At 67.1% G+C, this 111,869-nt stretch carries 110 protein-coding genes and 1 pseudogene (2 of these 111 cut by a window edge); 51 read left to right on the top strand and 60 right to left on the bottom strand.

Annotated elements, in window-relative coordinates; translation table 11 throughout:
• The 6 genes from GT355_RS10915 to GT355_RS10890 all read left to right on the top strand — a co-directional run.
• A protein-coding gene (locus GT355_RS10915) for a PadR family transcriptional regulator (RefSeq protein ID WP_160134667.1) crosses the window boundary here: on the top strand, positions 1–306 show its 3' portion. It extends 78 nt beyond the left edge of the window; only the last 306 of its 384 coding nucleotides appear in the window; the start codon falls outside the window, past its left edge; it ends in the stop codon at positions 304–306.
• Complete coding sequence (locus tag GT355_RS10910) at positions 303–650, top strand: hypothetical protein (protein ID WP_160134666.1); 348 nt, start codon at positions 303–305, stop codon at positions 648–650. Before GT355_RS10915 ends, GT355_RS10910 begins: the two co-directional genes overlap by 4 nt.
• Positions 651–690: 40 nt before the next feature.
• Complete coding sequence (locus tag GT355_RS10905) at positions 691–1,581, top strand: WD40/YVTN/BNR-like repeat-containing protein (protein ID WP_160134665.1); 891 nt, start codon at positions 691–693, stop codon at positions 1,579–1,581.
• A 47-nt stretch (positions 1,582–1,628) separates the two neighbouring features.
• The gene (locus GT355_RS10900; protein ID WP_160134664.1) at positions 1,629–1,943 is read left to right on the top strand and encodes a hypothetical protein; all 315 of its coding nucleotides are present in this window, start codon (positions 1,629–1,631) and stop codon (positions 1,941–1,943) included.
• Positions 1,944–1,949: 6 nt separating this feature from the next.
• Entirely contained in the window at positions 1,950–2,756 is an 807-nt protein-coding gene (locus tag GT355_RS10895; protein ID WP_160134663.1) for an ion transporter, read from the top strand.
• A 127-nt stretch (positions 2,757–2,883) separates the two neighbouring features.
• Positions 2,884–3,102 carry a heavy-metal-associated domain-containing protein gene (locus tag GT355_RS10890; RefSeq protein ID WP_192928005.1) on the top strand — a complete coding sequence of 73 codons (219 nt, stop codon included), beginning with the start codon at positions 2,884–2,886 and terminating at the stop codon, positions 3,100–3,102.
• A gap of 324 nt (positions 3,103–3,426) precedes the next feature.
• Here the strand turns inward: GT355_RS10890 and GT355_RS10885 are convergent, their stop codons facing one another.
• Both GT355_RS10885 and GT355_RS10880 read right to left on the bottom strand, forming a co-directional pair.
• Complete coding sequence (locus GT355_RS10885) at positions 3,427–4,155, bottom strand: fumarylacetoacetate hydrolase family protein (protein ID WP_160134662.1); 729 nt, start codon at positions 4,153–4,155, stop codon at positions 3,427–3,429.
• A 64-nt stretch (positions 4,156–4,219) separates the two neighbouring features.
• Positions 4,220–5,533 (bottom strand): glycerate kinase type-2 family protein, encoded by a 1,314-nt coding sequence (locus GT355_RS10880; protein WP_160134661.1) that lies wholly within the window; start codon positions 5,531–5,533, stop codon positions 4,220–4,222.
• Positions 5,534–6,121: 588 nt separating this feature from the next.
• Here GT355_RS10880 and GT355_RS10875 point away from each other — a divergent pair.
• The 3 genes from GT355_RS10875 (at position 6,122) to GT355_RS10865 (ending at position 9,776) form a co-directional block, all read left to right on the top strand.
• Positions 6,122–7,786: a thiamine pyrophosphate-binding protein gene (locus GT355_RS10875; RefSeq protein WP_160134660.1), complete on the top strand. Its 1,665-nt coding sequence runs from the start codon at positions 6,122–6,124 to the stop codon at positions 7,784–7,786.
• A gap of 209 nt (positions 7,787–7,995) precedes the next feature.
• Complete coding sequence (locus GT355_RS10870) at positions 7,996–8,760, top strand: IclR family transcriptional regulator (protein WP_160134659.1); 765 nt, start codon at positions 7,996–7,998, stop codon at positions 8,758–8,760.
• A 77-nt stretch (positions 8,761–8,837) separates the two neighbouring features.
• Positions 8,838–9,776 carry a dihydrodipicolinate synthase family protein gene (locus GT355_RS10865; protein WP_160134658.1) on the top strand — a complete coding sequence of 313 codons (939 nt, stop codon included), beginning with the start codon at positions 8,838–8,840 and terminating at the stop codon, positions 9,774–9,776.
• 31 nt (positions 9,777–9,807) lie between these two features.
• Here the strand turns inward: GT355_RS10865 and GT355_RS10860 are convergent, their stop codons facing one another.
• Positions 9,808–10,878 (bottom strand): mannonate dehydratase, encoded by a 1,071-nt coding sequence (locus GT355_RS10860; protein ID WP_160134657.1) that lies wholly within the window; start codon positions 10,876–10,878, stop codon positions 9,808–9,810.
• Positions 10,879–11,068: 190 nt separating this feature from the next.
• Between GT355_RS10860 and GT355_RS10855 the strand changes: the two genes are divergently transcribed.
• From GT355_RS10855 to GT355_RS10840, 4 genes are all read left to right on the top strand, one after another.
• A complete protein-coding gene (locus tag GT355_RS10855; RefSeq protein WP_160134656.1) occupies positions 11,069–12,187 on the top strand; it encodes a mandelate racemase/muconate lactonizing enzyme family protein in 1,119 nt (372 codons plus the stop codon).
• 88 nt (positions 12,188–12,275) lie between these two features.
• Positions 12,276–13,325 carry an Ldh family oxidoreductase gene (locus GT355_RS10850; protein ID WP_160134655.1) on the top strand — a complete coding sequence of 350 codons (1,050 nt, stop codon included), beginning with the start codon at positions 12,276–12,278 and terminating at the stop codon, positions 13,323–13,325.
• Positions 13,326–13,408: 83 nt separating this feature from the next.
• The gene (locus tag GT355_RS10845) at positions 13,409–14,776 is read left to right on the top strand and encodes an Nramp family divalent metal transporter (RefSeq protein WP_160134654.1); all 1,368 of its coding nucleotides are present in this window, start codon (positions 13,409–13,411) and stop codon (positions 14,774–14,776) included.
• A gap of 108 nt (positions 14,777–14,884) precedes the next feature.
• Entirely contained in the window at positions 14,885–15,343 is a 459-nt protein-coding gene (locus tag GT355_RS10840) for a universal stress protein (RefSeq protein ID WP_240145777.1), read from the top strand.
• Positions 15,344–15,684: 341 nt separating this feature from the next.
• Here GT355_RS10840 and GT355_RS10835 read toward each other — a convergent pair whose 3' ends face one another.
• The 3 genes from GT355_RS10835 to GT355_RS10825 all read right to left on the bottom strand — a co-directional run bounded on the left by GT355_RS10835 (position 15,685) and on the right by GT355_RS10825 (position 19,949).
• Positions 15,685–16,998, bottom strand: coding sequence for an MFS transporter (locus tag GT355_RS10835; protein WP_160134653.1), 1,314 nt, complete (start codon positions 16,996–16,998; stop codon positions 15,685–15,687).
• 401 nt (positions 16,999–17,399) lie between these two features.
• On the bottom strand, positions 17,400–18,380 hold the full coding sequence (locus GT355_RS10830) for a diacylglycerol/lipid kinase family protein (RefSeq protein WP_160134652.1): 981 nt from the start codon (positions 18,378–18,380) through the stop codon (positions 17,400–17,402).
• Positions 18,381–18,425: 45 nt separating this feature from the next.
• Entirely contained in the window at positions 18,426–19,949 is a 1,524-nt protein-coding gene (locus tag GT355_RS10825) for a cryptochrome/photolyase family protein (protein WP_160134651.1), read from the bottom strand.
• 215 nt (positions 19,950–20,164) lie between these two features.
• Here GT355_RS10825 and GT355_RS10820 point away from each other — a divergent pair, with 215 nt between their 5' ends.
• On the top strand, positions 20,165–21,148 hold the full coding sequence (locus tag GT355_RS10820) for an MBL fold metallo-hydrolase (protein WP_160134650.1): 984 nt from the start codon (positions 20,165–20,167) through the stop codon (positions 21,146–21,148).
• 392 nt (positions 21,149–21,540) lie between these two features.
• Here GT355_RS10820 and GT355_RS10815 read toward each other — a convergent pair whose 3' ends face one another.
• The 5 genes from GT355_RS10815 to GT355_RS10795 all read right to left on the bottom strand — a co-directional run bounded on the left by GT355_RS10815 (position 21,541) and on the right by GT355_RS10795 (position 25,382).
• Positions 21,541–21,903 carry a HesB/IscA family protein gene (locus GT355_RS10815; RefSeq protein ID WP_160134649.1) on the bottom strand — a complete coding sequence of 121 codons (363 nt, stop codon included), beginning with the start codon at positions 21,901–21,903 and terminating at the stop codon, positions 21,541–21,543.
• A 492-nt stretch (positions 21,904–22,395) separates the two neighbouring features.
• Positions 22,396–23,703, bottom strand: a complete 1,308-nt coding sequence (gene hisD, locus GT355_RS10810; protein WP_160134648.1) for a histidinol dehydrogenase — start codon at positions 23,701–23,703, stop codon at positions 22,396–22,398.
• 40 nt (positions 23,704–23,743) lie between these two features.
• Entirely contained in the window at positions 23,744–23,956 is a 213-nt protein-coding gene (locus tag GT355_RS10805; RefSeq protein ID WP_160134647.1) for a hypothetical protein, read from the bottom strand.
• Between the two features lie 61 nt (positions 23,957–24,017).
• Positions 24,018–24,788 carry an SDR family NAD(P)-dependent oxidoreductase gene (locus tag GT355_RS10800; protein WP_160134646.1) on the bottom strand — a complete coding sequence of 257 codons (771 nt, stop codon included), beginning with the start codon at positions 24,786–24,788 and terminating at the stop codon, positions 24,018–24,020.
• A 66-nt stretch (positions 24,789–24,854) separates the two neighbouring features.
• Positions 24,855–25,382 carry a GNAT family N-acetyltransferase gene (locus GT355_RS10795; RefSeq protein ID WP_160134645.1) on the bottom strand — a complete coding sequence of 176 codons (528 nt, stop codon included), beginning with the start codon at positions 25,380–25,382 and terminating at the stop codon, positions 24,855–24,857.
• Between the two features lie 73 nt (positions 25,383–25,455).
• Here GT355_RS10795 and GT355_RS10790 point away from each other — a divergent pair, with 73 nt between their 5' ends.
• From GT355_RS10790 to GT355_RS10770, 5 genes are all read left to right on the top strand, one after another.
• The gene (locus tag GT355_RS10790) at positions 25,456–26,028 is read left to right on the top strand and encodes a class I SAM-dependent methyltransferase (protein WP_160134644.1); all 573 of its coding nucleotides are present in this window, start codon (positions 25,456–25,458) and stop codon (positions 26,026–26,028) included.
• A 46-nt stretch (positions 26,029–26,074) separates the two neighbouring features.
• Positions 26,075–26,500 (top strand): DUF3054 domain-containing protein, encoded by a 426-nt coding sequence (locus GT355_RS10785; RefSeq protein ID WP_240145776.1) that lies wholly within the window; start codon positions 26,075–26,077, stop codon positions 26,498–26,500.
• Between the two features lie 165 nt (positions 26,501–26,665).
• On the top strand, positions 26,666–26,887 hold the full coding sequence (locus GT355_RS10780; RefSeq protein ID WP_160134642.1) for a DUF8015 family protein: 222 nt from the start codon (positions 26,666–26,668) through the stop codon (positions 26,885–26,887).
• Between the two features lie 95 nt (positions 26,888–26,982).
• On the top strand, positions 26,983–27,831 hold the full coding sequence (locus GT355_RS10775; RefSeq protein WP_160134641.1) for an alpha/beta fold hydrolase: 849 nt from the start codon (positions 26,983–26,985) through the stop codon (positions 27,829–27,831).
• A 43-nt stretch (positions 27,832–27,874) separates the two neighbouring features.
• Positions 27,875–28,879, top strand: coding sequence for an ornithine cyclodeaminase family protein (locus tag GT355_RS10770; protein ID WP_160134640.1), 1,005 nt, complete (start codon positions 27,875–27,877; stop codon positions 28,877–28,879).
• Between the two features lie 86 nt (positions 28,880–28,965).
• On the opposite strand, the gene GT355_RS10765 is transcribed toward GT355_RS10770, so the two are convergent.
• From GT355_RS10765 to GT355_RS10755, 3 genes are all read right to left on the bottom strand, one after another.
• Complete coding sequence (locus GT355_RS10765; RefSeq protein WP_160134639.1) at positions 28,966–30,210, bottom strand: ABC transporter substrate-binding protein; 1,245 nt, start codon at positions 30,208–30,210, stop codon at positions 28,966–28,968.
• 67 nt (positions 30,211–30,277) lie between these two features.
• Positions 30,278–30,760, bottom strand: coding sequence for a hypothetical protein (locus GT355_RS10760; RefSeq protein WP_160134638.1), 483 nt, complete (start codon positions 30,758–30,760; stop codon positions 30,278–30,280).
• 52 nt (positions 30,761–30,812) lie between these two features.
• Positions 30,813–31,835: a presenilin family intramembrane aspartyl protease PSH gene (locus GT355_RS10755; protein WP_160134637.1), complete on the bottom strand. Its 1,023-nt coding sequence runs from the start codon at positions 31,833–31,835 to the stop codon at positions 30,813–30,815.
• A gap of 177 nt (positions 31,836–32,012) precedes the next feature.
• On the opposite strand from GT355_RS10755, the gene GT355_RS10750 reads away from it, so the two are divergent.
• Entirely contained in the window at positions 32,013–32,879 is an 867-nt protein-coding gene (locus tag GT355_RS10750; RefSeq protein ID WP_160134636.1) for a YihY/virulence factor BrkB family protein, read from the top strand.
• 1 nt (position 32,880) lies between these two features.
• Here the strand turns inward: GT355_RS10750 and GT355_RS10745 are convergent, their stop codons facing one another.
• Both GT355_RS10745 and srp19 read right to left on the bottom strand, forming a co-directional pair.
• Positions 32,881–33,102, bottom strand: coding sequence for an H/ACA ribonucleoprotein complex subunit GAR1 (locus GT355_RS10745; RefSeq protein ID WP_120074169.1), 222 nt, complete (start codon positions 33,100–33,102; stop codon positions 32,881–32,883).
• Entirely contained in the window at positions 33,099–33,377 is a 279-nt protein-coding gene (gene srp19, locus GT355_RS10740) for a signal recognition particle subunit SRP19 (protein WP_120074167.1), read from the bottom strand. The genes GT355_RS10745 and srp19 overlap by 4 nt, the downstream gene beginning before the upstream one ends.
• A 115-nt stretch (positions 33,378–33,492) precedes the next feature.
• Here srp19 and GT355_RS10735 point away from each other — a divergent pair.
• Positions 33,493–33,951: pseudogene (locus tag GT355_RS10735) on the top strand (helix-turn-helix domain-containing protein); the annotation flags it as partial.
• Between the two features lie 375 nt (positions 33,952–34,326).
• Here GT355_RS10735 and GT355_RS10730 read toward each other — a convergent pair.
• From GT355_RS10730 to GT355_RS10715, 4 genes are all read right to left on the bottom strand, one after another.
• Positions 34,327–35,175: an ABC transporter permease gene (locus GT355_RS10730; RefSeq protein WP_160134635.1), complete on the bottom strand. Its 849-nt coding sequence runs from the start codon at positions 35,173–35,175 to the stop codon at positions 34,327–34,329.
• Positions 35,175–36,050, bottom strand: a complete 876-nt coding sequence (locus GT355_RS10725; RefSeq protein ID WP_160134634.1) for an ABC transporter ATP-binding protein — start codon at positions 36,048–36,050, stop codon at positions 35,175–35,177. The genes GT355_RS10730 and GT355_RS10725 overlap by 1 nt, the downstream gene beginning before the upstream one ends.
• Before the next feature lie 94 nt (positions 36,051–36,144).
• Complete coding sequence (locus tag GT355_RS10720) at positions 36,145–36,993, bottom strand: ABC transporter permease (RefSeq protein ID WP_160134633.1); 849 nt, start codon at positions 36,991–36,993, stop codon at positions 36,145–36,147.
• On the bottom strand, positions 36,990–38,147 hold the full coding sequence (locus GT355_RS10715) for an ABC transporter substrate-binding protein (RefSeq protein WP_160134632.1): 1,158 nt from the start codon (positions 38,145–38,147) through the stop codon (positions 36,990–36,992). The genes GT355_RS10720 and GT355_RS10715 overlap by 4 nt, the downstream gene beginning before the upstream one ends.
• Before the next feature lie 281 nt (positions 38,148–38,428).
• Between GT355_RS10715 and GT355_RS10710 the strand changes: the two genes are divergently transcribed.
• Positions 38,429–39,142 (top strand): recombinase family protein, encoded by a 714-nt coding sequence (locus GT355_RS10710; protein ID WP_160134631.1) that lies wholly within the window; start codon positions 38,429–38,431, stop codon positions 39,140–39,142.
• 652 nt (positions 39,143–39,794) lie between these two features.
• On the opposite strand, the gene GT355_RS10705 is transcribed toward GT355_RS10710, so the two are convergent.
• Positions 39,795–40,568, bottom strand: coding sequence for an IclR family transcriptional regulator (locus GT355_RS10705; protein ID WP_160134630.1), 774 nt, complete (start codon positions 40,566–40,568; stop codon positions 39,795–39,797).
• A 296-nt stretch (positions 40,569–40,864) separates the two neighbouring features.
• Between GT355_RS10705 and GT355_RS10700 the strand changes: the two genes are divergently transcribed.
• From GT355_RS10700 to GT355_RS10690, 3 genes are all read left to right on the top strand, one after another.
• Positions 40,865–42,298: an aldehyde dehydrogenase family protein gene (locus GT355_RS10700; protein WP_160134629.1), complete on the top strand. Its 1,434-nt coding sequence runs from the start codon at positions 40,865–40,867 to the stop codon at positions 42,296–42,298.
• A 52-nt stretch (positions 42,299–42,350) separates the two neighbouring features.
• Positions 42,351–44,096, top strand: coding sequence for a pyruvate kinase (pyk, locus tag GT355_RS10695; RefSeq protein WP_160134628.1), 1,746 nt, complete (start codon positions 42,351–42,353; stop codon positions 44,094–44,096).
• A gap of 151 nt (positions 44,097–44,247) precedes the next feature.
• Complete coding sequence (locus GT355_RS10690; protein ID WP_160134627.1) at positions 44,248–44,775, top strand: winged helix-turn-helix domain-containing protein; 528 nt, start codon at positions 44,248–44,250, stop codon at positions 44,773–44,775.
• Between the two features lie 248 nt (positions 44,776–45,023).
• Here GT355_RS10690 and rdfA read toward each other — a convergent pair whose 3' ends face one another.
• Positions 45,024–45,650, bottom strand: coding sequence for a rod-determining factor RdfA (gene rdfA, locus GT355_RS10685; RefSeq protein ID WP_120074126.1), 627 nt, complete (start codon positions 45,648–45,650; stop codon positions 45,024–45,026).
• Positions 45,651–46,348: 698 nt separating this feature from the next.
• On the opposite strand from rdfA, the gene GT355_RS10680 reads away from it, so the two are divergent.
• Positions 46,349–47,116 (top strand): HpcH/HpaI aldolase family protein, encoded by a 768-nt coding sequence (locus tag GT355_RS10680; RefSeq protein ID WP_120074124.1) that lies wholly within the window; start codon positions 46,349–46,351, stop codon positions 47,114–47,116.
• A gap of 28 nt (positions 47,117–47,144) precedes the next feature.
• On the opposite strand, the gene gfo6 is transcribed toward GT355_RS10680, so the two are convergent.
• Both gfo6 and GT355_RS10670 read right to left on the bottom strand, forming a co-directional pair.
• Positions 47,145–48,224 (bottom strand): D-xylose 1-dehydrogenase Gfo6, encoded by a 1,080-nt coding sequence (gene gfo6 / locus GT355_RS10675; RefSeq protein WP_160134626.1) that lies wholly within the window; start codon positions 48,222–48,224, stop codon positions 47,145–47,147.
• A gap of 89 nt (positions 48,225–48,313) precedes the next feature.
• Positions 48,314–49,489 (bottom strand): mandelate racemase/muconate lactonizing enzyme family protein, encoded by a 1,176-nt coding sequence (locus GT355_RS10670; RefSeq protein ID WP_160134625.1) that lies wholly within the window; start codon positions 49,487–49,489, stop codon positions 48,314–48,316.
• Between the two features lie 129 nt (positions 49,490–49,618).
• Here GT355_RS10670 and GT355_RS10665 point away from each other — a divergent pair, with 129 nt between their 5' ends.
• From GT355_RS10665 to GT355_RS10655, 3 genes are all read left to right on the top strand, one after another.
• Positions 49,619–50,851, top strand: coding sequence for a mandelate racemase/muconate lactonizing enzyme family protein (locus GT355_RS10665; protein WP_160134624.1), 1,233 nt, complete (start codon positions 49,619–49,621; stop codon positions 50,849–50,851).
• Positions 50,852–50,905: 54 nt separating this feature from the next.
• The gene (locus tag GT355_RS10660) at positions 50,906–51,418 is read left to right on the top strand and encodes a helix-turn-helix domain-containing protein (RefSeq protein WP_160134623.1); all 513 of its coding nucleotides are present in this window, start codon (positions 50,906–50,908) and stop codon (positions 51,416–51,418) included.
• 570 nt (positions 51,419–51,988) lie between these two features.
• Positions 51,989–53,392 carry a dihydroorotase gene (locus tag GT355_RS10655; RefSeq protein WP_160134622.1) on the top strand — a complete coding sequence of 468 codons (1,404 nt, stop codon included), beginning with the start codon at positions 51,989–51,991 and terminating at the stop codon, positions 53,390–53,392.
• Positions 53,393–53,413: 21 nt separating this feature from the next.
• Here the strand turns inward: GT355_RS10655 and GT355_RS10650 are convergent, their stop codons facing one another.
• From GT355_RS10650 to GT355_RS10625, 6 genes are all read right to left on the bottom strand, one after another.
• Positions 53,414–54,445, bottom strand: a complete 1,032-nt coding sequence (locus tag GT355_RS10650; RefSeq protein ID WP_160134621.1) for an LLM class flavin-dependent oxidoreductase — start codon at positions 54,443–54,445, stop codon at positions 53,414–53,416.
• A complete protein-coding gene (locus GT355_RS10645; protein WP_160134620.1) occupies positions 54,442–55,677 on the bottom strand; it encodes a M20 family metallo-hydrolase in 1,236 nt (411 codons plus the stop codon). Before GT355_RS10645 ends, GT355_RS10650 begins: the two co-directional genes overlap by 4 nt.
• A 139-nt stretch (positions 55,678–55,816) precedes the next feature.
• Positions 55,817–56,257: a hypothetical protein gene (locus GT355_RS10640; RefSeq protein WP_160134619.1), complete on the bottom strand. Its 441-nt coding sequence runs from the start codon at positions 56,255–56,257 to the stop codon at positions 55,817–55,819.
• A complete protein-coding gene (locus tag GT355_RS10635; protein ID WP_192928004.1) occupies positions 56,257–57,789 on the bottom strand; it encodes a uracil-xanthine permease family protein in 1,533 nt (510 codons plus the stop codon). The genes GT355_RS10640 and GT355_RS10635 overlap by 1 nt, the downstream gene beginning before the upstream one ends.
• Before the next feature lie 128 nt (positions 57,790–57,917).
• Positions 57,918–58,979: a TIGR03842 family LLM class F420-dependent oxidoreductase gene (locus GT355_RS10630; protein ID WP_160134618.1), complete on the bottom strand. Its 1,062-nt coding sequence runs from the start codon at positions 58,977–58,979 to the stop codon at positions 57,918–57,920.
• A gap of 160 nt (positions 58,980–59,139) precedes the next feature.
• Complete coding sequence (locus GT355_RS10625) at positions 59,140–60,615, bottom strand: CoA-acylating methylmalonate-semialdehyde dehydrogenase (protein ID WP_160134617.1); 1,476 nt, start codon at positions 60,613–60,615, stop codon at positions 59,140–59,142.
• Between the two features lie 169 nt (positions 60,616–60,784).
• On the opposite strand from GT355_RS10625, the gene GT355_RS10620 reads away from it, so the two are divergent.
• Entirely contained in the window at positions 60,785–62,119 is a 1,335-nt protein-coding gene (locus GT355_RS10620) for an aminotransferase family protein (protein WP_160134616.1), read from the top strand.
• 55 nt (positions 62,120–62,174) lie between these two features.
• A complete protein-coding gene (locus GT355_RS10615; protein ID WP_160134615.1) occupies positions 62,175–62,696 on the top strand; it encodes an Lrp/AsnC family transcriptional regulator in 522 nt (173 codons plus the stop codon).
• Positions 62,697–63,128: 432 nt separating this feature from the next.
• Here GT355_RS10615 and GT355_RS10610 read toward each other — a convergent pair whose 3' ends face one another.
• Positions 63,129–63,728, bottom strand: coding sequence for a hypothetical protein (locus GT355_RS10610; RefSeq protein WP_160134614.1), 600 nt, complete (start codon positions 63,726–63,728; stop codon positions 63,129–63,131).
• A gap of 77 nt (positions 63,729–63,805) precedes the next feature.
• Complete coding sequence (locus GT355_RS10605; protein ID WP_240145775.1) at positions 63,806–64,807, bottom strand: Cdc6/Cdc18 family protein; 1,002 nt, start codon at positions 64,805–64,807, stop codon at positions 63,806–63,808.
• Positions 64,808–64,947: 140 nt separating this feature from the next.
• Here GT355_RS10605 and GT355_RS10600 point away from each other — a divergent pair, with 140 nt between their 5' ends.
• Positions 64,948–65,766, top strand: coding sequence for an alpha/beta fold hydrolase (locus tag GT355_RS10600; protein WP_160134612.1), 819 nt, complete (start codon positions 64,948–64,950; stop codon positions 65,764–65,766).
• A 9-nt stretch (positions 65,767–65,775) separates the two neighbouring features.
• Here GT355_RS10600 and purF read toward each other — a convergent pair whose 3' ends face one another.
• The 5 genes from purF to GT355_RS10575 form a co-directional block, all read right to left on the bottom strand.
• Entirely contained in the window at positions 65,776–67,200 is a 1,425-nt protein-coding gene (gene purF / locus GT355_RS10595) for an amidophosphoribosyltransferase (protein ID WP_160134611.1), read from the bottom strand.
• The gene (locus GT355_RS10590) at positions 67,201–67,374 is read right to left on the bottom strand and encodes a 50S ribosomal protein L37e (RefSeq protein ID WP_005044428.1); all 174 of its coding nucleotides are present in this window, start codon (positions 67,372–67,374) and stop codon (positions 67,201–67,203) included.
• Entirely contained in the window at positions 67,371–67,595 is a 225-nt protein-coding gene (locus tag GT355_RS10585) for an LSM domain-containing protein (RefSeq protein ID WP_120072389.1), read from the bottom strand. Before GT355_RS10585 ends, GT355_RS10590 begins: the two co-directional genes overlap by 4 nt.
• Before the next feature lie 397 nt (positions 67,596–67,992).
• On the bottom strand, positions 67,993–68,460 hold the full coding sequence (locus GT355_RS10580) for a DUF7979 domain-containing protein (protein WP_160134610.1): 468 nt from the start codon (positions 68,458–68,460) through the stop codon (positions 67,993–67,995).
• A 100-nt stretch (positions 68,461–68,560) separates the two neighbouring features.
• Complete coding sequence (locus tag GT355_RS10575; RefSeq protein WP_160134609.1) at positions 68,561–69,619, bottom strand: zinc-binding metallopeptidase family protein; 1,059 nt, start codon at positions 69,617–69,619, stop codon at positions 68,561–68,563.
• A gap of 119 nt (positions 69,620–69,738) precedes the next feature.
• Between GT355_RS10575 and GT355_RS10570 the strand changes: the two genes are divergently transcribed.
• Together GT355_RS10570 and GT355_RS10565 are read left to right on the top strand one after the other, a co-directional pair.
• On the top strand, positions 69,739–70,170 hold the full coding sequence (locus GT355_RS10570) for a hypothetical protein (protein ID WP_160134608.1): 432 nt from the start codon (positions 69,739–69,741) through the stop codon (positions 70,168–70,170).
• A 37-nt stretch (positions 70,171–70,207) separates the two neighbouring features.
• Positions 70,208–71,170: a zinc-dependent metalloprotease gene (locus GT355_RS10565; RefSeq protein WP_160134607.1), complete on the top strand. Its 963-nt coding sequence runs from the start codon at positions 70,208–70,210 to the stop codon at positions 71,168–71,170.
• Here GT355_RS10565 and GT355_RS10560 read toward each other — a convergent pair.
• From GT355_RS10560 to GT355_RS10545, 4 genes are all read right to left on the bottom strand, one after another.
• Entirely contained in the window at positions 71,167–71,379 is a 213-nt protein-coding gene (locus GT355_RS10560) for a hypothetical protein (protein WP_160134606.1), read from the bottom strand. The two genes, GT355_RS10565 and GT355_RS10560, sit on opposite strands and share 4 nt — an antisense overlap.
• Entirely contained in the window at positions 71,379–71,771 is a 393-nt protein-coding gene (locus GT355_RS10555; RefSeq protein ID WP_160134605.1) for a nuclear transport factor 2 family protein, read from the bottom strand. Before GT355_RS10555 ends, GT355_RS10560 begins: the two co-directional genes overlap by 1 nt.
• Before the next feature lie 19 nt (positions 71,772–71,790).
• Positions 71,791–72,339 (bottom strand): hypothetical protein, encoded by a 549-nt coding sequence (locus tag GT355_RS10550; protein ID WP_160134604.1) that lies wholly within the window; start codon positions 72,337–72,339, stop codon positions 71,791–71,793.
• Between the two features lie 360 nt (positions 72,340–72,699).
• On the bottom strand, positions 72,700–73,341 hold the full coding sequence (locus GT355_RS10545) for an FAD-binding oxidoreductase (RefSeq protein WP_160134603.1): 642 nt from the start codon (positions 73,339–73,341) through the stop codon (positions 72,700–72,702).
• An 88-nt stretch (positions 73,342–73,429) separates the two neighbouring features.
• On the opposite strand from GT355_RS10545, the gene GT355_RS10540 reads away from it, so the two are divergent.
• On the top strand, positions 73,430–75,196 hold the full coding sequence (locus GT355_RS10540; protein ID WP_160134602.1) for a 2-oxoacid:acceptor oxidoreductase subunit alpha: 1,767 nt from the start codon (positions 73,430–73,432) through the stop codon (positions 75,194–75,196).
• Positions 75,193–76,056, top strand: a complete 864-nt coding sequence (locus GT355_RS10535) for a 2-oxoacid:ferredoxin oxidoreductase subunit beta (RefSeq protein WP_120072268.1) — start codon at positions 75,193–75,195, stop codon at positions 76,054–76,056. The genes GT355_RS10540 and GT355_RS10535 overlap by 4 nt, the downstream gene beginning before the upstream one ends.
• 366 nt (positions 76,057–76,422) lie before the next feature.
• Here GT355_RS10535 and GT355_RS10530 read toward each other — a convergent pair whose 3' ends face one another.
• From GT355_RS10530 to GT355_RS10510, 5 genes are all read right to left on the bottom strand, one after another.
• On the bottom strand, positions 76,423–77,946 hold the full coding sequence (locus GT355_RS10530) for a glutamate-cysteine ligase family protein (protein ID WP_160134601.1): 1,524 nt from the start codon (positions 77,944–77,946) through the stop codon (positions 76,423–76,425).
• A gap of 449 nt (positions 77,947–78,395) precedes the next feature.
• Complete coding sequence (locus GT355_RS10525; RefSeq protein ID WP_160134600.1) at positions 78,396–78,737, bottom strand: DUF5615 family PIN-like protein; 342 nt, start codon at positions 78,735–78,737, stop codon at positions 78,396–78,398.
• Positions 78,738–78,740: 3 nt separating this feature from the next.
• Positions 78,741–79,019 carry a DUF433 domain-containing protein gene (locus GT355_RS10520; RefSeq protein WP_160134599.1) on the bottom strand — a complete coding sequence of 93 codons (279 nt, stop codon included), beginning with the start codon at positions 79,017–79,019 and terminating at the stop codon, positions 78,741–78,743.
• A 71-nt stretch (positions 79,020–79,090) separates the two neighbouring features.
• A complete protein-coding gene (locus tag GT355_RS10515; protein ID WP_160134598.1) occupies positions 79,091–80,191 on the bottom strand; it encodes a DNA topoisomerase IV subunit A in 1,101 nt (366 codons plus the stop codon).
• A 22-nt stretch (positions 80,192–80,213) separates the two neighbouring features.
• The gene (locus GT355_RS10510) at positions 80,214–82,586 is read right to left on the bottom strand and encodes a DNA topoisomerase VI subunit B (RefSeq protein ID WP_160134597.1); all 2,373 of its coding nucleotides are present in this window, start codon (positions 82,584–82,586) and stop codon (positions 80,214–80,216) included.
• A 198-nt stretch (positions 82,587–82,784) separates the two neighbouring features.
• On the opposite strand from GT355_RS10510, the gene gyrB reads away from it, so the two are divergent.
• Positions 82,785–84,713, top strand: a complete 1,929-nt coding sequence (gyrB, locus tag GT355_RS10505; RefSeq protein WP_160134596.1) for a DNA topoisomerase (ATP-hydrolyzing) subunit B — start codon at positions 82,785–82,787, stop codon at positions 84,711–84,713.
• A gap of 311 nt (positions 84,714–85,024) precedes the next feature.
• On the top strand, positions 85,025–87,466 hold the full coding sequence (gene gyrA, locus GT355_RS10500) for a DNA gyrase subunit A (protein WP_192928003.1): 2,442 nt from the start codon (positions 85,025–85,027) through the stop codon (positions 87,464–87,466).
• Between the two features lie 320 nt (positions 87,467–87,786).
• Here the strand turns inward: gyrA and GT355_RS10495 are convergent, their stop codons facing one another.
• Positions 87,787–88,521 (bottom strand): proteasome assembly chaperone family protein, encoded by a 735-nt coding sequence (locus GT355_RS10495; RefSeq protein ID WP_160134594.1) that lies wholly within the window; start codon positions 88,519–88,521, stop codon positions 87,787–87,789.
• Positions 88,522–88,602: 81 nt separating this feature from the next.
• Here GT355_RS10495 and GT355_RS10490 point away from each other — a divergent pair, with 81 nt between their 5' ends.
• On the top strand, positions 88,603–89,511 hold the full coding sequence (locus GT355_RS10490) for an RsmB/NOP family class I SAM-dependent RNA methyltransferase (protein WP_160134593.1): 909 nt from the start codon (positions 88,603–88,605) through the stop codon (positions 89,509–89,511).
• Positions 89,508–90,020 (top strand): DUF7122 family protein, encoded by a 513-nt coding sequence (locus GT355_RS10485; RefSeq protein WP_160134592.1) that lies wholly within the window; start codon positions 89,508–89,510, stop codon positions 90,018–90,020. Before GT355_RS10490 ends, GT355_RS10485 begins: the two co-directional genes overlap by 4 nt.
• 1 nt (position 90,021) lies before the next feature.
• On the opposite strand, the gene GT355_RS10480 is transcribed toward GT355_RS10485, so the two are convergent.
• Both GT355_RS10480 and GT355_RS10475 read right to left on the bottom strand, forming a co-directional pair.
• A complete protein-coding gene (locus tag GT355_RS10480) occupies positions 90,022–91,542 on the bottom strand; it encodes a DUF790 family protein (RefSeq protein ID WP_160134591.1) in 1,521 nt (506 codons plus the stop codon).
• 41 nt (positions 91,543–91,583) lie between these two features.
• A complete protein-coding gene (locus GT355_RS10475; protein WP_160134590.1) occupies positions 91,584–92,918 on the bottom strand; it encodes a DEAD/DEAH box helicase family protein in 1,335 nt (444 codons plus the stop codon).
• A 134-nt stretch (positions 92,919–93,052) separates the two neighbouring features.
• Between GT355_RS10475 and GT355_RS10470 the strand changes: the two genes are divergently transcribed.
• The gene (locus GT355_RS10470) at positions 93,053–93,688 is read left to right on the top strand and encodes a nucleotide exchange factor GrpE (RefSeq protein ID WP_160134589.1); all 636 of its coding nucleotides are present in this window, start codon (positions 93,053–93,055) and stop codon (positions 93,686–93,688) included.
• A gap of 2 nt (positions 93,689–93,690) precedes the next feature.
• Here GT355_RS10470 and GT355_RS10465 read toward each other — a convergent pair whose 3' ends face one another.
• Positions 93,691–94,380 carry a YqjF family protein gene (locus GT355_RS10465; protein WP_192928002.1) on the bottom strand — a complete coding sequence of 230 codons (690 nt, stop codon included), beginning with the start codon at positions 94,378–94,380 and terminating at the stop codon, positions 93,691–93,693.
• Between the two features lie 216 nt (positions 94,381–94,596).
• On the opposite strand from GT355_RS10465, the gene dnaK reads away from it, so the two are divergent.
• The 4 genes from dnaK (at position 94,597) to GT355_RS10445 (ending at position 98,212) form a co-directional block, all read left to right on the top strand.
• Complete coding sequence (dnaK, locus tag GT355_RS10460; RefSeq protein ID WP_160134588.1) at positions 94,597–96,507, top strand: molecular chaperone DnaK; 1,911 nt, start codon at positions 94,597–94,599, stop codon at positions 96,505–96,507.
• 91 nt (positions 96,508–96,598) lie between these two features.
• On the top strand, positions 96,599–96,886 hold the full coding sequence (locus GT355_RS10455; protein ID WP_120072296.1) for a DUF211 domain-containing protein: 288 nt from the start codon (positions 96,599–96,601) through the stop codon (positions 96,884–96,886).
• Positions 96,886–97,479 carry a VIT1/CCC1 transporter family protein gene (locus GT355_RS10450; protein WP_160134587.1) on the top strand — a complete coding sequence of 198 codons (594 nt, stop codon included), beginning with the start codon at positions 96,886–96,888 and terminating at the stop codon, positions 97,477–97,479. The genes GT355_RS10455 and GT355_RS10450 overlap by 1 nt, the downstream gene beginning before the upstream one ends.
• 373 nt (positions 97,480–97,852) lie before the next feature.
• The gene (locus GT355_RS10445; protein WP_240145774.1) at positions 97,853–98,212 is read left to right on the top strand and encodes a hypothetical protein; all 360 of its coding nucleotides are present in this window, start codon (positions 97,853–97,855) and stop codon (positions 98,210–98,212) included.
• A 59-nt stretch (positions 98,213–98,271) separates the two neighbouring features.
• On the opposite strand, the gene GT355_RS10440 is transcribed toward GT355_RS10445, so the two are convergent.
• Together GT355_RS10440 and npdG are read right to left on the bottom strand one after the other, a co-directional pair.
• Positions 98,272–100,074, bottom strand: a complete 1,803-nt coding sequence (locus tag GT355_RS10440) for a Rieske (2Fe-2S) protein (protein ID WP_160134586.1) — start codon at positions 100,072–100,074, stop codon at positions 98,272–98,274.
• A 370-nt stretch (positions 100,075–100,444) separates the two neighbouring features.
• Positions 100,445–101,107: an NADPH-dependent F420 reductase gene (npdG, locus tag GT355_RS10435; protein ID WP_160134585.1), complete on the bottom strand. Its 663-nt coding sequence runs from the start codon at positions 101,105–101,107 to the stop codon at positions 100,445–100,447.
• 206 nt (positions 101,108–101,313) lie between these two features.
• On the opposite strand from npdG, the gene GT355_RS10430 reads away from it, so the two are divergent.
• Complete coding sequence (locus GT355_RS10430) at positions 101,314–101,739, top strand: universal stress protein (RefSeq protein WP_160134584.1); 426 nt, start codon at positions 101,314–101,316, stop codon at positions 101,737–101,739.
• Positions 101,740–101,796: 57 nt separating this feature from the next.
• Here the strand turns inward: GT355_RS10430 and GT355_RS10425 are convergent, their stop codons facing one another.
• Both GT355_RS10425 and GT355_RS10420 read right to left on the bottom strand, forming a co-directional pair.
• Positions 101,797–102,684 (bottom strand): TIGR01548 family HAD-type hydrolase, encoded by an 888-nt coding sequence (locus GT355_RS10425; protein ID WP_160134583.1) that lies wholly within the window; start codon positions 102,682–102,684, stop codon positions 101,797–101,799.
• Positions 102,681–103,103: a UPF0146 family protein gene (locus tag GT355_RS10420; RefSeq protein WP_160134582.1), complete on the bottom strand. Its 423-nt coding sequence runs from the start codon at positions 103,101–103,103 to the stop codon at positions 102,681–102,683. Before GT355_RS10420 ends, GT355_RS10425 begins: the two co-directional genes overlap by 4 nt.
• Before the next feature lie 39 nt (positions 103,104–103,142).
• Here GT355_RS10420 and GT355_RS10415 point away from each other — a divergent pair, with 39 nt between their 5' ends.
• Complete coding sequence (locus GT355_RS10415; RefSeq protein WP_120072314.1) at positions 103,143–103,661, top strand: archaemetzincin family Zn-dependent metalloprotease; 519 nt, start codon at positions 103,143–103,145, stop codon at positions 103,659–103,661.
• Between the two features lie 52 nt (positions 103,662–103,713).
• Here GT355_RS10415 and GT355_RS10410 read toward each other — a convergent pair whose 3' ends face one another.
• Genes GT355_RS10410 through GT355_RS10400 form a run of 3 tightly spaced genes read right to left on the bottom strand, consistent with a single transcriptional unit; the run spans position 103,714 to position 107,158 of the window.
• Positions 103,714–104,997 carry an NHL repeat-containing protein gene (locus GT355_RS10410; RefSeq protein WP_240145773.1) on the bottom strand — a complete coding sequence of 428 codons (1,284 nt, stop codon included), beginning with the start codon at positions 104,995–104,997 and terminating at the stop codon, positions 103,714–103,716.
• Between the two features lie 17 nt (positions 104,998–105,014).
• The gene (locus tag GT355_RS10405; RefSeq protein WP_160134580.1) at positions 105,015–106,850 is read right to left on the bottom strand and encodes a ribosome biogenesis/translation initiation ATPase RLI; all 1,836 of its coding nucleotides are present in this window, start codon (positions 106,848–106,850) and stop codon (positions 105,015–105,017) included.
• Positions 106,850–107,158: an EMC6-like membrane protein gene (locus GT355_RS10400; protein ID WP_160134579.1), complete on the bottom strand. Its 309-nt coding sequence runs from the start codon at positions 107,156–107,158 to the stop codon at positions 106,850–106,852. The genes GT355_RS10405 and GT355_RS10400 overlap by 1 nt, the downstream gene beginning before the upstream one ends.
• A gap of 422 nt (positions 107,159–107,580) precedes the next feature.
• Between GT355_RS10400 and GT355_RS10395 the strand changes: the two genes are divergently transcribed.
• Positions 107,581–107,814 (top strand): hypothetical protein, encoded by a 234-nt coding sequence (locus GT355_RS10395; protein WP_160134578.1) that lies wholly within the window; start codon positions 107,581–107,583, stop codon positions 107,812–107,814.
• A gap of 402 nt (positions 107,815–108,216) precedes the next feature.
• Complete coding sequence (locus GT355_RS10390; RefSeq protein WP_120072331.1) at positions 108,217–108,486, top strand: ArsR family transcriptional regulator; 270 nt, start codon at positions 108,217–108,219, stop codon at positions 108,484–108,486.
• Positions 108,487–108,531: 45 nt separating this feature from the next.
• On the opposite strand, the gene GT355_RS10385 is transcribed toward GT355_RS10390, so the two are convergent.
• The 3 genes from GT355_RS10385 to GT355_RS10375 are packed head-to-tail and all read right to left on the bottom strand — an operon-like array spanning position 108,532 to position 110,046.
• Positions 108,532–109,488, bottom strand: coding sequence for a mechanosensitive ion channel family protein (locus GT355_RS10385; protein WP_160134577.1), 957 nt, complete (start codon positions 109,486–109,488; stop codon positions 108,532–108,534).
• Entirely contained in the window at positions 109,488–109,739 is a 252-nt protein-coding gene (locus GT355_RS10380) for a YhbY family RNA-binding protein (RefSeq protein WP_160134576.1), read from the bottom strand. The genes GT355_RS10385 and GT355_RS10380 overlap by 1 nt, the downstream gene beginning before the upstream one ends.
• A gap of 31 nt (positions 109,740–109,770) precedes the next feature.
• On the bottom strand, positions 109,771–110,046 hold the full coding sequence (locus GT355_RS10375) for a ribonuclease P protein component 4 (RefSeq protein WP_160134575.1): 276 nt from the start codon (positions 110,044–110,046) through the stop codon (positions 109,771–109,773).
• 80 nt (positions 110,047–110,126) lie between these two features.
• Between GT355_RS10375 and GT355_RS10370 the strand changes: the two genes are divergently transcribed.
• Together GT355_RS10370 and GT355_RS10365 are read left to right on the top strand one after the other, a co-directional pair.
• A complete protein-coding gene (locus GT355_RS10370; protein WP_160134574.1) occupies positions 110,127–111,179 on the top strand; it encodes a glycosyltransferase family 4 protein in 1,053 nt (350 codons plus the stop codon).
• Between the two features lie 25 nt (positions 111,180–111,204).
• Positions 111,205–111,869 carry the 5' portion of a glycosyltransferase gene (locus GT355_RS10365; RefSeq protein WP_160134573.1) on the top strand. 436 nt of this gene lie beyond the right edge of the window, so the window shows 665 of its 1,101 coding nt (coding positions 1–665); the start codon lies at positions 111,205–111,207; its stop codon lies beyond the right edge, outside the window.

Below are 111,869 nucleotides of genomic sequence, written 5' to 3'. Positions count from 1 at the left end.
CTCACGGGCTTCCAGCGCGACATCCTGTTCGTGCTGATCAGCCTCGACGGGTCGAACCCGAGCGGCACCGACGTCAAACGGCACCTCCGGGAGACCTACGGCGAGGCGATCAACCACGGCCGTCTCTACCAGAACCTCCGCGACCTTGTGGACGACGGTCTCGTCGAGAAGCGCCCGGTCGACGGCCGGACGAACGCCTACCGGGTGAGCCCGGCCGCGCGCGACCGGCTCGAATCCCACACCGCGTGGGGGGAGTGCTGCCTCCTCGCGCTCGAAACCGAGGGAACCGGACGTGACGGGGGATGAACGGCCTCCTCGGCGCGGTCGTGAGCCTCGTCGTCGGCGTCGGGGTCGGCGGCGTCGCGGTCTACCTCGGGGTCCCGCTCGGCGCGACCCGCGCGAAACCAGGTCTGCGAGCGGCGTTCGCCACCGCCGGGATCGGGGCGGCCCTCTCGGCGCTCCTCACGCTCCTGTTCGGCTGGATCCCGGTCGTCGGGCCGCTGCTCTCGCCCGCGGCCTGGATCGGCGTCGTCGGCCACCGAACGGGGGCGAACCCACCGACGGCGGTCGGCGTCGGCCTGGTCGCGTGGGCGGTGACGGCCGTCGTGGCAGCCGGCTTCGGCACGATCCTGTTCGGGGGACCGCAGTGACTCCCGTCGACCGGTCCGTACTCCTCGGTGGAGGGTCGTCGTGAGCGATCCCACGACCAATCGGGGGGAGTGGCGGGCGGTCGAGTCCCCGACCGACAGAACACTACTGGCCGTCACCGAGACCGCCGCCGGCCCCGTCGCGGTCGGCGAGGGCGGTCTCGTGCTCGCACGCGACGAGTCGGGCTGGCACCCCCTCGTCGAGTCAGGCCCCGCGACCCGGGGGAACCGACTCACCTGCGCCGCGGCCACGGCCGACCGGAACCGGGTCTGGTTCGCGGGCGACAGCGGCGCGCTCGGGCGCTACGACACCGAAACCGGTCGAAAGGAGGATTTCAGTGCCCCGATGGGGAAGACCAGCACCTGGGAGGCGCTCGCGGTCGCCGGAACCGACACGGAGCGCCTCTCGGTCGCGAACGGCTCTGGCGAGGTGCTCCCGATCGAGTGCGACGACCATGGCTGTCCCTCGTACGGCGACGTCACCAAGCCCGCCGGCGGCTCGACGATCGCGGCGCTCGCCGCCGACGGGTCGTCGCTCTACGCAGCCGATACGAGCGGCACCGTGCTCGAACGGGTCGACGGGAGCTGGCATCGCATCGGGATCGAGAACGCCGAGGTGAACTTCTTCGACCTGTCCGCCGCCGGCGGGTCGCTGCTGGTCGCCGGCGGCGACGGGCGGCTCTACCGCTACGACCGACCGTGTCGGAACTGGACGCCCGTCGCGGTCGGCGAGGCGACGGTTCACGGGCTCGCCCGGCCCGCGGGGTCGGACGACGGTGCGGTCGCGGTCGGTGCGGGCGGTACGATCCACGAACGAACCCCGGACCGGGGCTGGTGTCGGCTCGACTCCCCGGTCGAAGCCGACCTGCTCGCCGTCGCCTGCGGCACGACCGACGTCGCCGTCGGGGCGGACGGAACCATCATCGAACGCTGACCAATGACGACCTACTTCACACGACCGACGACCACGGAGCACCGCCAATGAACACCAACATCGCGCTCAAACTCCTGCAGCTGGTGGCGCTGACGATCCCGCCGATCGCCGTCCTGATCCAGATGCTCCGGAACTCCGAGAACCTCGAATGGGGGGTTCGGAAGTGGAGCTTCGGGCTCGCGCTGGGGAGCGTCGTCGCGTTCATCGGGGCCGGCGTCAGCGTGCTCGGCTACTTCATCATCCACGCGGATCTCCCACTGATCCTCGTGGTCGGCATGGGGCTGGCGGTGGCCGGGCTGGTGCCGTTCGCGCTGTTCACCGGCGTGCTCTACCGTGAGCACAAGGCCAACCACGGGCCGTAGCCTCCAGTGGTTCGGATCGCCTCCGGCTACCGAGCGGCCAAACGCACGACTCACCGGCTCCTGACGGTCGGGAAGGGCGGCCGAGTGGCGGGAGCAGTCGACGTCTTCATCGCAGGGCTGATCGTCGCGAACCTCGTCGCCGTCGCGCTCGGAACGGTCGACCCGGTGTTCGACCGGTATCGAGGACTCCTCTACCGGTTCAACGCGGTTTCGGTCGGGGTGTTCACCGTCGAGTACGGCCTCCGGGTCTGGTCGGCGACGGCCGCCGACGGCTACGACCACCCGGTCTTCGGCCGGCTCCGCTTCATGGCCCGCCCCGAGTGTCTCGTCGACCTCCTCGCGATCGCCCCGTTCTACGTCGGGATCACGCTGTTCGGCGGCGACGGCCGTCTCCTCCGGGGGTTTCGACTGGTCCGGTTCTTCCGGTTGGCCAAGCTCGTGCGCTACTCCGACTCGGTCGCCCGGTTCGAGCGCGTGTTGCGTCGCAAGACCGACGACCTGGTCGTGGCGCTCGGCGGGACAACACTGCTCGTCGTCTGTTCGTCGAGCCTGCTGTACTTCGTCGAACACGAGGCCCAGCCCGAGGCGTTCTCCAGCATTCCGGCGGCGCTCTGGTGGGGCGTCGTCACGCTCACGACGGTCGGCTACGGCGACGTCTACCCGGTGACGCCGCTCGGGAAGCTCCTCGGCGGGCTGGTCGCCGTGCTCGGCACCGGCCTGGTCGCGCTCCCCGCGAGCATCCTCGCCTCGGGGTTCATCCACGACGACACGGAGCCGTCGCGGTGTCCCCACTGCGGCGAGGCGATCGAGTGAGACTCGGCTTCGGTTCGGGCCCCGACCACGCTTCGCCACGTCGACGACCGGCGGAACGATCCACGGGACCAGTTCGTCGAACTACAATATCTCGAACATATATGTGGAGTTGATACGTACGGTGGGTATGGTGCGTCACCGACTCTCCATCGACGGGATGACCTGCCGGGGTTGCGAAGCCGTTCTCACACGCGAGATCGAGGCCATCGACGACGTCACGGACGTCACTGCCGACCACGAGACGGGGCTCGTTGCGTTCGCGACCGACGATACGACCACCGGTAGCTACGTCGAACAGGCCGTCAACGACCTCGGCTACGAGGTCACGGGACACGAATCGGAATAGGATCGAGGGGGGCCGGTCGTGGGAAGCCGACACGCCGATTCGGGTTCACCGCCCCGCCGATCGACGGAGGCGTGCGACGATCGATGTTCCAGCCTCGACCCAAGCACCACATATTTGAAATAGTCACGAAACATTTAATTCGTGAACATAAGTGGTGGCTGATGTATCGGCGGATCGACAAGACCGTTCGTCTCCGCCGGACGCTGCTCGCGGTCGAGTTCGTCCGTGCACGCCGGCCGCTCCCGCGATGTCCTCCAGCTACGACGGTCCACTTCGGTCCGAGCGAACGCCCGTCCGCACCGGGTTCGTTCGAAACGGTGCCGGCTATCGCGCGACGGTGTGTTCGAGGGTGCCGACACCCTCGACCTCGACTTCGACCTCGTCGCCGTCTTCGAGTTCGCCGACGCCGGCGGGCGTGCCGGTGATGATAACGTCGCCCGCTTCGAGCGTCATGTACTGGGTGATCTCCTCGATGAGTTCGGGCACCGAGAAGACGAACTCCGCGCGCGAGGAGGACTGGACGGTCTCGCCGTTGAGCCGGAGTTCGACGCTCGCGTCGTCCGGGACGTCCTCGGGGTCGGCGAGCACCGGGCCGAGCGGACAGGAATTGTCGAAGGCCTTGCCGCGAACCCAGTTCTGCTCGACGCGCTGGTCGTCGCGGTTCGAGACGTCGTCGGCGCAGGTAAACCCAGCGACGACGTCCATGGCGTCCTCGGCCGCGACGTTCTTACACTGCTCGCCGATCACGACGGCGAGTTCGGCCTCGTGTTCGACCTTTTCCTTTCCTTCGGGGAGGGTGACGGTGTCGCCGTGGCCCGAGACCGCGTTCGGCGGCTTCAGGAAGAGCAGCGGGCGCTCGGGGAGGTCCATGCCCTCCTCCTCGGCGTGGTCCTCGTAGTTGAGGCCGACACAGATGATCTTCGAGGGGTCACACGGTGCGAGGACGTCGACCTCGTCGAGGCCATAGTGCTCGCCACCGAACTCGACGCCGTCGTCGGTCGGCGTACCCGTGCGAATCGAACCGGCCGGGTCGCGAAAGCGCATCGTTGCCATGCAGGCGGATACGGGGCCCGACACATAGCCCTTCCCATCCCGGTCGGATCGACCGTGCGAACGGTTATTCCGAACCGACGACGAGCACCCGCAGGTCGTTGACGTTCGTTCCCGTCGCCCCGGTCTCGACGAGCGCGTCGCGGGATTCGAGGACGGGGTAGGCGTCGTTCTCGCGGAGCGCACGCGCCGCGGCCCGACGGTCGGAAACGGTCTCGGCGTCGACGACCGCACCCGCCGCGTCGGTCGCGCCGTCGCGTCCGTCGGTGTCGACCGCGCACAGCGTCGCGCCGGGCGGGAGGTCGAACGCCGCCGACAGCGCGAACTCGAGGTTCGGTCCACCGGTCCCGTCGCCCGCGACGGTGACGGTACACTCCCCGCCGGAGAGCACCACACAGGGTGGCTCGACCGGGTCGCCGGTCGTCAGGGCTTCCTCGGCGACCGCGACGTGGGTCTTCGCGGCCTCGCGGGCCTCCCCGACAACGGTCGTCGAGAGCACGAGCGGCTCGTAGCCCGCGTCGGCGGCGACGTCCCTCGCGGCGTCGACCGCCGTCCGGTTGGTCGCGAGCAGGTGGGTTCCAACCCGGTCGAACGCCGCGTCGTCGGTCCCCGGGGTGTCGTCGTCCGTGCCGTCGACGCCCCGCTCCAGATGGTCGTGGACCGCGTTCGGCACCTCGACCCCGTAGTCGTCGAGCACCGAGCGTGCGTCATCGTAGCTCGATGGATCCGGCACGACGGGGCCGCTCCCGACGACCGAGAGGTCGTCGCCGGCGACGTCGCTGAAGACGAGCGTCGCCACCCGCGCGGGTGCGAGCCGGCGGGCGAGCCGTCCACCCTTGAGGTCCGAGAGGTGCTTCCGGACGGCGTTAGTCTCGCCGATCGGCGCGCCGCTCGCGAGGAGCCCGTCGGTGGTCGCCTGAAGGTCGTCGAGCGAGAGCTCGCCCGCGGGGGCGGTGAGGAGCGCGCTCGCACCGCCGGTGACGACCGCGAGAACCAGGTCGTCCTCGCCCGCGGCATCGGCGGCGTCGAGCAGCCGTCGGGTGGCCTCGACACCGCGCTCGCTCGGGACCGGATGGTCCCCCCGCAGCACCTCGACGCGGTCGGTCTCCGCGGGGTCGTCGGTGACCACGATGCCCCCGTCGAGCCGCTCGCCCAGCACGTCCTCGACCGCGGCGGCGACCTGCGAGGCGGCGTTCCCGCCACCGAGGAGCGTCACGGAGTCGTAGGTCGCGAGGTCGAACGTCGTCTCCCGAATCCGGAGCGTGTCGCCGTCGAGCGTCACGGCATCGTGAACCACCCGCTCCGGGTGGGCCGCCTCGATACCCGCCGTGACGCACTCGCGGGCGAGCCGCCGCCGCGCGTTCGGTGAAGTAGTGGTCATGGAGTACGGCCGACGACGGCGCGCAGGTATATAGTAACCCCGAGACACCCGACGACCCGCTCCCGAGTCGCGACCAGTCGCGCGTGACGTCGACCCGCCGGCACTCGGCGAAACGACTCCGGCGACACCGTTCGATGTAGTGTAGCGAGTCCGGAAAACGATCGGTATCAGACTGAATTAATTGAGACAACCTCGGCCGGCTCGAACCGTCGTGCCCTGCGACTTTCGATATCGAATCGGGCACACGACAGAAATCGAACTTCGAACCCGTATCGGGGGCGAATCGTCGATAGCGTTCGAAAAAAGCACCGAGGGGTTCCAGATCGGTCGTGGACGGAAGAACGACGCGTACTACCGGATGGGGCTGGATACCGTACCGACCGGAGAGGATCAATGATCTCAGTCTAATATCTCGGGTAAATTCCATCTCGATCGCGTGGTCAGCGGCCGGTACCGACGGCGGGCGACCGGGACCGAGACGACCGGGTGGCGGCCTTCCTCGGGCGTGGAGAACACCGTGGACGGGGACGACGGTTCGCGAGCGGGGTGATGAATACGCTTAACTCCCGTACCGCAAAACGTGCGCACATGACCGTCAGCGAGGTACTCGTCGACCGGCTGCTCGCGCGTGGCGTCGATACGTTCTTCGGCGTCCCGGGGACCCAGACGCTCCCGCTCAACGAGGTGGTCGACCGACGGGACGACCTCCGGTTCGTCTGCGCCCGTCACGAGACCGCCGTCACCCACGAGGCCTGGGGCTACGCCGAGGCTTCCGGTACGCCCGCTGCGACCGTCGTGATCCCCGGACCGGGCGACCTCCACGCCGCGAACGGCCTCCGGAACGCGCTCAACGACTGCACCCCGATGGTCCACCTCTCGATCGAGACCGAACCCGAGGTGCGGGGGAAGGGCGGCATCCACGAGACCCCGCCGGACACCTACGACAATCTCGTGAAGGAGAACGTGCTGGTCGAGACCCCCGAATCGGTCGCCGCCGAGGTCGAACGCGCCGTCGAGGTCGCCACCACCCATCCCAAGGGGCCGGTTCGGGTTGGGATCCCGAAGAATTTCTTACGAATGGAGGCCCCGCAGGCCGAGGTCGGCTCGCACGAACCGGCCGACCCGCCGGGGGTCAGCCCGGCGGCGATCGAGGACGTCGCCGGCCGCCTCCGTTCGGCCGCGAACCCCGTCGTGATCGGCGGCAACGGGGTTCGCGCCGCCGAGGCGACCGACGAACTTCTGACGGTCGCGGAGTCGCTCGACGCGCCCGTCGCCTCGACCTACAAAGCGAAGGGCGTGATCCCCGAGGATCACGACCTCTACGCCGACATCATGTCGAGCGGGTCGAGCGCGGCGCTGGCCGAGTGTTTCGAGGAGTCGGACGCCGCGCTCGCGGTCGGCACCGACTTCGACGCCGTCACCACCCAGCACTGGTCGTACGACCTCCCCGACGAACTCGTCCACGTCACGATGGACCCGAGCGACTTCGGCTCGGGCTACGAGCCCTCGGTCGCCCTGCTCGCCGACGCGAAGAAGGCGCTCGCGGCGCTCGCCGAGGAGTTGAAAGCCGATGCCGGGAACCCTGAACAGGCTGATACCGGGCGATCGGGGGCCGAACGCGCGGGCGCGGTCCGTGCGGCGAAGGCCGACCGGATCGCCGCGCTCGCGGTCGACGAAGCGCCCTTCACCTCCGCGAGCGTGCTCGGAACCCTCCGGGAGGCGCTCCCTCGAAACACCGTCGCGACCGGCGATTCGGGCGGGTTTCGACTTTGGGCCGCGGTGGCCTTCGAGGCCTACGACCACCGCGAGTACGTCCACAACGGTTCGTGGGCCTCGATGGGCTGTGGACTCCCGGCCGCGATCGGCGCGAAGGTCGCCGAACCCGACAAACCCGTCGTCTCGCTGATCGGCGACGGTGGGCTGTTCATGTGTCTCCACGAGCTCCACACCGCGGTCGCCGAGGAGATCCCCGTGGTCGTCGTCGTGGCGAACAACAACGACTACGCGATCATCAGCGCCGAGGCCGGCCGGGAGTACGAACTCGCCGCCGACGAGTACGCGTGGGCCGGCTCGCCGGCCTCGTTCTCGGGAGTCGCCGAGTCGCTCGGCATGGCCGCCACCTGCGTCGAGACCACCGCGGAGCTGACCGCCGCCGTCGAGGACGCCCTCGACCGCGACGGACCGACCCTGATCGAAGTTCCCACCGCACAGGACGAACCCCAGGCGGGGTCGTGGCTCTCGGCCGACGAGTGACGACCGACGGGAACACCGACGCCGGGATCGATGTCGTTTCACGGCTGCGGTCGTCCACGGTCAGCCGCTCGATCCTTCGTTGTTGTCACAGTAGTATGCCTGTTACGATCGTGGAATGCTGAGAACCGAGACGACTATTTCGAGTCGAACTCGACTACCGTTCTCACATCGGGAACAAGACTTATGCAGACCCACTCGGATATACCGGTATGTCAAAGAAGACGCGGCGAACGGTCGAGGCGGTTCGAACCACCTGTGAGATCCTCGATATCCTTCAAACACGTGGCCGAGCGGGCGTCACCGAGATCGCCGACGAAGTCGGGATGGCGAAGGGGGCGGTCCACCGTCATCTCACCACCCTCGACGAGTGCGAGTACGTGGTGAACGACGAGGGTGAGTACCGTCTCAGCCTCCGCTACCTCGACACGGCGAATCGAGTGAAGGAACTGATTGGCAACTACGACGTCATCGCCGACGAGCTCCAGCACCTCGCGAGCGAAACCGGAGAGATAGCTCAGTTCGCGACCGAGGAACACGGTTGGGTGACCTACGTCTACAAGGCCGACGCCGAGAGCGACGTCCAGACGGCGTCGGCGGCGGGCAAACGCGAGTACATGCACTCGACCTCGCTCGGCAAGACCATGCTCGCCCGGATGGCCGACGAGCGGGTCGACGCGATCCTCGACGACCACGGGATGCCCGCGAAGACCGCCAACACCATCACCGACCGCTCGGCGTTCTTCGACCATCTCGACGGGATCCGCGAGCGGGGCTACGCGCTCGACGACGAGGAGAACATCGAGGGGCTGTGCTGTATGGCGATGCCCGTCACCGACGCGGCGGGCGAGGTCTTCGGTGCCGTCAGCCTCTCGGGCCCCGTGAGCCGGATGACGGCCGACCGGATCGAGGGGGAGCTGGTCGAGGCGCTCACGCGTACGACCAACGTGATCGAGATCAACACCAAGTTCGCCTGACCGTTCTCGTCACGGAAACGACCCACCGATCGCCGTCCAACGACGGTTTTATGCCTTCTACGGTGAAGAGTAGATGTATGCCACTCTCATCGACCGAGGTTCGTGAGTCCCTGCGCGGCGTCGCGACCGGCGTGCTCACGCCGTTCGACGCGGACCAGGGGATCGAGTTCGGGAAGCTAGCGGAGAACGTCGAATCCCTCTCCGATTCGGGGGTCGGGGTGTTCCTCGCGGCGGCCAACATCAGCGAGTACCACACCCTCTCGGTGGACGAACGGATCGCCGTGACGGAAGCCGCCGTCGACGCGCTTCCCTCCTCGGCCTGCGTGCTCGCCGGTGTCGGCGGTAACCTCACCGAAGCCCACGAACTGGTCGAGGCGTACGACCGGATCGGCGTCGACGCGCTGATGGTGATGCCGCCGGACTTCACCTACATCCACGAGCAGGGCCTGCTCCGGTACTACGAGAAGCTCGCGGCGAACACGGAGACGCCGCTCGTGCCCTACGTTCGTGGTTTCGAGCCGTCGGTGAGCTACCTCGACGACCTCGCCCGGGTCGACGGGCTCGTGGGGATCAAGTACGCGATCCCCGACGCCGTCAAACTCGGGGCGGGCGTCGAGGCCGGGGCCGACGACGTGGTCTGGGTCGACGGGCTGGCCGAGCCCCACGCGCTCTCCTTCTGGGTCGAGGGGGCCGAGGGCTTCTCCGCTGGCGTGAGCAACTTCCGACCCGAGATCGGGCTCGCGCTGTTCGACGCGCTCACCGAGGAGGACTGGGACCGCGCGCGGGCGCTGAAGAACGCGTGTCTGCCCTACCAGAACTTCCGGACCGAAACCGGGCAAAACAACGAGATTCCCGACGCGATCAGCGTGCCCGCGGTGAAGAAGGGCCTCGAACTCGCGGGTCTCCACGGCGGGAACGTCCGCGACCCGATCCGCTCGCTCTCCGCCGAGGACGAGGCGCGCGCGGAGGAGCTCTACGCTCAACTCGACGACGATATCGACCGGCTCGTCGGATAACTGTTCACCGTCGAAATCAGGTCGAGACGTTCTATCTTTCCGATTCGACCGCGTCGACGACCCCACGGAGGTAGCCGATCGTGAAACTCCGGGCGCGGTGTCGCCAGTCGTCGTCGCCGGTCATCATCGGAACGTGGTCCGGGATGACGACGCCATCGTAGCCGATCGCTTCGAGCACGCGGACCGCCTCGACGGTGTCGAAGTTGCCCTCGTCGACGAACGTCTCGTGGAAGCGCGGGACCGTCCCGACCACGTCCCGGAAGTGGATGAAGACGATGTTGTCCTCCTCTCCGAACCGTCGCAGTACCTCAGTGACGTCCTCGCCCATCTGTGAGAAGCAGCCGAGACAGAGTTTGAGGCCGTGGTTGTCGCTCGGAACGAGTTCCATCGCCTTCTCGAAGTTCTCGACGTTGCGGAAGAGTCGGGGAATCCCGCCGAGCTCCTCGATCACGGGCGGGTCGACCGGGTGGAGCGCCATGCGGACGCCGGCCTCCTCCGCGACGGGGAGCACGGTTTCGAGGAAGTTCTCGTAGTTCTCCCAGAACTCGTCCTCGGTGTAGGCCCGATCGAGACCGGGAGCCAACCCATCCGTATCGTCGAAGCCCTCCAGCTCGTCGAGGTCGAAGCCCGTGCCGTCGGCCCCGCCGCGGAGTTCGACCGACTCGGTTCGCATCGGCACCACACCTCGCGGGTTCCACTGATAGCCGAGGATCGGGATCCCGGCCTCGCCGAGGTTTTCGACGAGGGTCGTGATCTGGTCGAGGGCCTCCTCCTTCCCGTCGCGGTCGAACATGATGTCGCCGTAGAGCGAGTACGGGAGCGACTGGATCCCGGTGAATCGGAGCCCGGCGTCCTCGATCCGCTCGCGCGCCGCGGTGAGTTCCTCGACCGTCGGAATTGCGTCGCGGCCGACCGCGAGGGTGGCGGTGCCGTCGCGGTCGTTGAAGTCGTCGGGCTCCTCCTCGGTGTCGGCGTGGTCGACGAAGATGTCCGTCGCGCCGAGCTGGCGGATGAACCCCAGACGATCGGGCGAGAGGCTTCGGGTTCGTACACCGACGCGAACGCCCGGCTTCACGGTCTCCTGCGTGGGCTGGCGAGCCATACCGGCCGTTCGACCCCCGGGTAGTAAACGACTGCGGATGCGACCGGTCCGCGTGATCGAACCGGCGGACCGGTATCCTTATGCCCACATTCGTAATGGATCGCAGTGTGAATCACGACGCGACGGTACGAGACGACGGTCCGGACTGCCCCGCTGAATTCCCGCTCGACGCCGCCCCGGAGGCCGACCGATGACGGCTGACTTCCGGATCACGGGCTACGAGACGCGGGTTCTCGAAGTCCCCGAACGCACGATCGGCGACTCCCAGACCCACGTCTTCGAGACCGACGAACTCGATTACCTCTCCCTCGAACTCGAGACCGACGCCGACGTTACCGGGTTGGGGATCGACCTCGTCGAACTTCGAGCCCCCGGACGGCCGTCGACCGAGACCCTTCGTAGTCGGGTCGACGACGTCGTGGGTGAGATCGTCGGCGAGAACCCGCTCGCCCTCCTCAACCGGCGAACCCGCCACCGTGGCGGCGCTCACAACTTCTACTCCAGCGGCTCCTACGGTCCGGGCGTCGGCGTGCTGCTGAACATGGCGCTCTGGGACGCGGCGGCGAAGTTCTTCGACCAGCCCCTCGCCGAGTTCATGGGGGCCACCGACGACTCGGCCCCGATCTACGCCAGCGGGCTCTCGTTCGGCAACGACGACGCGACCACGCGCGAGGTCTACGAGGGCTTCGCCGAAGTGGGTGAGTTCGACGCCGCGAAGGTGAAGGTCGGCTACGACACCGTCGACGAGGACATCGACCGGATCGAACTCGTCGACGACGTCTTCGGCGGGCTCGACACCCTGATGATCGACCCGAACGAGGCCTGGGCCCCGAAGGAGACCCTCCGAAAAGTCGAAGCGATCCAGGACGTCGGCTTCGACCTCTACTGGATCGAGGACCCGGTCTTCCGCCACGACTTCGACGGCATGCGGCGGGTCCGTGAGGGACTTTCGGACGTGCACCTCACCGTCGGCGAGTACGTCGGCTTCGAGGGCAAACACGGGCTGCTCGACGCCGACGCGGTCGACATCCTCAACCTCCAGGGTCTCTCGGCGGCCAGTGACGCCTCGACGCTCGCCGAGCCCACGGGCACGGACGTCGCGATGAGCACCGACCACGGCACCGACGCGATGGCGGTCCACGCCGGTCTCGCGCTCCCCGACGTCACCTACGTCGAGTGCTGCAGCCACGCCCTGCTCGACCTCAGCGAGGAACCCTACGTCGTCGAGGACGGCCAGGTGACGGTCACCGACGCGCCGGGCCACGGCGTCGCGTTCGACGAGGAGACCCTCGAAAGCCACAGCCGATAGCGGTCTCCGTCTCCGTTTCTGCCGTCCGCACACTGCTTTTCGACCGGCCTCCCACAAAACATAAGCGCCGACGGCGGTGAGTGGACGGATGGAATCATCGGACCCGGCGACGCGTCTCGACCACGACAAGCTGGAACGCTTCAGTGCGACCGTCCTCCGCGAAGCGGGGCTACGGGAGGACCACGCGGCGACCGTCGCCGAGGGCGTCGTCGACGCGAGCCTCCGCGGGATCGACACCCACGGCGTGGTCCGGCTCGACCCCTACGTCGAGGCGGTCGAGCGCGGCGGCATCGACCCCGATCCGAATATTTCGGTGACCGAATCGGGCGCGGGAGCCGCCCTCGTGGACGGCGACGACGGCCCGGGTCAGGTCACGACGATGCGCGGGATGGAGACGGCGATGGACCTCGCCGCGGAGGCGGGCAGCGCGTTCGTGGGGGTCCGGAACAGCAACCACTTCGGTGCGGCGTCGTTCTACACCAACCACGCCGCCGAGCGGGGCTACATCGCCATCGCGATGACCCACGCGGGTCCGAGCGTCGCGCCGTTCGGTGGGGCCGACCCCTACCTCGGCACGAACCCGCTCTCGTTCAGCCTCCCGAACGACGCGTTTCCGGTCACCCTCGACATGGCGACGAGCGTGACGGCGAAGGGGAGCGTCATGGTCGCCGAGGACGAGGGTCGCGAGATCCCGCCCGAGTGGGCGATCGACGAGGCGGGCGACCCGATCACCGACCCCGAGGCGTTCCACGCGCTGCGACCGATGGGCGGGCCGAAGGGCTACGGGCTGGCCTTCTTCGTCGACGCCATGTGTGGCGTGCTGCTCGATGCCAATTTCGGCGACGAGGTCGCCGGGATGTACGACAGCCTCGATGCGCCCCAGCGCGCGGGTCATGTCGTCTGCGCCATCGACGTGGACGCGTTCACCGACCTCGACGGGTTCGTCGACCGGATGGGGCGGCTGGCGACCGGCGTCAAGGGCGTTCGAACCGCCGAGGACGTCGAGGAGGTCCTCCTACCCGGCGAACCCGAGGCGCGAACCAGGGCCGACCGGCTCGAAGCCGGGATCCCGGTCTCGGCGAGTCTACTGGAGAGCCTCCGGGCGCTCGCCGACCGATACGACCTCGAACTGGCCTGAGACGTGCGTTTCTTCGCGGTCCCGTTCGCCGGTCTGATCGTAACAATTATTAGCAAACCAGTGCAGCATGGAGTGTAACCGATATGAGCGAACACAGCAGCGGGAACGATGAGTCTCGACCGTCGGACGACCCGACGGCGGAGTATCGCGAACCGCCACGAACCTGGCGGGGCGTACTGAAGTATCTCGGACCGTCCTTCGCGACCCTCGCGATCGTTATCGGCTCCGGCGAACTGATCGGAACGACCGCGACGGGGGCGGAGGTCGGGATCGTCGTGCTCTGGTTCCTCCTCATTAGTCTCTTCATCAAGGTCGGGATCCAGTACATCATCGCGAAGTACGCGATGCTGGAGGACAAGACGCCCCATCGGATCTTCGACGAGGTCCCCGGGAAGATATTCGGCCACAGCTGGTCGTACTGGTTCATCGTGATCAAGTGGTTCTTCTCCGACAACATCCAGTACATGGGGGTGTTCTTCGGGGCCGCGACGCTGTTGCACTACCTGAGTGGCCAGACGATCCCGATCCTCCTTTGTACGTTGATCGTCCTCGTCGGGGTAACCATCCCGGCGCTCCGCGAGTACGACTTCGTCGAGGACTTCTCGACGGTGCTCGTGATGATCCTGGTCGTCGTGACGGTCGCCGCAGCGGCGCTCTCCTTTTTCTCGCCGTTCGCGCTCTCGGCCGGTGACATCGCCTACGGGCTCTCGTTCGACATCCCGGACAGCGGCTTCTACATCATCTTCGGCGTCATCGGTATCACGGGCGTCGGCACCGGCGAGATCATCGGGTACGCGCTGTTCGTCAACAAGGCGGGCTACGGCAAGCTCGCCGGGCCGCGGGACTCGGAGGGCTGGAAGGACCGGATGCAGGGCTGGCTCCGCGTGCTCGGGGCCGATGTAGGCCTGACCGTGATCCTCGAGGCGTTCGTGACGACCTCGTTTTTCATCATCGGGGCGTCGATCCTCGCGAACTCGGGGGACTATCCCGACGGCGCACAGCTGGCCGTCTACCTCGCCGGCGCGTATCAGGAGCTGTTCGGACCGTTCGGTTACTGGATCCTGATCATCGGCGGGTTCTTCGCACTCTACTCCACCATCTTCGGGAAGCTCAACCTCCTCACCGAGGTCTGGCCCGATATCCTCAACCAGACCGAGCGGTTCTCGGACCTCGACATGCGCCGGGTCGCGCTGTTCGTCGGCATCGTCTCGCCGATCATCTGGCTGGTGGGCGGGACCGTCACGGGCTCGATCGTCGCGCTCCTCTTCCTCGGCGGGTTCATCAACACGATGGCGCTCTTCCCGGAGATCGTCACCGCGATGTGGATCCTCTACAAGGACGACGAGCGCGACCCCGAGTTCCAGTTCTCGCTGCCCGCGAAGGCCCTGGGCTGGGCCTCGCTGATCGCGACCTTCGTGATGTTGGCGGCCGTGCTGGTGCTCCAGTTCTGAGTGCGGGACGGGCGATTTTCCTCGCCTTCGAACGAGCGATTCGCACGATTTCGCGCTCCCTCGACCGAACAGCGCCTCGTCGAACGTTCGTCGGATAGCTTTTTAGTGGTGGACGACAACGACGTACTCGTCATGGAGACCATCCTGGTCGTCGTCGCGAGCGACGAGCCGAACGAGAGCCTGCTGACGGAGGCCGACCGACACGTCACCGGCACCGAATCGAGGGTCGTCCTGTGTTGTGTCAACACCGAGGGCTTCCGGCAGAACAGCATCCAGCGCCGAAGCAGGGCCGGCCGGGAGGCCGGCGAGATAGACCAACACGCCGCCGAGACGGCCGCGGCCGAGATCGCCGCCGATACCTTCGGCGACGACGTCCAGTACGACGTGGTCGGGATCGCCGACGACAGCGCCGACGAGATACTCGCGGTGGCCGACGAGCACGACTGCGACCACGTCTTCATCGACGCACAGAGCCGAACGGCGGTCGGGAAGGCGGTCTTCGGGGACGTCGCACAGCAGGTGATCCTCCAGTTCGACGGACCGGTCACCGTCACGACCGGGTCGTGACCCTCACTCACTGGGACGAATCGACGACACAGCGACCGTAATTGACGATCCCTGAATCACTCGCTCCCGATCCACGTTCTCCAGTCGGAATCCGGACCCCGGACCGGCTGTCGGCCATCCGTAGACCACGTCGCTCCACCGAGAACCCCCTCACAGGCCTGCAGTGTTTGAGCGGATGTCACCGACAGTCGACATCGGTGCCGGTCGTCGGGCTTCGCGCCGATTTAGTATCGCAACATACGATGTATGGATGGGTTCGGCGGTGGGGGACGAGGTTATTCGTGGGCGTCGTTCGTCTGCACCTGTTCGTCGGGGGAGAGGAAACGCGCAGCATACCGACCTCAATCACGATTCTCCGATGCTGACGACGACCGGGCACGAACACCGAACTCACCCTGGCCGATATCGTCCATCGCCGGAAGGGAGCGCAGGCGGGGACGGATCGCGAAGTAGAGGCTGACGAACGCGAACCCTACCGCAGCGACGGCCATCGTCGTGACGACGCCGATTCGACTGCCCACGATCCCCCTGAGGAACGAACCGATCGGTACCGTGAGCGTGGAGACGCTCGCGTCGACGGACGTGACCCTCCCGAGCAGGTCCTCCGGAGCCACCGTCTGAACGAGCGTCTGCCCCATCACGTTCGTGATGCCGATCGGTATCCCGGTTATCGCGAACAGAACGACCGAGAGTGCCGGCCACGGGGAGTAGACCGCGGCGACCCACAGGACGAACCCGACCCCGAGCCCGACGATTCGAATCGTGCCGTACCCGATGTGCGTCAGTCGGGACGCGACCAGTGCCCCGACGAGACCTCCCGCGCCCATCGCGCCGAGCAGGGCTCCGTAGAGTATCGAGCCGCCACGAACCGCGGCGAACCCCGGCAGCACGGCGAGCATCACCCCAGTCCCGAAGTTGGTGACCGCCGTGGCGAGCATCATCTCGGCGAACACCGTTCCTCGGAGCCATCGAACGCCCTCACGGAGGTCGGAGGGATAGCCCGAAACGTCGACTCCAGTCGCTCGGTCGTCCGTTTCGGCGCGTTCGGGAACCCGAACACCGACGAACGAGAGGGTCGCGACCACGAACGTGATCGAATCGAGCACGAACAGCGAAACCGCGCCGGTCACGGCGATGAGGACGCCACCGAGCGCGTCGAACACCATGTCGGTCCCCCGGTTGGCGAACGAGAACGCCGAATTGGCGCGTGTCAGCTGACTCTCCACGACGATCCGGGGGAGCGCCGCGTTCTGCGCGGGGTAGACGAACTGGTTCAGGAACGAGAGGATTGGGATCACGACCAGAACCAGCCCGATGGAGAGGTGGTCGAAGGCGGCCGCGATGGGGATCGACAGGACGAGGCCGGCCTGAACGAGCTGCGTCCACACGAGGGTCCGGACGAGCGGCCATCGGTCGACGAGCGGTCCGGAGACGAACTGCAGTGCCGGCGGCAGGAGGAGCAGCGCGCTCGCCAGCCCGGTGTAGAAACTCGACCCCGTGAGGTCGTAGACCAGCCACGTCCCGGCGACCGTGTAGAGGCTATCGCCGGCGTTCGTGACGAACCGCCCGACCAGCAGGCGGCGGAAGTTCCAGTTGTTCCGTAGCGAGGCCGTGTCCCCGTTCGTGGCCTCCGCTCCATCCTGCTGCTGGCTCACGTCTCCACCTCGAACGGAGCGCGTGTCGTCCGACCGCCGGCGTCCCTGAACGAAACGCCACGATCCGGGGGACCGGGACGGCCCCTCCCAGCGTCGAGAGTGACGAGAGCGACGACCGCTGGCTGTCTACCGACCGATGCCGATCCGGAGTACGATTCGGTTCGCGTTCGAGTGGGTGTCCGGCCACCGTCGACCGGGGACCCGGTGACTGTCTGCATTCGTGTCGATGTTCATCGTCGAGGAACTGCGACTACGGAACCCGTAGCGGAACGGGACGACCCGGGTGCTGCTGCTCTGCGGCGGTCGCTATACGGTCGCGACTACCGCGACGAGAGGAATGAACGGTCGAGCAGCCAGGCAGATCATACGGGGTCTCGAATCGACCCACACGGGTCAGCAGTTTATAGGTATCGACCGAACGGGTCTTCGTCGGTCTCCGTCGTCGGGTTGGGTTCGTAGTCGGTCCCGACACAGACCGAGAGCGCCCCCGACCGAACCCGGAGGTCGAGACGGTTCCGGGTGTAGATCTCCCCGTCGAGGCTGAAGTCGATCGCGCCCGACCGACTCTCGACCGTGAGGCGTTCGGCCTGGAGGCGCGTGACGTGCTCGGTGTCCCTGCGGAGGAGCTGCTGGGCGATGGCCTCGGCGACTGCCTCGCCCGCGGGCATCCGCTCGATGAGGGTGACGTCGAACAGCCCGTCCTCGACGTTCGCCTGGCCGAACTGCTTCGCGAACCGCCGGGCGTTCCCGATGAGCACACAGAGCGCCTCGCCCGACCACGTCCGTGGGCCCTCGTCGGTGACGGCGTCGACCTCGATGTCGAGCGCCTCGAACTCGCGGGCCTGCTGGACGCCGGTGATGACGAACGCGAGCGGGCCGAACCGAGCCTTCAGGTCCGAGGTCGTGGCCGCGCTGGTGTCGGCGGTCAGCCCCGCGATGCAGGACTTCACGAACGGCACGCCGTCGGCGAGCCCGAGGTCTATTCGACGAACCTCGCCCTCTTCGAGGAGTTCGAAGCCGTGTTCGATCCCGCGAACCCCGATGTCGTCCGCGAAGATGTTCGCCGTCCCCACGGGAACCACCCCGAACCGCACCCCGCCGAGCGCGTCGGCATCGACGAGCCCGCAGAGGACCTCGTGGACCGTGCCGTCACCGCCACAGGCCGCGAGCACGTCCACGCCGTCGGCGGCGGCCTCGCGGGCGAGGTGGATCGCGTCGCCCGCCGCCGCCGTCTCGGCGACCGAGTAGCCCCAGTGGTCGGCGAGCCGGCGGATCGTCGGCAGGTGGTCGCCCGCCCCGCTGTTCGGGTTCACGATGACCCGTCGGTTCGCGTCCGGACCGGGCGGTCCGTCGGTCGGTTCGTGGCCCGATGAACGCGTCATACCTCCGCTCGTCCCTCGATGCGAATAAATCTCACTGGAGACGACTCAGAGGTCGCCGCGGTCGGCGCGGGTTCGTATCGCCGCGGCGCGCTCGCGGATCGCCGCCCGCTCGTCCTCGTCCTTGTCGTCCCAGTGGGAGTAGACCAACCCCATCCGGCCGTTCCCCCGAAGGCGCTCCTCGTGGGTTCCCAAGAAGTCCCAGTAGAGCGCGTTGAACGGACAGGCGTTTTCACCCACCGTCTTCGTCTTGGCGTAGGCGCAGTCCCCACAGAAGTCGCTCATGCCGTCGATGTAGTTGGCCGAGGAGACGTAGGGTTTCGTCGAGAGCGCGTCGGTTCCGAAGCTGCCCATGCCCACCACGTTCGGCGTCGTGACCCAGTGGTAGGCGTCGACGTAGCCCGCGTGGAACCACCGGTTGAGTGCTGCGGGACGTACACCAAAACTCGTCGCGAAGTTCGAGAGCACCATCAGGCGCTCGATGTGGTGGGAATAGCCCCGTTTTCGCACGCCGTCAACGACTTCCGCGAGACAGTTCATCTCGGTCTCGCCGGTCCAGTAGAGCTCCGGAAGAGCCCGGTCGGCGTCGAGTTGGTTCGCGCTCGCCAGCTCGGGCATCTCACGGCGGTAGACGTGGCGCATGAACTCCCGCCAGCCGACCACCTGCCGGACGAACCCCTCGACGCTCGCGAGCGGGAGGTCGCGCGCTTCGTACTCGTCCAACACGCGCTCGACGACTTCCCGGGGATGCAGCAGGCCGAGGTTCAGCGGGGCCGACAGCAGGGCGTGATGCATCGTGGTTTCCCCGGCGAGCATCGCGTCCTGATACGGACCGAACTCCGGGAGCCGGTCCTCGACGAACGCGTCGAGCGCCGCGAGGCTCGCTTCGCGCGTGACCGGCCAGCCGAATTTCTCCTGGTCGGCCCAGTCACCGCCGTAGGGTGGTTCGTCGTAGCCGCCCGAGAACACCTCGTCGACCCACTCGACCACCATCTCGGTGCGATCGTCGGGCTCGAACCACGGCGCGTCGGGCGGTTCGTAGTCGCTCCCCGGGAACTCGCGGTTCTCGGTATCGTAGTTCCACTCGCCCCCGACCGGGTCGTCGTCGTCCATCAGGTAGCCCGTCTCGCGCCGCATCATGCGGTAGAACTCCTCCTGTTTGAAGCTCTCGCCGGCCCACTCGTCGAACTCGTCGGGCGCACAGAGGAACAGCTCGTTCTCGACGAGCGCGAGGTCGCCGCCCCGCTCGTCGACGAGATCCGTGAGACGTTCGCCCGCACCGTGGCTCGCGGGGCGCATACATTCGAGACGGTCTCCCGGGTGGTCGGCGAAGTGGGCGTCGAGACCCTCCCCGAACGTCTCGACCGTGTGGTACTCGACGGTATAAGTATCTGCTCGAAGTTCGTCGCGAAAGTGGCGCATCGCGGCGAACATCGCGACGAGTTTGTGGGGGTGGAACGGGAGCTTCCGGGCGAACTCGCGAGCTTCGATCATCAGCACGCGCTCGTCGTCGGCCCGCGAGAGCGGCCCGACCTCGCGGGTGAGCTGGTCGCCGAGCACCCAGACGGTCATCCCGCGGTCCTCCGTCGCCGTTTCGCACGGGTCACGCCGACCAGCGGGGTTCGACGAGCTAAAACCGTCGGGCTCCGGCGACGAGCGCCGCCGTGTGGCCGGTGTTCGGGTTCGACCGCGGGTGGTATGTAGCCGGCGACCGGTAGCCCCGATATGCAGACGGCTATCCGGCGGCGCGCGGTCGAGTGGACGGGGTGTGAGGTGCGTTCGAACCGATGAACCGGATCCAGCTCGGGAACGCCGTCTTCGAGGGGTTGAACGACGTCTACGTCTTCGGTGCGGACGCCGGGGCCACCACCCTCGTCGACACCGGGACCGCCGCGCCCGAGACCCGCGAGGAGCTCTCGACAGGTCTCGCCGATCTGGGGGTCGAGTTCGCCGACATCGACGAGGTCCTCCTGACCCACTGGCACGAGGACCACGCCGGGTTCGCGAGCGAGATACAGGACGAAAGCGACGCGGTGGTTCGGGTCCACGCCGCCGACGCGCCGCTGGTCTCGGGTGATACGGACGCGTGGGAGGCGATGGAGGCCCGCCAGCGTGCGCTTCTCGACGAATGGGGGGTACCGGAGGAGCCACGCGAGGAGCTCCTCGTCTTCCTCGACGGCTACGAGGGCCTCTCGGGGCGGGCGAGGGTCGAGCCGTTCGAGGGTGGCGAGCGGTTTTCGACCCCCGAGGGCGACCTCGAAGCGCTCCACCTTCCGGGCCACGCCGCGGGGCTCTCGGGGTTCGTCTTCGAGGGCGACGACGGTCGGGAACTCCTCTCGGGCGACGCGCTCCTGCCCCACTACACCCCGAACGTCGGCGGGGCGGACGTTCGCGTCGAGCGCCCGCTGGCGAAGTACCTCGACACGTTGGTTCGAATCATCGACGCGGGATTCGTCCGGGCGTGGCCCGGTCACCGCGACGTCATCGAGGACCCCGCAGGCCGCGCCCGCGACATCGCCGCACACCACCGCGAGCGCACCGAGAACGTGCTCGACGTGCTCCGCGAACACGGCCCGGCGGACGCGTGGACGGTGAGCAGTTACTTATTTGGTGAGCTCTCGAACATCCACATCCTCCACGGGCCGGGCGAGGCCTACGCGCACCTCGACCACCTCTCGGCGCACGGTGTCACCGAGCCCACGGAAGACGGGTATCGACTCGTCGATTCGGACCCCGACCTCGACGAGTTCTTCCCCGACGTGAGCGAGTGAGGTGCGCGAGCGGGGCGCGCCCCGCGAGCGCCGCGGGGCGGGCGGTTGCGGTGCCTGGTGTCTCGGCGAGCGGGAGCAAGCCGAGGCTCAAGAGAGCACCGCTCTCCTGGTGGATGAAGGGCGAGCGCCCTCCGGGCGCGAGGGCTTCGGCGGAGGCGGAAGCGGTGCTGTGCGGGGCGGTTGCGGAGAGGGTAGTTGTTGTACCGCGAGCGAGTGGTGCGAGGTTCGAGCGAAGCGAGAACCTCGGATGCGAACGGGGAACGGAGTGACCCGTGAGCGAAACGAGCGAGCGGGCGCGAGGGTGACTGCAAGGAACCCGACGCGCTTTTGATCCACATTTTGCCAGGGAGCGAGCGCTAGCGAGCGACCGCAGCAAAAGGTGGGTGGGGGCCTTAGGTCCGGAAACTCTCCCCGCAGCCGCACTCGCTCACGACGTTCGGGTTCTCGACGTGAAAGCCCGCGCCCTGGAGGCCGCCCTCGAAGTCGAGGACGCTGCCGCCGATGTAGTTCATGCTCGCGGGGTCGACGAAGATCCGGAGGTCGTGGTGTTCGTAGACCTGGTCGTCCTCCTCGGGCTCGCCGTCGAAGCGCATGCCGTAGGAAAGCCCGGCACAGCCGCCCTGCTGGACGAACAACCGAAGCCCGGCGACGTCGGTGTCCATACCCTCGCCTTCGAGGAGGTCGAGTGCCTGTTCGGCGGCCGACGTCGAGACGTCGATCTCGGTCGCGGTGTCGGCGGTTCCAGCCGTGCTCATACGTCACATATCCGCCGAAGAAAGTTAACCATGACGCCCCACTTTTTTCTGCGTCGGGTGGCCTTCCGCTGGTCGGACACCACTCCTTGAAAAACCTGGACTAAAAACTGCCGCTCGCTCGGCCTCCGGCCTCGCTCGCGGTACAGTCACTACTGACTCCCCCTCCGCTTCCGCCCCGCAACCGCCACACGCCTCCCCAACCGATTCGCTCCGTTCGCTGCGCTCACTCCACTCATCCACCGTCAGAGCTCCGCTCTGACGAGCCTGCGCTCGCAGTACTCGCGCAGACCTCGCACAGTGTCCGCGGTCGCGCGCTCACCGTGGCTCACGGGTCACTTCGTTCCCCGTTCGCATTCGAGGTTCTCGCTTCGCTCGAACCTCGCCGTTCGCCCACGACCGCGAGCGCGCGCCAACCGCTCCAACCGCCGACCGCACCCGCTCCGACCGCACCTCCGAACGCGCCCCGACAGCACTACCGAACCGCACCAGCCCTCACTCCCGAAGTCGCTCGTCGTCCTCCACGTCGGATTCGCGCTCGCGGAGTCTGACGGCGACGCTTTCGGCGTGGGCATCCAACCCTTCGGCCCGCGCGAGCGTCTCGACGGTCTCACCGATGTCGTCGAGCGCGTCGGCCGAGAGTCGCTGCACCGTCGTCGAGCGCAGGAAGGTCTCCACCGACAGCCCACCTGTGATCCGCGCGCCGCCACCCGTTGGCAGAACGTGGTTCGGCCCGGCGGCGTAATCGCCCGCCGCCACGGGCGAATACGGCCCCAGAAACGCACTTCCGGCACTACTGATCCGGTCGAGCAGCGCCTCGTCCTCGTCGGCCTGGATCGAGAGGTGCTCGGCGGCGTACTCCTCGCAGAACAACACCGCCTCCGGCATCGAGCGCGCGAGGAACACCCCGCTGGCGTCGCTTTCGAGCGCTTCCCGAATCGTCTCCGCCCGCTCGCCCTCGATACCCGCCTCGACCGCCGCCGCGACCGCCTCCGCGAGCTCCTCGTCGGCCGTCACCGCCACCGCGGACGCGTTCGCGTCGTGCTCGGCCTGCGCGATCAGGTCCGCCGCCACGAACTCGGGGTCCGCCGTCCCGTCGGCCAACACACAGACCTCGCTCGGCCCCGCGAGGAAGTCGATCGCGCAGTCGTTTCGGATTGCGGCCTTCGCCGCCGTCACCCACCGATTCCCCGGCCCGACGACCTTCTGCACGCGCGAGACCGACTCCGTCCCGTACGCCAGCGCCGCCACCGCCTGCGCACCGCCGACCTGATACACCTCGTCCGAACCGGCGACGTGGAGCGCCGCGAGCGTCGCGGGGTTGATCTCGTCGGCGGGCGGCGTCGCCACCGCGACCGTCTCGACGCCAGCCACCTTCGCCGGAATCACCGTCATCAGCGCGCTGGAGGGGTAGGCCGCCGCCCCGCCCGGCACGTACGCCCCGACCCGGTCGATCGGTCGGTACCGTCGTCCGAGTTCTCGGCCATCGAAGTCCTCGCGCCAGTCCTCGGGCAGCTGGCGCTCGTGGAACTCACGGATGTTCTCGGCTGCCGTTTCGATGGCCTCCCGCAGACCCGCGTCGATCTCGTCGTACGCGCGCTCGGCCGCGTCGGTCACGTCGAGCGATCCCACGGTCGTCTCGTCGAACTCCTCGGCGAACTCCCGGAGCGCGACGTCGCCCTCCGTGCGAACGCGCTCGACGATCTCGGCGACGTCGCCCTCGATGTCGTCGATCCCCGCGTCGCGCTCGAACACCGCACGGCGCTCGTCGGGCGAGAGGTCGGCGACGGCTCTCACGTCCATACCTCCCCTTACCGCGGGCGTCAAAACGGCTTGCGGTGTCTCACTCCCGGATCGTAGCGATCCCGAGCTTCGAGAGGGTCGCCCGCACGAGCAGATAGCAGATCAACCCGAAGGCCGCGAGCGTCGTCGGCGCGGCGAGCACGCGCGCGGTCCGGTAGGGAAGCACCAACCGCGAGAACCCGAGGATCACGAAGCTCACGAGGATCAACCCGAACGCGACGAACGAGAGCTTCACGAACCCCGCTTTGTCCATCGCCCGGAACTCGGCGCGGTCGCGAATGAAACTGTCGCCCGTCCGCAGAAATCGGCTCGCCTTACCGGTCCTTCGCGCCCCAGCCGAACGCGGTCCAGCCGCCGTCGGCGTGGAGCACTTCCCCGGTCATGTAGTGGTCGTGGGAGGCGAGGAACGAGACGCAGTTCGCGATCTCTTCCGGGGTGCCGAACCGGTCCAGTGGCGTCCGGTCGCGGACGTCCTGTTCGGTGAAGTCGGCCTCCTCCTGGGCCTCCGCCGCCATGTCGGTCATGATGTAGCCCGGCGCGAGCGCGTTGACGTAGATGTCGTGTTCGGCCCACTCGACGGCGAGACACCGCGTGAGGTTGTTGACGCCGCCCTTCGAGGTGTTGTAGGGAGTCCGATCCTGCTGGCCCATCTCGCCCATCATGCTCGAGATGTTCACGATGTCGCCGCCGTCGCCCTGCTCGATCATCCGCTTGCCGACGGCCTGGGCGCAGTAGAAGGGGCCAGTGAGGTTCACGTCCAGTACCTGCTGCCAGTCCTCGGGCGTGATCTCCTCGGCCGGCCCGCGAATGTTGATCCCCGCGTTGTTCACGAGGACGTCGATCTGGCCGAACTCCTCGACGGTCCGCTCGACCAGCCGCTCGACCGACTCCTTCTGACTCACGTCGACCTCGACGGCGAGCGCCGACCCGCCGTCCGCCTCGATCCCCTCGGCGACCTCCTCCGAATCCTCGACCGAGCGCGAACAGACCACGACGTTCGCGCCGTCCGCGGCCAGCGTCTCCGCGACCTGTTTCCCGATACCCCTGCTCGATCCCGTGACGATAGCGGTCCTGTTTTCGACCATCGTTAGCCCGACCTCGCCACCGGATGTTAACCCTGTTGCACTCCCCTCCGACGACGAACCGCGTTCCTACGTTGGTGGATCGAGCCGTGCCGGCGGATCCCGGTCGACTCGCGACGCCAGAAACTCGCTTTCGTCCGCCGAGAGGTCGCGGGCGCGGTAGACGTCGAGACCCGCTTGGTAGGCCGCGTGCGAGCGCTCGCTCGGACGTTCGAGCACGAGTTCGGCGAGGCCGGTCTCCCGGCCGGTGTAGCCGAAACCGGCCTTGTGGAGCGCCTCGTAGGCGAACGGGTTGTTGACCGCGATCCGGAGGCGCCCGTACCCGTGGGTAAGCGCCCGATCGGCGGCGAACGCCGCGAGGCGTGCCCCCAACCCCTCACCACGACGGTCGGCCCGCACGGTGATGTAGCGGAGCCAGAGCGTGGTCGGATCGGTGCGGTCCTCGTTGAACGCGACCGCGCCGAGGACCTCGTCCCCCTCGCGCACGACCGCCTTCCCGGTCGAGGACATCACGAACTTGCCGGCGTACGCGAACTGCCGGTAATCGAGGTCGAGCGTCGGCCCGTCCTCGGGCCACCCGCAGAACGCGTACTCCATACGTTTCCTTCGGCGCGAGCGCCATCCCTCCTTCGCCGCACGACTTAAGCGGCGGCCGGTGCGAGTGAGCGTCATGCAGCCGCCGGGCGACGTCGCGCGATTCGACCGGTTCGCGCGCCACTACGAGCGACTCATGCCCGCGAGCGACGTCGGTCCGATACGGGCGGGGCTCGTGCTCGCCGACCGCGAGCTCCACCGCGTGCTCGACGTCGGCGGCGGGACGGGTCGAGCGGTGCGCGCGCTCGGGGTCCCGGAACGGGTCGTGGTCGACGCCGCCCCCGGGATGCTCGCCGAGGCGCGCCGACGGGGACTTGGCTGTGTGCTCGGGGATGCGGCACGACTCCCCGTCGCCGACGCCAGCGTCGACGCGGTGCTCATCGTGGACGCGCTCCATCACGTCGCCGACCAAACGGGCGCGCTCGCGGAGGCCAAACGCGTCCTCCGACCGGGCGGCGTGCTGGTCTGTCGCGAGTTCGACCGCTCGACCCTCCCCGGGCTCCTGCTCGCGACGGGCGAGCGCCTCGTCGGCTTCGACTCCGAGTTCTTCACCCCCGACGAGCTCGCGTTCGCGGTCGAACGCGTCGGGCTCGACGCCGCGATCCCGGTTCGCGGCTTCGGCTTCACCGTCGCCGGCGTCAAGCGCTGAGCGCGAAAACGAGTCTTACATGCCGCTCGCGCCCCTCGCCCGACCCATGAGCAACGCCGTCGGTTCCCTCGGAGGCCGCATCGACGTCTCGGGGACGACCCTCGGGCTCGCGGTCGGCGACCTCGTCCTGATCGGCCTGTTCGTCGTCGCGGGCGAACTCCAGCACGGCTACAGCCTCACCGCCCAGCCCGGCCGGATCGTCGGCACCGCGCTCCCGTTCGTCATCGGCTGGGTCGTCGCGTCCGTGCTCGCAGGTGTCTACACGCCCGCCGTGTACCGCGCCCCCCGCTCGGCCGCCATCCGCACGGCCCTCGCGTGGGTCGGCGCGGCGCTCGTCGGCCAGGCGCTCCGCGCGACCGCCCTCTTCCACGGGGACTTCGCGCTCGCGTTCGTCCTCGTTTCGCTCGGCGTCGGGCTCGTCCTCCTGGTCCCGTGGCGCGTCGCCGTCGCCGCGCTCGTCGGTCGTTCCTGAGACCCCATCCCCGTTGTCACCGCTCGGTCCTCAGCGATCCACGTCGACGATCTCCAACCCATAACTTATAGAGAACCCTCGTGTGATCTCAGCAACTCATATCTCTCGCTCACGACCCACCTATGGGAAACACTTATGTGACGCACCCCCGTATCATTGAGTATAATGGCTCAGTACTACGACTACATCCTCGGACTCATTCCGCTCGCGCTCGGCGGTATCACCACCCTTCTCGTCGCCCTCGGCGTTTCACTCACGCTCGCTGTCCCGCTCGCGGCGGCCGTCGCGGTCGCGCTCATCGGTCACGGTCTCTTCGTTCGCTCGCCGGGTGCCGACACCCAGCCCGCCCCGCAGCCCAACGGCGGCTCGCTCAACTCGGCCGAATAATTTCTCCCTCTCTTCGACTTCTCTGCTGACTACTGCTTTTACAACGCGTTTCGGTCACGGCTCGACTCAAGCATGTTCCCGACGGAGGGCACCGTATGACCGCCACACCGTTCGAACCACTCTACGACCGAGCCGTCGCGGAACTCCTCGACGGTCCGGTCGAGGAGCGGCGAATCGAGACCGCCGTTGGCGAGACCCACCTGCTGCTCGCCGGCGACCCCGACGCGAAACCGCTGCTCGTCCTCCAGGGCGGGAACGTCACGACCCCGGTCACGCTCGCGTGGGTCGAGGCGCTCGCGGACGAGTACCGGCTGCTCGCGCCCGATACGCCCGGACAGCCGGGAAAGACGACGGCCCGAACGGCGGACTACGGCCGGTGGCTCGTGGCGCTCCTCGATGGGCTCGGGGTCGAGGCGGTTCCGGCGGTCGGTCTCTCCCACGGTGCGGGGGTGCTCCTCGAAGCCCTCGTCCGCGCCCCCGACCGGTTCGAGTCGGTCTCGTTGGTCGTTCCGGCGGGCTTCGGTGTCGGCCCCCCGGCCGGGCTGGCGAGGGTCGGGGTCCCGTCGCTCGCCTACCGCTCCCTCCCGCGGCGCTGGTTGCTCGACCGCGCACTCGGCTCGCTGGCGACCGAACCACCGGGATCGCTCCCGCCCGTCGTCCGCGACACCATCGCGGCCGCGCTCCGAACCGCCGACCTCATGACCGGGTTCCCCGGCCCGACGCGCGATGCGCTTCGAACCGTCGGGGTACCCGTGTTCGGCGTGGTCGCGGCCGACGACCCGTTCTTCCCGGCTCGAACGATCGGCCCCCGCATTCGGACGACCTTTCCGGAGTGCCGGGAGGTCCTCACCCTCCCCGACGAACGGCACTTCCTCGGCCCGGCGGGGCGGTCGCAGCTGTGTCACGCGCTTCGCGGCTTCCTCGAATCCGAAGCGACGGGGTGACTTGAGCCACCACTCATAAAGCCTCGCTCGCCCTTGTGCCCGTATGACCGACGACGGAACGCTGTTTCTGACCAGCGAGGAGTGTGCGGGGCTCGCGACGCCCGAGGAGTACGTCCGGGCGGTGCGCGAGGGCTACCGCCAGCGCGGCGAGGGCGCGCCGGCCGCGCCGCGGACGAAACTCACGAACGAGGAGCCGCCGGGCATGCTCACGGGCTACACCGCCATCCTGCCCGAGACGGGCGCGATGGGTGGCTACATGTACGCCGCGGGCTTCGGCAACCGCGACGCCCAGTTCGTCCAGCCGGTGTTCGACGCCGAGTCGGGGGCCCTGATCGCCCTGCTCGACGGCGCGAGCCTCAACCCGTTCAAGACCGGCGCGGCGGGTGCGGTCGGCGTCGACGCGCTCGCGCGAACGGACGCGACGACGCTCGCGGTCATCGGGAGCGGTGCCCAGGCCCGCGGTCAGCTTCAGGCCTGTGCGACCGTTCGGAGCTTCGAGACGGTGAACGTCTATTCGCCGACCGCGGAGAACCGGGAGAAATTCGCCGCCGAGATGAACGAACAGCTCAACCCCGCGGTCGCGGCCGTGGCGTCGAGCGACGCCGCGGTCGAGGGTGCGGACGTGGTGATCACCGCGACGAGTGCATCCGAACCGGTCTTCGACGGCGAACTCCTCGAGGACGGCGCACACGTCACCGCGATGGGCCAGTATCACCCCGAAAAGCACGAACTCGACGCGACCACCGTCGAGCGCGCGAAGTACGTCCCCGACCTCCGCGAGCGGGTCATGAACGACGCCGGCTCGTTCATCAACGCCGTCGAGGAAGGCGTCGTGACCGAGGACGATATTCACGCCGAACTCGGCGCGGTCGTCGCGGGCGAGGCCCCCGGCCGTGAGTCCGACGACGAGATAACGGTCTTCGACTCCGGTGGCACCGGTATCGAGACCGTCGCGGCGGGCTATCTGGTCTACGAGAAGGCCCGTGAGGAGGGCCTCGGCACCGAGCTCGCGTTCGCGCCGGGCAGCCAGGCCCTCACTGGCGAGTAACCCTCAGCTCCCGTCCAGATACTCATGGATCGCGTCGTCGTCGAGCGCATCGAGCACCCGTTCGGGGCCGGCGACGTCGCGGTCGGTCATCCGTCCCCGGTCACGATGTCCGCGACGCGCTGGCGGTCGAAGAGCTGACTGCCGCCGAACGCGTCGGGGTAGACGCCCTGGGCCGCGCGTTCGAGCTGGTGGAGGTAGATGATCGGACCCTGGTAGGTCAGCCCGGCGTAGATCACTCGACCGTTCTGGACCGCGCTGAGCTGGGAGGCCACCTCGTGGTTTTCGAGGGGCGTGACGATGTTCTCTTGGAAGTACTGGTCGGTGATCTCGTCTTGGAGGCGCACCGCGAGCACGTCCGGGTCGACCTCGAGCAGCGTCTCGAAGTCGATCGCGCTCCCACCCGCCTGGGCGTCGGCCACGTCGTTCGCCGCCAGCGCGTCCTCGACGCCGAGGGTCCGCCACTGCTTCGAGGTCGTCCCCTCGCCCACGAGGTAGGGGTAGAACGACTCCGGCGGGACGTCGGCGGGGTACAGCAGCGCGATCGAGGGGGTCTCGTTCGGAAGGTCGCTCTCGACCGTCGAGTGGACGTCGTCGAGCACCTCGGTGAACGCCTCGGCGCGTCCGCGCTGGTCGAACACCGCACCGAGCTTCCCCAACAGCTCCTCCATCGTGTAGTAGCGGTAGTCGTGCCAGTCGTAGACCTGCGTGAAGGTGGTGTTGCCGAAGAAGGGCGCGACCTGGTTCGTTATCTCCGTGACGTCGCCCTGGCTCCAGCTCAGCCTGTTGACCATGAAGTTGGGGTCGACGACGTGGACGTCGGCGTCGAGTTCGTAGAAGACCTCCTTCCCGACGCTGTCACCCTGATAGAGTTCGGTGAGGCTGCCCGTGTCGACCGATACCCCCGGGAGGTCGTCGTAGTAGAACGCGCCGTACCGGGCGGCGACGCCGATCGCCGAGAGGCCGTCCGACTGGCCGAGCGCGACGCCCATGTCGGCGTAGTCGCCGGTGAACGGAACCCACGTCTGGGGAACGGAGTCGAACGTGACGCTCCCGACCGGTGCCATCGAGACCGAGTACGACTCTCCAGTCGTCCCGCCGCTCTCAGTGGCTCCACCCTGGCTCGTGGTCCCGTCCGTCGAACCGCCAGCGGTCGATCCGCCGGACCCGGCCGTCGCGCTCGCCGGGCCGGCCCCACCGCCCGTTTCGTTGGACCCGTTGCTCCCCGCGTCGTTTCCGCTCGAACAGCCGGCGAACAACCCAGCGAGACCGACCCCGACACCGGTCCTGAGGAACCGGCGGCGCGTCGAGCCATCGGTAGCGTCGCGTGACATACGAATTAGGCTCGCCTAACAAAACATAGCCGTTCCGATCTTTCGGCGGGCCGAAAACTCGCCAAGCTCAGGCCCGCGACCCGAGCCACGCACCGAGCGCCAGCCCGTAGATCAGGTGGCCGGCGTGGAACACCGCCGACTCGTCGGTCGCGAGGTCCATGTCGAGATAGCGCTGGAGGACGACCGCCTCGCCGAAGACCGAGAGGGCGAGGCCATAGACCCCGCCGACGACGAGTCCGACCGCTTCCGGGTGGGTTCGGTCGGCGTCTATCACGGCGAGTATCGGTGCGAACAGCCCGCCGGCGATGGCCCCGTAGACCAGATGCAGCCCCAGCGAGTGCAGGTGGTAGTCGTCGGCGTCGCCGCCCAGCCACCGCGCGAGGAGTTCCGCGGTCGGTGGCAGGGCGCGCGCGGTTGGCTCGCGAAAGACCGTCATCACTACCGTAGCGAACGCCCCGGCCTCCAGACCGGTCGCGACCGTCGAGCGCGACAGGCTCGGCCGGGTGTGCTCGTCGCTCGGCGTGCTATCGCTCGTCTCGATGCTGTTCATGGGTCTCCGAACGTTTCGAGTCCTATAGGATCGCGGTCGGGACGCGCCGGGTTCAGAGGTACGGCCCGAGTCCGAGCGCGGTCACGACCGGGATCCCCGAGGCGACCGTGCCCACGAGGTAGCCGGCGATCGCCCCGCCGTTGAGCAACGGCAGTCCGGCGTGGGCGCGCCCCTTCATCACCAGCCGAAGGAGGACCACGAGGCCGCAGACCGTGCCGACCATCGCGGTGAGCGCGGGGAGCGAGAGCGCGAAGCCCGGTATCAGGGGGCGAGCGGGCGCGAAGAACGCGGCGCTCGCCACCAGCACGCCCGGCATCACCGCGTCACCGAGACCGACGAAGAACACGTCCCGGTCGCCGGCCGCCGGTGGCGTGGTCGTCTCGTTCGTCTCGTCCGTTTCGCCCTCCTCGCCTTCCCCGCCGTCGGCTTCGACGCTCTCGGCCGCGTTCGCCGTCGGCGAATCGTCGAGGAACGAGTACGAGAGCGTGAGCGGGATCACGAGCACCACGGGGAGTTTGAGGTCCATCACGCCGTCGGCGAGCGTCAGCATGTGTTCGGTGCCGTAGACCGAGATCGCGTCGTAGACCGCGAGCGCGACCAGCAGGAGTATCGCGGGCAGGAGGCCGAAGCTGATGCCGAAGATGCCCGCCGCGCCCGCGCCCATCACCACCCCGGCGGCGTCGATGACGTACCACTCGGGGTAGGCGAGCAGCGCGACCGCGAGGACGACCGCCCCGCCGACCGCGAGCGGGTTGAACGCCACGCCCGCGAGGCTCGTCGAGACGGGCGGTGCGAGCACCGAGAAGACGTAGAGCGAGACCAGCCCACTGGAGAACACCACGAACCCCCGGAGGAGCCACTGGATGTCGAGTTTGATCACCGCGAGCATCGCGGCGGTGGCGACGAGGATCGCGCCGATGTAGACCGCGCTGTTCGCGGGGTCCGTCGGGTTCTCGACGGCCTGGTAGCCCGCGCGCTCGAAGGGACCGACCAGCGCTACCGCCCCGAGCTGGATCAGCACGAAGACCGCGACCGCCATCGCGCCCGCCGCGTACACCCGCGTGCGCTGGTGCATACCTCCACCACCCCCGCCGCCGTCTTCGGGGTTTCGTTCGGTGACTCGTGCGAGCGACCCGTCGGTCACCCACCACGTTCGAACCGGGGTCGACCGCCCTGGACGGGAGGTCACAAAACGACGTCGAAAACCGAACCATTAGGTTGATTCCGCACGTTTCCGGACGGACGACCGCCTATGAGCATTCGTTCCTCCCGGCCGGTGACTATCGCCCGCGCGATGGTCGCCGAGGTCACGCAGAACCACCTCACCTTCATGGCGGGGAGCCTCGCGTTCTACGCCTTCCTCTCCATGATCCCGCTGTTCCTCCTCAGTTTCATCGCGGCGTCCGTTATCGGCGGCGAGGCGTTCGCCGAGCAGATCACCGCGCTGTTCAACTCGACGCTCACCGGGAGCGCACGTGAACTGCTCGCGGACGCCCTCACCGACTCGTCGGGCCAGACCGGCGCGTCCGTGCTGGGCCTCGCGACGCTGCTCTGGAGCGCGCTCAAGCTCTTCCGGGGGCTCGACATCGCGTTCGACGCGGTCTACGGCGTCCGCGACGTCAAGTCCCTCCCCAAACAGCTCCGTGACGCCCTCGTCGTGCTCGTGGGCGTCGCCTTCGGGGTCGTAGCCGTCGTGCTCACCGGCGGCGTGCTCGCGTTCGTCCCCAACCTCCCGATCCCCTTTCTCGGTCGCCTCAGCCCGCTCTACCTCGTCGTCGGGCTCACGTTCGTCTTCTTCCCGGTCTACTACTTCGTTCCGGACGTCGACGTCTCGGTGACCGAAGTCCTGCCCGGTACGGTGCTGTCGGCGATCGGGTGGGCGCTGACCCAGTTCGCCTTCCAGATCTACGTGGGCTACGCGGGCCAGTACACGGCCTACGGTATCGTGGGCGGTGTCCTCCTCGTGCTCGTCTGGCTCTACTACAGCTGTCTCGTGCTCCTGTTCGGCGCGGTCACGAACGTCGTCCTCGCGGGGCGGTCGAGCTACCTCGACGAGGGTAGCACGGCGGACGGCCCCAGCCTCTTCGACGTCGAGGAGTCGGACCGCTGGCGGTGGTAGCCTACTCGCTGTAGAGGCGCTCGCCGAGCAACCCCGCCGGCGCGTTCGTCGATTTCAGCGCCAGAAACGGCCGGTCGGTCGGCCCGAACACGTCGACGACCTGGCCGACCGTCGAGAGGCTCTGGTCGACGAGCTGGGTGCCGATGTTCGGGTAGCCCTCGTCGTCACACCGGACGATGGCGAGTCCCTGAGCCGTGCCGACCACCTCGCCTGCGCGTTTCATTCCCGGAGCGCGGCGACGTAGACCGCGACGGCCTGGAGGAGGTCCGACTTCCCGTCGTCGTCGGCGTCCTTCACCAGGACACGGCCACGGGCGGTGTGCTCGCGCGGGTAGGTCTTCTCGCGTTCGATCACGGTGTCGTAGCCGACCTGTCCGGCCGCACGAGCGATCTCGTCGACGGTCGGCTCGGGCACCGCGACGCCTCGGGGCACCCGCCGACCCTCGGTTCGACTGCGTCCGGCGTCCAGGTACGCCGGCCAGATGACGTTCTCGACCATGTTCGTGGTTCGCGGTCGGGCGGATAAACCGCTTGCTCCCGACCGATACCGCGATCACCCACACCGCTACCACGGAGACCGCTAGAACTATCCGCTCACCGGATCCACTTACGGTATGGACCATCTCGACGAGATCTCCGTCGAGGAACTGCAGGCGGCCCTCGACGAGGTCGACGGAGCGAAACCCGCACAGCGCCTTCTCGCGGCGATCGCCTACAAGAACGGCGTCAGTCAGACCGAACTCGCCGACTGGTACGGGGTCCAGCGCCGCACCATCTACAGCTGGCTCATGCGGCTCGAATCACGGCCGCTCGCCGACGCGGTCGTCGACGCCGACCGTTCGGGTCGTCCGCGGAAGCTCACCGCCGACCAGCGAGAAGCCTTCGAGGAGACCCTCCAGCAGCCCCCTTCGGAGGTGGGTGTCGATGCCTCCGCGTGGAGCCCACCGCTGGTGCAGCGCTACCTCCGCGAGACCTTCGGTGTCGAGTACTCGCGCCCGAGCTGCCGACGGCTGATGAAGGAGGCGGGGCTCTCCTATCGACCGGTGCGCCGAACCGGCTCGGACGGATCGGACGATTCCGGTGGCTGGGTGCCCTGATAGGCCGCTCTCGGTGGATCCCGACCGGTACCGTTTGTGCGGTTCGGCCGTCTCGTTCGTTGCGGTTTCGAGTGAATAGATCTGATCGTCCGTCGTATGGCCTGTGACGTCCGTGCTACTCAGCGGTAAATTACATATTGCGATATAGAATGGTCTAGATCGACTCAATGCGTACGGACTTTCCGAAATAATGGAAGTAGTCCGAGATCGCGCACCCAGTCGTCGAGAGTTCGAACGGTTCTACGAGTGGGTGTGAACTCGCTCGGCTCCGTTACCGACTTTCGAACACGGAGAACTGAGGTCGCGTTTCCGAGGGAGCGGACACCGCTCCCGTGGCTTCTCCCTTCCCGCTCACTCCGTGCTGTTCCACGGGAGCAGACGCGTGCCGATCCGGCGAATGACGAGCGAGGAGCAGTATCCCAGCAGGCCGATCGAGAGCATACCGACGACGATGCTCGCGTAGTCGCCGGCGATGTACGACGACCAGGTGAGGTAGCCGAGCCCGCTTCCGGCGATCATCTCCGCGGCGACGAGGTTGACCCACGCGAGCCCCATCCCGCTCACCATTCCCGCGTGGATCGACGGCAGCGCGCCGGGATAGACCACGTATCGGAACGTCTGGAACGGCGACGTCCCGAGCGACCGGGCCGCCCGGGGGAACTCCTCGTCGATCTGTTTGACCCCGCTGATCGCGTTGAGCAGGATCGGGAAGAAGGCCCCGAGGAACGTGATGAAGAGGATGCCCGTATCGACCGGGTAGTCGAGCGCACCGGCCCCGACCGAGACGATCGGGAACACGAGCGCGACGACCGGGATCCAGGCGACCGGCGGCACCGGGCGAAGCATCTCGAGCGCCGGATAGACCGCGTCCGCGAACGTCCGGTTCCAGCCGATCAGCAACCCGATCGGGACGGCGAGGACGAGCGCGAGGACGAACGAAACGTAGATCCGGGCCGTGCTCACGGCCGCAGCGCTCCAGAACGACACCTCGGCGAACTGGTCGAGGAACGTCGTCCCGACGGCGAGCGGCGAGGGCAGTTCGCTGAGCAGCCCGAAGTTGGTCGCGAGTGCCCAGAGCACGAGCAAGGCGAGCACCGAGGTGACACGGCGGACCGACCGCGGAACGGTGACCGAACCACCGGTCCCCGAGCTGGACCCCGATCCCGACTCGGAGCCGCGTTCGTTCTCGACGGTCGCCATCAATCGACCCGTCCCGCGGCCTGTTCCATCGCGCGTTCGGCCTCCTCGTGGATGAGGTCGAGCGCGCGGCGTTTGACGCGGGTGAACTCGTCGCTCGTGATCATATCGAGGTTTCGGGGTCGGTCGAGGTCGACGTCGAGGACGTCCTTGGCTCGACCCGGTCGGGCGCTCATCACGACGACCCGGTCGGCGAGGAAGATCGCCTCCTCGACGTCGTGGGTGATGAAGATCACCGTTCGGCTCTCGTTCTCCCAGACCTCGAGCAGCGCCTCCTGCATCAGCTCCTTGGTCATCGCGTCGAGCCCGCTGAACGGTTCGTCCATCAGCATGATGTCCGGGTCGTTCGCGAACAGCCGGGCGAGCTCGGCGCGCTGTTGCATCCCGCCCGAGAGCTCGTGGGGATAGGAATCCTCGAAGCCGTCGAGCCCCATCTGCGTGATCAGGTCGTTCACGCGCTCGTCGTCGACCTCGTTTCGCATCCGTGGGCCGAACCGGACGTTCTCGGCGATCGTCAGCCACGGGAAGAGGCGATTGGACTGGAAGACGACGCCCCGGGAGGGGTCGGGACCGTTCACGCGGGTGCCGTCGACGCGGACCTCGCCCTCGGTCGGTTCGAGATAGCCCGCGATGCACTCCATCACCGTGCTCTTGCCACACCCCGAGGGACCGAGGATCGTGATGAACTCGTCGGCCCCGATGTCGAGGTTCATGTCCTCGACGGCGACGACGTGGTCGCCATCGGGGTCGTACACCTTCGTGACGTCGTCGATCTCGATCGCCCCCGTTTCGCTCCCCCGCGTTCCGTTCGTCGCGGCCGCGGTCTTCGATTCGGTACTGGTCACAGCCTCGGTCGTGTTTTGGTCGGTGTTGCTCATTGGTGGTCGTTGGTCGGTCGAGTTCGTTCGGTAGTCGGTACGGTCGTGCGACCGGCGGTCGGCGGGACGGCGACGCGGCCGTGGTGTGCTCCCGTCATCGGCTCTCACGCTCGCTCCAGGGCATCCGTCGTGCGGCGTAGCGGTTCACCAGCGCCGAGGAGGCGTAGCCGAGCACGCCGATCACGACCATCCCGACGAGCACGACGTCGGTCTGGAGCAGGCGATAGGCCTGGAAGATCGTGTACCCGAGGCCGTAGTTGCCGGCAATGATCTCGGCGGCGACGACCGTGATCCAGCCGAGGCCGATGCTGATCGATATCCCGGTGAGGATCGACGGGAGCGTCGCCGGGAAGACGACGTACCGGAAGACCTGGAGCCCCTCCGCACCGAGACTGTGGGCGGCCCGTGTGTACTCGTCCTCGATCGTGCGAACGCCCTCGACCGTGTTGATGAGGATCGGGAAGAAGGCCCCGATGAAGACGACGAACAGGACGGCGAGGCTGACCTGAATCCCGAGGAGATCGAGTGCCGGCAACAGGAGGACGCTGATCGGGACCCAGGCGACCGGCGGGATCGGTCGGAGGATCTCGAGTGCCGGAAACGTGTAGTCCTCGAAGCGCTGGCTCGTCCCGATCGCGAGCCCGAGCGGGACGGCTAGCACCGCCGCGATGCCGACGCCGAAGACGACGCGAAAGGTCGAGTACGCCGCGTGCAGATAGATGGTCCCGCCGCTCGCCATCGGTTCGCCGGCGAGGTAGGCGAGCATGTTCGTCCCCGTCTCGACCGGGTCGGCCAGGTACTCGAAGCCGAGGACGCCGAACCGGACGAGCGCCCACCAGACGACGAGGAACCCGAGCACCGACCCGAACTGGACGACCCGACGCGGAACGCCGAGACCCGCCCGGTCCCCGAGCAACCGTTCGGAGAACGATTGCGTGCTCATCGCCCGCCTCCGGACGTGCTCGCGTTCGTCCCTGTCGTGTTCGAACTCGACTTATTCGATCCGTCCGACCTGTCGAACCGGTCGAGTCCGGTTCCGACGCCGAGCTCGTCGGCCGCCGTCTGCGTGAGCCCGGGTTTGTACCTCGAATCGGCCGGCAGCGCGGCGATCGCACCCTGGTCCTGGAGGAACCGTGGACCCTGTTGAGTCATCAATCGGTTGGCCTGCGGGACGGCCGCGTAGTCCGTGATGAGTTCGAGTCGGTTGATCGAGGGGTCGAGCTGGAGGCTCTCGTAGAGACACGAGCGCAGGACCGACCGGTCGTAGGTCGCGAGGTCGCCCTCCTCGGCGACGAGGTCGAGCGTGCGCTCGTGGTCGTTGGCCATGATCTCCTTGGCCCTGAGCTCGGCCTTGAGCCAGCCGATTGCGGCTTCCCGGTCGTTCTCGATCAACGAGTCGGGCATGATGATCCCCGCCGCGTCGCCGGTGTCGAACTCCGAACCGCTGATGAAGTACTCGGCGGCGTCCTCCTGGTAGACCGTTCGGGCCATGTTCGGTTCCCAGCCGAAGCCGACCGGCAGCGAGCCCTGGCGGATCTCGGCCAGGATGTTCCCGATCGAGTTGTCGACGAGGTTCGGTTGGACGCCCGTCTGTTCGACGACGTTGAGGTAGAATCGGTGGGTGCAGCTCCCGGTCGTGACCGCGGCGTCCCGGCCGTCCATCTGTTGGACCTCCGTCACTCCGGAACCGGTGGGTCGCACCGCGAGGCTGCACTGCTGACCCTCCGAGTAGCCCGCGAGACCGACGACGCTGATCGGGGTGCTGTCGTTCGCGATCGCCGTGATCGTCGGCATGTCGCCCGTGTAGCCGACCTGGTTCTTCCCCGAGATCATCCGCGTCCCGACGATCGACCCCTGCAGCGCGGAGTCCCAGTTCTTGACCGAGTAGCCCGACGGGAGGAACTCCTCGGCCAACCCGGCGTTCTTTATCACCACGGCGGACCACGCCTCGGCGTAGTACGGCTGATAGCCGATCGTCAGCTCTCGCCCGGCTGTCGCCCCCGACCCAATACATCCAGAGAGCGCTCCAACCCCCGCGAGCGCCCCAGCACGGAGGACGTTCCGTCGCGTCGAGGCCGACCCTCGGTCGCCAGTCATTGTATGCTCTCGCCCAGCGCTCGATTGCTCATATCCATTAGTTTCTACCACCCTCTCAAGCGTGTCGGCTACGATACCGTCGAGAGAGATGTATGCAGCCTATGGCCAGCGTCCGGATACCGGGCCGGCTTGTACTGGCAGGGTGTTAATAACCCCTGGGTTAAAATCAGGCCTCGGTCACGATCCGTCGCCGAAACGGGAAACCGGCGTGGACGGCCACCGCCCGGCCATCCGCAACGCACATATCGGCGGCAACCGAGACCGTCAACGAACCTCGATCGATGGCGACACAAAGCGATACAAGCACGACGGAAGGGGCGACGGTCGGCTACGTCCGCGTTCTGCCAAACACGGGGACGGTGGCGGACCAGCGCGAGCGCATCCTCGACTACGCCGAGCGGGACCTCGACCTCAACCCGGCGAACGTGTCGATGTTCTCCGACGAGGGAGCCGAAGCGCGTGCCGACCAGTCGTCGGGCTATCAGGCGATGCTCGACCGGGTCGCGACGGCGGCGGTGGGACGAGTCATCGTCACCGACGCCGCGCGCGTCGCGAAGACGGTCGTGGACTTCGACGAGTTCGTCGAGACGCTCCTCGACGCGGGGGTCGCGCTCCACGTCCTCGATATCGGTCTCGAACTGGGTGAGCCGGGGACGGTTCACGCCGACCGAACCGACACTCCCGACGAGCGCGCGATACTGCAGGGGCTGTCGATCGCCGCGGACATCGAGGCGTCGGTGAGCACGGAACGAACGCGCGAGGGGATCCACGCCGCGAAGGCGAGCGGCAAACACGTCGGTCGGCCGCCCTACGGGTTCGACAGCGAGAACGGACGACTGGTCCCCAACGACGACTTCAACACCGCGCTGCTGGTCATCGAGCGGCTCCGCGACGGCAAGAGCAAGCGCTCGACCGCGAAGCTCGCGGGGATAACGAGAACCACCGTCCAGAACATCGTCGACCGGTCGGCGCTCTACGCGGAACACATGGATTGACCAGTCGATCCCGTTCGTCCGTCCGACTCGTGGATTCGACTGCGGACCAGTCCTTATGACGGGAAACCGAAGGAACGAGTTACAAACATCTTCCCACACGCCGACGGACTTCGACACTATCGACGAGACCGCTATCGAGAGGCCACGAAGTCGAATTAGAATCCGCTAATTCCCCAATTAGCTGAATAAAACGCCGGAGATCCGCCGAAATATCTCGATTTCGTACTCTACCGAGCGATCGATAGCGACCGGATCGTTGGCCGGTGAGAGCAGGTCATCCGTCGGGCTTCGGCCGTGACTACCCTGATCATTCCATCACAGATGTCGTTGTTGTGCAGCTCGACCCCATCAGAGTGTCCTCAGCGAATCCGAATTGGCTCTGCTCCCGCACGTACTCCTTCGATCCGTTGAGGATCCAGACTCGGGAACTCCCTCGATGTGAAGCGAGTTCACGAGAGCGACTGTGCATTTTTTTATAGTGTCGAAGCATCCTTCTCGATGATCGACCGTCCGATGGCGGACTGGTTTGGAACAAATCTACATTTGTTATGAAGCGGTCACGCCCCTCGTCTCATCGCGATTCGGTGCCGACCTCTCCTCTTTCGCCTACGTGTTCTGCTATCCAGAATTTGTCGTCGGGTCGGGGTTCGGTCTACGCCCGCGAGTAGGTGACGTTGAGTTCGAGTTCGTTGGCGGCTTCGAGGAGCCGATTCGAGAGGCGTCGTTCGGTGGCGTCGTCGTTCAGTCGGTGGGTTGGACCGACGACGCAGAGCGCGCCCAGGACCGCCGCGTCCGATTCGACCGGGACGCTGACCGCGTTCAGGCCGGGGCTGTATTCGCCGTCGTTGACGGCGTATCCACGGTTGGTGGTCCGTTCGAGCTCTGTGAAGAGCTCCCCGGGGTCGGTGATCGTCGCGGGCGTCGTCGCCCCGAGCCCGTTCTCCTCGACGATCCGGCTGATGCGTTCGACGGGGAGCTGGGCGAGGACGGCCTTGCCGCCGGGGAGGCTGTGGAGCGGACCGTGTGACCCGACCCGGAACTGGGTCTCGACGGCGTCCGAACCCCTGGTCTGGAACAGTACGAACCCCTCGCCACCCTGTCGGGCGACGAACTGGCAGAGCTCGCCGGTCTCGTCCGCGAGGTCGTGGAGCTCCGAGCGCACGAACCGATAGCCGGGGACCCGTTCGCGTGCGAACCCACCGTGGTCGAGGGCCCGGAATCCGACGTGGAACGTGTCGTCCGTCCGAACGAGGTAGCCGTGGCGTTCGAGCGTGAGGAGGTGGTTGTGGACGGTGCTCTTCGCCACGCCGAGGTCGTCCGCGAGCTCGGTGAGGTTCGCCCCGCTCCGGCGCTGCACCGCCTCGACCAACCGTATCGACCGTTCGACCGATTTCACCGGGACGTTCGGCGTTTCGGAGGTATCCATACGGTACACCGGTCGCGTACCCACATGAGTGTTCTGTCTTTCCGAACAGTGGGCTTCGTCCCGTCGCCCGGACCCAGCGTTTCCACCGGTACGGGTTCCGCAGATCCGTTTGACCGAGCCGGGTCGGTCCATGAAGGACCGATCCCGACCAATTCGTTCTGTTCTACAGAACGATGTCCCTGACTCCGCTCGATTCGGGACCGGCCTGATGCCGTCCCGGTCGATCGCGGAACCACGGGAACACCATCATCGTTCGTCGCAGTAACGTTCTTGTGTCCGCCCGCGAAAGATCGGTTATGGCATCCGCAACCAAGCAGCAGCGGAGCGGTCCGTACGTCGGCGGCGAGTGGGTGGCGACCGACGGGCGGTTGTCGGTCGAGGACCTCACCGAGGAGGGCGAGACGTTCGCGCACATCGCGGCCGCCGGTCCCGAGGAGGCGACCGCGGCGCTCGATGCGGCGGCGGAAACCGAAGCGCGGATGCGCGAGACCACGATCCCCGAACGCGTCGAGTGGCTCGACGCGATCGCCGCGGGGCTCGAAGCCCGGAAGGACGAACTCGCCGAGACCATCGTCCGGGAGGCGGGCAAACCGGTATCGAGCGCCCGCGGCGAGGTCGATTCGGCCGCCGAGCGCTTCCGGCGGGCGGCCGGCGAGGCCCGGAGCCTCACCGGCGAGCACCGCACCGGCACCACCGACGGCCACGAGGGCTGGGAGGCACTCGTCAAACCCGAACCAGTTGGAACGGTTCTCTCGATCGCGCCCTACAACTACCCCCTCATGACGACCGCGCTCCACGTCGCCCCCGCGCTCGCGGCGGGTAACTGCGTGGTCCTCAAGCCCGCGAGCCAGACCCCGGTCACCGGTCGGATTCTCACCGAGGTGATCGCCGAGACCGGGGTTCCCGAGGGCGCGTTCAACTTCGTGCCGGGTGCGGCGAGCGAGATCGGCGACGTACTCGCAGGGTCGGACACGGTCAACGCGATCGTGATGACGGGTTCGTCGAGCGCGGGCGAGCACGTCGCGCACAAGAGCGGCATGGTCAACCTCCTGATGGAGCTCGGGGGCAACGCACCCGCGGTGGTGTTCCCCGACGCCGACCTCGACGCCGCCGCGGCGGCCTGTGCGAAGGGCTCGCTGAAGTACGCCGGCCAGCGGTGTTCGGCGGTCTCGCGCGTGCTCGCCCACGAGTCGGTTCACGACGACCTCGTCGAACGGATCGAGCCCGCGATGGACGAGTGGGTCGTCGGCGACCTCTTCGACGAGGAGACCGACCTCGGGCCGCTGATCTCCGAGGATCAAGCCGACTGGGTCGAGGAGCTCATCGAGGACGCGCTCGACAAGGGCGCGCGGCTCGTTCGCGGTGGCGGTCGGGAGGGCCGGTTCGTCGAGCCGACCCTGCTCGCCGACGTGCCCCACGACGCGCGGATCGTGACCGAGGAACAGTTCGGGCCCGTGGTCGCCGTGACCACTATCGAGGACGAGGACGAGGCGGTACGGGTGGCGAACGCGGGCGACCTCGCGCTCGACGCCGCGGTCTTCACGGCCGACCATGACCGCGCGATGGACCTGGCCGACCGGATCGACGCCGGCGCGGTGCGGATCAACGGTGCGCCCTCGCACGGTCTCGGCGACCTCCCGTTCGGCGGCAACAAGGCCTCCGGGATCGGTCGGGAGGGGATCGGCGTGAGCATCGAGCGGTTCGTCCGCCGCAAGACCGTCGTGCTATGAGCCATCGGGCCGACCGATGGACCGAAGTACCAGCCCGGGAGTGGGTGATCGCATGAACAACACCAAGATCGTCTGCACCCTCGGGCCCTCCTCGGGGTCCCGCGAGACCATCGAGGCGCTCGTCGCGGCCGGGATGTCGGTCGCGCGGTTCAACGCGAGCCACGGGAGCACCGACGAGCGCGCCGACCTCATTCAACGAGTCAAATCGGTCGACGAGGCCACCGAGGACTCGGTCGCGACGATGCTCGACCTCTCGGGCCCCGAAGTCCGGACCGCGCCGCTCGACGCCGACCTCGACCTCGCGGCGGGTTCGACCGTCGAATTCGTCGAGGGTGCCGAAACGTCGTCGGACCGGGTCGGCCTCTCCGAATCCATCACCGCGGTCGAGCCCGGCGACACCGTCCTGCTCGACGACGGCCGGATCGAGACCACCGTCGAATCGGTCGACGGCGAGGTCGTGCGCGCCCACGTCGACTCCGGCGGGTCGATGCGCGGGCGGATGGGCGTCAACATCCCCGGTGTCGACCTCGGCTTCGACGTGCTGACGGAGGCCGACGAGCGCGAACTCGACCTCGCGGCCGAGGCCGAGGTGGACTTCGTGGCGATGAGCTTCGTTCGCGAGGCCGCGGACGTCTACACCGTGAACGAGGCGCTCGAAGCCCGCGACGCCGACATCCCCGTCGTGGCGAAGATCGAGCGCGCCGACGCGGTCGACAACCTCCAAGGGATCGTGGCGGCGGCCTACGGCGTGATGGTGGCGCGGGGCGACCTCGGGGTCGAGTGCGCGCTCGAAGAGGTCCCGTTGATCCAAAAACGGATCATCCGGGAGTGTCTCGCGGAGGGGACACCGGTCATCACGGCGACCGAGATGCTGGACACGATGACCCACTCGCGCCGACCGACTCGGGCGGAGGCCTCGGACGTCGCGAACGCGGTGCTCGACGGGACGGACGCGGTGATGCTCTCGGGCGAGACCGCGGTCGGCGACCACCCGGTTCGAGTGGTCGAGGCGATGAGTGGGATCGTCCGCGAGGTCGAGCGCAGCCCCGAGTACGACGACCACGTCGAGCAGGCCGTCCCGAAGCCCGACGACTCTCGCACTGGGGTCCTCGCGCGGTCGGCGCGCTACCTCGCCCGCGACACCGACGCCACCGCGGTCGTCGCGGCCACCGAGTCGGGCTACACCGCGCTCAAGACCGCCAAATACCGTCCCGAGGTGCCGATCGTCGCGGTCACACCCGACGACCGCGTGCGCCGGCGGCTCTGTCTCTCGGCGGGCGTCCTCCCTCGATACGCGCCGCTCACCGGCGAAGGCGAGGGGACCGACAACGTGATCCGGAACGCGGTCCGGACCACGCTCGCGGCGGGCGTCGCCGAAAGCGGGGATACGGTGGTGGTGCTCGCGGGGCTGATGACCGACCTCGAAGGCGCGAACACGACCAACATGCTCAAACTCCACGTCGCCGCCGAGGTGCTCGCCTCGGGCCGGTCGGTGGTCACGGGTCGGGTCGCCGGTCCGCTCCACCACGCGCCCGACGGTGACCTCACGACCGTACCCGAGGGGGCCGTCCTCTTCGTCCCGCAGACGTTCGACGACGAGTTCACGGGCGATCCGACGAAACTCGGTGGGGTCGTGAGCGCCCACCAGGGCGTGACGGGCTACGCCGCGATCGTCGCGCGCGAGACCGGCCTGCCGATGGTCTCGAACGTCTCGCTCCCCGACTCGCTCGCCGACGGCGACGAGGTCACCCTCGACGCCGGTCGCGGGGTGGTCTACGAGGGACGCGTCGGCCACTGACGAGAGATCAAAACTCGCTGCTCGATCTGGGTCGACAGTTCGAGTTATCCACATTGTTTCGTGCTACACGAACCATCACGCGAGTCGACGGCCTCGTCCGCTCGAACCGAGATGGCTCAAGTTACTTGATGGTGGAGCCCCGACAAAGGGTATGGCCCATCTCGAAAACGTGACCGCCGACGAACTCCGTGGTCTGCTGGACGAGGTCGAGGGCAAACGACCGACACAGCGCCTGATGCTCGCGCTCAACTACAAGGAGGAGTCGGTCACCCAGCCGACGTTGGCGGCGCGCTACGGCGTCTCGGAGGGGACCGTCCACAACTGGCTCGCCCGGCTCGACCGACTCGAAACCGAACCACCTGCGGAGGTGCTCTACGACCAGAAACGCGGCCCCAAACCCGGACAGTCACGGGCGCTCTCGCCCGACCAGTTGGACCGACTCGCGGCGGCGCTCCACGACGCGCCGACGGCGGTCGGCTACGACGCGACGGCGTGGACGACGACCCTCGCCCAGCGCTACATCGCGGAGACCTTCGACGTGGAGTACTGCCGACGACACGTTCGTCGGTTGATGTCGGAGGCCGGCTTGTCGTGTACCACGACCCGAACGAGGTCGGTGGCGGCCGGTACCGAAACCGACGGTCGTCGGGACCGGGTCTGGAGCGCGACGCGGTCGTAACGTCGACCGATCAACGATCCGTGTCTCGACGATGTCCCACTCACTCGCCGAGTGTTGGGTCAAGTTTCTCCACCGAGACTACTACCGAACCGCTACAAACATCGAGGTCGGGGAGCAAAAGACGAGTGAATTCTTCTGACGACAGCTGATTCGTTCTTCGTCTAGACCCGACTCGGTCGTCGCCGAAAACCTCCGTCTCGTCCCGTTTCCAGACCCGATAACACAAGTATGGGTGTTACGGCCCGTGCTCACTCGCAGTCGCAGCCGCCGTCGGCGATGAGTTCCCGGGCGGTGGTGTGGGTCCCACAGTCCGCGCAGGTGACGGTGACGTCCACGAAGACGTCGGCGTCGCCGAGGGTGATCTCGTCGGCCGAACGGAGCTGCGAGAGGGTGTTCTCGGTGACCACGACGGTTCGGTTGCGGAGGGCGGCGATGCGCTGTGTCGCCTTCTCGATGTCGTCCTCGTCCGGCTCCGCCGGGCGCTCGACGTCGAGACAGCCCTTCAGGTGACGGTTCACGGTCTGGTAGGAGACGAACGCGGATTCGACCGCCTCGATGTCGACCCCCTGTTTCCGGAGGCGATTGCGGGCCTGGGTTCGGGTCCCGACGCTCACGTCGTCGTCGGTGAGGAGCCGGTAGGTGTTCTCGGCTTCGCCCTCGAGGACGTCCATCCCGTTTCGCTCCATCGCGGCCCGGAGCAGGCGGCGATTGAAGTGGGTCGCAAGCCGTCGGAGGCTGTACCGTTCCTCCTCGCGCGTCCAGAGCTCCCCGAGCTCCTCGGCGATGTCGCCGAGGTCGTACTCGACCGCGATCCGGTCGATCTTGCACGTCCGCTCGTCGCTCTCGGCTCTCGACGCCGTGCTCGATTGCTGCATTCGTCCTCCCTTCGGCGGTGCGCTATTTAACCCTTGTCGGCGCCGACGCCGAACCGGTCGCCGGCGGACGACCCCATCCTGGCCTGACGAACTCGTCGAAACGATCGGTGACGCCACCGTGCGTCGAATCCATCGTATTCGTTATGGATGAACGCCGCTCGACTACTGTGGGGTTCCCTTCTCGGGTTCGGCACCGATCTTCGCCCCTTATCCTCGATCTTCTCCCGAAAGACGAGCGACGATCGTTCGATATCGGGTCTAATTCGGTGCTGACGTTCGATCCTTCGAAATTCAGGACTGTCGAACTCGATCGATCCGATGAGATCCCCTCGGACGACGGCCGGCGATGCGCCGTATCACGACCTGTACCGGCACTCGCTTCCGAGCGCACGCCCCCTCTATACCCTCACCAGTCGCTCCGTCACTACTCCCCCATACTGACTCCCGTTTCGAACCCGACTGCGGCGTTCTCGATCGATGAACGAAACTTCATTTGGTGAAACTACATCGCTTTCAGCACGCTGAGCGTTCTTCATCGTGGAACTGCGCGTCACGTTCTTCGGTAGAACCGACTAGTTTCGGCTGCTCTACCCCTCCCCCAAAACGACCGACCCCCCACACAGGAACCGCGGGGGATCGATACGGGTCAGCGTCGGTCCACCGGGCGTTTCTTATCCCCTCGAAGAGGAGGAGGGGGTATGCTAACGAACTCGATCCGCGACCGGCTTCGGGACGGCGAGGTGGCCGTCGGGACCTTCCAGCTCCTCGACTCCGCGATGGTCTCCGAGATGGTGGGCGTCGCCGGGATGGACTTCGTGGTCTACGACCAGGAACACGGCCCGCTGACCGCCGAGACCACGCTCGACCTCTCGGCCGCGGCCCAGAACGCGGGCGTCGCCCCGCTCGTGCGGGTCCGCGCCAACGAGGAGGCCGAGATCCAGCGCGCGCTCGACCTCGGTGCCGCGGGCGTCCAAGTCCCCCAGGTCGAGACCCGTGCCGACGCCGAGGCGGCGGTCGAGGCCGCCCGGTTCGACCCGCTCGGCAGTCGCGGGCTCTCCCAGTACGTCCGCGCTGGCGAGTACGTCGGGAGCGACACCTACACCGAGGACCAGAACGAACGGACCCTGCTCGTCGTCCAGGTCGAGGGCGAGCGCGGCGTCGAGAACATCGACGAGATCCTCGCGGTCGAGGGGATCGACGTGGTCTTCCTGGGTCCGTACGACCTCTCGCAGTCGCTGGGGATCCCCGGGGAAGTCACCGACGATCGGGTCGTCGAGCTGATGAACCACGTCTGCGAGCGGGCCGCCGAGGCCGACGTCGTCGTCGGCGCGTTCGCCGACACCCCCGAGATCGCGAACCGCTGGATCGAGGCCGGCGTGCAGTACGTCACCCTCGGCGTCGAGGTCGGGCTCTTTACCGACCACCTCGCGGACGTCACCGACGCGGTCGACCGGGAGACCGAGTAACGCCGACGAACCCTCTCCAAAAGCTCCCTTATCGCCCGACGTCGACCGTTCCACCTGTTTCGGTGGCCTCGTGGATGGCCTCGACGACCTGGAGGTCGACCAGACCGTGCTCGCCGTCGGGGTCGACCGGCGCGTCGGTGAGGAGCCGGTCGGCGAAGTAGTCGAACTCCTCGCGCATCTCCTCGACGGCCCCGAACTCCTCGCGGTCGAAGTCCACCGAGCGGCCGTCGCGGGCGATACGGAGACGACACTCGCCGTGGAAGGCGGGCCGGAACTCGATCTGGCCCTCGGTGCCGGTGACCACCAGCTGGGAGTCGTTGTGCGCGTTCTGGGTGGCGGTCGAGACCATCTCGACGCCGTCGAAGTCGAGCATGAACGCGGCGCGCTCGTCGTCGAGCCCCTCGAAGGCGTCGTGCTCGGTCGCGAGCATCGACTGCACCGCGACGGGGTCGCGGTCGAGGAGGTAGCGTGCGGTGTTGATCGAGTAGATCCCGAGATCCATCACGCTCGTCCCGTACCCGGTCAGGTCGGGGGTGAGCCGCCACTGGTCGGTGTCGGGGATCATCTCGAGGAGCGGCTGGGAGTTGTGGCCGTAGACCGAGACGGGGTCGCCGACGAAGCCCGCCTCGATGAGGTCGCGCCCGCGCCGGATCGCGGGGTCGGTCTGCATCCGGTAGGCGATCATCAGCGGGGCGTCCTCACGCTCGCAGGCCTCGACCATCCGCTCGGCGCGCTCGACGCTGGCCTCCATCGGCTTCTCGCAGATGATGCCCTTGTCGAGCTCGGCGGCCGCCTCGACGTACTCCAGGTGGTGGGCGTTCGGGGTGCAGACGTAGACCGCGTCGTACTCCTCGCTCGCCTCGCCCTCGGTGAACTCGTCGTAGGTTATCCCCCGGGAGACGTCGTTCTCCTCGGCGACCCGCTCGGCCTTCTCGTTCGAACTGCTGACTAACACTGTGGTCTCGCCGAACTCGGAGTCGGCGATCGCGGGCATCGCGACGTCGGTGGCCCACCAGCCGAGCCCGACCAGCGCGTAGCGAACCGTTCCGTCGGTCGCCGTCTGCCAGTCCCGCTCCTCGTAGTCGTCGAGCCAGTCTGTGAGTGACATACCCACGTATCATCGGTCGTTCGATAAAAAGGGTTCGCGATACCGAACCGCTACGACCGTCGGGCCGGTCGTGGGGTGCGGGTGTCGGTCTACCGCTTCTCGTCGGCGCGCTCTTCCCAGCCGCTCTCCCAGAGGTCGATGGTGTGGACCTTGTCCTCGGTGTACTCGTGCTCCTCGACGACGTCGTGGTCGAGTTCGATACCGAAGCCGGGGCCCTCCGGGATCTGCATGTAGCCGTCCTCGACGACCAGGGGTTTGTTCATGAGGTCGTCGACCCAGTCGACGTCGTAGGTCTGGAACATCTCCTGGATCCGGAAGTTCGGGATCGAGGTACAGAAGTGGCCGTAGATAGCGCCCGCCACAGGCCCCTGCGGGTTGTGCGGCGCGAGGTCGACGTGGTCGGCCTCGGCGAGGCCGGCGATCTTCTTGCCCTCGGTGATCCCTCCTGTATTCATCAGGTCGGGTTGGAAGAGGTCCACGTCGGTTCGCGTGACGAGTTCGTAGAAGTCGTGTTTCGTCATGTGGCGTTCGCCCGTCGAGACGGGGATCGGCGACTTCCGCGCGACCTCCGCGAGGCTGTTGATCGAGTCCGGGGGGCAGGGCTCCTCGAACCAAGTGGGCTCGAACTCGGCCATCTCGCGGGCGATCTCGACGGCCTGTCCGGCCGAGAAGCGGCCGTGACACTCGATCATGAGGTCGACGTCCGGGCCGACCTGGTCGCGGATCGCGCCGACGATGTTCACCGAATTGTTCTGCTCCTTCCGGGACATCGACTGCCACGCGGTCCCGAAGGGATCGAACTTCATCGCGTCGTAGCCGTCGTCGACGACCTTCTGGGCCTGTTTCGCGAAGCCCTCGGGCGTGTGGCCCGTGTCCTGATACCAGCCGTTCGCGTAGGTCCGAAGCTCCGTTCCGTGGACGGCCCCACCGAGAAGCTCGTAGACGGGCTTGTCGAGGACTTTCCCCTTGATGTCCCAGCAGGCCATGTCGATCGCCGAGCAGACGGTGGTGTTGATGACGCCCTTCGAGAACCACTCGTCGCGGTACATCTCCAGCCAGAGCGCTTCCGTGTCGAAGGGGTCACGCCCGATGAAGAAGTTCGACATCTCGTCGATGGCCGCGGCGACGGTTCGCGGCTTGTCGTGGGTCGTCGCCTCGGCCAGCCCGGTGACACCCTCGTTGGTCTCGACTTCGACGAACACCCAGGGTTTCCAGGGATTCGCGACGAGGTACGTCTCGAAATCCGTGATTTCCAAATCCGACATCGATGGCGATTCCGAGGGCGGTGCTAATAGGTTTTGCTACCTCGTGTCGGTCGGCTCGCGCCGTCTCCCGGAACGAGTGGCGATGCTCCGATCCGTATTTATGCCTCTCCGGTGAACTCACTACCGACGATGGTAGACTACACACAGCTCAGCGACCCGAACGCTGAGTACACGATGCGGGACCTCTCGGGCGATTCGATGGGGATCCAGGACGACGCGTCGATCCGTGACGCCGAGATCACCGACGTCCAGACCGCGATGGTCGACGGCAACTATCCGTGGGTGCTCGTCCGGGTCTACACCGACGCCGGCGTCGTCGGCACCGGCGAGGCCTACTGGGGCGGGGGCGAGACCGCCGTCATCGAGCGAATGCGACCGTTCCTGGTTGGCGAGAACCCCCTCGACATCGACCGGCTCTACGAACACCTGATCCAGAAGATGTCGGGTGAGGGCTCGATCGCGGGCAAAGCCATCTCCTCGATATCGGGCATCGAGATCGCGCTTCACGACCTCGCGGGCAAGCTCCTCGGTGTCCCGGCCTACCAACTTCTCGGAGGAAAGTACCGCGACGAAGTCCGGGTCTACTGTGACTGTCACGCCGGTAACGAGGCCGAACCCGCCTCGAACGCCGAGGAGGCCGAACGCGTCGTCGACGAACTAGGCTACGACGCCATCAAGTTCGACCTCGACGTGCCCTCGGGCGACGAGAAGGACAGAGCAAATCGTCACCTCTCGCCGCGGGACATCGAACACAAGGAAGCGATCGTGCGCGAGGTGCTCGACCGGGTCGGCGACCGCGCCGAGGTGGCCTTCGACTGCCACTGGTCGTACACCGCCGACGGGGCCAAACGCCTCTCCTACGCGCTCGAGGAGTACCCGATCTGGTGGCTCGAGGACCCGATCCCCCCCGAGAACCACGACGTCCAGCGGACGGTCACCCAGGCGACGACCACGCCGGTCGCGACGGGCGAGAACGTCTACCGGACCCACGGGAGCCGTCACCTGGTCGAGAACGAAGCGGTCGACATCCTCACGCCCGACATCCCGCGAGTGGGCGGGATGCGCGAGGGGATGAAGATCGCGAACATGGCGGACGACTACTACATCCCGCTCGCGATGCACAACGTCTCCTCGCCGATCGGCACGATGGCGAGCGCACAGGTCGGGGCGGCGATCCCGAACATGCTGGCGGTCGAGTACCACTCCTACCAGCTCGGCTGGTGGGACGACCTGGTCGAGGAGACGGTGCTCGGAACGGGTCGGCTCCCGATCCCCGACGAGCCTGGTCTCGGGCTCACGCTCGACCTCGACACCGTCGGCGAGCACCTCGTCGCCGGCGAGACCCTCTTCGACGAGGCCTGAAGCGGTTCGAAAACCGGCGAAAACCCTTTACGTATCGTTCGCCTCCCGTCCGCAATGGCACACCTCGAAGACGTCTCGGCGGACGACCTCCGGGAGATCCTCGCGGAGGTGGAGGGAAAACGGGCCACACAGCGTGTGATGGTCGGGCTCAACTACAAGGAGGGGCTCTCACAGCGACGGCTGGCGCGGATGTACGGTCGAACCGAGAAGACGATCTACAACTGGCTCCGTCGGCTCGACCGGCTCGCGGACGAACCCGTCGAGGAAGTGGTGTACGACGCGCCGCGACCGGGTCGCCCGCCGAAACTCGACGACGAACAGCGCGACCGACTCGAAGACGCCCTCAATCGACCGCCGACCGACTTCGGCTACGACCGCTCGACGTGGACGCCGGCGCTCGCGCGCGAGTACATCGCCGAGACGTTCGGCGTCGAGTACGAACTCCGTCGCGTCCGGGAACTCATGAGCGAAGCGGGGCTCTCCTACAGGACGGTCCGGACGGGGGGCGCGGCTTCCGCTCCGACGGAAACCGACACCGAGCCCGGGAAGAAACGCTGGACGAACTGACGCTGTCATCCAACGAACTGTAATCACTTAATGCTGGTACGACACCGGCGTCGACCGTTCCGTTCCTTCGTCGTCGCCCTTTCTTCCGGTAGTCAGAAGTACGAACTCGCGCCTCGCTCGCGGGACGGTGACTTCGTCGTCGATTTCCTCGGGACGAAACGACGTCGGATATCCATTTCAGGTCGACTATTCGAAGATTAACGATCCCGGAGACGCAATTACTTCTGATCGGAAGTCTGTAATGGACCTATGATTGTTACGTCGATACTAGTGGTATTAAGACATTAGACGACGATCTGGCTACTAACCGGTACGAAGTTCGAACTTGATCGAATTTAGGGGAACGAATTTCAACACTATCCTCGATCGCCGAAGAACGGTTCGTACGTTCGTCCCCGAGGTCCGCTCGTCCTCGTGGTCACCGCTTCGTTCGGTCCGCCCGACCACCGGTCGCGGTAGCCTCCTTCCGATCTTCGTTCCATCGTGGCGGCTCGTTTCCACACCGACCCTCGATCCGCCATCCAGTGTGGGGATCACAAATTTTATACCCGTGCCATGGTCTCACTGTGCATGGTTGTAGACCGCTGCATCACCGGCGGAACGGTCGTCACTGCCGAGGGGCGCACCGAGACTGGCATCGCCATCGACGAGGGTCGCATCGTCGCCATCGGGGACCCCGAGAACCTGCCCGAGGCGGCCGAAACCGTCGACGCGACCGGCCAGTTGGTCATGCCCGGCGCGGTCGACGTCCACGTCCACGTCGACGACATGTTTTCGGTGGACAGCTACGAGACGGCGACGAGCGCGGCCGCCGCCGGCGGGACGACCACTTACATCGACTTCGCCTGGCAGGCCTGGGCCGGCGACCTCAGCATCTGGGACGAGCCGGGGACGCTCCTCGACGGCGTCGAACGCAAGCGGGAGAAGGGCGCGGACGCGCTGATCGACTACGGCCTCCACGGCGCGATCACGCGCGAGGACCCCGCCGTCTTCGACGAGCTCGCCGACGTGATCGACGCCGGCGTCTCGTCGTTCAAGATGTTCACCACCTACGAACACGGCCTCTCGAACGGCTTCATGCACCGGGCGATGGCGCACATCGCGGACGAGGGCGCGGTCGGCGTCTTCCACACCGAGGACGACTCGCTCGTCGACCACCTCAACGCGCAGTTCAAGGCGGAGGGCAAGGGCGACCCCGAGTGGTATCCGAAGTCGCGGCCCGACTACGTCGAGGCGATGGCGGCCGACGACGCGGTCCGGATGGCGCTCGAAACGGGATTGCAGTACTACGGGATCCACACCTCCTGTCGCGCGGCCGCCGACGTGATCGACTCGTACCAGGTGGACGGCAGCCAGATCCGCACCGAGACCTGCACCCACTACTGCACGCTCGACGACAGCATCTTCGCGGAGCTGGGCAACCTCCCGATGATCGCCCCGCCGATCCGGAAACCCGACGACATCGAAGCGATGTTCGAGTACATCAAATCCGGTACTATCGGCGTCGTCTCGACCGACCACTGTGGCTATCGCCTCGACCAGAAGGAGGTCGAGCACTGGTGGGACAGCGCCTTCGGCGCGAACGCGCTCCAGGTCAGTTTGCCGGTCTTCTACGACGAGGCCGTCAATCGCCGCGGGCTCGACCCGGAACTCGTCGTCGAGGTGATGGCTACCAACCCCGCCCGAACGTTCGGCCTCACCCAAAAAGGGACCCTCGAACCCGGTACCGACGCCGACATCGTCCTCCTCGACCCCGAAGAGACCTACGCGATCGACCCGGCGAACAACCACTCGGTCTCGGAGTTCTCGATCTACGAGGGGCGCGAGGTCCAGGCCCGCGTGAAGAAGACCTTCGTCAGGGGCGAGCTCGTGGCCGACGACGGCGAAATAGTCGGTGAACCGGGCCACGGCGAGTTCGTCGCGCGCGAGGTCCCCGATTGGGGCCCGGCGGGCCACACTCGGACTGCGGAGTAGGAAGGAACAACTCCCCGAATTCTACGACGCTTTGTGCTCGGCGAAGACGTCGATGACTTCCTCGACGTTGTCACCGAGCGAGTAGACCACCGGCTCGGTACAGCCCGCCTCGCAGTACTCCCCGACGCGTTCGACCACGTCCTCGGGTGTCCCGGCCGCCACGACGTTCGTCACGACGTCGTCGTCGACGAGTCGGGACGCGCGTTCGATGTCCGCCTCCTTCGCCGGCCAGCTTCCGAGTTCTTCTTTGATCTCCTCGCCGCGTTCGGGGTCGATGCCGCAGGCCTTCCGGATGTGGGGCTGCTGGCCGATGTACTGGGTCACGAGGTGGCGGGCGTTCTCGACGGCGGCATCGTAGTCCTCGTCCATCGAGACGGCGATGAGCTGTGGTCGGTCGATGTCCGCGAGCGTGCCGCCCTGTTTTTCGATCCCCTCTTCGAGCTTCTCGACCCCGAGTTCGTTGTGCTCCGGGGGGATGAGGTAGTTCATGAACACCCCGCCGCAGACCCCGAGACCGACGAGCTCCCCAGTCAGTTTGTGCATCGTCGGGCCGGTCGCGCCGACGTAGATCGGGACGTCGCGGGCGTCGGCGTTCGAGCGCACGAGGTCGAGTTCGATGTTCTCGACCGAGAGCGTGTCGCCCTCGTAGGTCACGTTCTCGAGGTCGAGCAGTCGCTTCGTGACGGTACAGTACTCCCACATCCGCCGGAGCGGATTTTCCCTGTCGATCCCGACGTTGCTCGCGAGCGGGTCCCACCACGCGCCGATCCCGAGTTTCATTCGTCCCCCGGAGAGTTCGTCGAGCGTCGAGAAGGTCTGGGCCATCAGCGCGACGTTTCGGGTGTAGCAGTTCGTCACCCCCGGCGCGATGTCGATCTCGTCGGTGACCTGGGTGTAGGCCCCCATCACGGTCATCGCGTCGCGTACGAGCCGGGATTCGCCCTGCCAGACCGAATCCAATCCCTGTTCTTCGGCGTACTGTGCGTAGTGGAGTTCCTCGGCGATGTCCGGGCGCTCCCAGTTCCAGATCCCGACCCGGTCGAACGTCGTCATGGTTCCTCCGTCGCGAGGTCGTAGGCCGCGTTGACCGTGGTCGTCACGGCGGCGTGGCAGTCGTCCCAACTGGTGTGTTCGGCCTCGTTGTGGCTCTTGCCGTCGTCGCTGACCGCGAACACCATGCCGGTGTCCATCAGCGACGTCATGTGGGTCGCGTCGTGGCCCGCGCCGCTGAAGATGTACCGCGAGTCGTAGCCCGCGTCGTCGGCCGCCCCCGCGACCGCCTCGACGCACTGGTCGGCGAACTCGACCGACGGCGCACGCATCCGCTCCTCGTGCTCCCACTCGACACCCTCGCGCTCGGCGGCCGCCTCCGCCTCCGCCAGCACGCGCTGGTAGGCCTCCTCGACGATCTCGTCGGAGGGGTCACGGAAGCCCCAGGTGAAGGTGACCTCGCCGGGGATGATGTTGATCGAGTTCGGGCTGGCGTCGATGTAGCCCGTCGAGCCGACCGTGCGCTCGCCGAGGGTCCCCGGGATCCGCCGGATCTGCGTGATGACGTCGGCGGCCGGCACCAGCGCGTCCCGACGGTACTCCATCGGCGTCGGCCCCGTGTGGTCGGCCTCGCCGTAGAAGGTGATCGCACCCCACGTGAACCCCACCACGCCGGTGACGACGCCGACGTCGTGGCCGCCCTCCTCCAGGTAGGGCCCCTGCTCGATGTGGAGTTCGAGGTAGGCCTCGTACTCCTCGGTGGGCTCGGCCGGCACGTCGCCCTTGTAGCCGATGCGTTCGAGTTCGTCCTCGAACCGGTGCCCGTCCTCGTCGGTCTGGTCGTACTCTTCTTCGAGGTCGTGAACGCCGGCCCAGATCCCGCTGCCCTGCATCGCGGGCTGGTAGCGCGAGCCCTCCTCGTTGGTCCAGTTGACGACCTCCACGGGATGGTCGGTCTCGATACCCTCGGTTTCGAGACAGCGAACGAATTCGAGCGCGGCGACCACGCCCAGCTGGCCGTCGTAGATCCCGCCGTAGGGCTGGGAGTCCATGTGCGAGCCCACGAGGACGGTGGGGAGGTCCGCGGTCCCCTCGCGCCGGCCGAACATGTTGCCCGCCGCGTCGACCCGGACGTCGAGGTTCAGGTCCTCCATCTCGTCGCGAAGCCAGTCGCGGACCGCCCGGTCCTCGTCCGAGAGCGTCAGCCGGTGGAGCCCGCCGTTCTCGGTCGCGCCGATCGCGGCCTGGGCTTGCATCGTCTCGACGAGCCGCTCCTTGTCGACATCGAGTCGCATGTTACCACGACAGACACCGGCCTCTTAAGCTTTCCTCACCGGCGTACACCTCACCACGGCTTCGGGCTCCGTTCCCCGTTCGATGCCGTCGAAAACCACGTCATCGGTCGCTTTCACCGACTCGTCCTCCCGGAACCCCTCACTCGATCCGGTCGGCGAGCCGTTCGTGACACCGCTTCGGGTGGGTTGGATACACCGTGAGTGGCCCGTCGTTCCCGACGTGGACCGAGAGCGCGTACCGCTTTCGATAGGTTCGATAGAGACTCAACAGCCCGGCGACCGCGAAACCGACCCCGACGAGCGGGTTCCGGGTCGCCGCGACGTAGCCACCGACGCCGACGAGCAGGAGGCTCATCACGACGAGGTCCCACTCGATCGCTCGGAGCGTGATCCGTGTGATGTCCTCGTCGCGGATCTTCACCTTTCCGTCGCGCTTCACGTAGAGACCGTCGTTCCCGTAGCCCAGCCAGCCACCGTTCCGGAGCGAAGTCCGCGTGATGGCGACCTCGTCCTGGTCGGTGGAGTCCGGTGACTGTTGGCCCGGTTCGGCGACCCCGGTCGCGTCGCCTGCCTGCGCCATCAGTCGTCACCCGTTCCGCTGCCCCGGTTCGAAAGGAACCGCTCGTGGGCGGGTTCGAAGGCGTTCTCGTCCTCGGTGATCTCCTCCCAGGCGGTGAGGCCGCGCTCCTCCTTGGTGCCGGGGATCGTGTTGTCGAGGACGAACGCCGCGATCCCGCCGACCGCGATCTCGGTTCCGAGCACGATCCCGATGGTGTTCGCGACCTCCGGGATCCCGAGCACCGGACCCAGCAGCGGCACGTTCGCGAGGCCGGCCTGAAGTGTCACGCCCGAGGCGGCCTCGACGTTCGCGATGTATTGGGGGATCGAGAGCCCCGCGAACAGCCCGAAGCCAACGACGAACACGTTCCGATTCTGGTTCATGTCGACGTGCTGGAGCTGTGAGAGCCCCACGCCGACGATCTGGGCGAACATCGCGAGGAAGAGCCCGCCGACGATCGGGTCCGGGATCGTGGTCACGAACGCCCCGAAGTAGCCGACGTAGCCGACGACGATCATCACGAGCGCGCCGATCTGGACGACGTACCGGGAGGCGACACCCGTGATCCCGATCGCGCCGACGTTCTCGGTGTAGGAGGTCGAGCCGTTGCCGGTGCCCATGATCCCCGCGAAGACGTTGCCGAGCCCCTCCATCCCGAGGCCGTGGTTGATCCGCTTCTTGTTGGGTGCGCCCTCGCCGGCCATCCGCGCGACGGAGTGGTAGTCCCCGAAGCTCTCGATCGCGGAGGCCAACATCCCGGCGAGCATCCCGACGACGAACGACCCGGTGAACAGCGGCATGCCCCACTGGAAGGGCACGATCGCGCGGATCGGTGGCGCGGCCGCGACCGGACTCAGGTCGACGACGTTCGCCACGCCCGCGAGCGTGACCACGAGCGCGATCAGGTAGGCCGTTCCGAGCCCGAGCAACACGGGGAAGAGTTTGAACACCTCGGCGTAGTTGTTCAGATACTGCGAGAAGAGCACGATCAGTGCGAGCGTCAGCCCCGCGAGGTACCAGTTCTGGTTCGCGGACGTGATCTGGCCCACGCTGAGGAGTGCGAGCCCGATGAGGCCGATCACGACCGCGATCACGATCGGACCCATGTACTTCTTCAGCCGGCCGAACACCCCGAAGTAGCCGATCGCCACCTCGGCGAGCCCGGCGACGATCACCGCGCCCTGGAGCTGGCGTATCATCACCTCCGGCGGTGCGTTGCTCGCCGCGAGCACGCCGATGATCGCGAGCGCCGGCCCGAGCATCGAGAAGGTCCCCCCTTGCACGATCGGGTAGCGGTTCCCGATCGTGGTCTGGGCGAGCGTGGCGACGCCCGAGACGACGAAGAAGGTCCCCACGAGCTGGGCGGTCTGGGCCGCGTCGAACCCGAGCGCCCCCGCGAGAACCAGTGGAATCGCGATCGTCGAGCCGATCATCGTCATCCAGTGTTGGACGCCGAGGAGTATCGACCGCCCCAGCGGGGGCTTGTCGTCGACCCCGTATATCACCATCCCCGACTCGATATCGGTGTTCGTCGTACTATCCCCTTCAGACATGGAGCTTTTCCACCCTGTCCCCTCGTTCGCTGGTCGGTTGTCGGTCGTTCATGCGATGATAGTGGCTGTTTTGAGACCGACTTATTCTTTTGGGTTGTGATCCCCGTTCGGGCGAACCCAGCCGTGCGTCACGATTCGATCCCCGCGTCGGCGTACTCCTTGCCGTCGGTGAACGCCGGCAGTACCTCTCTCCCGTAGGTCTCGACGTGTCTGGCCTCCTCGCCGGACATGAGGTAGATGTTGAACTGGTCCACGCCTCGTGCTTCGAGCTCTTCGAGCTTCTCGATGTGGTCTTCGGGCGTGCCGAGCACGCAGAAGCGGTCGATCATCTGGTCCGGGATCCAGTCGAGGTGGTCGGCGTCCTGTTCGGCGTGTTCCGAGTAATCGTAGCCACCCTCCGCGCCCTCGCCCTTCCGGCCCTCGATGTAGGTCGTCAGCTCCTCGGGGAGCTGGTCGCCCTTGTGATGTGTGTCGACGAGGTCGGCGACGTGGTTGCCGACCATCGCGAGGAACCAGCGGAGCCTGTCGCGCGCCTCGTCTACGTCCTCGCCCACCCAGACCGGCGCACACGACATGATCCGGATCTCCTCGGGGTCGCGGCCGTGTTTGCGCGCGCCCTCGCGGATCTGGTCGACGAACCAGCCCACGAGGTAGGGATCGGAGATCTGGAGGATCACGCCGTCGGCGGTCTTGCCGGCGAGTTCGAGCATCCTCGGGCCGTAGGCCGCAACCCACGTCACGAGCTCGGTGTCGGTCCAGGTCAGCTCGATCTCGTTGCCGGTGTTCGGGTGTTCGATCGGCTCGCCTCGGTGGAGGTCGCGGATGTAGTCCACCTGTGTCTCGAACTCGTGCCACGGCACCGGCTGTTCGCCGAGCATTCGCAGCGAGCTGTCGCCACGCCCGATGCCGAGCTCCGCCCGGCCGCCCGAGAGCTGGTTCAGCCCCGCGAACGCGCTGGCGGTCACCGAGACGTCCCGTACTTTGGGGTTGGTGACCAGCGTTCCCGTCTTTATCCGGTCCGTGTTTTCGAGCAACTGTGCCATCTGCGGGTAGGGGTCCTTCCAGAGGACGTGGGAGTCGTAGAACCAGCCGTAGTCGAACCCCGCGTCCTCCGCGAGCCCCGCGAGCGCCACCGTTCGTTCCGGCGAGACGTCACCCTTGAACGTCACCGCGAACTCGTCGAGTGTCATACGGTCACACGACTCGTTTCGTTCGTAATATGTCTACCGATCCACCGAATCTCTCGCTAAACGTTCGTCAAGAACCGAGAAATTTGGATTTCGTTTGTATCCTCCCCCGAAACGCTGGCCGGATCGGGGAGGGTGGAACGCGAATCGTTCCCGTCCGCGCTCAGGCGTCGGGCCAGCGCTCGATGTAGACCGTCTCGTCGGTGTAGAAGCGGATCATGTCGTCACCCTGGGCGTGGAGGTCGCCGAAGAAGGAGTCCTTCCGGCCGCCGAAGTGGAAGAAGGCCATCGGGGCGGCGGTGCCGGCGTTCACACCGAGGTTGCCGACGTCGGCCTCGTGGCGAGCTTTGCGGGCGTCGGCCCCGCTCCCCGTGAAGAGGCTCGCGGCGTTGCCGAAGGCACTCCGATTGAGGACCTCGATCGCCTCGTCGATGTCGGCCACCGGGAGGAGTCCCAACACCGGCCCGAAGATCTCCTCGCGCGCGATGGTCGCGTCGGGGTCGACGTCACCGAAGACGGTCGGCCCGAGGAAGTTGCCATCGGGGTATCCTTCGACCTCGACGTCGCGACCGTCAAGCAGGAGGTCGGCCCCCTCGTCGACCCCCGTCGCGATCATCTCCCGAACGCGTTCCTCGTGTTCGGGGCTGATCAGCGCGCCGATGTCCGTGCCGTCGTCGAGGCCGTAACCGACGACCTGGTCCTCGGCCTCCGCGACGACGCGCTCGGTGAACTCGTCGTAGACCGACTCGTCGACCACGACGACGTCGTTCGCGAGGCACCGTTCGCCGCCGCAGGCGAACGCCGACGAGATGGTCTTTTTCGCCGCGAAGTCGAGGTCGGCCGACTCGGCCACGATGATGTGGTTCTTCGCGCCGCCCTGGGCCTGCGCGCGCTTGCCGTTCGCCGCCGCCCGCTCGTAGATGGTGCGCGCGACGGGCGTCGAGCCGACGAACGAGACCCCCTCGATCCCGTCGTGGTCGAGGAGCTCGTTCACGGTGTCGACGCCGCCGTTGACGAGCTGGACGACGCCATCGGGAAAGCCCGCCTCGTCGAGGAGTTCGAACAGGCGCTGGGCGACTACCGGGTCCTGTTCGCTGGGTTTGAGGATGAACGAGTTGCCGGTCGCCACGGCGTAGGGCAGGAACCAGAGCGGGATCATCCCCGGGAAGTTGAACGGGGTGATCGCCGCGAAGACGCCGAGCGGTTTGCGGACCGCGGTCTCGTCGATGCCGGGCGCGGCGTTCGGGAGGTGGCCCGCCTGCATCATCGAGGGGATCCCGCAGGCGACCTCGACGTTCTCGATCCCGCGGCGGAGCTCGCCCTTGGCCTCGCCGAGCGTCTTGCCGTGCTCTTGAACCAGCACTTCCGCGAGTTCGTCGTGGTGGTCCTCCAGCAGGGTCTTGAGCTTGAACAGCGGCTGGATCCGCTCCTCGACGGGCGTCTTCCGCCACGTCTCGAACGCCGCTTCGCCGGCCGCGACGGCCTCGTCGACGTCGGCCGCCGAACTGAAGCCGACCGTCGAGACCGTCTCGTTGGTTGCAGGATTGACGACCTCGCGACCCTCCTCGGATGGCGCGGTCCAGTCGCCGTCGATGTAGTTCGGTACGTCGTCCCACGGCGGGGTGGTATCGAGCGTCATGCGATGTGCGTGAGTGTGTCCACCTCGACATAAACCTTTCCGACAGCGTTCGTTCGAGCCCCGAATCCATCGACTCCTGTTTTACTGTTCTCCCAGAAATCGTCGTTCGTTCAGTCGATCGCCGAACGAGCCAAAGACTAATCACGGGTAGTTCCGTAGAGGGTGGCGTATGAGCGAACCCGAGTCACCCATCGGGGCCAACGCGGTCGAGCGAACCGACAAGGAACACGTCTTCGGGACGTGGTCCTACCAGTCCGAGGTCGACCCCACCCAGGTCGTCGAGGCGGACGGCGTCCGCTTCACGACCGCCGACGGCACCGAGTACATCGACTTCTCGAGCCAGCTGATGTGCTCGAACCTCGGTCACTCGGCCGACCGGGTCGCCGACGCGGTCGCCGAACAGGTCCGCGACGTGCCGTTCGTCGCGCCGAGCTACACCACCGACGCACGCGCGAAACTCGGCGAACAGCTCGCCGAGATCACTCCAGGGGATCTCTCGAAGACCTTCTTCTCGACCAGCGGGACCGAGGCGGTCGAGGCCGCGCTCAAGATCGCCCGGCTCTACACCGGCAAACAGAAAGTGATCTCGCGCTACCGGTCCTACCACGGCGCGACCCACGGTTCGATCAGCGTCACCGGCGACCCGCGACGGCTCGCTTCGGAACCCGGTGTTCCGGGCACCATCAAGGCACCCGACCCCTACGCCTACGGCTCGACGCTCGACCCGATGGAGAGTCTAGAGTACATCGACGAGATGCTGATGCTCGAAGACGACACCGTCGCCGCCGTTCTCGTCGAACCCATCGTCGGCTCGAACGGCATCCTGGTGCCGCCGGACGAGTACCTCCCGAGACTGAAGGAGATCGCCCACGACCACGGCGCGCTCCTGATCTGCGACGAGGTGATGAGCGGGTTCGGGCGCACGGGTGAGTGGTTCGGCTGTGACGTCTTCGGCGTGACACCCGACATCATGACGATGGCGAAAGGGTTGACGGGAGCCTACCAACCCCTCGGGGCGACGATCGTCACCTCGGAGATCGCCGACCACTTCGAGGACGAACTGTTCTGTCACGGCCACACCTACGCCGGCCACCCGGTCGCGGTCGCGGCGGGGACGGCCGCGGTCGAGACCTACCGAGAGGAGAACCTGATCGAGCACGCCAGCGAGGTCGGCGACTACCTCGGCGAGCGGATCGAAGAGCTCGGCGAGCGCCACCCGAGCGTTGGCGAGACACGCGGGGTCGGCCTCTTCCGAGGGATCGAGCTCACCAAGCGTGCCGACGAGCGGGTCCCCTTCGGCGAGCGAAAGGACAAGATCTCGACCGGCACGACCGTGGTCGACGAGGTGTCGGCGACCGCGGCCGACCACGGGACCTACGTCGCGAACATGATCAACACCCTGATCGTCGCGCCGCCACTCCCGATCACCGAGCGCGAGGTCGACGAGGCCATCGACGCGCTCGACGCCGGGCTCGACGTCTCGGACGACGCGATGGACGACTGACGGCCGCGCCATCGCCAGCCCGGAGGTTCATACCCTCGCGCCCCCATCCGACGGTATGAACAGTTCACAGGACGCGGCCGCGGCGCTCGACGAGACCGACCTCGCGCTGCTCGAACAGGTCGAGGCGGATTTCGACGTCAGCCTCGAAACCATCGCCGACGAACTCGGCCTCTCGAAGTCGGCGGTCCACTATCGCCTCAACAAACTCGAAGCCAACGGCGTCATCCGCGGGGTGACCGCCGACGTCGACCCCCTCGCGCTGGGGCTAGAGATGACCGCCGTCACGGACGTCATGGTGACCCACGAGACCGGCTACTCCGAGGCGATCGGGGAGTCGCTGGTCGCGCTCGACGGGGTCGAACACGTCTACTACACGATGGGCGACGTCGATTTCGTGGTCGTCAGCCGCGTCCAGAGCCGCGACCAGCTCAACGACCTCATCGACCGGATCGTCGCCGTCGAGGGCGTCAACGAGACCGCCTCGAAGTTCGTGCTCGACGAGTTCGCCGACCACGCCGTCTCCTCGAACCTCACGCCCGCGGCACGGAACGCGATCCTCGAACCGGCCGACCGGTAGCCGTCCGCGGGTACGAACCCAGTCGGCTCGGCTCGACTCGAAATCAGAAATAAGTCTTTACACGCCCGATCGGGAGAGGCTCGCTCGACCAACGGATCGGAGAGACGGGATTCATCTGAATGACGACAACGAGACGGTAAAAGAGCTGGATCGACCGTCGGTCGCTGACACTCTCCACAGACCGACCACCGCGCATCACTTCCGGCCTAATGTCTCTGTCTCTACTGGAGAACTCCGATAATCACCTGTTTGCTTTCAAAATTGGCAGACAACGAGAGAATATTGCAGAAATCTCGAAATCAATCATCTAACTGGAATTCAGGCGCGAGATGTCGAGAAGTAACGATTTAATGCCGAAAGTTCCGCCGTGCTGCTGGGTACGGCTCTCCTCGCACCTCGACCGGAGCGGGGGCGGCGCGTCGCCGGCGGCGGCTACCCGAGCGGTTCGGTGAGCGCGTCCCGCGCCGTCGTTCGGGAACCGGGACCCTCCTCGACGTCCGTTCGGTCGAGGGCGTCACGAGCGAGTTCGCTCGCGAGGCGCTCGATCTCGGCGAGGCGGTCGGCGTTGTCGTCGGTGCAGTTCGTCGCGCACACGGCGTGGATGGTTTCGGGGTCGTGCTGGTGGTACTTCAGCCGACCGTGGCAGTGTGGACACCGGAACTCGACGTGGCCCAGCATCCAGTCGGCGTCGATCCCCGTGGTGTCGAGGTGGTCGTGGAGCGCGAGCCAGACCACCATGTCCGGCGAGTGTGGTCCGCTCGCGGTGCGTTTCAGGTCGCGGAGCCGGAGCGCGACCGTCCGATAGAGCTCGTCGTCCGGCCGGTGGTAGTACTGGTGGGTGCGCCGGAAGTGGGTGAGGAGCGCCCGGCGGGACGAACAGACGGCCCCCGCGGTGAGTTCGCCGTCTATCTCCTCGGCCGAGACGTACTCGTCGTCGACGGGTACCCTGAGTGGCGGGCCGTCCGCGCGATAGTACCGTTCCTCTGAGAGTCGTGCACCGGTCTTCGGACAGAACGCGAGATCCCCGATCATCGATGTTGCCTCCAGTGAAGCGATCCCGACGGACCGTCGTAAGCGAGCGGGACGGCTTTCCGGGAGTGCCAGAAGCGCTACTCCGGGCGATGGTACGTTCGACCGCGTCCCTCACCCCGTTTTTCGATCAGGTTGTAGTGGGCGAGCTTCGAGAGGTGATTTCTGACGGTCCGGTTGGAGCGGGGTTCCTCGACCCGCTCGCGATACGCCTCGTAGAGCTCGCCAGGGGTGACCGTTTCGCGGTCGTGGACGATCTCGTAGAGCGCGCGCTGGTGTGGCGTGAGCTGCTCGACGTTTCGTTGTCTGACCTCGGTTCGGCCCGCCGGGATCGCCGTTCGGATCGTCTCCATCCCGATCCCGTCCTTCTCCACTCTCTCGGCCTGCCGCGCGGCGCTCCGGAGGATCCCGATCGCGACGCGGGCGTCGCCGGCCGCGGCGTCGGCGATGGTCACCAGCCGGTCGCGGGGGACCTCCACGTCGAGCCCCCACCGAACCCGGTCGTGGAGGATCGAGACCAGCTCGTCGAGTTCGTACTTCTCGAAGCGGATCCGGGTCGAGGCGTGGAGGCGCGAGACCAGCCGGCTGTCGAGCCGTGCGAACAGTTCCTCCTCGCTGTTCGCGATCAGGACCATCGAGACGCCGACGGTGCGATAGAGGTCGTAGAGGAGGTCGTGGTCCTGCAGCTGGTCGACCTCGTCGAGGATCACCACGAACTCCGGCCCGTCGTAGGCTTCGAGCCGTTCGAGGAGGGCATCCGTCGGCGTCGACTGGCGGTGGATGTCCGCCGTCGAACCGATGGCTTCGAGGATGCGATAGAGCGCCCGGAATCGGGTGTAATCCTGCCAGCAGTTGACGTACTGGTAGTTGAGGTCGAGCACCACTTCGCGGAGGCGGGCGAGCGCGAACCGGGCGAGACAGGTCTTGCCCGTCCCCGAGGGCCCGAACAGGAACGCGGTCTCGGCGGGTTCGTTGCGCGTCACGGGGTCGAGCGCGCGGGTGAGGGCGTTCATCTCTTGGTCGCGATGGCCCACCTCGCGCGGGAGGAACTCGTCTTGGAGCACGCGGGCGTCCCGGATCATGTTGCTGGTGTTCACGCCCACCGACATAAGCGGCGGTGCCGGGTTTCCAGTTCTTCCGGAAACCGATCTGTCGAGCCGGTGATCTCGGCGCTCACCGCCGCCACGGGGGAGTATAAGTCGATACACCCCGAACATCGATCGTGTCGAATACTACGTCGGACACAGCGACCGAACGGTATCGAGTTCGACCGGAGACGGTGGTGACCGACCGCGGTGACGGTCCGGCCGTCGTGTTCGCCCACGGTACCCTGATGGACCGGACGATGTTCGACCCGCAGGTCGAGGCGCTCGCCGACGACTTTCGGACGGTGGCCTACGACCTCCGGGCGCGGACGGACCAGTACGCGAGCTCCTACGACCTCTACGACCTCGCGGACGACGTCGACGCGCTCTGTGACGGGCTCGAACTCGACACGGTCGTGCTCTGCGGGATGTCGATGGGCGGGTTCATGGCGCTGCGTTTCGCCGAGCGCTACCCCGAGCGGCTCGACGGACTGGTCCTCATCGACTCGATGGCCGAGGCGTACACCGAGGTCGAACGCGAGCAGTACGGCCAGCTCGCCGAGCAGGCTCGCGCGGAAGGGAAATTCACGGAGCCCGGCGTCACGGTCGCGCGGGACGGGCTCTTCGGCGAGACCACACGCGCGGAGAACCCCGCCCTCCCCGATCGCTGGGTCGACCGGTGGCGGACCTACCCAGCCGAAGGGTTCTACCACGAGATGCACTCGTGGCTGAACCAGCCGGACTTCACGCCGAAGCTCTCGGGTATCGACGTTCCCGTCCTCTCGATCCACGGCGAGGAGGACGCCTCGATAGCCCCCGAACGCACCGAACCGATGCTCGACGCGCTCCCCGACGCCCGCCAGGAACTGATCCCGGAAGCCGGGCACTCCTCGAACCTCGAAAACCCCGACGCGGTCAACGAGGCACTCAGAGGGTTCCTGAACGACGTCTACTGAAAAGCGCAGTCAGTCGTCGGCGATAACGGGTTGGCGCACCGACCGATCCGTCGGCTCGCCGTCGATGTCGTAGGGGTATTCCCCAGTAATGCAGCCCATACAGAGGTCGTTCCGCTGCGTGTCGAGCGCGTCGGCGATCGCCCCTGGCGAGAGATACGCGAGGCTGTCGGCGTCGATCTCGTTTCTGACCTCCTCGACGGTTCGATCGGCCGCGATGAGCTCCTCGCGGGTCGCCATGTCGATCCCCATGTAACACGGGGCGGTGATGGCGGGCGAGCCGATCCGGAGGTGGACCTCCGACGCGCCCACGTCCCGGAGGAGTTCGACGAGCTGGGTCGAGGTCGTTCCCCGGACGATCGAGTCGTCGATCAGCGTCACCGTCTTGTCCTCGACCGTGGACTTGATCGGGTTGAGCTTCAGCCGAACGGCGCGCTCGCGCTCGTCCTGGGTCGGCATGATGAACGTCCGGCCGACGTACCGGTTCTTCATCAGCCCCTCCGCGAACTCGACGCTACCCTCGTTCTCGTTCGCAGCCTCGGCGTAGCCCGAGGCGAACGCCCGGCCCGAGTCGGGCACCGGCATCACCACGTCGGTGTCGATGCCGTTCTCGGCCCAGAGCTTCCGGCCGAGTTCGCGTCGGACCTCGTAGACGAGCTCCCCGTCGATGGTCGAGTCGGGCCGGGCGAAGTAGACGTGTTCGAAGAAGCAGTGGGCGGTGTTGTCGAGTTCCGTGAGCTGATACGTGCTGTAGCCCGAGCCGTCGGGTTCGAGGACGACGAGTTCGCCGGGTTTGACGTCGCGGATGAGCTCCCCGTCGAGCGCGTCGATGGCGGCGCTCTCGGAGGCGAGCACGTAGCCGTCCTCGAGCTCGCCGAGACAGAGCGGACGATTGCCCTGTGGGTCGCGGAGGCCCAAGACCCGATCGTCGTGCATCACGGTCAACGAGTAGGAGCCGTGTATCTTGCCCATGGTTCGTTCGACGGCTTCGACGAGCCCGGAGTCGAGGAGGTTCCGCGCGAGGTCGTGGGCGATGACCTCGGTGTCGCCGTCGGAAGTAAAGGCGTGGCCGAGCCCGGCGAGTTCGTCGCGGAGCGCGTCGGCGTTCACGAGATTTCCGTTGTGCGAGAGACCGAGCGAACCGCTCTTGAACGAGACGGCGAAGGGTTGGGCGCAGGAGCTGTCGACGCTGCCTGCGGTGGGGTAGCGAACGTGGCCGATGCCGTTCGAGCCGTTGAGACTCTCGATGTCCGCGGGGTCGAAGGCGTCGCCGACGAGCCCCATCTCGACGTGGGAGTGCTGTTGGAAGCCGTCGTGGGTGATGATCCCCGCCGACTCCTGGCCGCGGTGCTGGAGGGCGTAGAGCGCGTAGTAAAGCGGGCGCGCGGCGGCTCGGTCGGCGAGGGAGACGCCGACGACGCCGCACTTCTCGTGCATCTACTCGCCGGCCTTCTCCTGCCACGCGTAGTCGCGTCGTTTGGCGGATTTCCCGAACCCGCACGACGCGCAGACCTTCTTGGTCTTGTGGTAGGAGGCCTCGCCGCACCGCCGGCACTTCACGTGCACCGTCTTGTTCTTCTTCCCCTGACTCGGTGTTCCTGAGCCCGTCATGGTGTTATCGACACGACGTTGTCGCCCCGGATAATCGTTGTGCTCTCGACCGTCTCGGTCGCTGCGTCGTTCTCGGGGTCCTCCTCCGCGGGGTCGAGCACCACGTTCATGTGCTGGTCGTAGCCGCCGAGTTCGCCGGCGTAGGCCGCGCCGTCCTTCAGCCGGACGGTGACGCGGTCACCGAGCGTCGCCTCCAGCACGTCGAGGGGTCGTCCACTCATGGCCCCCACTCGCCGGGTTCGCTTCTTAAACGTACCGACCGTTCGCGACCGTTTCGGGTCGACGACGAGGGTCACCGTCCCGCGATCTTCGCATATTTGGCTGCGGTGGCGCGCGCTCACGACCGGTCCGAACGACAGTGAGGGCCGGTCGTGGACACTGTGCGAGGGATGAGCACCGGAGTGAGCGGCGCGAGGTTCGACTGAAAGGAGAACCTCGGTCGCGAACGGCGAACGAAGTGAGCCGTGAGCCGAGCGAACGAGAAGCGCAGTCGGCTGGGGAGGTGTGTGGGCAGTGCGGGGCGGTGCTGTGCGGTCTCTCGTTTGCATCGGACGTTGCCGTAAACGAGTCGGCAAATCAATCGTAGTAGCGAATCAGCTGTTCGACCAAAACAACACATCAGGCAGCGAGCGGGTCCGCAGTCGCCTCCCGTCGCCGACCCCGATACCACAGCAGGAGCAACGAGCAGCCGCCGACGAGCGCGACCAGCACACCGAACCCGACGAACAGCGGCCCCGGCGAACCCGGGTCGTACTGAATATCGAACGTGTACATTTCACCCCGATATCGAACCGCGCTGTTTGCGAAGAACGCCAGTGAGGTGCCTTCGACGTGGGTTGCCTGACCGGTGGCCGGCCCAGCGGGGTCCGTCGTCATCCGGTCGAAGATCGCCTGCTGTGATGACGAGAGGTCGCGATAGGCTATCGCCGGCTCGGACGACGACGTCGTCACGTCGTCGACCTGCACGAGATACGGTGTCGACTGAGCCGTGGTGTACGTGGCCCAGCCGGCGATGACGATCCCGAGAACACAGAGGCCGACAGCGATCAGCCGAGCGACACGGCCGACGTATTTTCTTCCATTCATGTTCAGTGCATCTCGAAGGGTTCGCTTAAACATTTCTGCCAGTGGCTCGATAGCTCGCTGAGTCAACTCGTAGACGAAAACGCGGGCAAGCGGCGTTGGTTCAGATCTCGACGGCGAAGCACTCGTCCGCACCCACAGATTCTGAAAACGCGCCGAGCAGGTCGACGACTGAATCGAGGTCGTCGGTGTCGACTACTTCGACCGGGGTGTGCATGTAGCGGTTCGGGATGCCGACGTTGAGCGAGGGGATGCCGCCGCGCTGGGTGAAGATCGCGTCGGCGTCGGTGCCCGTCCGGGAGCCGGTGGCCTGGAGCTGCACGTCGATCTCGGCCTCGTCGGCAGCCGCGCGCAGTTTCTCGACGAGGATGGGATGATTCGCGCCGCCGCGGGCGATGGCCGGGCCGGCCCCGAGTTCGACGCCGTTGGAGCGGTTGCCGGGTGTCGCGGGTTCGTCGGTGGCGTGGGTGACGTCCATCACGATGGCCGCGTCGGGTGCGAGGTCGAAGCCGACCATCTTCGCGCCCTGGAGGCCGACCTCCTCCTGGACGGTGCTCACGGCGTAGACGGTCGCCTCGACGTCGGCCTCGCAGGCCCGTCGGAGCCCCTCGGCGGCGGCCCACGTGCCGACCCGGTTGTCCATCCCGCGGGCGGCGAGTCGCGTCCCCTGGAGAGGTTCGAGCGTCGTCGAGACCGTCAGCGGGTCGCCGATGGTGACGAGGTCGCGGGCCGCTTCCTCGCTCTCGACCCCGATGTCGACGTGGAGGTCCTCGATGTCGGCGACCTCGTGTTCGTCGCGGAGGTGGATCGCGGCCTGGCCGATGACGCCCGCGACGGGGCCGTCGTCGGTGTGGACGGTGACGTGCTGGCCGCGCGAGACGGTCTTGTCCGCGCCGCCGATGGAGCCCAATCGGAGGAATCCCTCGCCGTCGATGTCCCGAACCACGAACCCGATCTCGTCGGCGTGGCCGGTGAGCGCGACCGTCGGCGCGTCGTCGCTCCCCTCGTGGACCGCGACCGCGTTGCCGTAGTCGTCGGTGGAGACCTGGTCGGCGAACTCGCCGACGTAGTCGAGCCAGACACGCTGACCACGGGTTTCGAAGCCTGACGGAGTCGGGGTTTCGAGCAGATCGTCGAGGAACGTCCGCTGGGTCTCGTTCACCCGCCGTCTACCGGGTCGGTGGCCATGAACCGCTCGAAATCGGACGGCCCGAACGCCTCGGATTCCCATCGCGCACGCAAGCCCAAAACGGATAAGATGCCGGCCCACAGATGGCCGGTATGGCAGACAAACTGACGCTGGTCGAACTCCATCTCCACGCCGACAACAACGAGTTCGAGAGCGAACTCGAACTCAACTCCGACATCGGCGAGGTGCTCCGCGACCGGCTCGGCTTCGGGGGCTCCGAGGACCCGCTCCCGTTCGGGGACGACGAGACGGACTCGGCGACCGCCGACGGCGGCGACACGGTCCAGATCGGTGAGGACGAGGAAAGCGAAACCGAGACGGAGACCGAGACCGGCAGCGCAGTAGTCGAGATCGACCCCGACACCGAGGTCGAAGACGAACCCGACTACGACGAAGCCGACGACTCGGGTGGCCGTGGCATCGGTCGGACCTTCCTGCTGTTGGTCGTGGTCGGCCTCCTCGCGCTGGCCGCGTGGTGGTACCTCGGCGACGACGACATCGAGAACGAGTTCGAAGAGCTGTAGGGCGAAACGCTTTGGTTCGTCGGGGCCTCGATGAGCCGTGAACCTCTACGACAGCGTACGGGCGGTCGCCGAGGCCTCGGGTGAGGGCCTGATCGACTGGAACGCCGTCACCCGGGCGGCGCGCTCGGCCACCGAGCCCGGCGACCTCTCGCTCTCGTCGGCGACCCGGTCGGGCTACGCGCGCGACGTGCGCGACGCCAGAACCCGTATTCAGGAGGTCTCGGCCGTCGAGTTCGACCTCCCGGACGTGGTGGAAGTCCAGAACCGCTACCACTGGATCGACGCCAACATCGCGACGTTCGAGCGCGTGATGGGCACCCTCGAAACCGAGACCCGGAGCTTCGCACCGGACCTCGGGGTCGCACGCGTTCTCAACACCGGCTCGATGACGGTCGCGCTCTCCTTCCTCGCGAACAACGTCCTCGGCCAGTACGACCCCCTCCTCCTCGCTGACGCCCCGGCGGAGGACCACGCGCTCTACTTCGTCCACCCCAACATCGTCCGGGTCGCCGACGAACTCGACGTCTCCGAGGAGCGCTTCCGCCGGTGGATCGCCTTCCACGAGGTGACCCACGCCGCCGAGTTCGGGGCCGCGCCGTGGCTCTCGGGCCACCTCGAAGCCCGGATGGAGCGCAGCGTCGCGGCGCTCGGCGAGGGCAGCATCGACCGCGAGGCCTTTCGGGAGGTGAACGCCGCGATGACCGCGGTCGAGGGCTACGCCGAACTCCTGATGGACCGGGCGTTCGACGACGAGTACGCGGACCTTCGACGGAAAGTCGACGCGCGTCGGGGCGGGAAGGGACCGATCTCACAGCTCGTGCGCCGATTCCTCGGGATGGGGATGAAACGCCGACAGTACGAACGCGGGAAGGCCTTCTTCGAGACGGTGGCGGACGAACGCGGGCTCGAGACCGCGAGCCTCGTCTGGGACCGACCCGAGAACCTGCCGAGCGACGCCGAACTCGACGCGCCCGCGGAGTGGCTCGCGCGAGTGGCCTAATCCCGGAAGGCGAACCCCTTCGGGAAGGCGAACACGACGAGGAGTGCTCCGACGACCAGCCCGAACAGCACCGCGACCGCGACCACGGGGAGCGTCGGCTCGCCCTGAAACGTGATGAGGCCGGCCGAGGCCCCGACGAGGAGCACGAACCCGATCTTGAGCCGCCGGGAGACGCTGAGGCGCTCCTCGCGGGAGACGGGCCCGACCATCAGGCTTCACCGGGCACGCTGACGTGCATCCCGACGAAGCGCCAGTCGGCGTCGATCCCCTCCGCTTCGTCCGGGCCGCGACGTACGAGCGTGCCGCTCCAGCGCGTCTCGTGGTCGTGACGCTCGTCCTCGTCGTCGATCCACGCCATTCGGACTTGGTCCGAGAACCACGCGGTGTCGTCGCGTTCGGTGACGCGGAGCGCGTGGCTCTCGACGGTCCACTCGCGGGTCGTACGGGTCTGTTCGCGGAGTCCCTCCTCGATCTCCTCGCCCACGAGCCGTTCGCCGATGCCGAACTTGACGGTCGACTCGTCGAGGTCGAAGAAGGGCGGGAGCGGGTCGCCAGTGCGGAGGGTATCGTAGTAGGCTTCGATAGTGGATTCGGCGGTCATTGGGCGGGTTTCGGTGGGGTTACTGAAAGCCGCGGTTGGTCTCGTCGGCGTCCACGAGCTCGTCGAGTTCGGTGTTGAGGAGGCGTTCGGCTTCTTCGAACTCCCCCGAGAGGTCGTCGAGGCCGTCGGGTCGCCCGTAGGAATCGTGTTCCATCGGGCCGTAGGCGGGGCTGTCGAGCGCGCCCATCACGTCCTCGAAGAGATCTCCTGGGGTCGTCGGCGCGTCGGAGTGAGCTTCGAGCACGCTCTCGAGGTCGCGAGCGGCCTCGGTCGCCTCGTTCTCGTCGGTCATCGGGGACTGGACGCCGAAGCGGCCCGCGTCCTTCTTCGGGAAGAGCGAGTCGAGGTCGTCGTCGATCCGGCGGGCCACGCGGGTGCCGACGCCGCGGACCTCGAAGGGGTTCTTGGCGTAGGTCTTGAGCTGGTAGACGCCCGCCGAGGGGTGGCCGAGGTACATGTCCTCGCCGATGCCGGAGGCCCGGTTGCCCGCGACCGCGCGCCAGCCGCCCGCGTCCGCACCCGACGTCGTGACGTCGGAGAGAATGTCCTGCCAGTCGCGCACGTTCATGGCTGACATACCACCGGCCCGACCATCAACCCACCGTTCCGCTCGATCTCGGACCTTCGGGCCGGCCGGCGGTGCGGCGGTGCGGTGGCCGCCGCGGTGCGGTCGGCGGTCGCGGGGCGGTGGCGGTGCGGTCGCGGTGCCTGGCGGATGAAGGGCGAGGCGCGCGAGCGAACGGAGTGAGCGCGCGCCGAGGGCTTCGGCGGTGTGGTTGCGGGGTATGGTAGCGTCCGCGCGAGCGAAGTGAGCGCGGTTCACCGTGAACGAGCCGAAGGCGAGTGAGCGGCAGTTTTTAGTCCAGGTTTTTGCGAGGAGCGGTTCGCGCGGAGCGCGAACCCGACGAAGTAAAAAAGTGGGTGTGTGTTACCCGAAGTTCTCGACCTTCGCGTCGTCGGGGTCGCCGCCGGCGGCCGCGAGCGCCGCGGTGGCGTCGTCGAGGAAGTCGGCGAAGCCGTAGACGAACGCCTGGGCGTCGGGGGTGGTTTCGAGCGCCTCTTCGACCGCGTCGGTGAGCTCCGTTTCGGGGTCGAGCACCGTGACGAACGCGCCCGCCTCGCGGAGCGCGTCGAGGCGCTCGCGATGGGCGGGGTCGTCGTCGCGGTAGACGACGCTCGCCGCGCCGCCGTCGCGGAGCGCGCGCTCGGCGACGCCGACGGCGGGGCCCACACCCGGCCCGCCGGCGAGCACGGCGATGGATGATTCACCCTCGTAGTGGGCGCTGCCGAACGGTCCCGCGACCTCGATACTGTCGCCCGGTTCGAGGCTCGCGAGTCGGGGCCCGAGGTCGCCGTCGGGGTCGATCCCGACCGTGACCTCGAAGGTCTCGGCGACCGCGGGCGAGGAGAGGGTGTAGAAGCGCGATTCGCGCTCGCCGTCGACATCGAGCGTGAGTTTGACGAATTGGCCGGGGTGGGCGTCGAATCCCCCTGGAGTAACGAGGTCGAGCGCGACGGTATCCGGCCCGACGTCGCGAACCCCCTCGACGGTGGTCGGTGTTGGTTCCATAGCTCGCCTCGGTGGGTTTCGGCCAAAGGGACTTCGGTCAGTGTTCCGAAGCCTTTTCCTCCGCAGATGGCGTACGCGGTTCAAGCACATGCCAGACGATCTGAACTGGGCCATCGGCGGGGAAGCCGGCGACGGGATAAACTCCACCGGCAAGATCTTCGCTCAAGCGCTCTCGCGCGCGGGCCGACACGTCTTCACCTCGAAGGACTTCGCCTCGCGCATCCGCGGCGGCTATACGGCCTACAAGGTCCGGAGTTCGACCGAGAAGGTCGAGAGCGTCGTCGACCGGCTCGACATCCTGATCGCGTTGACCCAACGCACGGTCGAGGAGAACATGGACGAACTCCACGAGGGCTCGGTCATCATCTACGACGGCGAGCGGACGATGATGGAGGACTTCGAGGCCCCCGAGGGGATGATCGGGCTCCCCGTCCCGCTGAAATCGCTCGCCGAGGACGCCGGTGGCGCGATCATGCAGAACATCGTGGCACTCGGGACCGCGTGCGAAGTGGCGAACTTCCCGATCGAGAACCTCGACGAGGCGCTCGAGAAACGCTTCGGCAACAAGGGCCAGTCGATCGTCGAGAACAACAAGAAGGCCGCCCGGCTCGGCGAGGAACACGTCCAGGACGAGTACGACCGCGACGACTTCGGCTACGACGTCGAGACCACCGACAGCGACTACGTCCTCTTGAACGGCGACGAGGCCATCGGCATGGGGGCGATCGCCGCCGGTTGCCGGTTCTACTCGGGCTATCCCATCACGCCCGCGACGGACGTGATGGAGTACCTGAAGGGCCGGATCGAACGCTACGGCGGCCACGTGATGCAGGCCGAGGACGAACTCTCGGCGATCAACATGGCGCTCGGCGCGGCACGGGCCGGCGCGCGCTCGATGACCGCCACGTCGGGTCCGGGGATCGACCTGATGACCGAGACCTTCGGACTCGTCGCGACCAGCGAGACCCCGCTCGTGATCTGTGACGTGATGCGCTCGGGGCCCTCGACCGGGATGCCGACCAAACAGGAACAGGGCGACCTCGACATGCTGCTCTACGGGGGGCACGGCGAGATCCCCCGATTCGTGGTCGCGGCCACCACGGTCGCCGAGTGTTTCCACAAGACCGTCGAGGCGTTCAACCTCGCGGAGAAGTACCAGACGCCGGTATACCTAGTCGCGGACCTGGCGCTCTCGGTCACCGAACAGACCTACGAGCCCGAGGAGTTCGACATGGACGCGGTCGAGGTCGACCGCGGGAAACTCGTCGACGAGAACGACATCGACACGTGGCTCAACGACAAGGACCAGTTCCAGCCACACTTCCCGGCCGCCGACGGCGTCAGCCCCCGCACCCTCCCCGGGACCTCGGGCGGCGCGCACATGACCACCGGGCTCGAACACGACGAGCTCGGTCGGCGAACCGAGGACACCGACGTCCGTATCGAGCAGGTCGACAAACGAAACCAGAAGGTTCAGACCGCTCAGGAGGAGGAGGAGTGGGACTACCGCGAGTTCGGCGACCCCGACGCCGACACCCTCGTGGTCTCGTGGGGCTCGAACGAGGGGGCGATGCGCGAGGCGATCGGGTTCCTCGAAGAGGCCGACGTCTCCGTCCGGTTCCTCTCGGTGCCCTACCTCTTCCCGCGACCCGACCTCTCCGAGGCGTTCGAGGAGGCGGAGGAGGTCATCGTGGTCGAGTGTAACGCGACCGGCCAGTTCGCGGACGTACTCGAACACGACACCCTTACCCGCGTCAACCGCGTCAACAAGTACAACGGCGTGCAGTTCAAGGCCGACGAACTCGCCGAGCGGATCACCGAGGAACTCGACACGCCACAGGAGGTCCCCACATGAGCTCAGACGTCAGATTCACGGATTTCAAGTCCGACAAGCAGCCGACGTGGTGTCCCGGATGCGGCGACTTCGGGACGATGAACGGCATGATGAAAGCCCTCGCGAACACCGGCAACGACCCCGACAACACCTTCGTGGTCGCCGGTATCGGCTGCTCGGGCAAGATCGGGACGTACATGCACAGCTACGCGCTCCACGGCGTCCACGGCCGCGCTCTGCCCGTGGGCATCGGCGTCAAGAGCGCCAACCCCGACCTCGAAGTCATGGTCTCGGGTGGCGACGGCGACGGCTACTCCATCGGCGCGGGCCACTTCGTCCACGCGGTCCGCCGCAACATGGACATGACCTACGTCGTGATGGACAACCGGATCTACGGCCTCACGAAGGGCCAGTTCTCGCCGACCAGCCGCGAGGACTTCGAGACGGCGACCTCGCCCGACGGGCCGAAACAGGAGCCGGTCAACCCGAAGGCGCTCGCGATGGCCGCCGGCGGGAGCTTCATCGCCCAGTCGTTCTCCTCGGACGCCCAGCGCCACGCCGAGCTCGTCCAGCAGGCGATCGAACACGACGGCTTCGGCTACGTCAACGTCTACAGCCCGTGCGTGACGTTCAACGACGTCGACACCTACGACTACTTCCGGGACTCGATCGTCGACCTCGACGAGACCGACCACGACTCGAACGACAGGGACGCGGCTCTCGAGAAGATCGCCGACGACGACACCGAGTACATGGGCGTGCTCTACCAGGACGAGGACTCGGTGCCCTACAACGAGCGCCACGACCTCGACGCCAACATGGCCGACATCCCCGACGGCGCACCCGAGGACGCGACGGACCTCGTTCGCGAGTTCTACTGAGACCACTTTTTTCCTCCTCGGGTTAGCTCGCTGCGCTCGCTAACCACTCGTCGCAAAAACCTGGACTAAAAACTGCCGCTCGTTCGCCTTCGGCTCACTCGCGGTACGATCACTAACGACCCCGCACAGCACCGCTCCCGCAACCGCACCGCCGAAGCCCTCGCCGTGCGCTCACTCCGTTCGCTCCTCGCTCGGCCTCCGGCCTCGCTCGCGCGGCTCGCCCTTCATCCACCAGGAGAGCACCGCTCTCCTGAGCCTCGGCTCGCTGACGCTCGCCGAGACACCAGGAACAACACCACTCCGCTGGCCGCGACGGCCACCGCGCCGCGACCGCACCGCAGACCGCCGCGGGCGGCCGGTCGTCACTCAGTCGGCGATCCAGTCGGCGAAGCTGTGGTCGCCGATCAGGGTCTCGGACTGGCGCTGGATGTACGCGCGCTGCATCCCGTGGACGGCGTCCGCGAACCCCTCGCCGTCGTCGAGGCGGGTTCTGACCTCGTTTCGTTTCCAGTCCGCCGGGGTCACCCGGTGGCGGGCGCGCTGGCGGAGCGGCCAGAGGTACTTCGCCGTCTCGTTCTCGGAGAGCCCGCGGGATTCGAGGCCGTCCTTCGCGTGAGCGAAGAGGTCCGAGAAGATCTCCTCGTAGTCCCGGGTCTCGCGACCGTCGTTGGTGATCCAGACGAGGTCGGCGTCGAGCCCGTGATAGACCGCCTCGTAGAAGTTCTCGTGGGCGTCTTGCCAGTCGAGGCTCGCGACGGGGTGTTCCCGTCGGGTGAGGCTTTCGAGGAGGCCCGCGAAGGCGGCCTGGAACGCGATGGCGTCCCTGACCGTCGGCTGGCCCGCGATCGGCCGGAACTCGATCCGAGCGTTCGCCGCCGACTCGGTCGCGCCGTCGAAGACGGGGCGCACCCACCGCCAGTAGGTGCCGTGCTTCACCCGGAAGGTCGAGAACGCGTCGTCGAACCGGTTGGTCTCCTCGACCGGCATCGAGACCACGGTGTCGTCGTTCGCGATCCGCTCGGCGGCCTGCTCGGCCGAATCGAGGTCGTGGGGGAAGCGGACCTTCCCGGTGCCGCCATCGGGGTTGAGGACGGCCTCGAAGACGTGGACCCGATTGCTCATCCAGCCGTCGTCCAGGATGCGCTCTGCGGGGGTGTCGTCGTAGAGGTCCGGCGGGAAGAACGGCGAGTTGACGCCGAGCGCGAGCAGCGGGCCCGCGACCCGGAGCGCGTAGGCGAAGTACTCGGGGAGGTCGGCGGCGTGGGAGACCTGATAGTGGGGCTGGATCGAGGTGATCAGGCTCTCGGGCATCACGGTGTCGGCCGAGAGCGAGACGTGGGGTGCGTCGAGGCGCATCCCAGCCGAATCCGCCCCCTCGGTGTTCGCCATCGCGTGATAGCGCACGGACTCGCTCATGTTCGAGGCGATCCGGATCCCGTCGTCGGCGACGCTGCTGGTGAGGTATTCGTTCGCGGGTTCTCCCTCCGGGGGGATGGTCCACATCCCGTCGCTCACCAGCCGGAGGTCGGAACTCGCCACGGCGTCGAGCGCGGTCCGCAGGCGGGCGTTGACTTCCGCCTCCTGGGCCTGGAGCCCGTAGCCGTTGAGCGGCTGCGGGCTGGTACACATCTCGGCGTTGTGGAGCCCGAGTTCCTTCTCGAAGCCGATGTACTCGAGGAGTCGGCGCGGGACCCGCGCCAGCGCGCTCGTCCCGCGATTCACCCCGTAGAACTCGTACTCCAGCCCGATCATCGCCTGTGGGTTGTCGAACGTGCCCGCATCGAGTTCGCGTTTGACGACCGCGGCCTCCTCCTCGGCGCGGGCGTTGAACTCATCGACGTCGACGGTGAGCACGTCCGTGACCCGCCCCGCGAGGTCTGACCTCGACATACCCCGCAGTGAGCGAGCGACCGTCTTCAACCCCGCGACTGTCGATGGCGCGGATACCTCCCCGTGCTCCCGACCAATCACCGTGGCGCGCACTCGCGTCGGTGCGAACGACGGTGAGCGCCGACCCCTGACACCGTGCGAGGTCTGTGCGAGCAACGCGAGTGCAGGCTCGTCAGAGCGAAGCTCCGACGGTGGATGAGCGAGCGAGGACGGAGTCCGAGCGAAGCGAATCGGCTGGGGAGGCGTGTGGCGGTCGCGGAAGCGGTGCTGTGCGGAAGGTTAGTGGTTGTTCCGCGAACGAGCGGCGCAAGGTTCGGGTGAAGTGAGAACCTCAATGCAAACGGGGAGCGGAGCGACCCGTGAGCCACAACGAGCTAACCCGAGGAGGAAAAGTAGGGGTGAATGCTGACCCTCTTGTGGGAAACACGGTTGGGTCTCTGCGGTCGCCCTCAGAGCCACTGCTCCAACCACTCGACGTGATCGCTCATTTCGTCGGCGGAGAGATGTGTGTCGATACGTCTGATCCCCCGCACGAACGCACCCGGCGAGAGGCCCTGGTCACTGTAGCGGACGATGCCGGCGTGTTCCACATCAAGCCCTAATCTCGTGAAATCGTCGTCGTTCGTGAGCACGACCCGCCCGTTCGCCCGACATTCGGCGAGGTGGTCCTCGTCACTCAATCCCCGTTCGTAGTCCGCTTCTACCGTCGAAACATCGTAGCCTTCGGCTCTGAGTGCCGTGATAAACGCCCTGTCGACGTGTTCGTCGGCGCGGAACGAAAGCCGAGGCATCCCTCAGTGTTCGACGGCTTCCGGTGCCTTCGAACGGGTTTTCAGGACCGCATCGAGTTCTCGACGCCGTTCGCGAGCGGCGTTCATCTCCTCGATGTTGTCGTAGTAGTACGCGAGCGCGGCGTAGACCGCCGAAATCTCGATATCGAGCTGGTCGGCGACGTACTCGGGAGCGTGGTTGTGGTCCAGAACTCGCTCGGCAACGTCGACCACCGCGATCCGACGGCCGTCGAGGCGCGCGTTCCCGCCGAGCACGTCGTCCGTCTTCACGATCCCCGTCATGGATGGTCTTGCCCGCCATCCGGGATAAACCTGCGGCCGCGTCAGCTTCGGCCCGCGAAATCGAGGACGAGCTACAACACGCCCATCGCGGTCAGCCGTTCGGGGAGGTAGGTGTCCGTGACGAAGTCCAGACCGCGGGCCGCGAGCGACTGCTGTTCGGCTTTCTTCCCGATGTCGAGCTGGAGTTCGATCTGTTCGCGCCAGTAGTCGGTCTGGAATCGCGGGTCGGTGAGTTCGCTTTCGAGCGCGTTGATGTCCGAGTCGCTGAGGGGGTCAGTAGGTAAATCGTACTCCACGATGTCCGCGGGCTGGATACCGATGAAGCGCGCCTCGGGTGTGGCGAGGTACTCGGAGAGGTGAGCGGACTTGATGGAGCCGTAGGCCACCGACCCGTAGATCCGATAGGACCAGGGGTCGCCGTCAGTGAAGACGACTACTGGGAGATCGAGTTCGTCGTGGAGGCGTTTGATGATCCGCCGGGTCGCACGCGCGGGCTGGCCGCCGAGGTGGACCACGAGGGTACTGAAGTCCTCGTCGAAGCCGTTCTCGACGAGGCGGTCGCGCATCCCGCCGGTCTCGACGCAGAGGACGAAGTCGATGTCGTGGTCGAGGAATTCGATGGTGTCCGGGTTGTTCGGGATCTGATAGCCGCCCTGGCCCACGTCGTCCTGGCAGTGGATCTCGCGGTCGCCGCGGTTGGTCTGCTCGCGGATTCTGAGGGGTCCCATGAGCTTCGCGCCGGACTCCTCCGGGCGCATGTGGAAGTCCTCACGGGTGACGTGGGACACGATCTCCAGATCCTCGATCAGCTGGTTCGACTCGTCCTGGTCGGAGAACTGAGCCTCCTTCTCGCCCCAGCTCTCGGAGAGGTAGTAGAGTTCACGCAGGGTGGACGAGCGGTCCTCGTCGAGCTGTTCGGCGAGGAAGTCGATGGTGTAGATGGCCTTGAGGAGCTTGCGCGCGCCACGAACGGAGTTCGCGCTTCGCGTGCTCTCGCGGTCGCCGTAGACCCAGACGTTCGAGTCCTCGTCGTACTCGATGTTGGATTTCGTCCGCGTCGGGAGGCGCATCTCGGGGACCTCCCCCGCGGCGAACTGGTCGTAGAACTCGGCGGCGAGGTCGATGAGCCGCTCGCGCGCCGAGGCGTCGATGTCGGGTGTGTCGGTGCTCATGGGTGGGTGCTGTTGGTGACAGTTAGGCGTTGACGGTGAGTTTCGCGTCGTCGATACCGGTCACGTCGAGGTCGAAGGCGGCGTCGGCGTCGGCGAGGTCGTACTCGAGGGTGGCCTCGTCGTTGCCGCTCACCTCGGGCGACCACTTGATGAACCACTCGCCGTCCATCTCGACGACGCGCGCGCCGTCCGAGACCGCCGTGGGCTCGGCCGAGACGATCTCGGTGAGCTCCGGGCTCTCGCCCGTTGAGGAGTGGTTCTCGACGACGAGTTCGACGTGGTCGTCCTCGATACGGCGCTCGACCAGCACGTTGTTCATGATCCGCGCGAGCGAGTCGTCGATGTCCAGCTCTTCACGCTCGGTGACGTCGGCGAGCTTGGTCGCCATCTCGGGGAGGATCGCTCCGAGGACGTCCTGTTTCTGGCGGCGCTGTTGCATCGACTGGCGCTTCTTCAGGTAGCTCTTCAGTTCGCGGGCGGCCTCACGGACCGCGAGCTCGATCTCGTCCTCGATCCCGGGGACGTTCGCGATCGCGTCCTTCGACTCGCTGGTGAACGGCACGTTGGTCGAGGCGACGTGGATCATGATGACGCACGGCCCGTTCGGCATCCCCGAGCCGCCGGGCTGGTCGAGCCCGTAGTTCCGCCAGCCGATCGACTTGATCACGTCGGTCGTCGCACACGCGCCGCGCTGGTAGACCAAGGGAACCCGGTTGGCGAAGCGCATGAGTTGGACGCTACCCTCGGCTTGGAGTTCGCCGCCGTAGGCGATGCCGGCCTCGACGATGAACGGGTCGCCGCCGTGGACGCCCGCGTCCCGCGTCGCCGAGGCGTAGAAGTCCGCGTCGAACTCCTTTTCGAGCCCCGAGCGCACGAGCTCGGCGGTGATCGGCGAGAGGCAGTCGGTCGGCGGCGCGATGATGTCCGTCGCGCCCATCGCGTCCAACAGCGCGCTCGCGGTGTCGCGGTCCCCGGCCACCTCGGTGACGTTCGGCGGGTCGTCGGGCACCGCCCGACAGACCCCCCAGACGGCCTCGACGACGTTCTCGCGCGCGGTCTCGCCGAACGAGACCCCGTCGCGCTCCTCGGTCATCGCCGCCGCGCGGTCGACGAACTCGGCGAGGTCGTCGCGTCGGAGGCGGTCGCGCCCGCCCTCGAACTTCGCCGCCAGCCGGTCGGCGAACGGCTCGATGGTCGAGCTGTCCTTTCGGGTGCTCGTCGCGTCGTCGGCGAGCTCGTAGAGGTCGCTCTCACGGTTCTCCCGAATCACCTCCCACGCAGCCGCGACGGCCTTCTCACACACCGTCTCGCCGAACGTCGTACCGGTCTCGGTGTTGGTCTCGCCCGCCGCCGTCGTCACGAGCGATTCGAGCTCGTGGTGTGCGAGGCGGTCGCGCTCCCCGACGGTCTCGGCCACGCGGGCGGCGAACGCCTCGACGTCCTCGGCGCGCTTGTTCGCCACCACGTCGGTGACCGCGGCCTCGATCGCCTCGCCGTCGTGCGGCGTTCGCCACGCCATCTCGCGACCGTAGTGGCGGTCGTTGAACGCCGCGATGACGTTCGCGGCGGTCTTCTTTCCGACCCTCGTGAACTCCTCCTGGAGGAACCCGGAGAGGCTGTAGGAGTCGGTGTCGTCAAGCATCTTCAGCAGCGTGCCGAGCTCGACCCCGTGGGGATGGGGTCGGATCTCCTCGGTCTCGGCCGGGAGTTCGTCGGTCGCGCGCTCGGCCTTGAACTCCCCACCCGGTTCGCGGAGCTCGATCCGGGCGTGGGGGTTCACCACTGCGGTGTGCTTGATGTAATCCCGGAGCTGGCCCCGGGCGCGCATGTTCGCGTCCATTTCGAGCTCGATCCGCGTCCCGTGGGGTCGGTCCCAGGTCGTCGTCTCCTCGACCGAGACCTCGGGCTCGTTGGTGTCGGTGTCGATGATGAGCTCGAAGTACTTCGCCTCCCCTCCGCCCGTTCGGCTCGTGATCTTCGCGGGTTTGCCGCTCGTCAGTTGACTGTAGAGCACCGCCGCCGAGATACCGATCCCCTGCTGACCCCGGGCCTGCTCGCGTTTGTGGAATCGCGAGCCGTAGAGGAGTTTCCCGAAGACCTTGGGGAGCTGTTCGGCGGTGATACCTGGTCCATTATCCTCGACGACGAGGCGGTAGTAGTCGCCGACCTCCTCGATCTCGACGTAGATGTCGGGGAGGTGGCCGGCCTCCTCGGCGGCGTCGAGCGCGTTGTCGACCGCCTCCTTCACGGCGGTGACGAGACCTCGGGCACCGCTGTCGAACCCGAGCATGTGCTTGTTCTTCTCGAAGAACTCGGCGATGGAGATCGCGCGCTGGCCCTCCGCGAGCTCCGCGGCGACCCCCCCATCGTCGAGTGTCGATTGGAGGGATGGCATTGGTGGTGGTATTTCGGGGACGGTTAAAACCCCGATGGTACCACGGTGGAAGTGGAGGGAACGACCGAGTCGGTGGCCGGCGAAAACCACCCGCCTCCTCGGCCGTCAACCGGTGTATCACGGCGTCAGCGCCGGCATACCCATAGCGCGCGTGCGGGAGACTTATGCCGCCAGGACTGCTACGAATCGATAGATTATATGTCGCAAGACAAGTATGGAGCGGGGCAGATTCAGGTCCTCGAAGGCCTCGAGGCTGTCAGAAAGCGTCCGGCGATGTACATCGGGTCGACGGACGCCCGCGGGCTCCACCATCTCGTTTATGAGGTCGTCGACAACGCCATCGACGAGGCGCTCGCCGGGTACTGTGACTCGATCACCGTCACGATCCACGACGGCGAGCACCCCTCCGTGAGCGTCGCCGACGACGGCCGCGGGATCCCGGTCGACGAGCACGAGAACGGGAAGTCCGCGCTCGAAGTCATCATGACCGTGCTCCACGCCGGCGGGAAGTTCGACAAGGAGTCCTACCAGGTCTCCGGGGGACTCCACGGCGTTGGCGTCTCGGTCGTCAACGCGCTCTCGAAGTGGGTCGAGGTCACCGTCAAACGCGACGGCGCGGTCTGGAAACAGCGCTTCGACCACGGCGAACCCGACGGCGACCTCGAACGGGTTCGCGACCTCGACCCCGAGGAGGAGACGGGCACGGAGCTCCGCTTTTGGCCCGACGAGGAGGTCTTCTCGACGACGGACTTCGCCACCACGACGCTCGCGACCCGGTTGCGCGAGCTCGCCTTCCTCAACTCCGGGGTCGAGATCCAGCTCAGGGACGAACGCGACGACAGCCAGGAGCGCTTCCGGTACGACGGCGGCATCCGCGAGTTCGTGGTCTACCTTAACGAGTCGAAGAGCGCGCTCCACGAGGACGTGATCTACCTCGAGGACACCGCGACCATCGACGATGGCGAGGTCGCGATCGAGGTGGCGATGCAGACCACCAGCGAGCTTCAGGGCTCGATCCACGCCTTCGCGAACAACATCAACACCCGTGAGGGCGGGACCCACCTCACGGGGTTCAAGACCGCGCTGACACGAGTCGTCAACGACTACGCCAAGGAGAACGGCCTGCTCGACCCGCTCGACGGCGACACGCTGAAGGGCAGCGACATCCGCGAGGGCCTCACTGCGGTTATCTCGGTCAAACACCCCGACCCGCAGTTCGAGGGCCAGACAAAGACCAAGCTCGGCAACGGCGAGGTCAACGGTATCGTCGCCAGCGCGGTCCACAAGCACCTCGATACCTACTTCGAGGAGCACCCCGACACCGCGAAGGCGGCCATCAGCAAAGCCGTCGAGGCCGCGAAGGCTCGCCGCGCGGCGAAGAAAGCCGAGGAGCTCACCCGCCGGAAGTCGGCGCTCGAATCCACTGCGTTGCCAGGAAAACTCGCCGACTGTCAGACCCGCGACCCGAGCGAGGCCGAGCTCTTCATCGTGGAGGGCGACTCCGCGGGCGGGAGCGCGAAACAGGGTCGCGACCGGGAGTTTCAGGCGATCCTCCCCCTCTTCGGCAAGGTGCTCAACGTCGAGAAACACAGGCTCGATAGAATCCTCGAAAACGAGAAGATCCGCAACCTGATCACCGCCATCGGCGCGGGCGTCGGCGAGGAGTTCGACATCGAGGAAGCTCGATACCACAAGATCGTCATCATGACAGACGCCGACGTCGACGGCGCGCACATCCGGACGCTCTATCTCACCCTCCTCTATCGCTACCTCAAGCCGCTCATCGAGGCGGGCTACGTCTACGCCGCCCAGCCGCCACTCTACCGGATCCGGAAGGGCAGCGAGACCTACGACGCGATGACCGAAGCCGAACGCGACCGGATCGTTGAGGAGAAGTGCGACGGCTCGCCCGACCAAGTCCAGCGGTTCAAGGGCCTCGGCGAGATGAACCCCGACCAGCTCTGGGAGACCACGATGAACCCCGAAAACCGGATCCTCAAGCGGATCACCCTGGAGGACGCCGCCGCCGCCGACCGGATGTTCTCGGTGCTGATGGGCGACGCGGTCGAGCCCCGCCGGGACTTCATCAAGAGCCACGCGACCGACGCCGAGTGGGTGGACATCTAATGCACCCCCACCTTTTTTCACCGGGGAATCGGACCGCTTCGCGGTCCTCAACCCCGGCCAAAAAATGTGGATCAAAAAAGGCCGCTCGCTCGGCTCCGCCTCGCTCGCGGTACGATACCTTCCGACGCCGCACCGCGACCGCACAGCACCGCAGAAGCCCTCCGGCGCTCGTTTCACTCGCGCCGTCGCCCTTCATCCACCAGGACCGCACCGCAACCGTACCGCAACCGTACCGCAACCGTACCGCGACCGCGCCGCCGCACCGCCGCGGCGGCCGACCGGCCACCGAAACCGCGACACACCCCTGATCCATGAGTTCTGATATTCCCCCAAGCGGTCCCGACGCGTCGATGGATTCGGTTCGTATCGAGGACGAGATGGAGCAGTCCTACATCGACTACGCGATGTCCGTCATCGCGGGTCGGGCGCTCCCCGACGTTCGCGACGGTCTCAAACCCGTCCACCGCCGGATCCTCTTCGCGATGCACGAGGAGGGCGTCACCTCCCGTGCGGGCCACCGGAAGTCCTCCTCCGTCGTGGGCGACACGATGGGCGACTACCACCCGCACGGCGACTCGGCGATCTACGACGCGCTCGCCAGGATGGCCCAGGACTTCTCGATGCGCGCACCGCTCGTCGACGGCCAGGGTAACTTCGGCTCCGTCGACGGCGACCCGCCGGCGGCGATGCGCTACACGGAAGCCCGGATGAGCCCGATCGCGGAGGAGCTCCTCTCGGACATCGAGAAGGACACCATCGACTTCGTCCCCAACTACGACGACCGCCTCGAAGAGCCCGACGTGCTTCCGGCGGCCTTCCCGAACCTCCTCGTCAACGGTTCGTCCGGTATCGCGGTCGGGATGAGCACCAACGTCCCGCCGCACAACCTCGGGGAGGTGATCGACGCCACGATCCACCTCATCGAGAACCCGAACTGCGTCGTCGAGGACCTGATGGAACACGTGAAGGGCCCCGACTTCCCGACCGGCGCGGAGATCGTCGGTCGCGAGGCGATCCACTCGGCCTACACCACGGGTCGCGGTCGGGTCCGGATGCGCGCGAGCTACGAGATCGAGGAGAACTCGAGTGGAGATCGGATCGTCGTCACCGAGCTCCCCTACCAGCAGAACAAGGCCAAACTCGTCGAACACATCGCGGACCTGGTCAACGACGGCACCCTCGAAGGGGTCTCCGACCTCCGTGACGAGTCCGACAGGGACGGCATCCGGATCGTCATCGACCTCAAACGCGGTGCCCTGACGGACGTCGTCGAGAACCAGCTCCTCGAACACTGCTTCGAGAAGACCTTCGGGGTGATCAACCTCGCGCTGGTCGACGGCGAGCCGCAGGTCCTCGACCTGAAACAGCTCCTCGGGCACTACCTCGACCACCGTCGCGAGGTGGTCCGTCGGCGCACCGAACACGACCTCGCCGAGTCCGAGGACCGAGCCCACATCCTCGACGGCCGGCTGACGGCGCTCGAAAACGCGGAGGACGTCATCGAGCGCATTCGAGATGCGGAGGACCGAAACGCGGCGAAGGCCGCCCTCCAGGACTCCTACGACCTCTCGGAACGCCAGGCCGACCACATCGTTCGGATGCAGCTCGGGAGCTTGACCTCGATCGAGGTCGAGGAGATCGAGGCGGAGTACGAGGACGTTCAGACGGAAATCGACCGGCTCGAAACCATCCTCGGGAGCGACGCCGAGCTCGACCGGGTGATCACCGACGAACTCCGGGACGTCAAAGCCGAGTACGCCGACGACCGCCGGACGCGGATCGTCGAGGACTACGGCACCGTGACCCGCGAGGACCTCATCCCCGAGGAGGAGGTGGTCGTGGTGGTGACCCAGAACGACTACATCAAGCGGATGCCGGCGGCGAACTTCGAGGCCCAGGGTCGCGGTGGCAAGGGGATCATCGGCACGAAACTCAAGGAAGGCGATAGGGTGTCGGCGGTCTTCCGGGCCAACACCCACGACTATCTCCTGTGCTTCACCAACCAGGGCTACGTCTATCGGCTCAAGGTCTACGAGGTGCCCGAGATGGGTCGGACGGCGCGCGGGAAGTCCGCGGTGAACCTCGTCGACCTCGACGACGGCGAGGATATTACTGCTGTGGTGGCGACCGACGACCTCGACGACGAGGACCAGTGCCTCACGATGGTCACGCGCGAGGGGTACATCAAGCGGACCTGCGCCACCGACTTCGAGAACATCCACTCGAACGGCCTGATCGCCACCCGGCTCGAAGACGGCGACGAACTCGTCGACGTGACCGTCACCGACGACGAGGGCGACCTGATCGTCGCCACCGAGCAGGGGATGGCGATCCGGTTCCCGAAGGGGGAGGCCCGCGAGATGGGGCGGAGCGCCCGCGGGGTGAACGCGATCAAACTCACCGACGACGACGCGGTGGCCGGGCTGGTGGTCGCCGACGACGACCACGACCTCCTCACGCTCACCGAGAACGGCTACGGCAAGCGCACCCCGATGGGGAAGTACCGAACCCAATCGCGCTACGGCAAGGGCTTGAAGGACATCAAGACCGGCGACCGCAACGGCGGCGTGACGGCGATCGAGACCGTCACCGCCGACGACGACCTCGTGGTGATGAGCCAGCGCGGCCAGATCATCCGAACCCACGTCGAGGACATCTCGGCCGTCGGCCGGAACACGAAGGGCGTCCGGGTGATGCAACTCGCCGACGGCGACCACGTCGCCTGTCTCGACGTCCTCTCCGAAGTCCAGTAGGCCGCCGTGGCGGCGGTTGCGGTGCGGTCGCAGCGCGGCTGCGTTGTTCTGCGATTCCTGGTGGCTGAAGGGTGAGGCCCGAACGGAGCGAGGTTCGACCGAAGGGAGACCCTCGGATCCGAACGGGGAATGCAATGACCCGTGAGCGGAGTGAGTGGCCGAGGGCTTCGGCGGCCGGTGCGGTGGCGGAGTCGGTAGTTATTGTACCGCGAACGAGCGAAGCGAGTGAGCGGGCGCAAGCGCGACCAACGGGAGCGCGCAGCGCTTTTGATCCACATTTTGCCAGCGAGCCGAAGGCGAGCGCAGCAAAAGGTGGGGTTTTATTGAAACATCCGCAACGGCTCGGCCTGCGAGCTCTCGTCCTCGGCCTCGGCCATCCGCTCGGCGAGCCGTTCGCGGGCCTCGCGGATCTCCTCGGCGCGCTCGGTCAGGTCCTGGGTCTCGACCTCGATGTCGGCGATCGGCGCGACACCGTGTTCGAGGACGACCCGGGCGGCCTCAGGGTCCGGGAACTGGGGGTTAGTCTCGACGATCAGACCGACGCCGTCGAGGCTGACTCGGCCCGCGTGGTAGAGCAACGCGCCGGTCGGGCCGCTGACGAGGCCGCCCTCGGCGGGTGGGACGATCCCCGCCTCGTCGAGCACCCGGTCGCCGTTTCCGGTCGAGACGCCGTAGAGTTCGCGGGGGTCGTCGGACTGGTCCGGCAGCCCCGAGAGGTAGACCGGCGTGACGTCGTGCTCGTCGAGCCAACCGGTCACGCAGGCGGCGAAGGCGGTCGCCTCCGAGGGTGAGACGGGGACGTCGCTCTGGAGCACCACGAGGTTCCGGTCGGGGTCGGCGTGGAGGCGGACCGGCGGGACCAGCGCGGAGCGTTCGCCGCGGTAGACCCCGACCTGGGGGACGCCGTCGCAGTGGACCCCCGCGTAGTACTCCATCTCGAAGGCGTTCACGAGGTGGTCGGCGACGGTCTTCCCGACGAGGCCGACCCCAGGGAGCCCCTCGACGAGCGTCGGCGAGTCGAGTTCGATGTCGGCCACGACGTCGATGCGGGCCATAGGTGGAACCAGTCGCCGCGCCGACATAGCTCTTCCCCGGACTCCGAAATCGACAAGCGACCGCGCCGACGACCGGCGGTAATGGACCCCCTCGACAGATACGAACCCCTCGTCGACGATTTCGCGGCGTTCCGCGCGGCTTGTGAGCGCCCGCTCGGCCACGTCGCCCGGGTCAACACCATCAAGACGAGCGTCGAGCGCGCGAAACGAGCACTCGACGAGGAGGGCGTCGAGTTCGAGTCACCCGACTGGCACCCGGGGCTCGTGAAGCTCGACGGCACGACCACCGGCCGGACGTGGGGTGCGTTCCACGGCTGGCTCCACGGCCAGGAGGAGGTCTCGGCGTTGCCGGCGACGGTCTGTGACCCGAAACCGGGCGACCGGGTGTTCGCGGCGTGTGCCGCCCCCGGCGGGAAGGCCACCCAGCTCGCGGCGCTCGCCGACGACCGCGGGCTCGTGGTCGCGAACGATCGGAACCTCGGCCGGCTCTCGGCCCTCCGGTTCAACGCCGAACGCCTGGGGGTGACTTCGATGGCCGTCACGAACCGGGACGCCGGCAACTACTCGCTCGCGCCGTTCGACTTCGAGGCGTTCGACCGCGCGCTCGTCGACGTGCCGTGCTCGTGTGAGGGCACCATCCGGAAGAACCCCGACGCGCTCGACGAGTGGTCCCTCCAGCGAATCGAATCGATCGCCGGCACCCAGCAGTCGATCCTCCAGCGAGCGGTCCAGGCGACCAAGTCGGGTGGAACGGTGGTCTACTCGACGTGTACCTTCGCGCCGGAGGAGAACGAGGCGGTGCTAGACGCGGTTCTCGATGGCGAGAACTGTCGGGTCGTCGAGTTCGAGTGTGGGCTCGAAACGAGGTCCGGGATCACCGAGTGGGAGGGCGAGCACTTCGATTCGAGCGTCGAGCGCGCGAAGCGGGTCTACCCCCATCTCAACGACACAGGAGGATTCTTCTGTGCGAAGTTGGAGGTCGCGGGATGAGCGGTTCAAACGAGAACGACGGCTCGCGCTTCGACCGCCTGCCCGCGACCGCCGCCGACCGCTCCGTCGACGGGCGAGCGACCCGCGAGGAAGTCGTAGCGTTCTGGCACGACCGCTACGGCGTTTCTCCCACCGTCTTCGACGAGTACACCTTCTGGGAGAAGGGTGCGGGGAAGGTCTGGGCCTTCGCGGGCGAAATGGGGGAACCGGTCGAGATCGAGGCGCTCGGGATGACCTGCCTCCGAACCAGGCAGGAGCACTGGAAACCCACCACCGACGCGGCCCAGCGCTTCGGCGGACACGCCACCGAGAACGTGATCGACCTCACCCGCGACGAGGCCCGGCGGTTCGTGGCGGGCGAGGACCAGGCGATCGAGTGGGACGGCGACTGGGGCTACCTCGTCGCGGCCCACGACGTCGCCGACGAGCCCGAACCCCTCGGTGTGGGGCTCTACCTCCACGACGAGCTCCGGTCACAGATCCCGAAGGGCCGTCAACGCGACCTCTGACTCAGCCCTTCTCGCGCACCGTACCACCGCTCAGTCCCTCCCACTCCACCCGATAGCCGAGTTTCGAGAGGAGGGCGCTGGCGTCGTCGATCCCGACCTCGTCGAGACGGGCTTCGGCCGCCGAGAGCGCCATCCCCGGTTCGATCGCCTCGTCGAGCGACGCGAGCACCGCCGGGCGAACGAGCGTGCGCCCGACGCGGTCGTGTTCGGGAAACCGCTTCCCCTCCACGACGCCCTCCGAGACACCGTAGTCGGCGGCGAGCTCGGCGAGCGGGACGACGTCGGCCTCGGGAACGAGTTCGTCCGGCAGCGCCGCCGCGCGTTCGTCGTTGAGTCGCTCCTCGTATCCCCGGAGTGCGTCCCGAACGTCCTTGAGCCGGACCCGTTTCGAGTAGGGGATCGCGCGGGCGTCGCGGGCGTCGAGCTCCTCGCCCACTCCCAGGGAATCGTCGACCGCGACGAGGAGTTCGACGGCTTCGAGCTCCTCGATCTGCGAGAGCTTCTTCGCGACGTACGCCGGGGTCCAAAAGCCCATGATCTCGAAGTAGACCCGGAAGTCCCCGTACTTCCACTCGAACGCGAAGTCCGGGATCATCACCCTCGCACCCGTTTCGAGCGGTTCGGGTTCGCGCACGAGGTCCCAGTCGAGGTCGAGCGAGGCGAACCGGGTCGCGAAGTCGGCCTCCACCGCGCTGTCGTAGCTCACCTCGACCACGGGTTCGGTTCCCGGCACGCGAAGGTCCTCGTCCGTGAGTCGGAGTTCGCGCTCGGTGCCGTGGTCGTCGATGGTCGCCGCGAACACCCACTCCCCCGCCCCGGCGACGCTCCTGAGGAGTCGGGCGAACCGGGTGCCGTAGCGCCTGGTCCGCCGAAACACGCTGTCGGGGCCCGTCACGACGACTTCGCGCTCCGAGAGCGCCCCTCCTCGCTCGCCGGTCCGTCGGATCTCGTACATCAGTCGGAGGCGCTTCACCGCCGTGACGACCGCTCGCGGGTCCGAACACCTGATCCGGACCTCGGTCGCGTCGAAGAGGGCGGTCTGGGCCAGCGAGAGGTCGTACTGCGCGAGCAGTCCGTCGGGGTCCCACGGGACGTCGACCGCTACGAGCACCTGCCGTTCGTCGAGGTCGGCGTAGAGCGACCGCTCGACGTCCTCCGGCGACGCATCGAGCGCGTCGGCGGCCCGCGACAGCGCCGCCTCCCGCTCGGCCTCGGTCACCACGCCCACCGATTCGGCCGCGGCGAAGGCGGCGCTCCGGGTCCGTTCGGGGTCGACGGCGGCCCGTGTCTCGAAGCTCGCCTCACGATCGACGAGCTTCGCGAACCCGCGGACGAGTTTGAAGTCGTCGGCCTCGTGTTCGAGGTCGGCGAGCGCGTCGTCGAGCTCCGCCCGTGTCTCGCCGGTGTGGCCCTGATAGACCCCGATGACCCGCGCCGCGAGCCGCCGGTCGTCCGGGGTCGCGAACTGCGGGTGGTAGCCCCCGCCGGCGCGCGACACGCGGAGGAGGTCCTTCGTGAGCACACCGAAGCTGAGGAACCACGACGTAAAAACCGTACTCGCCGCTACCGCCGCCGTTCGGCGACCCGCTCCTCGGCGGTCTCCTCGGTGACGACCTCGTAGAGCAGCGCCCGCCCTCCATCGGCCTTCGGGCGGAGCACCCGGCCGAGGCGCTGGGTGAACTCCCGTTCGGAGCCGCTGCCCGAGAGCACCACCGCGACGTTGGCGTCCGGCACGTCGACCCCCTCGTCGAGGACGTTCGCGGTGACGACCCGCGAGTAGGTCCCGTCCCGGAAGTTCTCGAGGACCCGGCGGCGCTCGGCCGCGCCCGTTTGGTGGGTGATCGCCGGGAGCAGGAACCGCTCGGAGAGCCGGTAGACGAGGTCGTTGTGCGCGGTGAAGACGATGACCCGGTCCGCGCGGTGGCGGTCGAGGAGGTCGGCGAGGGTCTCGACCTTGGCCGCGGCGTTCATCATCACCTCGCGGGCGCGCTGGTTCGCGAGCAACGCCGCGCGCGCCTTCGGGTCGTTCCCCGAGCGCATCACGAGCTTCCGGTAGTCGCTCCCGCTTCGCATATCGAGGTTCGAGCGCGCGAGGTAGTTCGTGAAGATTTCCCGATGTTCGTCGTACGCGGCGCGTTCGGCGTCGGTGAGCGAGACCTCGACGCGTTTCACGTCGTAGGCCGCGAGGTGACCTCCGGCGAGGTCGTCGGTCGCGATACGGTGAACCAGTGGGCCACAGAGCTCGGAGATCACGTCGTGGGCCCCGTCGGGCCGCTCGAACGTCGCGGTCAGCCCCAGCCGCGCGGGTGCGGCGAGCAGGCGCGCGATCTCGCGGTAACCTTTCCCACCCAAATGGTGGACCTCGTCGAAGACCACCAGCCCGAACCGGTCGCCGATGTCGTCGGCCCGGAGGTAGGCCGAGTCGTAGGTCGCCACGGTGAGGGGTTCGACGCGCTGTTCGCCGCCGCCGAGCTGGCCGACCGGAACCGAGAACTCGGTTTCGAGTTCGCGCCGCCACTGTGAGAGGAGGTCGATCGTGGGGACCACCACGAGCGCCGCGACCCCGAGGGCTTCGATGGCCTCGATGCCGATGACGGTCTTCCCGCTCCCGGTCGGGAGTTCGAGCACCCCGCGGTCGTCGTTCGCCCGCCACGCGTCGAGCGCTTCCCTCTGGTAGTCACGGAGTTCGTACGCCGAAGCCACGTCGAGCCCCGGCGCGTCGAGCACCCGGTCGTCGACCGCGACCCCACGCTCGTCGAGGGCATCGCGCAGTTCGGCGTAGCGGAACGCGGGCGCTCTGGCCGTCTTCGAACGCGGGTCGGCCTCGACGAACGGCAGGTCGAGGTCGACACCCTCGACCCGGACGGTGCCGTTCTCGTAGGTCAGCGTGGCGGCCACGCCGACCCTGTGGGTCGCGGGCGCTTATACCCGCCGTCGGGCCGTCCGGATGCGCCCCCAATGGTCGGCACTGCGTCCGTCGAGCGGCGCACGATTCCTGAATCCTTTTGTCCGTGTATCGGCTCCCCTCGACCATGACCGAGAACGACGGCGGGCCGTCGAGCGACCCGAACGAACCGGAGGAGGTGCCGGTCGAGGAGGCGGCGACCGGCGACGCGACGGCGAACGACGCGGCCCCGGAGACCGACGCGACGGCCGCTGACCTCGTCGAACGTGTCGAGGAACACGCGGACGGGGAACTCGCGCGCGAGGTGGACGACCTCCGCGAGCGCGCCGCGACGGCCGCGGAACGCGCCGACGAGGTCGAGGAGCTCGAAACCCAGCTGAAACGCAAGCAGGCGGACTTCCAGAACTACAAGAAGCGCGCCAAACAGCGCCAGGAGGAACAGGAGGCCCGCGCGACCGAGGACCTCGTCACCCGTCTCCTCGAGGTCCGCGACAACCTCTCGCGGGCGCTCGACCAGGACGAGGAGGTCGACATCCGGCCGGGCGTCGAGAGCACCCTGGAGGAGTTCGACCGGGTGCTCGACGACGAGAACGTCGACCCGATAGACCCCGCCCCCGGCGACGCCGTCGACCCGCAGCGCCACGAGGTCATGCTCCGTGTCGACAGCGACGAGCCCAGCGACACCGTCGCGGAGGTCTACCGCCCGGGCTACGAGATGGGCGAGAAGGTCCTCCGCCCGGCGCAGGTCACCGTCAGCGAGTAACCTTACCGCCGCCGACTCGCCGAGGCCGAGATCCTGACCCCCGGGCTGTAGAAGTGAACCGGGTCGCTCTCGGGGTCGGCGAAGCCGTTGGCGCGAAAGAGCGAGTTCTCCTCGATCGTCACGTCGGCCCGCGAGAGCGGCCAGCGGTCGTGGCTCACGTTCGAGTATCGGACGGTGCCGTCCGGCGCTTCGGTGTAGAAGCGATAGCGCTCGGTGATGAAGTCGGCGAGGGTTCCGGCCCCGGTCTCGACCTCGCCCTCGGTCGGTTCGTAGCTCGCGCGGAAGTCGGCGGGTCGCGCGCCGGGATGGCGGCGATGGTTCACGAACCGGTTTCGATGCCCCCTCGACTCGTGGGTTATCCGGGCGTAGTAGTACGGCAGGTGGTGGAACAGCCGCGCGCCGAGTACGCCCGTGATCCCCTCGGCATCGAGGCTGAAGAAGTAGACGCTGGGCGTCCCGTCGACGTCGACGTAGGTCCGGAGGTTGAGCTCGGGGAGGTCGACGCCGAATCGCTCCGGTACCCCGCGCGGGCGGACGGCGGCGTTGGTGAAGGGGACGACCGAGAGCCACGCCTCGCCCTCGAACGTGTCGACGTCGAGTGCGTCGGGGAGGTGGGCGGCGACGGTCTCGGGTGGGAGCGGCCAGTTGGCGAAGAGGAGTTCACGCCAGTGCATCTCGAGGGGGACGACCATAGCCGGAGCGCGGGTTCGAGGCGCTTTTGGCTTTCACCCACGGACCGTTCGCCACACGGTGTCCGCCGGAACGATGGTATTGCGGTCCGGGGTTCGTCCCGCTGGTTTCACGACCGAAACCCTCGAAAACGCTGTAAGGGGACGGTATCGCGCGTTCGACGACGACGGCCGATGTAGCAACTTTTAACCGGCGGAAACCGATAGGGGTTCCCAACAATGGCGAGCAACAAGATCCTCGGTATCGACTTGGGGACGACGAACAGCGCGTTCGCGGTGATGGAGGGTGGCGACCCCGAGATCATCGTCAATGGCGAGGGCGACCGCACCACGCCGTCGGTAGTGGCCTTCACCGACGACGAGCGCCTCGTGGGCAAACCCGCCAAAAACCAGGCGATCCAGAACCCGGATCGTACGATCAACTCGATCAAGCGCCACATGGGCGAGGACTACGAGGTCGACATCGACGGCGAAAGTTACACGCCCCAGGAGGTCTCGGCGCTGATCCTCGGCAAGATCAAACGCGACGCCGAGGAGTACCTCGGCGACGAGGTCGAGAAGGCGGTCATCACCGTGCCTGCGTACTTCTCGGACAGCCAGCGCCAGGCCACGAAGGACGCCGGCGAGATCGCGGGCTTCGACGTCGAGCGGATCATCAACGAGCCGACGGCCGCCTCGATGGCCTACGGCCTCGACGACGAGTCCGACCAGACGGTGATGGTCTACGACCTTGGAGGGGGCACGTTCGACGTCTCGGTACTCGATCTGGGTGGCGGCGTCTACGAGGTCGTCGCGACCAACGGTGACAACGATCTCGGTGGCGACGACTGGGACCAGGCCATCATCGACTGGCTCGCAAAGGAGTTCGAGTCCGACCACGGCTTCGACCTCCGGGAGGACCGCCAGGCCCTCCAGCGGCTGAAGGACGCCGCGGAGGAGGCCAAGATCGAACTCTCCAACCGGAAGGAGACCACGATCAACCTCCCGTTCATCACGGCGACGGACTCGGGGCCGGTTCACCTCGAAGAGAAGCTCTCGCGGGCGAAGTTCGAGTCCCTGACCTCGGACCTCATCGAGCGAACCGTCGAGCCGACCCAGCAGGCGCTCTCGGACGCGGGCTACGACGCCGACGACATCGACGAGGTCATCCTCGTCGGCGGCTCGACCCGGATGCCCCAGGTCCAAGAGCAGGTCTCGGAGCTCGTGGACAAGGAGCCCCAGAAGAACGTCAACCCCGACGAGGCGGTTGCACTGGGCGCGGCGATCCAGGGCGGCGTGCTCTCGGGCGACGTCGACGACATCGTGCTGCTCGACGTGACGCCGCTCTCGCTGGGTATCGAGGTCAAGGGCGGTCTCTTCGAGCGCCTCATCGACAAGAACACGACCATCCCGACCGAGGAGTCGAAGATCTTCACCACCGCCGCCGCGAACCAGACCGAGGTCCAGGTCCGGGTGTTCCAGGGCGAGCGCGAGATCGCCAACGAGAACGAGCTGCTGGGTGAGTTCCGACTCGCGGGCATCCCGCCGTCGCCCGCGGGCACCCCGCAGATCGAGGTGACGTTCAACATCGACGAGAACGGCATTGTGAACGTCGCCGCCGAGGACCAGGGTTCGGGCAACTCCGAGGACATCACGATCGAGGGCGGTGCGGGCCTCTCGGACGAGGAGATCGACCGGATGCAGGATGAGGCCGAGCAGTACGCCGAGGAGGACGAGCAGCGCCGTGAGCGCATCGAGGCACGCAACAACGCCGAGAGCTCCGTCCAGCGTGCGAACACGCTCCTCGAGGAGAACGAAGAGCAGGTCGACGACGACCTCCGGGCCGACATCGAGGACGCCATCGGTGAGGTCGAGGAGGTCCTCGAAGACGAGGACGCGAGCACCGAGGAGCTCGAGGACGCGACCGAGAGCCTCTCGACCGAGCTTCAGGAGATCGGCAAGCAGATGTACCAACAGCAGGAGGCCGCCCAGCAGGCCGCGGGCGGTGCGGGCGGGATGGGCGGTGCGGGCGCGGGCCCCGGCGGCATGGGTGACATGGGCGGCGACCCCGACGCGGACGACGACGAGTACGTCGACGCCGACTTCGAGGACGTTGACGAATCGTCGGGCGACGAGGACGACGAGAACTAGATCGGCATTCGCGTTCTCGAATCCCAACTGAAGTGCCACTTTCGTTGGCGGATCAACACACCCTTAGTGCGCTGACCCCCTATTCGATGCCATGGCTACTATCCGGCAGCTCGTCATCGACGTCCTCAAACCCCACCAGCCGACGATGCTCTCGGTCGCCCAGCGGGTCGCCGAGCTCGATGGCGTCGGCGGCGTGAACGCCATCCTCGTCGAGATGGACGAGGAGGTCCGGAACATCAAGTTCACCATCGAGGGCGAGGACATCGACTTCGAGGCCGTCACCGAGACGATCGAGGATACGGGCGGGCAGGTCCACTCGGTCGACCAGGTCGCCTGCGGCGAGTACATCGTCGACGAGATGCCGACCCCGCAGGACTGATGGCGGCCGGTTCGGATTCGGATGGCGGGTCGGTGCTCGATCGGGTCGGCACCGACATGGTGGGGCCGATCGCCCGGCGGTACTTCGTCTCGAACGGCTTCGACGGCGCGCTCACCGGCGTCGGGGTCACCGTTGGCGCGTATCTCTCGGGGATCGACGAGGGTCTCACGGTGGTGAGCCTCGGCCTCGCCGCCGCCGTCGGGCTCTGTACCTCCGGGGTCTGGAGCGTCTGGGAGATCGAGCGCGCGGAGATGCGCGCCGAGATCCAGGAGACCGAGGAGGCGATGCTCGCGGACCTCAGCGACACCCAAGTCGAGCGCGACAAGATGAGCAACCAGGTCGTGAACGCCGCGATGAGCGGTCTGGGACCGTTGCTCGGGCTCGTCCTCCCGCTCACGCCGTTCCTGCTCGAAGCCACGGTCCTCACGATGTTCGAGGCCACCATCGCCTCCGTCGCGGTCGCGGTCGGCGTGCTGTTCACCTTCGGGGCCTACATGGCCTCGATCTCGCGTCAGCGGTGGTACGTCGCGGGCGCGCGGATGGGGCTCGCCGGCATCGTGGTCGCGGTGATCAACGTCTTCCTTCCCGGATAGACACCCACTTTTTTACTCCTCGGGTTAGCTCGCTGCGCTCGCTAACCACTCGTCGCAAAAACCTGGACTAAAAACTGCCGCTCGTTTCGGCTTCGCCTCACTCACGGTACAACGACTTTCCGCTCCGCAACCGCCCCGCAACAGCCACGAGCCACCCCAACCGACTGCGCTCCTTGCTCGCTCGTTCCACTCGCTCACTGTCGTTCGAAACGGCGAAGCCGTTTCGTGATGACGAGAGAGCGAAGCTCTCTCGAACCACGGTGCTCATCCCTCGCGCGAGTCGTGCCTCCGGCACTCCCGCGCGCCACCGCAGTCACATAACGTTCCCGAGCGATCCAACCGAACTTATGAGAGAGGTCCAGCATAGTAGCGCATGGTCGATGCAGGAGTTGTCGGGTTGCTGGTCGGCCTCGCGACGTTCCTCGTTTTAGGTGGCTACTACGAACTGCGTAGTCAGCCGAACGTGCCGCTGATCGTACGTGCCTCGTTCCTGATGGGATTGACCGTGCAGCTCGTCGACAGCATCGTCATCAACGGGACGTGGGGACTGGTCACGATATCGACGCCCGATTGGGTCAGGCTCTCGACGACTACGATGGGGGCTCGTTTCTCGTGTTTCCCGGATACGTCGTCTGGCGGTGGCTGCCGCGGTCGCCGGACGCGCTCGACACCGACGCGGAACGGCGACTCTATCGATCCAGATGGTATTGGTTCGGTCTCGCTGCGGTGGTGATCGTGGCTTTCGCGCTCGTCTTCTGGCTGGTTCTCATGCAGGCTGGAATCCTCTGAACGTCACTCCACCTCGTGGAGGCGCTCGCCACGGTGGAGCCGGGTCGCGATCGAGAACGTCTGCTCGGCCGAGCGCCGGGTCGGGAAGTGCGCCGCCATGTAGCGCGCACACGCCAACAACGCCAATCGTTTCTCTTCGTCGTCTTCCACGGTCTCGAACCGGCGGAAGGCGGTCTCGACGTTCTGGAGGGTGTGGAAGTTCGCGTCCTCGCGGAGCAACCCCCGGCCGAGAGTGCGTTTCAGGTCCGCGGGATCGCCGCCCGCGTCGAAGTGCTCGCTCACGAGGCTCGCCGCGCGGTTGACCTTGCCTTGCTCGTCGAACGCGTCGAGCAACTCCTCCCGGATCTCCTCGGGTGAGCGGTCGGTCTCGCCGGGCTCGGGGACCGGCGCACGCGGCGAGTTGAGGAACCGGTCGAGGTAGACACTCATCGCGCCGTCGAAGCAGGCTCGGTAGAGTTCGGTCGCGTCGGTCTTCTCGGTCGCGCGCCGGACCGCGTCGGCGTAGGTGAGGGTGTGGTGGACCGTGTTCCAGTCGCGGAACTCGTTGTTGGTCGCGAACCACGCGACGCGTCTCGTCGCGGCCCGTGCCACCCCGTCCGCGAGTTCGGTCGTCGTCGCCCCGTCCCGGATCGCGTTCGTGAGCGCGTCGATGATCGCCTCGGCGTCGTCCGCGAGTAGCGTCTCGACGAACGCCTCGGGTTCGTCCCACTCCTTCCCGTCGCCCGCCGCCACGAGGTCCGGAAGGGAATCGTTCGCGTCGGCGCACAGCCCCGCGATGTCCACTGGCTGTCGCCACGAGGAGAGCTCCTCCGAGCGGGTGGCGTCCGTGATCTGCGCCACCGTCGAGGCGAGCGCGCTATCGGCGTGCTCGTCCCATCCGAGGTGCTGGACGGTCTCGAAGGCAGTGTTGATGAAATCCAGGGTGTGACCCGCGTTCATGTAGCGGTGGTCGGTGGCTCCGGCGAAGACGACCTCCGCGACGTCCTCGGGTGGGAGGCACGCGATGGCGGTGAGGAGGCATCGCTCCGCGCCGTCGCTGTCGCGGACCTCACAGGTGTTTCGGAACCAGGACTTGAGCCGTTCCTTCGAGAGGTCCCGATTCTCGAAGGCGTACTGCTGGAAGCGGGGTGGTTCGCCCGCGGACTCGCTCGCGACCTCGCGGACCCCCAGGAACATCGCGCGGCGCTTGTCGCGCCCACCGACGGCGTCGTAGAGGTTCGCCATGCACCCGAGCGTCGTGAGCCCGCGCCCCCAGCCCATCGCGCGGTACTTCGTCCCGAAGTTCACCGCGGTTTCGAGCGGCGTGTAGAACCCCTCACCCTTCTCGTCTCGCGGCTCGCTCCGCTCGCCGCTCGACCGTCCCGTGGCGCGTTGCGCCACGTCGTCCAGCCCGATGACCGACTTCGCCATCACGAGCGAGAGGTTCTCCTGGAGGCCGTCGGCGAGCCGGTTGCGCCACCGCGTCGCGGGCGGCACGTCGGGCTCGGGCTCGGGATCCAGGTAGACCCCATCGTCCCGGATCTCCGTGGGAAACGTCTGGAGGTCGTCGGCGAAGAGGTCGAAGGTGTCGCCCGCCTCCAATTCGAAGCGCGCGTGGTGCCAGTGGCAGGTCAGGATGCCCTCGTCGATGGTCCCGCGGGTGAGCGGGAACCCCATGTGGGGACAGCGATTGTCGACGGCGTAGACCTCGCCCTCGTGGTGGAACAGCGCGACCGGCTGCCCGCCGGCGTTCACGACCTGTTGGCCCTCGGCTTCGAGGTCGGGCAACGAGGCGACCCGCACGTACTCCGTGTTTTCGACTGCCATGGATGCAGATCCGTGTGGAACCGACAAAACCGTTCCCTGAAATCCGTATTTGTAGGATGGATTGGATTTCCTCGCCGTAGTGAACGACTCTCGGGGAAACCGCTGTCGACCAGTGGGTTGGTGGCCGCCGCGGTGCGGCCGGCGGCCGCGGGGCGGTGGCGGTGCAGTCCTGGAGGACGAAGGGCGAGGCACGCGGAGCGTGCCGAGGGCTTCGGCGGAAGCGGTGCGGGAGCGGTCTCGGTGCGGAATCGGTTAGTGGTCCCACCGCGAGCGACCGGCGGGAGCGAGCGGCAGTTTTTAGTCCAGGTTTTTGCAAGCGGGGGTGGAGCGAGCGCAGCGAGCGGAACCCCCCGCAGTAAAAAAGTGGGTTCTATTGAAACCGAACGCCGAGGTCGTGGAGGTCGTTGTTGCCGGCGAGGTTGATCAGGAGCGGCGTCAACCCCTCGACTTCGGGTGCGGCGGCGAGCGGGCCGGCGTCGAGCGCCCGGATCCCCTCGATCTCGGTCGTGAGGTCCTCGACCGTCGATTTGGCGTCGCTGTCGTCACCCACCACGAGCACGTCCCAGTCGAGGTCGGCGTCGAGGTCCGCGAGCCGACCGGCGGCGAGGTTGTGGAAGGCTCCGACTACCGGAACCCCGTCGGGGGCCGCCCCCGCGGCGAGCGCGGTCACGCTGCCCGCGCTCGGCGGGTTGTAGGTCATGGCTCCGTCCCGGTTCTTCATCCCGACGGCGGGGCTCACGAGGACCGTGTCGTCGAGCCCGTCCGCTATCGACTCGATGGTGTCCGCGAGGTGGTAGGCGGGGACACAGAGCACGACCACGTCGGCGCGGTCGGCGGCCATCGCGTTGTCGAACCCGTTGACCTTGCCCTCGATATCTCTACTCCGGAGCTCGTCCTCGTAGCGCTCGGCGTGTTCGCGGGCCTTCTCCGGGTCGCGGGAGCCGATGACGACCTCGTGGGGGGTGTCGCGGGTCCACCGGAGCGCGAGGCCCGTGCCGATGTCGCCGGTGCCGCCACAGAGCGCGATTCGCATACCTGTTCCTCGATCGAACGCCGAATAAACGTTGTGTGACGCCGATGTGGCACCTCGTCGGTGGCCATGAGACGGCGCGCGTCGTGGGTCGTGGATGATGGTTCGTATCTCGACAAACCGGCGCTCGCCGGGCAGGGTGCTATGCTCGTCGGTCGCCTCGATCCGACCGAACAGCGACGTCGGCCACTCGAAACACGGGAGCGCCAATGTACACCGACCTCCTCTTTCCGACGGACGGGAGCGACAACGCGACCGACGCGATCAACGACGGGTTCGACCTCGCGACGGGGTGGAACGCGACGGTCCACCTGCTCCACGTCGCCGAACCGACCAGCACCGTGTTCTACGACAGCAGACCCTCGGCGGTCGACGAAGTGGACCTCGACCGCTACGAGGCCGCCGAGACCGCGATCGGGGTCTTCGCCGAGGCGGCCCGGAACCGCGGCCTCGACGTCGAGACGGCGGTCCGTCGTGGCATCGCCGCCGAGGAGATCCTTCGATACGCCGACGACACCGGGATCGACCTCATCGTGATGAGCACGCGCGGCGTGACCGGCCTCGACCGGGTGTTCCTCGGCAGCGTGACCGAACGGGTCATCGGAGCCGCCGCCGTCCCGGTTCTGGTGGTGTGACCGGTCATAGCGGCGGCCAGTAGCCACGGGGCGGGGGACTACCGTTTCAGAACACGGCTATACGGGGTCGAGCAGGTCGACCACGTCGTCGACCGAGTCGAGCACCGCGTTGGCTCCGACCTGCTCGAACGCCTCGCGCCCGGCCTCGCCCGAGAGCCCGCCGGTGAGCACGCCGACCCCACGATACTCGCGTTCCGGATCGGCCTCGGCGGCGTTGTTGGCCGTGCGAACGTCGTCGAGCGTGTCGCCGACGAAGACGACGCGTTCCGCCCCGAAGCGCTCGGCGAGTTCGACGAGCGCCGCGGGGTCGGGCTTCCCGGGGAGCGAACTGTCCATCGTGAAGCGGTGGTTCTCGGGGAGGTCGAGTCCCGCTCGCGAGAGCGCGATCTCCGCCTCGGCGGCTGGTCGGCCGGTGACGACCCCGACTTCGAAGTTCGCGGTGAGCCAGTCCAACGTATCCCCGTCGAGCAGGACCGACTCGTCGTCGATGAACCCGGTGTCGACCCCCTCCGCGAGGTCGGGATCGGGCTCGCCCCCCTCGATCTCGGCGTAGCGCTCGGGCCCGAGATAGAGGGTCTGGAAGACGTCGCGGAGGCGGCCGGGATCCCACGTCGCGAGGACGCGTTCGCGTTCGGCGGGACCGAGCGCGTCGGCGACCACCACTTCGGCGGCGTCGAGCCCGCCGCCGGTGGCCGCGATCCGACTGGTGAACGTGCCAACGTCGTCGTCGAGCCCCTCACGGCTCGCGAGGAGGTAGAGCGCCGCGGCGTCCGTGAGCTCCCAGTCGTTGTTGAACCCGCCGGCGTTCTTGAACGCCTGCACAGCACTGTCGTCGATCGATTCGCCGAGCACGACGTCGAGCGACTCGCGTATCGCTCGCCGGTAGGAGTCGGCGACGTCGACCACGACGCCGTCGATATCGAGCACCACCGCGTCGGCCTTCATGCCCGCCTCCGTTCGCCGGCCGGCGTTCGGCCACCCGTCGTCACCGTGTAGAGCGTCTCGCCCGGCAGGGTCTCGGGGGTCGCGTCGATGGCCGGGAACTCGTTCCCGAGGGTCGTAAAGAGGAACGCCGCGCCGGCCTCGCGGGCGACGGCGCGCGCCGGTCGGTGGAGTTCGCGCGGGAGGTTCAGGGCATATACTGCATCGGCACCGACGTAGATATCGTGGTCGGGGTCGGTGAGGTCGTCCCGTTCGAACGAGACGGTCGCGGGCACCGTTCGCGGGTGGATGTCGGTCGCGGTGACCCGCGCGCCGGCGTTGGTGAGCGCGCGAGCCAGGTCGGTTCGGCGACCGACGCCGACCTCGACGAGGGCGTCGAATCCCGCGAGTCGGTCGGCGAGCGCCGCGATGGTGGGGTTCACGTCGGGTCATTTATGATTGCCGCGACCTAATCCCTTCGTATGCACGTCGACATCGTGCCGGTCGGTGACGTCCCCGTCCGCATCAAGCGGGCGGCCTCGGCCGGATTGCGGTCGGTGTATGACTGCGACGTCACGCTCCACGACGCCTACGCGCTCCCCGACGACGCTTACGACGAGAACCGCGGGCAGTACCGCGCCGAATCGTTCATCGAGCTCGCGGGTCGGGTCGGCAGTGCCGAGAAGAACATCGCGCTCACGACGCAGGACCTCTTCTATCGCCGCCGCAACTACGTCTTCGGTCTCGCCTACCTCTCGGGCAACGGCAGCGTGGTCTCGACCTACCGCCTCCAGACCGCCGCCGACGGCGGGAGCCTCGACCGCTCCGAGCGCGACGTCTTCACCGACCGCGTCCGCAAGGAGGTCGTCCACGAGATCGGCCACACCCTCGGCCTCGAACACTGTAGCGACGAGCGCTGTGTCATGAACTTCTCGCCCACCGTCCGCGAGGTCGACGTCAAACGCCAACACCTCTGTCGCGACTGCAAACGGCTGGTCTGACCCGAGTACTCCACTTCCTCGCTGTCGTCGGCACGAAGAACGTCCGTCCGCTTCAGCTTCGCCGCCATCGCTGGGCTTCGACGAGCGCGGCGAATCCGAGGACCAGGCCGGCGACGAGCAGCCCCGGCCCGCCGACGAGCCACATCGGGAGGCCGTACTTCGCGAGCGTCACGCCGAAGGTCGCGGCCCGGACCGTTCGACCCGTCTCGTTGAGCCGGGAGTCGAACCGCGGCTCGTCGGCGGTCGGGTGGTCAGCACTCCCCTCGCCCGCCCCGTCCGCGGGGATCCGGTCGGCGTCGTAGGGCAGTCGCCCCGTCTTCACCGCCCAGACGGTTTCGCCGTTGGCATCGACCTCCACGACGCGGTCGTTGTACGAGTCCGCGACGAGGGTATTTCCGTTGGCGAGGCGGTCGGCGTCGCGCGGCCAGTCGAAGCGGGCGCTCCCGCCGGCGGCCCAGACGCGATTGCCTTTCTGATCGAACTCCACGACGCGGTCGCCTTCGGAGTCGGCGACGAGAACGTGGCCGTCCGCGAGGCGGTCGGGGTTGTGCTGGGCGGCGAGCGGGCCGACGTAGCCCGCCGGCGTGTAGCGGTTCGGGCCGAGGACGGGCGTCACCGACACCGACCCGTTCGGGGCGACGCGGAGCTCGACGACGGTGTCGAAGTTCCGGAGGCTGACCTGAAAGGTCCGGTTCCCGAGCCTGTCGACGTCGTTCATGTGGGTCCAGTCGCCCTCGGGGCCCATGTCCGCAGGCCGGTCGTAGGTCGCGTTGGCGTTCCACTGCCACTGGATCGAGCCGTTCCGGTCGATGGCGAACACCCGGTCGTTGCCCATGTCGGCGAGCACCCAGCGGTCCGCGCCGTCGACGGTGTAGTGGTCGACGTCGTGGAGTTCGTGTTCGTGGCGCTCGACGTCGTACCAGCCGTACCGCCAGCGCGTCTCGTTGGTTCGTGGATCGACGACCCGCACGGTGTTGTGTGCACAGCCGGAGACGTTGTCGGTCGCGTACCGCGCGGGGCACTGGCTGTCGGGCCGTTCGTCCGACCCGGCGATCTGCACTCGATGGGGGCCGAGCGCCTCGACGTCGAAGACGTTGCCGACCGCGGTGTACTCCCAAATCACTGTCCCGTTTGGCGCGACCATCATCGCGCCGCCCTCGTCCTGGTAGCCCTGGAGGCCGACGAGCGTGTTCGTCGCCGGTCGGTCCCCGTCGACGGCGAGGTGTGGGGTCGCGGCGCTCACGAAGCCGACGAGCGCGAGCGCGACCAGGAGGGTCGAACAGCCCGCGAGAAGCAGCGCGCGTCGTTTCGAGGGCTGGCGAACGCGGCGTCGCACCCTCGAACGCCAGCCCATCAGGCCGTGTAGTAGTACTCGCCCTCGCGTTTCTGCTCGCGGTCGAGCTGGCTCCCGGGTTTGTTGATCCGGGGCCGACCGACGCGCTCGTCACGCCGGAAGGTCACGTCGAGGTCCGAGAGGAACCGGTTCATCCCCTCGCGCATTCCCACGGGCGGGCTCGCGTGCCCGGACTGGGCGGGCTCGCCGTCGAACACCAGCAGCCGGTCGGCGAGCAGGTCGATCATGTAGGTGTCGTGGTCGATGACGAGCGCCGTGGCGTCGTGGTTCTCGGTATACCGTCGAATCGCGGAGATGGCCTGCACACGCTGCTCGACGTCGATGTGGGCCGAGGGCTCGTCGAGCACGTAGAGGTCGGCGTCCTCCGAGAGGCACGCCGCGATCGCGACGCGCTGGCGTTCCCCGCCCGAGAGGTCGGTGAGGTTCTGCTCCATCACGCGACCGAGCTGGAGGGGCTGGGCGATCTCGGTGTTCCAGTAGGAGGTGCCGAAGTCGGTGGTGATCGAGGCGAGGTACGAGTCGACGCGCATCGGCTGGTCGAGCTGGATGTACTGCGGTTTGTAGGCCACCGAGAGTCGGGTGTCGAGTTCGCCCTCGTCGGGGGCGAGTTCACCGGTCAGGAGCTCCGCGAAGGTGGATTTCCCGATACCGTTCGGGCCGACCACACCAAGGACCTCGTTCTCGTAGATGGTGCCGCCTTCCACGGACAAGGAGAACTCGCCGTCGCCGTAGGACTTCGCGAGGTCGGGATACTCGACGAGGGTGTCACCTCCCTTCGTGCTCCGCGGGGCGTGCTCCTCGAACTCGATGGCGTTCGGGCGAATCCTCATGTTTTCGTTGTCGAGATACCCTGAGAGGTACTCGTTGATGCCGTTCTTCACCGACTTCGGGTCGGTGATCACGCCGTAGGCCCCGGGTTCGCCGTAGGCCACGTGGAGGGAGTCGGCGAGGAGGTCGAGGATCGCGAGATCGTGTTCGACCACCAGCATCGAGCGGTCGTCGCCGACGAGTTCGCCGATGAGCCGCGCCGCGGTCATCCGCTGACCGATGTCGAGGTAGGGCGTGATCTCGTCGAGGAAGTAGAAGTCGGCCTCGCGAGCGAGCGTCGCCGCGAGCGCAACGCGCTGGAGTTCGCCCCCGGAGATCGAGTCGATCGGCTGGTCCATCACCGGGCCGATCGAGAGCCGCTCGACCAGTTCGTCGAGCACGCCGCGCTCGTCGGTGTTCTCGAGGAGTTCTCTCGTGTTGCCGTCGAAGCGGTCGGGGATCCGGTCGACGTACTGCGGTTTTCGGGCCACCGTCACGGCGTCGTCTTGGAGGGCTTCGAGGTAGCTCTGGATCTCCGTGCCGCGGTACTCGTCCATCACCGCGTCCCAGCCCGCGGGGTCGCCCCACTCGCCGAGGTTCGGGGCGATCTCGCCGGCGAGGATCCGGACGGCGGTGGTCTTCCCGATGCCGTTCGGCCCCAGAATTCCGGTGACGCGGCCCTCGCTGGGTGCGGGCAGCCCGTAGAGCGCGAAGGAGTTCTCGCCGTAGCGGTGGACGGGTGAATCGTCGAGCTCCTGGGGGAGGTTGATGATCTCGATGGCGTCGAACGGACACTTCTCGACGCAGATCCCGCAGGTCTCGCCGAGGCAGATGTCCTCGGAGATCGAGATCTGTTTCGGGCCGCCGTCGTAGCCACCTTCGGACTCGTCCTCGCCGTAGCGTTCCTCGCGGGTGACGATACACTCAGAACCCGTTCGGTTGGGGGGACAGAAGTTGGCGCACTCGTAGTTACAGCGGTCGGGCTGACATCTGTCGAGGTCGACGACCGCGATCGAATCGTCCGCCATTAGACGGCGGTACCGGCGGTCAGCAGGATCGTCCAGGTCACGAACCAGAAGGCGAAGGTCATGAACGCAACGTAGAGGTTGTCCTTCAGCCCGAACTCCTCGACGTCGATGCCCAGCAGCCGGAGGGCCGGCAGCTGGACCAGAACGGCGGCCGCGAGCGGATAGAGGCCGACGGTGGCCTGGGCGGCGTCGCCAGCCAGCGCCGAGGAGACCAGCGCGGCGGCGATGCCCGACAGCGAGGTGAGCGCCACCACCGTGAGGCTCCGCATGTGGTCGTCGGGCCGTCCGTTGACCGTCTCGGTCGACATACCCCGACTCGGCCACGCGCGCTCAAAAGCCGTTCGCTCTCGTCGGCCACGGCCCGGATGGATGGGCTCGAAGCGCCGAACCCGGTGCTCGCGGCGAACATCGACCGGTCGGTGCTCGACCCCCTCCCGCACGGGGAACCGCGGACCTGCCGAACGGCTCGGTGGTCTCCAGCACTCGGTATCGGACGCTCGTCACGATTCCGACGAACGGATCACGATAGCAGCGGAACTCGGGGTAGATCTCGATCGAGCTACTCCTGGTAAATCGCCGGTGGTCGAATACTCACTGGATCGTTCCCTCTGTTGGTGACCGGTGGTTGCCCCACACTCTCGATGCATCGACGACGCCGGAGCGAACAACGAACGAAGCGAGCCGGGTGTCTACCAGAACAGGTTAAGCCGGTTGAAGCGAGATACCGCTCGTGCGGAACTATCCCCAACATTTCAACACAAACATTCCGGTTCTCCTAAAGTGGTTCTGCGCTGTTCAGGTCGTATTTGGGATCGTCTCAGTCCCGTTGTTTACCGTCCTATTCGACAGGCTGTTCTTGTTGACGCTTCCGAACGTCTTGGTGTTCGGTATACTCTACTACTTCCTGGCGTCCAGGTACGACCTCCAGTACAAGAGCATCAAGAACGAAGAGTTCAGCCGATGACTGCGTACGCTTTGGTCCAGTTCATCGGCGGTACGGTGGAAACGACCGAAAAGACGGGCAACTGACTCCCTTCCTCCCAGCCGGTTGCTCGCTGACGGAGTGGCACTTCGGCGTGGTTGGTGTGTTGTCACGCTTCTCACACCCCGCAGCGGAATCCAAGTGTCTGAAACGGTTCCAGGGAGGCAGGAAAAGCACGAACCGTGACCGCGAGATGCTGCTGAGACACAGTCGCGGTCGTCTCGGTCTGGCCGGCATCGGTACGTCGCGTCGGTCTCCTTGTCTCATAGTCGTACAGTGGTCTGCTATCCCCTGGTTCACACTCCCGTCGGCCACGACCCGGATCGACGGGCTCGGCACGCGTGGACCACGGTTTTATACACGTTGCGCTCGTGGCCACGATCCATGAGTGAAGCCGATGCGGAGGGGCTCGTGGACCTCCCGCCGAGCGCGAAGCTGGTGTTCAAGGTCCTCGAGTACAACGGCACCCTGACCCAGAAGGGGATCGTCGAGGAGTCGATGCTGTCGGCGCGCACAGTTCGGTACGCGCTCGAACGCCTCGAAAACGTCGGGGCGATCGACGAGGACGTCTACTTCGCCGACGCCCGCCAGAACCTCTACGAGATCGCACCCGACACCCTGCCGGAGGCCGACACCGCCGTCTGCGACGACTGAACTTCTGTCGGCGGAACCGCCCGAACCAGACCGAACCCGGTCCGTCTACCGCCTGTTCTCGATGTCGACGGTGCCCGAGAGGTCGACCTGCGGGTAGGGGATGTCGATCCCCGCGGCGTCGAAGCGGTCCTTGACGTTGGTGACGTACTCCCCGCGGGTCTTGAGGAAGTCCGCCCGGTTCGGGTCGGCGATCCAGAATCGCGAGACCAGACCGACGTAGGAGTCGGCGAGCGGGTTCTCGCTCATCCGCACCGTGGGTGCCGGGTCGCTGAGGATGTCGGGGTGGCGTTCGGCCTCGTCGAGGATGATGTCCGTGGCCTGTTCGATGTCGTCCTCGTAGCCGATCCCGAAGGTGAAGCTGATCCGGAGTTCGTCCTTCGCGACCGGGTTCTTGATCACGTCGCCCGTGAGCACCGCGTTCGGCACCGTGAGGAGTTCGTTGTCGAAGGTTCGCACTCGTGTCACCCGGAAGGAGATGTCCTCGACCACGCCGGAGTAGCCGTCGCTCGGGCCGCCCCACTCGATCCAGTCACCGATCCGGAAGGGGCGGTCGGTGTAGATGAACACCCCGGCGACGAAGTTCGAGAGGGTGTCCTGGAGCGCCAGCCCGATCGCGAGGGTCGCGGCGGCCGCGATGGCGGCGATCGAGGTGAAGAAGCCGGTGAGTCGTCCGGCCTTGAACGCGACCGCGAGCGCGACGAACCCGATGAGGATACGAAAGAGGCGCTTGAGCGGGCGTTGCTCGTGGGCGTCGAGCCCCTGGCGACCGAGCGCACGGCTGAACAGCGGGACCGCGACGGCCCGTCCGACCAGGTAGACCGCGACCAGCGCGACCACGAACGAGATCGCCGCCCCGAGCGGTTTCGCGTACGTCCCGGCCACGCCGAACTCCCGGAGGGTCCGCCCGACCACGCCGATCCCCTCGATGTTGACCTCGGGCACCGTGCTGTTGTTGCCGGTCGCTGCTCCCGCCTGGAGCACGCCGAACTGGACACCGGCCATCAGTGGTAGGTGGCGGTGTTGCCGCGCGTCTCGATCACCTCGGCACCCACTCGATCGGCGAGTTCCGCCGCGAGCTCCTCGGTGGTCGTCCCGCCGCGCGCCGACCGCAGGAACTTCACCTTCACGAGGTCGCGCTCTTTGAGCTGGTTGTCGAGTTCGTCGGCGACGCTCTCGATACCGGCCTTCCCGACCCGGAGGGTGGCATCGACGCCGTGGGCGCGCTCCCTGCGCGTCTGCTCGTCGCTCGTCATGTCCCGCTGTCGTCGCTCCGCGGGGGTAAGCCTATTCATACGGGTAGCGCGCCTGCGAGCCACACTCACACGTGACCACGACGTGACCGCTTCGGGTTCGGACCCGGCAGTTCCGACCGGGCAGGAGATATCGGTCGCAGGCGTCGCAGGTGAACCGCTTGAGTTCTCGTGGAAGCGACAATCGGTTTCGCTCGCCGATCCGGCGCGCCCGCCGGACGTACTCGCGCGCCCGGTCGTCGTGGCCCTCGCTGGTCGCCTCGCGGGCGAGGTCGGCGAGCCGGTCGATGCGTTCCTCGGCGAGCGTCATCGGATCGTGGCTGGGCGGGCGGCGTACTTGTCGGCTTCGCGTTCCGGTGGAGTTATTCGGCCCGCCGGCGCGCTCTCGCTGTGCGCGCGCTCAACTACCTCGAACTTGAAGGCCCGCTCCAGCGCAGCGGCTGGGGTACCGCCGCCGCCCAGCAACGCAAGGCGCTCGCGACGACGGAGATCGAGGTGCTCACGTCGCCACTGTGCGGCGGCGACCTCGAAGGGGCCGCGACGTCGCTTCTCACCGGCGAGGGCCTCGTCGCCGACTACGACCTCGCCCACTGCAACGCGCCGGGACCGGCGAGCCTCGCCGTGGCCCGTCACGCGAAACGCAACGGGATCCCGCTGGTGCTCCACGCTCACATGACCGCCGAGGACTTCGGGGAGTCGTTTCGGTTCTCCTCGGAGATAGCGCCCTTCCTGAAACGGTATCTCCGGTGGTTCTACTCACAGGCCGACCTCGTGCTCTGTCCCAGCGACTATACGAAACGAATTCTCGACGACTATCCGGTCGAGGCCCCCATCCGAACGATCACGAACGGGGTCGACCGCGACTCGCTCGCGGGCCACGAGGACCTCCGTGAGGAGTACCGCGAGCGCTTCGAGTTGGAGGGAATGGTGGTGTTCGCCCTCGGCAACGTCTTCGAGCGCAAGGGACTCACCGACTTCTGTCGGCTCGCCGAGGCCACCGACTACGACTTCGTCTGGTTCGGCCCCTACGACACGGGTCCACAGGCCTCGGAGACGGTGCGGCGCTGGACCCAGCACCCACCCGAGAACGTCCGATTCACGGGCTGGGTCGAGGACAAACGCGGCGCGTTCGGCGCAGGCGACGTCTACCTCTTTCCCACCAAGAACGAGAATCAGGGCATCGCGGTGCTCGAAGCGATGGCCTGCGGGAAGGCGGTCGTGCTGCGGGACATCCCGGTGTTCGAGGAGTTCTTCACCCACGGCGAGGACTGCCTGAAGTGCAGCACCCACGAGGAGTTCCGGGCGGCGCTCGACCGGTTGGCCGAGAACCCGGATCTCAGGGAACGACTCGGCGAGGGGGCGCGCGCGACCGCTGCCGAGCACAGTCTCGAACGGGTCGGGCGGGAGCTCTCGAGGGTCTACCGGGAAGTCACAACGGCTTAGTTCGCGCTCCCAGAACCGATGGGAAATGCCGCCCCACGTCGCCGCCTTCACCGACACGTATCTCCCGACGGTGAACGGCGTCACCTACACCATCCGGGCGTGGCGCGACCGCTGGCGGGCACGGGGCGGCCGGATGGACGTGGTCTATCCCGCGGCCGACGACTACGACCCGGACCCCGACGAACACCCCGTTCGAAGCCTGCCGTTCCCGTTCTACGAGGACTTCCGTGTGGGCGCGCCGTCGGTTCCCGAGGGGGTCGAGACGGCCGACGTCGTCCACGCCCACACCCCGTTCGGGGTCGGGCTCGGTGGGCTCCGGCTGGTTCGACGGATCGACGCGCCGTTGGTGGCCTCCTATCACACTCCGGCGGCGGAGTACGCGGGCTACCTCGCGGAGGGCTGGCTGATGGACGCCGTCGCACGCGCCGGCAACGCCTACGAACGGTGGTTCCTCGGCCACGCTGACCACGTCGTCGTCCCGAGCGAGGTCGCGCGGGCGGAACTCGAGTCGCGCGGCATCGGGCCGCTCTCGGTGGTCTCGAACGGGGTCGACATCGAGCGGTTCGCGCCGACGACGACGGACTTCCGCGCCCGCCACGACCTCCCCGAGGACCGCCCGCTGATCGGCTACACCGGCCGCCACGGTTTCGAGAAGAACCTCTCCGACCTCCTCGCGGCCGCGGCGGGGAC

It is taken from the genome of Halococcus salsus (assembly GCF_009900715.1).
Classification (GTDB): Archaea; Halobacteriota; Halobacteria; order Halobacteriales; family Halococcaceae; genus Halococcus; species Halococcus salsus.
Note: the sequence above shows the minus strand (reverse complement) of the source record. Positions and strands in the feature narration are given on the sequence as shown.

What these genes read in the sequence shown, in the direction of transcription:
- GT355_RS10910 (WP_160134666.1), top strand. Translation starts at nt 303, where the DNA reads ATGAACGGCCTCCTCGGCGCGGTCGTGAGCCTCGTCGTCGGCGTCGGG.
- GT355_RS10900 (WP_160134664.1), top strand. Translation starts at nt 1,629, where the DNA reads ATGAACACCAACATCGCGCTCAAACTCCTGCAGCTGGTGGCGCTGACG.
- GT355_RS10890 (WP_192928005.1), top strand. Translation starts at nt 2,884, where the DNA reads ATGGTGCGTCACCGACTCTCCATCGACGGGATGACCTGCCGGGGTTGC.
- GT355_RS10885 (WP_160134662.1), bottom strand. Translation starts at nt 4,155, where the DNA reads ATGGCAACGATGCGCTTTCGCGACCCGGCCGGTTCGATTCGCACGGGT.
- GT355_RS10880 (WP_160134661.1), bottom strand. Translation starts at nt 5,533, where the DNA reads ATGACCACTACTTCACCGAACGCGCGGCGGCGGCTCGCCCGCGAGTGC.
- GT355_RS10875 (WP_160134660.1), top strand. Translation starts at nt 6,122, where the DNA reads ATGACCGTCAGCGAGGTACTCGTCGACCGGCTGCTCGCGCGTGGCGTC.
- GT355_RS10870 (WP_160134659.1), top strand. Translation starts at nt 7,996, where the DNA reads ATGTCAAAGAAGACGCGGCGAACGGTCGAGGCGGTTCGAACCACCTGT.
- GT355_RS10865 (WP_160134658.1), top strand. Translation starts at nt 8,838, where the DNA reads ATGCCACTCTCATCGACCGAGGTTCGTGAGTCCCTGCGCGGCGTCGCG.
- GT355_RS10860 (WP_160134657.1), bottom strand. Translation starts at nt 10,878, where the DNA reads ATGGCTCGCCAGCCCACGCAGGAGACCGTGAAGCCGGGCGTTCGCGTC.
- GT355_RS10855 (WP_160134656.1), top strand. Translation starts at nt 11,069, where the DNA reads ATGACGGCTGACTTCCGGATCACGGGCTACGAGACGCGGGTTCTCGAA.
- GT355_RS10850 (WP_160134655.1), top strand. Translation starts at nt 12,276, where the DNA reads ATGGAATCATCGGACCCGGCGACGCGTCTCGACCACGACAAGCTGGAA.
- GT355_RS10845 (WP_160134654.1), top strand. Translation starts at nt 13,409, where the DNA reads ATGAGCGAACACAGCAGCGGGAACGATGAGTCTCGACCGTCGGACGAC.
- GT355_RS10830 (WP_160134652.1), bottom strand. Translation starts at nt 18,380, where the DNA reads ATGACGCGTTCATCGGGCCACGAACCGACCGACGGACCGCCCGGTCCG.
- GT355_RS10825 (WP_160134651.1), bottom strand. Translation starts at nt 19,949, where the DNA reads ATGACCGTCTGGGTGCTCGGCGACCAGCTCACCCGCGAGGTCGGGCCG.
- GT355_RS10820 (WP_160134650.1), top strand. Translation starts at nt 20,165, where the DNA reads ATGAACCGGATCCAGCTCGGGAACGCCGTCTTCGAGGGGTTGAACGAC.
- GT355_RS10815 (WP_160134649.1), bottom strand. Translation starts at nt 21,903, where the DNA reads ATGAGCACGGCTGGAACCGCCGACACCGCGACCGAGATCGACGTCTCG.
- hisD (WP_160134648.1), bottom strand. Translation starts at nt 23,703, where the DNA reads ATGGACGTGAGAGCCGTCGCCGACCTCTCGCCCGACGAGCGCCGTGCG.
- GT355_RS10805 (WP_160134647.1), bottom strand. Translation starts at nt 23,956, where the DNA reads ATGGACAAAGCGGGGTTCGTGAAGCTCTCGTTCGTCGCGTTCGGGTTG.
- GT355_RS10800 (WP_160134646.1), bottom strand. Translation starts at nt 24,788, where the DNA reads ATGGTCGAAAACAGGACCGCTATCGTCACGGGATCGAGCAGGGGTATC.
- GT355_RS10795 (WP_160134645.1), bottom strand. Translation starts at nt 25,382, where the DNA reads ATGGAGTACGCGTTCTGCGGGTGGCCCGAGGACGGGCCGACGCTCGAC.
- GT355_RS10790 (WP_160134644.1), top strand. Translation starts at nt 25,456, where the DNA reads ATGCAGCCGCCGGGCGACGTCGCGCGATTCGACCGGTTCGCGCGCCAC.
- GT355_RS10785 (WP_240145776.1), top strand. Translation starts at nt 26,075, where the DNA reads ATGAGCAACGCCGTCGGTTCCCTCGGAGGCCGCATCGACGTCTCGGGG.
- GT355_RS10780 (WP_160134642.1), top strand. Translation starts at nt 26,666, where the DNA reads ATGGCTCAGTACTACGACTACATCCTCGGACTCATTCCGCTCGCGCTC.
- GT355_RS10775 (WP_160134641.1), top strand. Translation starts at nt 26,983, where the DNA reads ATGACCGCCACACCGTTCGAACCACTCTACGACCGAGCCGTCGCGGAA.
- GT355_RS10770 (WP_160134640.1), top strand. Translation starts at nt 27,875, where the DNA reads ATGACCGACGACGGAACGCTGTTTCTGACCAGCGAGGAGTGTGCGGGG.
- GT355_RS10765 (WP_160134639.1), bottom strand. Translation starts at nt 30,210, where the DNA reads ATGTCACGCGACGCTACCGATGGCTCGACGCGCCGCCGGTTCCTCAGG.
- GT355_RS10760 (WP_160134638.1), bottom strand. Translation starts at nt 30,760, where the DNA reads ATGAACAGCATCGAGACGAGCGATAGCACGCCGAGCGACGAGCACACC.
- GT355_RS10755 (WP_160134637.1), bottom strand. Translation starts at nt 31,835, where the DNA reads ATGCACCAGCGCACGCGGGTGTACGCGGCGGGCGCGATGGCGGTCGCG.
- GT355_RS10750 (WP_160134636.1), top strand. Translation starts at nt 32,013, where the DNA reads ATGAGCATTCGTTCCTCCCGGCCGGTGACTATCGCCCGCGCGATGGTC.
- GT355_RS10745 (WP_120074169.1), bottom strand. Translation starts at nt 33,102, where the DNA reads ATGAAACGCGCAGGCGAGGTGGTCGGCACGGCTCAGGGACTCGCCATC.
- srp19 (WP_120074167.1), bottom strand. Translation starts at nt 33,377, where the DNA reads ATGGTCGAGAACGTCATCTGGCCGGCGTACCTGGACGCCGGACGCAGT.
- GT355_RS10730 (WP_160134635.1), bottom strand. Translation starts at nt 35,175, where the DNA reads ATGGCGACCGTCGAGAACGAACGCGGCTCCGAGTCGGGATCGGGGTCC.
- GT355_RS10725 (WP_160134634.1), bottom strand. Translation starts at nt 36,050, where the DNA reads ATGAGCAACACCGACCAAAACACGACCGAGGCTGTGACCAGTACCGAA.
- GT355_RS10720 (WP_160134633.1), bottom strand. Translation starts at nt 36,993, where the DNA reads ATGAGCACGCAATCGTTCTCCGAACGGTTGCTCGGGGACCGGGCGGGT.
- GT355_RS10715 (WP_160134632.1), bottom strand. Translation starts at nt 38,147, where the DNA reads ATGACTGGCGACCGAGGGTCGGCCTCGACGCGACGGAACGTCCTCCGT.
- GT355_RS10710 (WP_160134631.1), top strand. Translation starts at nt 38,429, where the DNA reads ATGGCGACACAAAGCGATACAAGCACGACGGAAGGGGCGACGGTCGGC.
- GT355_RS10705 (WP_160134630.1), bottom strand. Translation starts at nt 40,568, where the DNA reads ATGGATACCTCCGAAACGCCGAACGTCCCGGTGAAATCGGTCGAACGG.
- GT355_RS10700 (WP_160134629.1), top strand. Translation starts at nt 40,865, where the DNA reads ATGGCATCCGCAACCAAGCAGCAGCGGAGCGGTCCGTACGTCGGCGGC.
- pyk (WP_160134628.1), top strand. Translation starts at nt 42,351, where the DNA reads ATGAACAACACCAAGATCGTCTGCACCCTCGGGCCCTCCTCGGGGTCC.
- GT355_RS10690 (WP_160134627.1), top strand. Translation starts at nt 44,248, where the DNA reads ATGGCCCATCTCGAAAACGTGACCGCCGACGAACTCCGTGGTCTGCTG.
- rdfA (WP_120074126.1), bottom strand. Translation starts at nt 45,650, where the DNA reads ATGCAGCAATCGAGCACGGCGTCGAGAGCCGAGAGCGACGAGCGGACG.
- GT355_RS10680 (WP_120074124.1), top strand. Translation starts at nt 46,349, where the DNA reads ATGCTAACGAACTCGATCCGCGACCGGCTTCGGGACGGCGAGGTGGCC.
- gfo6 (WP_160134626.1), bottom strand. Translation starts at nt 48,224, where the DNA reads ATGTCACTCACAGACTGGCTCGACGACTACGAGGAGCGGGACTGGCAG.
- GT355_RS10670 (WP_160134625.1), bottom strand. Translation starts at nt 49,489, where the DNA reads ATGTCGGATTTGGAAATCACGGATTTCGAGACGTACCTCGTCGCGAAT.
- GT355_RS10665 (WP_160134624.1), top strand. Translation starts at nt 49,619, where the DNA reads ATGGTAGACTACACACAGCTCAGCGACCCGAACGCTGAGTACACGATG.
- GT355_RS10660 (WP_160134623.1), top strand. Translation starts at nt 50,906, where the DNA reads ATGGCACACCTCGAAGACGTCTCGGCGGACGACCTCCGGGAGATCCTC.
- GT355_RS10655 (WP_160134622.1), top strand. Translation starts at nt 51,989, where the DNA reads ATGGTTGTAGACCGCTGCATCACCGGCGGAACGGTCGTCACTGCCGAG.
- GT355_RS10650 (WP_160134621.1), bottom strand. Translation starts at nt 54,445, where the DNA reads ATGACGACGTTCGACCGGGTCGGGATCTGGAACTGGGAGCGCCCGGAC.
- GT355_RS10645 (WP_160134620.1), bottom strand. Translation starts at nt 55,677, where the DNA reads ATGCGACTCGATGTCGACAAGGAGCGGCTCGTCGAGACGATGCAAGCC.
- GT355_RS10640 (WP_160134619.1), bottom strand. Translation starts at nt 56,257, where the DNA reads ATGGCGCAGGCAGGCGACGCGACCGGGGTCGCCGAACCGGGCCAACAG.
- GT355_RS10635 (WP_192928004.1), bottom strand. Translation starts at nt 57,789, where the DNA reads ATGTCTGAAGGGGATAGTACGACGAACACCGATATCGAGTCGGGGATG.
- GT355_RS10630 (WP_160134618.1), bottom strand. Translation starts at nt 58,979, where the DNA reads ATGACACTCGACGAGTTCGCGGTGACGTTCAAGGGTGACGTCTCGCCG.
- GT355_RS10625 (WP_160134617.1), bottom strand. Translation starts at nt 60,615, where the DNA reads ATGACGCTCGATACCACCCCGCCGTGGGACGACGTACCGAACTACATC.
- GT355_RS10620 (WP_160134616.1), top strand. Translation starts at nt 60,785, where the DNA reads ATGAGCGAACCCGAGTCACCCATCGGGGCCAACGCGGTCGAGCGAACC.
- GT355_RS10615 (WP_160134615.1), top strand. Translation starts at nt 62,175, where the DNA reads ATGAACAGTTCACAGGACGCGGCCGCGGCGCTCGACGAGACCGACCTC.
- GT355_RS10610 (WP_160134614.1), bottom strand. Translation starts at nt 63,728, where the DNA reads ATGATCGGGGATCTCGCGTTCTGTCCGAAGACCGGTGCACGACTCTCA.
- GT355_RS10605 (WP_240145775.1), bottom strand. Translation starts at nt 64,807, where the DNA reads ATGATCCGGGACGCCCGCGTGCTCCAAGACGAGTTCCTCCCGCGCGAG.
- purF (WP_160134611.1), bottom strand. Translation starts at nt 67,200, where the DNA reads ATGCACGAGAAGTGCGGCGTCGTCGGCGTCTCCCTCGCCGACCGAGCC.
- GT355_RS10590 (WP_005044428.1), bottom strand. Translation starts at nt 67,374, where the DNA reads ATGACGGGCTCAGGAACACCGAGTCAGGGGAAGAAGAACAAGACGGTG.
- GT355_RS10585 (WP_120072389.1), bottom strand. Translation starts at nt 67,595, where the DNA reads ATGAGTGGACGACCCCTCGACGTGCTGGAGGCGACGCTCGGTGACCGC.
- GT355_RS10580 (WP_160134610.1), bottom strand. Translation starts at nt 68,460, where the DNA reads ATGAATGGAAGAAAATACGTCGGCCGTGTCGCTCGGCTGATCGCTGTC.
- GT355_RS10570 (WP_160134608.1), top strand. Translation starts at nt 69,739, where the DNA reads ATGGCAGACAAACTGACGCTGGTCGAACTCCATCTCCACGCCGACAAC.
- GT355_RS10560 (WP_160134606.1), bottom strand. Translation starts at nt 71,379, where the DNA reads ATGGTCGGGCCCGTCTCCCGCGAGGAGCGCCTCAGCGTCTCCCGGCGG.
- GT355_RS10555 (WP_160134605.1), bottom strand. Translation starts at nt 71,771, where the DNA reads ATGACCGCCGAATCCACTATCGAAGCCTACTACGATACCCTCCGCACT.
- GT355_RS10550 (WP_160134604.1), bottom strand. Translation starts at nt 72,339, where the DNA reads ATGAACGTGCGCGACTGGCAGGACATTCTCTCCGACGTCACGACGTCG.
- GT355_RS10545 (WP_160134603.1), bottom strand. Translation starts at nt 73,341, where the DNA reads ATGGAACCAACACCGACCACCGTCGAGGGGGTTCGCGACGTCGGGCCG.
- GT355_RS10540 (WP_160134602.1), top strand. Translation starts at nt 73,430, where the DNA reads ATGCCAGACGATCTGAACTGGGCCATCGGCGGGGAAGCCGGCGACGGG.
- GT355_RS10535 (WP_120072268.1), top strand. Translation starts at nt 75,193, where the DNA reads ATGAGCTCAGACGTCAGATTCACGGATTTCAAGTCCGACAAGCAGCCG.
- GT355_RS10530 (WP_160134601.1), bottom strand. Translation starts at nt 77,946, where the DNA reads ATGTCGAGGTCAGACCTCGCGGGGCGGGTCACGGACGTGCTCACCGTC.
- GT355_RS10525 (WP_160134600.1), bottom strand. Translation starts at nt 78,737, where the DNA reads ATGCCTCGGCTTTCGTTCCGCGCCGACGAACACGTCGACAGGGCGTTT.
- GT355_RS10520 (WP_160134599.1), bottom strand. Translation starts at nt 79,019, where the DNA reads ATGACGGGGATCGTGAAGACGGACGACGTGCTCGGCGGGAACGCGCGC.
- GT355_RS10515 (WP_160134598.1), bottom strand. Translation starts at nt 80,191, where the DNA reads ATGAGCACCGACACACCCGACATCGACGCCTCGGCGCGCGAGCGGCTC.
- GT355_RS10510 (WP_160134597.1), bottom strand. Translation starts at nt 82,586, where the DNA reads ATGCCATCCCTCCAATCGACACTCGACGATGGGGGGGTCGCCGCGGAG.
- gyrB (WP_160134596.1), top strand. Translation starts at nt 82,785, where the DNA reads ATGTCGCAAGACAAGTATGGAGCGGGGCAGATTCAGGTCCTCGAAGGC.
- gyrA (WP_192928003.1), top strand. Translation starts at nt 85,025, where the DNA reads ATGAGTTCTGATATTCCCCCAAGCGGTCCCGACGCGTCGATGGATTCG.
- GT355_RS10495 (WP_160134594.1), bottom strand. Translation starts at nt 88,521, where the DNA reads ATGGCCCGCATCGACGTCGTGGCCGACATCGAACTCGACTCGCCGACG.
- GT355_RS10490 (WP_160134593.1), top strand. Translation starts at nt 88,603, where the DNA reads ATGGACCCCCTCGACAGATACGAACCCCTCGTCGACGATTTCGCGGCG.
- GT355_RS10485 (WP_160134592.1), top strand. Translation starts at nt 89,508, where the DNA reads ATGAGCGGTTCAAACGAGAACGACGGCTCGCGCTTCGACCGCCTGCCC.
- GT355_RS10470 (WP_160134589.1), top strand. Translation starts at nt 93,053, where the DNA reads ATGACCGAGAACGACGGCGGGCCGTCGAGCGACCCGAACGAACCGGAG.
- GT355_RS10465 (WP_192928002.1), bottom strand. Translation starts at nt 94,380, where the DNA reads ATGGTCGTCCCCCTCGAGATGCACTGGCGTGAACTCCTCTTCGCCAAC.
- dnaK (WP_160134588.1), top strand. Translation starts at nt 94,597, where the DNA reads ATGGCGAGCAACAAGATCCTCGGTATCGACTTGGGGACGACGAACAGC.
- GT355_RS10455 (WP_120072296.1), top strand. Translation starts at nt 96,599, where the DNA reads ATGGCTACTATCCGGCAGCTCGTCATCGACGTCCTCAAACCCCACCAG.
- GT355_RS10450 (WP_160134587.1), top strand. Translation starts at nt 96,886, where the DNA reads ATGGCGGCCGGTTCGGATTCGGATGGCGGGTCGGTGCTCGATCGGGTC.
- GT355_RS10445 (WP_240145774.1), top strand. Translation starts at nt 97,853, where the DNA reads ATGGTCGATGCAGGAGTTGTCGGGTTGCTGGTCGGCCTCGCGACGTTC.
- GT355_RS10440 (WP_160134586.1), bottom strand. Translation starts at nt 100,074, where the DNA reads ATGGCAGTCGAAAACACGGAGTACGTGCGGGTCGCCTCGTTGCCCGAC.
- npdG (WP_160134585.1), bottom strand. Translation starts at nt 101,107, where the DNA reads ATGCGAATCGCGCTCTGTGGCGGCACCGGCGACATCGGCACGGGCCTC.
- GT355_RS10430 (WP_160134584.1), top strand. Translation starts at nt 101,314, where the DNA reads ATGTACACCGACCTCCTCTTTCCGACGGACGGGAGCGACAACGCGACC.
- GT355_RS10425 (WP_160134583.1), bottom strand. Translation starts at nt 102,684, where the DNA reads ATGAAGGCCGACGCGGTGGTGCTCGATATCGACGGCGTCGTGGTCGAC.
- GT355_RS10415 (WP_120072314.1), top strand. Translation starts at nt 103,143, where the DNA reads ATGCACGTCGACATCGTGCCGGTCGGTGACGTCCCCGTCCGCATCAAG.
- GT355_RS10405 (WP_160134580.1), bottom strand. Translation starts at nt 106,850, where the DNA reads ATGGCGGACGATTCGATCGCGGTCGTCGACCTCGACAGATGTCAGCCC.
- GT355_RS10400 (WP_160134579.1), bottom strand. Translation starts at nt 107,158, where the DNA reads ATGTCGACCGAGACGGTCAACGGACGGCCCGACGACCACATGCGGAGC.
- GT355_RS10390 (WP_120072331.1), top strand. Translation starts at nt 108,217, where the DNA reads ATGAGTGAAGCCGATGCGGAGGGGCTCGTGGACCTCCCGCCGAGCGCG.
- GT355_RS10385 (WP_160134577.1), bottom strand. Translation starts at nt 109,488, where the DNA reads ATGGCCGGTGTCCAGTTCGGCGTGCTCCAGGCGGGAGCAGCGACCGGC.
- GT355_RS10380 (WP_160134576.1), bottom strand. Translation starts at nt 109,739, where the DNA reads ATGACGAGCGACGAGCAGACGCGCAGGGAGCGCGCCCACGGCGTCGAT.
- GT355_RS10375 (WP_160134575.1), bottom strand. Translation starts at nt 110,046, where the DNA reads ATGACGCTCGCCGAGGAACGCATCGACCGGCTCGCCGACCTCGCCCGC.